Source organism: Pseudoxanthomonas sp. PXM03, assembly GCF_014852005.1.
GTDB lineage: Bacteria > Pseudomonadota > Gammaproteobacteria > Xanthomonadales > Xanthomonadaceae > Pseudoxanthomonas_A.
The window spans coordinates 903,654-1,012,786 of record NZ_JACVAU010000002.1 but is presented as its reverse complement, the minus strand read 5'-3'; the positions used below and the strand labels follow the sequence as shown (position 1 = coordinate 1,012,786).

Genomic DNA, 109,133 nt, shown 5'->3' with positions numbered 1-109,133 from the left:
CGAAACCGCCGAACGCGGCGGCGGCGGTCAGGGCCAGCAGGGTGGGAAACGGGCGCAGCGCTTTCTTCATGGTCGGTCGGCAGGTCGTTGCGTCGGGGAGGGAGTGGGGCCGGAAGGGCCCCCGTTCAACCTGAATGAGTCTGCTGACGGACCCCTAAACCTGCAATGAAGTCCGGCCTCCGCGGCCCCTGATCCGGCACCGGCGCGTGATGACGGACGGTGGGGTGGATGCCATGCAATTGTCATGTCAATCCGGTTGACAGGGGTCACCCCCGGGCGTAGTTTGACGGCTTCGCGCGGACACAAGATGTTGCGGTCCAGCACGAAGCGGACCCAAGCACTGGTGTTTTTTCGGGCTTTGCGCTTGGGAAATCGGGCGCCTTTGGGGATTGGCGCATGAGGGCGAGGGAAGCAGTGGGCACCATGGCGATGGCAGGTCCCACTTCCACAATCCGGCAACCCGGGCGGCGCATCCTGTGCGGCTGCCCGCGGCGCCGTCCCCGTCGTCCGGGTCCGCCATGAACATCCCGCAGTGAATCGCGGGGGTGGGCCCACCGCCCACCCGCCACAGCCAACACACGTTCCAGTCGTTTTTAGGAGAACAACATAACCATGAGTACGGTGCGCCTCGAGGCGGTCAAGACGGAACAGCCTGCCCTGATTCCCATGCAACCGGCATCCCAGGACATCTGGGACAAGAAGTACCGGCTGAAGACGAAGCAGGGCGACGCCCTGGACGCCGACATCGATGGCACCTACCAGCGCGTGGCCCGTGCCCTGGCCGACGCCGAAGGCACCCCGGAAAAGCGCGCCTACTGGTACGAGCGCTTCGTGTGGGCGCTGCGCCGCGGGGCCATTCCCGCCGGCCGCATCACCTCCAACGCCGGCGCCCAGCAGCACAAGCCGGCCACCAGCACCATCAACTGCACCGTGTCCGGCACCATCGAGGACTCGATGGACGGCATCCTGGACAAGGTCCACGAAGCCGGCCTGACCCTCAAGGCCGGCTGCGGCATCGGCTACGAGTTCAGCACCCTGCGCCCGAAGGGCGCCTTCGTCGCCGGCGCCGGCGCCTACACCTCCGGCCCGATGTCCTTCATGGATATCTACGACAAGATGTGCTTCACCGTCTCCAGCGCCGGCGGCCGCCGCGGCGCGCAGATGGGCACGTTCGAAATCTCCCACCCCGACGTCAAGGACTTCATCCGCGCCAAGCGCGAAGACGGCCGCCTGCGCCAGTTCAACCTGTCGCTGCTGATCACCGACGGCTTCATGGAAGCGGTCGACACCGACGCCGACTGGCCGCTGGTGTTCCCGGTGAACATCAAGGAGAAGGGCGACATCGACGTTGAGGACGCCGCCCAGGTCGTCTGGCGCGAGTGGCCCACCCACAAGAACTACATCGTCCGCGATGACGGCCTGGTGGCCTGCAAGATCTACGGCCACATCCGCGCGCGGCACCTGTGGGACATGATCATGGTGTCCACGTATGACTACGCCGAGCCGGGCTTCATCCTGATCGACCGCGTCAACGAGATGAACAACAACTGGTGGTGCGAAACCATCCGCGCCACCAACCCGTGCGGCGAGCAGCCGCTGCCGCCCTACGGCGCCTGCCTGCTGGGCTCGGTCAACCTGACCACCTTCGTGCGCAACCCGTTCACCGACCAGGCCAGCTTCGACTGGGAGGAATACAAGGAAGTCGTGCGTGTGTTCACCCGCATGCTCGACAACGTGGTCGAAGTGAACGGCCTGCCGCTGGAACAGCAGCGCGCCGAGATCCTGCGCAAGCGCCGCCACGGCATGGGCTTCCTGGGCCTGGGCAGCACGCTGACCATGCTCAAGCACAAGTACGGCAGCCCGGCCTCCTGCGAGTTCACCGAAGCCATCGCCCGCGAGATGGCCGTGGCCGGCTGGGAAATGGGCCTGGCCCTGGCGAAGGAAAAGGGCGCCGCGCCCATCATGGACGAGCTGTTCACCGTCACCGCCGCCATGCTGCGCCAGCGCCCTGAAATGGCGAAGGACGGCTGGAAGGTCGGCCAGGAGATCCCCGGCAAGGTGCTGCACGCCAAGTACAGCCGCTACATGCAGCGCGTGGCCAGCGTGGCCCCGGAGCTGGTGGACGAACTGGCCGAAGTGGGCAGCCGCTTCACCCACCACAGCTCCATCGCCCCTACCGGCACCATCAGCCTGTCGTTGGCCAACAACGCCAGCAACGGCATCGAGCCCTCGTTCGCGCACCACTACAGCCGCAACGTGATCCGCGAAGGCAAGAAGTCGAAGGAAAAGGTCGACGTCTGGTCGTACGAGCTGCTGGCCTATCGCGAACTGGTCAACCCGAAGGCCATGCCGTTCTCGGACGACGCCGATGCGAAGCTGCCGGAGTACTTCATCGCCGCCGACGACATCAGCCCGAAGGAGCACGTGGACGTGCAGGCCGCCGCGCAGAAGTGGGTGGACAGCTCCATCTCCAAGACCGCCAACGTGCCCACGGACTACCCGTACGAGCAGTTCAAGGACATCTACCGCTACGCCCACCAGCAGGGCCTGAAGGGCTGCACCACGTTCCGCTTCAACCCCGCCGCCTTCCAGGGCGTGCTGGTGAAGGAAGCCGACCTGGAGAACACCACCTACCGCTTCGAGCTGGAAGACGGCAACGTGGTCGAGGTGAAGGGCAACGAGCAGATCGAGTACGACGGCGAAATGCACACTGCCGCCAACCTGTTCGATGCGTTGAAGGAAGGGTATTACGGCAAGTTCTGACGGCTCTCCTCCCCCGCCTGCGGGGGAGGATGCCCGGAGGGCAGGTGGGGGGAGCGAGCGCAGCGAGTTGCTTTGGCTCCTTGCGAAAAGCGCCCCCATCCCAACCTTCCCCCGCACGCGGGGGAAGGGGCTACTCCAGGACAAGGAAAGAAAAAGTGGTAACCCTCTCCCCGCCTGCGGGGAGAGGATGCCCGAAGGGCAGGTGAGGGGGAGCGAGCGCAGCGAGTTGCTCTTGCTCTTCGCGAAAAGCGGCCCCTCATCCGCCTTCGGCACCTTCTCCCCGCTCGCGGGGAGAAGGGAAAGAAGGAGATCGGCTGTACCCCTCTCCCCGCCTGCGGGGAGAGGATGCCCGAAGGGCAGGTGAGGGGGAGCGAGCGCAGCGAGTTGCTCTTGCTCTTCGCGAAAAGCAGCCCCTCATCCGCCTTCGGCACCTTCTCCCCGCCCGCGGGGAGAAGGGAAGAGGGAGCTCCTCCCCGCTCGCGGGGAGAAGGGAAAGAAGGAGATCGGCTGTACCCCTCTCCCCGCCTGCGGGGAGAGGATGCCCGGAGGGCAGGTGAGGGGGAGCGAGCGCAGCGAGTTGCTTTTGCTCTTCGCGAAACACGCCCCCATCCCACCCTTCCCCCGCACGCGGGGGAAGGGGCGCATCACGGCAGGCTTCGGTTCATCGGCTTCACCGTTTCACCCCGCGCAATCGGGTATAGCATCGGCAGCGTCACGAACCTCGCCCACAAGGAGGGCAACATGAGCAACGGTAATGGTGTCACGGCGACGCTTTCCGGCGCGGCCGAAAGCGTGAAGGAAACAGTGGCAGGCATCGGCGAAGCGGTGGCCACCACCGCCAGCGAAACGGTCGCCAAGGCCAAGAAGGCGGCCAAGAAGGCGCGCAAGACGGTCAGTGCCGACATCGCCAAGGCGAAGAAGGCCGTGGCCAAGCGCACCGACAAGGCCACCAAGGCGGTGAAGAAGACCGTCGCCAAGGCGAAGAAGAAGCTGGCCGCCGCCAGTTCCGCCGCCAAGGCCGAAGCCGCCAGCCTGCAGAAGAAGGTGACCGGCAAGAAGGCCGCCAAGAAGACGGCCAAGAAAGCCGCCAAGAAGGCCACCGCCAAGAAGACGGTGAAGAAGGTCGCGAAGAAGGCCACGGCCAAGAAGGCCGTCGCCAAGAAGTCGGTGAAGAAAGCAGCAAAGAAGGTCGCCCGCAAGGCGCCCGTGAAGAAGGCGGCGAAGAAGGCCGCTCCGAAGAAAGCGGCCAAGAAGGCCGTGCGCAAGGCAGCCCCGAAGAAAGCCGCAAAGAAAGCAGCAAAAAAAGCGGCCCGTAAGTAAGACCTGATGCACCCCTCCTCCCCCGGGTCCGGGGGAGGATTGGGGCGGTCGCCGGCCCGGAAGGCCAGGCTCCGCCCATTCACGACACCACACAGATTACGAACAGGATTCCATCGTCATGGCCGTCAAGATCGACAAGAAAATCAAGGGCTACAGCGTGCTCACCCCGGAAGACAAGGCGCGCGAAGCCGCTGCGCTGATTCCCACGGCGTCGGTGGCGCGCGAGACGGTGGAAAAGGAAGTGCCGCAGGACAACATCATCCAGATGCACGAGCGCATCGAGCGCCCGGAAGTCCTCATCGGCAGCACCTACAAGATCAAGTCGCCGCTGGTGGAGCACGCCATGTACGTGACCATCAACGACATCGTGTTGAACGCCGGCACGGAGCATGAGCTGCGCCGTCCGTTCGAGATCTTCGTCAACAGCAAGTCCATGGAGCACTTCCAGTGGATCGTGGCGCTGACGCGCATCATGTCGGCCGTGTTCCGCAAGGGCGGCGACGTGACGTTCCTGGTGGACGAGATGAAGGCCGTGTTCGATCCGCGCGGCGGTTACTTCAAGGCCGGTGGCGTGTACATGCCGTCGCTGGTGGCCGAGCTGGGTGCCATCGTGGAAGAACACATGAAGTCGATCGGCCTGATCCACGACCCGGAAATGAGCGCGCACCAGCGCGCCATCCTGGCCGAGAAGCGCAAGCAGTACGAAGACCGCGCAAAAAAAAACTCTGACGTAAGCGCAGTTCCCTCTTCCCCCGCTGTCGCGGGGGAAGATGCCCGAAGGGCAGATGGGGGCAGCGCGGTCCCCGGTTCTTCGGAAGACATCGCCGTCACCGGCGATGGCGCCAGCTTCCCGCCATCCGCGACCCTTTGCCACAAGTGCAGCACCAAGGCCCTCGTCATCATGGACGGGTGTGCGACGTGCTTGAACTGTGGGTATTCGAAGTGCGGGTGATATAGGTCTGAATGGGCGACGCAGCGATGAGCCCGCGTCGCCCCATTCGAATTGCATGGATCTGGGCGAATTCGAAGCAACCTCGGTATTGCTAGCTCTGGAGTAGCAATGAGGCCAACGCAGGATTTCACGGCACAAAACCTCTTCTGGATGAAGGGTAGGAAGGTGCCAGATAGCATCAAGAACAATGCTCCGAAATCTAAGGACGAATGGCTGAAGCTCTCGTCGGAAGTGGAAGATGCGATTGCGCACGGCACATTCCAGTTCACTGGCGTCTTCCCTTCTGTAGCTTCGGGAAAGCCCGCGCTGTCGACATCGAGTGCAGCCGACGCGCTTGTACTTAGGAAGATAAACGACAACATTCGGCGCGCTTATGGGATCAGGCAAGCGCAGCGCGGTCAGGCAGTTAAGCTGGCTCTTATCGCTCTCGCCGAATGGACGCCTAAAGGGGTCGTTTCTCTAGATCTGAAGTCCTGTTTCGAGAACATCACGCCACGTAAGGTCGTTGAGAAGCTTCGAAAGGACGCGAAAGTATCTACTCAGACCATTCATCTTCTAGAGCAGTTCTTTGCTCGTGCTCGCAGATTCGGTGGAAACAAATACAGAAAGGGTTTGCCAAGGGGGATTCTCGTCTCCTCCACGCTCGCAGAGCTCTATCTGAGTGGGCTGGATGACCGGGTGTCTCGAATGCCTGGCGTATACGTCTACATACGCTACGTCGACGATATCCTTGTCCTCGCGGCGCGCTCAGCCAGCGGACTCTTGGATGAAATATCCCAAGCTATAGCCGGTGAAGGCCTTCAGCTCAATGCTGCAAAGTCCAAAGTGGTGGACGCAGGCTGCTCATGCGCCTTTGAATGTTCTCATTCGGTTGGCAGTTGTCCCTGTCAGCAAAGGTGCGCGTGCAATCTTGGGGTCGGAAATCTGATCCACATAGACTATCTCGGGTACAGGCTGATATTCCCGACCGGGAAGGATGTGAAAAATAGCGTCTGCTACGCGATGATCGCCAAGGGCAAAGCTGAGAGAACCAAGAAGAGAGTGGCGTTGTCTATTGCCCACTACAAGAAGTACAAGAATTTTCTATTGTTGGTTGACTGTATTCGGTATCTGACTACGAACGTGACGGTCGATAGAGCTCGGAAGCAGTCTCGCCTCTCATCAGGGGTTGCATATACCTACGAGCACTACCAAGAGCCTCCAGCCCCCCACAAATTCCATGACTGTTCTTTGGAGGGGTTGGACAAGTTTCTGAGGACGAAAATCCGGATCTTGGCCGCATCCCAAGGGTTCACGTACATGCAGAGGAGGGAGTTGAACAGACATTCTTTTGTATACGGGCATAAGAACAAGCACAAATCCTCCTTTACTAAGGCTCGTGTGCTTGAGGTGCGGGGGTGCTGGGAAAATGTCTAGCAAGAAGAGGATTGATATCAAGGCAGCAGAGCGAGCCTTGCTGACGGATACGCTTCCTTTCGAGCTGCCGCTCTACTTCACTAATGCGAATCTCGCGATCATCGCGTTTGGATTAAGAAAAGCTAGGCCAGGCAGCAAGCTTCATGAGCGCCTGCTTCTCTGGCCCATTGGCGAGGCTAAGTCTCCGAAGCCCACTAGGCCCTTCAAGTTTGATATCAAGCGAGACGGCGGCTCTGAGCGCCGCTTGAGCTTGGCACACCCGAGAAGTCAGCATCGGATAAGTCTTCTATACCTTGAGTACGACTCGTTCATCAGTAACGTTTGCAATAGAAGCTCTATCTCTCTGAGGCATCCGAGTCGTGTAGCGACCCACTACGTTGATCCACGGTACGCTGAAAGGGCGCCGAAGGACACAAGGGCCGCAGACGAAGATCCTGTCGGCTTCCGTGATCAAAGTAAGTGGGCATCAACATACTTCAGCTATCGAGACTATTCGCTTGCTCACAAGTTCTTTGAGAGTGATGAGTTTTTGGAGTTAGAGCGGCGCTACAGCTACTTGCTGAAGCTTGATGTCGCGCGCTGCTTCGAGTCTCTCTATACCCACAGCATCGAATGGGCCATGCGAGGAAAGCAGTTCTCCAAGGAGCACCTGTCCCGTCAGAACCATACCTTCGAAAGTAGCTTCGACGCGGCGATTAGGCATGGGAACTGGGATGAAACCCACGGAATACTGGTGGGTCCAGAGTCCTCGCGCATCTTTGCAGAAATAGTGCTCCAGTCGGCAGATAGGGCGATTAGCTCGGGTGTGCCGGCCTCCCTCGGCTCCCATGTCATAAGGAGGTATGTGGATGACTACTATGTGTTTGCCAATGAAGTCTCGGATCTTGATTTCGTTGAGGATCTCATCAGGAAGTCTTTGCTAGAACTGAATCTGCATCTTAATGATAAGAAGCGCGAGGTCCTGAGGCGGCCATTTGTGTCTAGCGTTAGCGTCGCCAGGCATGAGGTGGCGCGTGCAATCGATGAATTCTTCGAAAAGACGAGTTTTGTCCTAGAGGTTGATCACGGGTTAGATCTTCGTGCCATAGGAAGGTCACATAACGCTCTAATATCGCGAGTCCGCAGACTCTCGGTTGAGCTTGACTTGCCTTACGAGCGAGTGGCGTCGTTCGCGCTCACTGTCGTCAAGAGGAAGCTGGGAGAGGTGAGCCTTAGGCTCGGAGAGGAGAAACGTGCCTTCAAGGGCGGTAGTGTTGGTCGTCTCTCATGGCTTACCGCTATCTTGCGGATTGCGCAGTTTCTTTATTCAACTGATAGGCGTGCAAACACGTCGTTGAAGCTGGCTGCAATCTATTCGATCTCAATAGGGCTTGCGTCAACTCTCGATTGCGCACGTGCCCCCTTGGAGCGCCAGATCTTGGATGGCCTGAGGGATGATTCGATGGGATCACTGGCTTCGGGTGCGGACGAAGTTACGAGAATAAATCATATCTGCGCGGTTGATCTTCTTTTGACAGAGGATCGCAGGATAGATGTCGATGACATAGACAGCTATCTTGGGTCGAGCTCTTCAAAAGATTTGGAAAGTTTCTCCGCATTTTCTCTAATAGCTGCGCTGTTCTTGTGTCGACGCAGGGCTCGATTCGATCAGCTCAAGCTGAGGGTGATCATGGAGATCGAGCGGCGGATCCTCTCCAAGGGATTTCATCCAATGATCGATGCGGCGGACGCCATCCTTCTTACTGACTTCATTTCGTGTCCGTATGTTGATGTCACAAGCAAGTTGGGAGTGATAAAACATAGTCATAAGTTGATTCTTGGAATGAATTGCACCAACGCAGAGGCGACGAAGATCGCCGAGAGTTATGCATGGATTTCTTTCGCTGATTGGGGCGGAGTAACCGATTTGTCTCAAATGTTGGCCAGAAGGGAGTTGACGCCCGCTTACGAATAGGCAGAATGACAGTGCAGTGGAGGGTAGCTCCTGGAAGTAAGACGAAGCTCTGCTTACAGCAAGCCTTTGGCGGCTCACGTTTTCGTGTCAAAGGAAGGATTTCTCGTAATACCAACGCCGAACGTTCTTGATTGAGCATCAGAGCAGATATGATCCGGCGGAGGACACACACTAGCGTTCTCTATTGCCCTGAAAGCCCGCATTGTGCGGGCTTTCTTGTGTTTACTCTCCTCTTGAGCGGCCTTTAGCGCGTAGGGTGGGCTTTAGCCCGCCCTTCCCGTAGCGGATGGCGGGCAAACAGGTGGGCCAAGGCGCGCCCTACAAACCTACTGAGAGACCGTTAGTGAAACCTATAGCCATCATCATCGCAGCCCTACTGGGCACCACCTCCGTCTCACCGGCAGCCGCCGCCGATATCGTCGCTGGCCCCAACAGTTGGCTGGTCGGCGATTGGGTCCTCTGCAAGAACCCGGACAAGAGCTCCAAGGACGCCATGCACTTCGCGCCTGACGGCACGGGCCAGGTCATCAGCGCGAAGGGCAGCACCGAACTCGTCTACCGGGTGCGTGGCGATCGATTGGAGATGCTGGCCAATGCGAAGAGCTATGCCATCCCCATCACGCTGACGATCCGGCCCAAGCGGGACGTGCTGGAGAATCACGACGAGGACACTGGCAGCGTCACCACCTACGTTCGTAAGGATGGCCCGCGTGTGGCGGAGTGCGATGCGTAAGGCGCAGCGCGTTTGCATCCAACAAATGTAAATAGACACCCCGCCATCCCCGACGCAAACTTGCTCCCAAGGAGCGTCGAATCTCCGAAGTACAGCGGTGCCCACCTACGACAATCTGGTGGGTTTTTCATGCCCAAATCACCGGGCGCTTCCGACGCAATCTGCTCTGCGTCGGGAGGGTGGCGGAATAGAACACCCGCGAGGGAAATACGCCCGGCCGTCTGTACTCGGCTTCGAACCTCCCGACACCCTGCGGGCGCATACCGCGCCCGCAGGCACGCCTTGCACCCCGCACGCGGAAGGATTCGCCATGAAGCATGCAATGCTCACCGACCCCGGCTACCACCTGCCCACCGAGGCCCACGCCGAACTGCAGGCCCTGCGCGACCACCTGCACCTGCTGGCCCAGCTCAGCACCCCCGAAACCGAACACCCCGACGACCTGCTGCTGCCCCGCACCGGCCTGGCCCACTGCTTCACCCACTTGGCCGACACCGCCGACCGCATCGCCGCCGCCGTCACCGCCTGACGGCATGGGGCTCCCATGGCATAGTCCGGTCCCATCGGGCCTTGGGGAGTGCCATGACCATCCGCGACTACCTGCGCAAGAGGAAAGCACGCTACCTCGGCATCGGCGTGGCGTGCCTGGTCGCCACCTTCGCGCTGATCGTCACGCATCAGGTCACTCAGCATGCGATCTACAGTCACGCCGCCCTGGCGCTCATGCTGGGTTATCTGGCTTGTGTGGTCCTGTCGCGCAGCATCCGCTGCCCGCGCTGCAAAGACGCAGTGGGCGGCTACACCAGCTGGCTCAACCTGCGTACCTCCGGCTTCGTCCGCCGCATGAACTACTGCGCCGGCTGCGGCACGAGCTTCGACGAGCCTGTGATACCTCCGCGCAGCTGACCATCCCCACAAGGAACCGTGGCATGCCAACAAATGACACGCTGAGCTTCGCCGAACTGGAGCGCCGCCTGCGAGAGTTGCCAGAAGGTCCCTCGGCCATCCTCAATACCCCTCCGCTCTACCGCATCGCCAACATGGTCGGCGGTGTCGGATGCGTCCTTGCACTCATTCCGCTGATCCTCGTGCGCATCCTTCCGCCGGCGCCCTGGATGCTGACCCTGGTGCAGATCGCTTTCGCCATCATGGTGGTGGCATGGCTGCCGGTTTTCGTCCGGCAAGTCTGGACGCTGGGCATGACCATGTGGAACTGGCGACGGGAACAGGTGGAGCAACTGGACCATGATCGTCCGGAATTTGAGGCGATCATCGCGTGGCTGTGCCAGCAGCCGGTGCACGCCTTGAGCGGATGCCAGAGGATGGTCGCGCTGACCCAGCGCCAACTGATGGCGAAGATAAGTCTGCTGGCGGGCGGTCTTGACCGACTCGGCATTCTGCCGGCGATGGCGGCGGTCTATCTCTTCCTGCGCAACGTCGGCGACATTCTCGACATGCCCCTCTGGGAAGTGCTGGTCGCAGTCCTTCTGATCTTGCTGTGGCTGATCATCACCCTGGCCACGCTGATGCGCATACGCCTGCAACTCTACGAATCCCTGCTGTCCGAAGCGCTGAAGATGAAAGCGGGATCGCAAACGGTGGCAGGATGAGCGAATCATCCAATCCGTACCAAGCGCCAACCGCGACGTTTCCATCACCCGGCAGCCCTGCGATGCCCCCCGCATTGCGAGCCACGCTGGCGTGCTACCTGGCGCACTACGTGCTTGAAGTGCTTTCGCTCTGGCGAGGTTCATCCGGTGAGATTGGACTGTTCCTTCCGGTAGCCTCGATCAATGGCGCTTACTGCGTCGCCATGTGCTTCGCGCTGTGGCGTCGATGGCAGTGGGCGAGAGTGTGGTTGGTGATGACCACGGTGATTTCCGCCTTCGTCCTGCTGACGCTGCTACGGCGCGGCATATGGGGCGCGCAATGGATGGCTACGCTGGCCTCCTTCCTGCGTATCGCCGTCGCGGCGATGCTCTTCCTGCCTTCCGTCCGTCGCTGGTTCGCACCCCGCCGCACGTGACGCGCACGGGAGGCCAAGTCCCACCCTACGCATGAGATGGCATTCCGAGCCCCATCGCTCTCACATCGAGCCCCATCGATGGAGCTCCGAGCCCCATCGATCGAGCTCCGAATCCCAAGCGCCGGGCTCCCCCATGCCATCGATGGCTTTCCGAAGGCCATCGATCGCTCTCCCAAACCCATCGATGGCATTCCGAGCCCCGTCGCTCTCACATTGAAAGCCATCGATCGCTTTCAAAGACCCATCGATGGCACTCCGAAAGCCATGCCCTGGCTTTCCGAAAGCCATCTGCAAGGCTTCGAGCTCCAGACCTCACATTCCGAATGCCATCGATCGCTTTCCGCGCTCCATCGTTGGCATTCCGGGCTCCATCTCATTCCGAGAGCGCCCTGCATATGTGAGAGGTTTTGCGAACGTATGCGCGCTAGGCTGCGGTCGTCGGCGATGAACGCCGACGTGTCCTTTCAATGTGATCAATGGAGTGAACATGACCCAGAACCGCATCTCCCTGCGCCTCACCGGCGAAGACATAGTCGCCGCCGAAGACGCCATCACCACCCTGGAGCAGCGCCTCACCGGCCTGATCGGCCTGACCCCAGACGAGCGCCGCGAACTCACCAAGATGGGCGACAAGTCCGAAGCCTTCTGCCGCCAGGCCGTCATCACCCTGGGCAAACACGCCGACGTGCTGCCGCGCAACTTCGACGTGGACGAATACCGCGCCGACCTGGCCGCCCTCGACACCCTGCGTCCACTGCTCGTCCGCCTGCAACGCGTGTACGACCGCATGGTCGACAGCGAAATGGCCCTCGGCAGCGACCTGATGGTCGCCTCCCTCGAAGGCTACGCCCACCTCAAGGTGGCCGGGCAAGGCGATGGCCTGGACACCCTGAAGGAAGCCCTGGGAGCCCGGTTCAACCGCAAGCGTCGGCAGGAGCCTGAGCCGGCGGTGTGAGTGCAGCACGATGCAAGAAAGGCGAGCCTCGGCTCGCCTTTCGTGTCAGGTCGCCGTCGGACGTAGCCCGGGTAAGCGCAGCGCACCCGGGAGCGCGTTACACGGAGGCTTCCGATGCCGGCCCAAGCCGTCTGCCTGGTCAGGCCGTACAGCGCCGACAGAGCTATCCGCCATCGAAGCGCATCGAAACCAGACAGGGAGCAGATGCATGGTGAATGGAAATCGACTTGCAGGCCGCGGTCTTCGCGTGAGTCTGGTTGTCGGCTTATGTGCCGGCGTGGTCGCGTGCGCCTCCCGTCTACCCATCCGGGCTCCTCAAGCGGATTTCAACGGCGCTTGGTCAGCAAAGTGGTGCGACCGGAACTACCCGGAAGACCCATGTGGAACGTTCGACCTGCATCTGGTTCAACGTGGGGAGCGGATCTGTGGCCAACACTTCGCCGCAACGCCGAGGCTGTCCAAGCTGGAGGAAGGCGAGCCGGGCTCGGTGCTCGGCACGGTCGTTGGCAATGCAGCCGTCTTGGTGATCGACAACGCGCGAACCGGAGAGAAGAATGTCGCTGTCGTAACCCTTACACCCAAGCACCTGCAATGGCGCGTGATCGGCACGGCGGCGCGAGGCGAGTGGCCCGGGGACAGCATCATCGGCGGAAAGTGGGTGCTGAGCGAAGACAAATCAGAGCACGCACTATCGACGTTGCATGATCTACAGGCGCTTCCCTGTCGATGGCCGGATGAGATCCCGTCTGACGAACCATGATTCAGGGCATAACGCACCCAAGGTGTGTGCCCAGCATCAATACCATCGCCGGCAGGGCACACTACTGTGGCACTTACCCGTCTCTGGCAGACTGCCGACTGTCAGGACAAGGTCAGGAGGACCCCATGGCAACCCCAAGATTCACAATCCAAGCGTCTGCGCTTGCCCTGATCACGTCGTGCGCTGGATTGGGTGGTTGTGCGTCCACCTCACCTGCGCAGGCTGTTAAAGCAGATTTCAATGGCAATTGGTCAGTGCAATGGTGCGACAAGACCGACCCGGGCGCGGACTGTGGCGGATTCAATGTCGATCTTTCCCAAGTAGGCGACAAGATCAGCGGCGAATCCTTCGGCGCGAGAGCGCGGCTTTCCCAGATCGACGAAGGCGGGCTTGTTCATGGCATCGTCATCGGCAATACGGCCATCCTGACCATCGAAAGCATGCGTAGCGGCGGTATCTATCTCGTAGCGGCAACCATTGATGGTCGCTGCATGCATTGGAAGATGCGGGATACCATTCGTAGAAGCGAACGGGACATCGACATCATCGCGGGAGACGATGTACTGACAAAGTCGAGCAATGCTCCGTCGGGCAATGAGCAGGAGACCGACTGCCGTGGCATCCCGATAAGAAGACAGGATTGAAGCATGGATGACGACCATACAACCAGATCGCTGAGGTGACCACATGGATTACAGGGAAGTTGGCCAGGCGGAGTACGATCGCAAACTCCGCATGGTAATAGTTGGGTCCGAGGGCCTTCATCCGCACGCACAAGACATCGGTGATAACCGCGCGACAATAGGCTGGGGCTATACCTTCAATCGGAACAACAATGTTGCGATCTGGCGAGAGAGTGGCATCGAGCTGACCCAGCAGCAGTGGCGAACATTGGCTGCAATCGATGCCGCTTCAGTCGGCGACAGGACCAGAGTTGGTCTGACGTTCACGCGACAGCTAAATGCAGCCGAGTCCGACCAGTTGCTCCGGGCATCCATGGCGGAGTACGAGGGGCCGGCCAACCGCCTGCAGATGCCACTCTCTGATGAACGGATTGCCCTCGTTTCACTTGCCTACAATCGCGGCGTGGGAATGCTCAGTGGCATTCCCGGAAGTGGTGTTCCGGAGCACGCGATCATGGGCGCGGTTCGCGACGGCGATCGCGCAGAGGCGTGGTTCCAGATGCGCTATAACTGCTGGGGAAGCAACAGCGAGGCGGAAGCGGGTCTTCGAAAGCGCCGGTTTGCCGAGGCGCAGGTGTTCGGCTTGTATGACGACCCTGGCAACGTCACACCTGGCGAAGCTCGTAACGTCTACCGCATGTATCAACTCCATCGCGACGAGATCGACCGCGTGGAGCGTGGTTTCGGGGTAACGGTTGACGGTGAAGCCGCCCGGCGGGATCGCATCGCACAGGCGAATCGCGATTATCCCGCGCTTGTCGATGAGTACGGAAGTGTTCCGAACATAGCGGATGCGCTCGGACCGGCTCGCACTGCGCTTCTACGAGAGCTTCGACAGGAACATCCGGATCTGGCCGATAGGCTGACCGACGCCAGTTTCAATGCGGGGCGCATTTACCTCGATCCCGGCAGAGACTTGCGCGATCGTGGTGAGGTCAACCTCGAATACCCTACAGATACCAACAGTGACCGCGTCAATAGTCGTAACGCCGCATTGAGGCGTGAGCAGCACAGCACCACGACGGAAGAGCTTGACCAGGACCACGCTGCAACCGTCGATTCGCGGCGTATGTCGCACGGGCAGAATCCACAGGAGATCGCGAGCAACGACCTGCTGATCGGCGAAGGCGGCAACGACACGCTGCGTGCCCATCGCGGCGACGACATCCTGATCGGCGGGCAGGGCCGCGACCGGATGGAGGGTGGCGAGGGTCGCGACACGTACGTCGCCGGCCCCGGCGACACCGTGCGGGACAGCGACGGCGTGGGTGAGGTGCGCTGGGGCGGGCAGGCGCTGACGGGGGGCGCTCGCGCCGAGTCGGATCCTGCCAGTACCTATCGCAGCGAAGATGGACGCTTCGCCTACGCCCTACAGGGCGACACTCTCACCGTGACCGACACGTTGGCCCAGGACCAGGCGCGACGCGAGCCGGTAGTGATCGAGCATTTCCGGAGCGGCCAACTAGGGATCACCTTGACCGGGCCAGAGGGTCGCGTCGCACACGAGCCGGCAGGCGGGCTGCGCCCTGATGACCCAAGCCCCTCGCGAGCGAGCTTGGAGGATCGCAGGCCAGGCGACGCTACGCCGCCCGTCCCAGTCGCTGCGCCAGAGATCGACGGTGATCAGGATCATCGCCACCAGACGCTCGGCCGCTTCGATGATGCCTATGTCGACAGAGCGTATGCGGCGCTATTGGCGGGCGACAGCAGGGAACTTGACCGCGTTGCGGTGGAGTTCTCCCGATCTCCAGAAGGGCAGCGCATGGCAGAGATGGGTGACCAGCTGCTGGCGCAACAGCGGCTGCTGGAGCAGCAACAACTCCAGGGGCGTCAGGACGCCGTCATGCGTATGTAGAGCACACCAAGGACACACGGGGGTACAAGGATGAACAACGGAGAAGCAGAGAACGCCATCAAGGCCATCTTGATGCTGCGCGCGGAGATTGCTCAACGCGAAGCGAGTATGAGCGCTTCGTTTACTCAGCAGATCCAGGCGTTGCAGCAACAAGTCGGCCAGTTCCGCCAGGACGTGGCGGGGATCGTCAGAGGCGCTGGCGCCCAGATCGCCACAGAAGCCAAGGACGCGGTATCGCCCGTCGCCAGAGAATATGACCGCGCCGTGTCGGCCACATCCGCGCGCCTGCAGGGGGCCAGCAAGACGGTCTGCATGTGGTTCGCCACCGCCGCGTCGATCCTGCTGCTGGTGCTGCTCGTCTGCTGGGCCGTATTGGGCTACTACCGCCGCGAACTCGCCAGTGTCAAAGAGGAGCTCGTGCGGTACGAAGAGGCCATTCCCGTCCTCCAGGCCTACTACGCATCCGATGTTGTCATCTGCGGTGACCGGGTGTGCGCCAACGTGGATCCCAAAGGACAGAGAACCGGCGACAAGCGTCAATATCTGCAGGTCAAGTCGCGACCTCAGCAGTAGCGTCCGACAGGCAGGTAGGGTATGGGCTTACGCCCTCCTTCCCATCGACAAATCGGGATTCCGTGCGGGTGGAGGCCTTCTCCGCATGAGCGCTGCGTAGCCCGGCTAAGCGCGGCGCACCCGGGTGCGGCCTTCGGCGTTACCCGGGCTCCGCGACTGCGCTCGGCCGCATGAGCGATAAACTACGAACCCCAAGAATCTCGAACCCTACAAGGAACCCCACATGGCATTCACCACCACCGCCTCCGGCCTGCAGTTCGAAGACACCGTCGTCGGCAGCGGCGTCGAGGCCAAGCCCGGCAGCAACGTCACCGTGCACTACACCGGCTGGCTCTACGAAAACGGCGAACAGGGCGCCAAGTTCGATTCCAGCAAGGACCGCGGCGAACCCTTCATCTTTCCCCTCGGCGGCGGCATGGTCATCAAGGGCTGGGACGAAGGCGTGCAGGGCATGAAGGTGGGAGGCCAGCGCACCCTCATCATCCCCGCCACCCTCGGCTACGGCGCGCGCGGCGCCGGCGGCGTCATCCCGCCCAACGCCACCCTGAAGTTCGACGTGGAGCTGCTGGGCACCTGATCCGCACAGCGCGGAAACGCGCATCGCGTAGGGTGGGCTTCAGCCCACCATCGCATGGTGTCCGCTCATCCAGACGATGTGCCAGGGCCCACCCTACGCAGCGATGCAGGCGCTGGACAAACCCTACGGCGTTCGGCGCAACTCGCCCAACTGCGCCTCCAGTTCCGCAATGCGCCGGTCCCGCTCCTCCAGCGCACGCTGCACATCTTCCGCTTCGAAGCGCACCGGGATGTACTTCGGACAGTTCCAGTCGAAGGCTTCCACGTGGATCGTCATCGTGCGCTCGGTACGTCCCGCGCCCGGTGACTCCTCCACGCTCAATCGGCCCAGCAGCTTCAGCCGCTGCCGGTGCGTGTAATCCATCAGGATCAACGCCACGCGATCGTCCTGTGCCACGTTGCCCACGCTGATGAATTGCCGGTTGCCGGGCAGGTCCGCGAACGACAGCGTCTTCGCATCGACCACGCGCAGGAAACCCGGTGCGCCGCCGCGATGCTGCACGTACGGCCAGCCGGTTTCCGACACGGTCGCCATGTAGAAGCTGCGCTGCGCGTGGATGAAGGCGGCTTCGTCGGCCCCGAGTTCGGCATTGCGTACCTCGTCGCCGGATTCGAAGGCTCGCGCGTACTGCGCGCGGCTGCCGTCGCGTGCCTGCACGTCGCGTACCGCGGGGGTGAAGGCGATGTTCGCGAATGCGTGTCTCATCTTGGTCTCCAAGCGTTGCGCGCAGGGTGGGCGCAAGCCCGCCTTCGCACGCCATCCATATACCTCGCACGGTGGGCCAGGGCCCACCCTGCCGCTCACTGCACCGGCAACACCTGCGCCGGCCCGCCGGTGACCTTCCCGCGTGTCTTGGCGGTCTCGCCGAGATAGGCCAGGGCGAACTGCGTGAACTTGACGCTGTGCTGCGCCGATTCCCCCATCGTCGCCAGCGTGTCCTGGGGCGTGTGGATGTAGGGGAAGCTGCCGTTCGGCCCGCCGGCCTCGAACATCATCGCCGCGGGATAGCCGGCGTTCGTCCATGACGCATGGTCGGAGCACGCGTAACCACAGGCCACGCTGCTGCGCGTCAGGCCCATCGGCGCCAGGTAGGTATCGAACAGGGAGATGAAGAAGTTCTTCAGCTCGGTGCTGGAGTAGTCGCTGATCAGCTTCATGTCCGTCACCGCGCCCGACTTGTAGTTGGTCATGTCCACCTGCAGCACGCTGACCACGTTGACACCGCTGGCGCGGAACGACTGCGCGATGGCGTTGGAGCCGCGCAGGCCGACTTCCTCGGCGGCATACCCCATGAACTTCACCGTGCGCCGCGGCTGCCAGCCGTCGGCCAGTGCGATGCGCAGCGTCTCGGTGAGCGTGGCGATGCCCGACGCATCATCGTCGGCGCCCGGCGCATGCTGGTTGGGATCGTAGGGATTGCTGCCGTTGATCGAGTCCAGGTGCGCGCCCAGTACGACGACGTCGTCGGGCAGGTCCCGGCCCTGAATGGTGAGGATGACCGAAGGCTGCGTGCTGCAGTTCGTGCAGGCGGTGAACAGTTCGGTGGTGACATCATCGCGGCCGGCGGCGAGCGATTGCCAGTGGGCCCGGATCCATTCGGCCGATGTCTTGCCGTGGCTGCTGGCGAAGTAGCGGTTGCGATAGCTGGAGAGGTGGTTGATGGTGTCGTAGAGGCGCTGTTCCTGCACCTGCGGCAACCAGCGGCTCACGGTGGCCTGGTTGTCGAGCGTGTAGCCGGCGGCCAGCGATTTCGTCATCGCCTGCTTCGCGCGATCCGCACTGACGAAGGCCTCGGCCTGCGCGCGGCTGGGGAATGCGAAATAGCCGCCGCAGCGGCGCTCGCTGACATGCACGTAGCGGCTGATCTCGCCGAGGCGATCGGCCCGGGTTTCGGAAATCACCAGCGGCGTGCCGGTGCTGTCGCGCCGCGCGACCGCATCACGGGCCAGGCCGCGGATCCCCTGCCAGGTGTCGCGCGAGGTCACGAGGTACACCGGCGCGAACGGGTCGGTCTGCGACGACGGCGCCGCCACCCCAGGCGGGGCTGTCGTCCCGCCTGCCTGGATGTGATGCACGGGGGGCGTCTGGGTCGCATCGGCAACGCGCGGCGCCTTCCATCGGGCCACCCCGTGGGAAACGGCAGGTGCGCGCACGCCGGACGCCTGCACCGCCCGCAGGGTGTCCGATCGCAACAGCACCATGCTGATCAGCAGGGAGAGCAGCAGTGTCATCGGACCCGGCAAGAACAGTTTCATCGTGGCATCCCCCCGGATGACGGCCTGCAGCGTTGCGGCTGCCACGCTACCACTTCCGCAGCCGGTCCACGCGGGCGAAGCCCGTCATCCGATACCCCGTTTCGTCGGATCTCCGGTGGCTTGGTCGCACGCGGGTTGCGTGTGCCCCGCCGCGCGCACGACCCTGCTCCCCGCCATCAGGCCGCAACGGAGCAATCGCATGAAGAAACGACGATCCACCCTGCTCATCATCGGCGGAGCGGTGCTCGCCACCGTCAGTCTCTACGATGCCTCCCTGCCCACGCGCGCGCTGGGACTACCGCTGGCGGGAGGCGAAGCCGCGATCGCCTCGACCTTCCTCTCGTTGGCCCTGGTCCTGGTCTGGTTCGGAATCCGCGGCCTGCGCACGCCGGCGTAGGGCGGGCTCAAGCCCGCCTGCAGGGATGCGCCGACACCCGGGATGCTTCGAGCGAAGCCGCCCGACCGATGGATGACCTTGTGTGCATGGTCATGGCGTTGGCATGGAGGAGCGCGAACATGGCCATTGCCCGGGTCGCGTCCCTCCTTCGCCACGGTCCCGTGAGGAACCCCATGATCGACAATCCGTTCGACGCGTTCGTTGGATCCAGGAAGCCCGTGCCGATGTACGACGCGGCCGAGGAAGGGAAGGCCTTCGCGTATCTGCTGTGGGGCGACGGGGTGAAATTCGAAGGCGCGCCGGGCACCGGCAACCGGCGCAAGGTCACTGCGCGCGGCAGGACGGGATGGGTGCTGGCCTCCGCGCTCGATGGCACATCGCTGCTGGAGTTCTACTTCATCGATGTGGGGCAGGGCGATGGCGTGCTGGTGAAGACTCCCTCCTTCCAGCACATCCTCATCGACGGGGGATTTCCGCGCGACAAGCAGCCCAGCGGAAAATCGGCGGCGGATTTCATCGACTGGAAGTTCGTGAAGGATTACGGGCTGTCGAGCGTGGAGCTGGACGCCCTGATCTCGTCCCACAACGACGAGGACCACTACGGCGGCCTTTCCGATCTGCTGGGCGTCGACGTGACCGAGGAACTGGATGCCGAGGCCATCCACGTCGACCGCTTCTATCACGCCGGTGTTTCGTGGTGGACGCTGGGCGGGAAGCGCTCGCTCGGCGAGGTGGTGGAACACGACGGCGAACGATACCTGGTCGACCTGCTGGATGACCGCGGTTCCGCGCTGCAGGGCCTGGATGCCGCAAGCACCCGGCCGTTGCAGGGCGAGTGGGCGAAGTTCATCCAGCGCGTGGCCGATACCACCACCGCGGAGGGCGGCCATTGCGAATTCGCCAGGCTCAGCGACGAGACGCCCTGGCTCCCCGGCTTCGATCCCGATGCCGGCGACGTGTCCATCCGCGTGCTGGCCCCCATCGAGGCCGAGGTGCAGGGACGCGCGGCGCTGCGCAACCTTGGCCGGAGCGAGCTGAACACCAACGGCCACAGCATCCTGCTGCGCGTCGACTACGGGCGCACGCGCACCCTGTTGACGGGCGATCTGAACAAGGGCGCGCAGCAGGACATCCTGCATGCGATGGCCGGCAGCCTGCTGGAACTGCAGTGCGACGTGGCCAAGGCCTGCCACCATGGAAGCGCGGATGTGTCGCTGGCCTTCCTCCAGGCGATGGCGCCCTCGGCGACCATCATTTCATCGGGGGACGCAGAGGGACACGATCACCCGCGGCCGGCCATCGTGGCCGCCAGCGGCGCGACGGGCCACCTGACGGTGGTCAAGGACGAGATCGTGACGCCGCTGGTGTACTCCACCGAACTCGCCCGCTCCTATGCGGTCGGCAAACTGGACAGGATCGAGGTGCCCGGCGGTGCGGCCGTCGAGGGCGACGATCTTGCCCGCACCACGCTGCATTACCGCACCACCAAGGCGGGCGATCTGCGCCCGAAGAAGGGATCCCGCAAGGCGCGGGGGGCCTACGTGGTGTCGGGCCTGGTCTACGGTCTGGTCAACGTGCGCACGGATGGTGAGACCCTGCTGGCAGCGACGCTGGACGAGAAAAACGCGGAGTGGAGTGTCAGGACGTTTCCTGCGCGTTTCTGACGGTTCCCATGCGATGCACGCGCATGCCCTCCGCCACGATGGCGCCTTCGCCGGAAGCGTGCTTTAGTAGCCCTGTCGCGCCCTGGGGAGGGCGCCCATCCACCAGGGGAATTCGATGTCCAGATATCCGGGCTGGCTGGCCCTTCTGTTCGCCGTGCTGCCTGCCACCGCCTGGTCGCAGCAGTGCACGAAGCCGGTGCTGCCGGATACCGAGATCGAAGGCTGGCACCAGAGTGAACTGGGTGGCGTCATCGTGGGGACCGCGCGCTATTCCATCGCGTCGCCCAATGCCGGGCCGAACGAGACCTTCACCCTCGGCATTTCCTTCAGTCACGCTGCCTCGGATGAGTCGCACGACCTGCGTCCCCCCGACCACCGTGCATTGTCGGACCTGATGACTTCCAGCCTGCAGTTCCGTGACGAGCTCAAGGATCGCACCCGTCCACGCACCTGGGACACCGACGCCGTGCGTGTGATGCTGGATGGCAAACCCTTCCCCGGTCGCTTCGATGTGCAGGGCTCACCGGGTCGCGACCATGCCATCGCGATCAACTGGGAGGTCTGGTACAGCGATGAGAACCTGATGCACGCGCTGGAAAATGCGCGCGAGGTGGAGATCATGCTGCGCCACACGCCCACCGGCACCTTTGCCACCCGGCGCTTCGATGTGTCTTCGTTCAAGGGCGTCCGCAGCAAGCTGATCCCGTACTGGCGGTGCACCGCGATCCCGTTCCACACCCACCGTCATTGAGGCAGGCCGATGCAGGTGGGAGGTCGGGTCGCCCCGCCTGCGGCACCCCTCAGTCCATCCCCATCAACGCCCGCGTCACCGCCGCAGCGCCCACGCCGGGGAACCGGCCGGGACGCGTGCCTGACCACAGCGGCGAGAAGTCATCCCGCCCGCGCGCTTCCGCCGCCGCACGCAGGGGGGCGAGGGCCTGCGATGCCCAGGGGAAGGCGGGCGGCAGCGTGGAGATCGCGCCGAGGTCGCGCATCAGGCGATTGACCAGGCCGCGCGCGGGGCGGCCACTGAACAGGTTGGTGATCGCGCTGTCGCGATCCTCCTGCTGGAGCGCGGCGCGATGCACGGCCGACGTGGTGGCTTCCGGGCACAACAGATAGGCGGTGCCGGCCTGCACCGCGCTGGCGCCTGCCGCCAGCAGCCGCTGCACATCGGTCCGGTCGCCGACGCCGCCGGCCGCGATGACCGGCACCGTCAGTACCTTCGTCAGCGCGGTGACGAGGTCGAGGGTGGTCGGTTGCGCGGAGAGGTCGTCGGCAAGGAAATGCCCGCGATGGCCGCCCGCTTCGATCCCCTGCGCGATCACCAGGTCGACACCGCGTTGCTGCAGCCAGCGGCCTTCCTCCACCGTGGTGGCGGACGCCATCACCCGTGCGCCCCACGCCTTCATGCGCGCCAGCAGGGCGTCGTCGGGCAGGCCGAAGTGGAAGCTGAGGACTTTCGGCTGGAACGGTTCCAGCAGATCTACGGTGGCCGCATCGATGGGCCGGCGTGCACCGGCCGTGGAGGGCGGCGGAGGTTCGACGCCGAACGCGTCGAAGTACGGCGCGAGCGCGTTCCGCCATCGCTGCTCATCCGCCGGGTCGGGATCCGCCATCGCGTGACAGAAGAAGTTGAGGTTGATGGGGCGGTCCAGCGTGGCGAACGTCTGCAGGGCCGCTTCCAGCTGCGTTGCGCCGAGCAGCGCGCATGGCAGCGAACCGAGGCCGCCCGCGTGGGCCACGGCCAGTGCGAGCGCTTCATCCTGCACGCCCGCCATGGGCGCCTGGATGAGCGGAAGGTCGATGCCCGGCAGGGACGGGATGAGAGCCATGGTGGAACTCCGGCGACGTGCGGTGGATAGCTTACGCTTGCGTCAGGTTCTCCATTCCATCGGCATGATCAGGCGCAGTGGTACGCGTCGCATGTGGCGCCCTTACTGCACAGCCATTCCCGATTCCAACAGCAGGGCAACCGCCGCATGCAGGTTGTCCGCGCCTTCCGATCCGGTGTCCGGATGGCCCTGCAGTGCGGCTTGCAGATGCAGAAGATCATGGGGGTCCATCTCGCCGTGCAGCACGGCGGCAAGAAGGGTGGGGCTGCGCAGACGGTCCACCAGCGTGGCGATGGATGCCATGCCCCGGCGTGCGACCAGTGCACGCACGGCGCGACGTTGCAGCCACAGGTCGATGGCACTGAAGGGCGATCCGGTGCTGGGCGAAGAGAATGCGAGCCGATGGATGCGGTCGTCGTCGGGCGCATCACGCCGGAGGATGTCCAGTGCCACCGAGAGTTGCGGCAGTCGTTCGTGCAGCAGGGCTTCGTCCCATGCCGGAGACGTTCCTTCCTGCACGAGCAGCCAGCCGGCCAGGTACGCGTCCAGCGCATCGCGTGCGTCGTCGAGGGGCAGGGGATGGGGCGGTTCGCCCTCCGTGTGCCGGAGCCACGCCCAGGTATCGGGCAGGTCGCACGCGGCGAGCCATTGCTGCAGGCGCTCGTGCAACGCAGGTCCCAGGACATCGCGCAGCGGCGTCCCGGTCTTCCCGTCCAGCCGGTCGGTCCACGCGCGACACAGCATCACGATGGCGGCGACGGGATCGTCCGGCGCCGCCGCGCGCAACCAGGTCTGCTGCCAGTCGGTGGCTTCCTGCAGGTGGACGGGAAGGAGGAGGGGATCGGGCGCAAGCGGTACGCGCGCTTCCAGCGCCACCAGGTGCGCGGCGAACGCGCTGTGTTCCGTGCAGTAGCCGCACATGGGACAGGACTCCGGATCAATCGGGACATGATCAGGATTCGTGTCTCAGGGCGTGAGCCGGACGGCAGAGGCGAGGGAACCGGCCTCTGCGGACGCGCGCAGGGCACGCCATGACGTGGTGATGACGCGCGCCGTCCTACGCTGTGACCCATCCCGGAGGAGCATGGCCATGGCACAGACCACCCGCGAAGACGTCATCCTGCAGCTGGACCGCGTGGACACCGCGCTGGAAGCCCCCGAAGCCGACACGGCGGCGATCCTGCGCGACGCGCTGGAGTGGCTGGCGGACAACCCGCCGAAGATCGCCGCCGATGCGCTGTACTACCGCGAACGCCTGCAGGTGATCCGCGAACGCCACGGCGCGGCGTGAGCGCTGCCGTCAGGCCTGGTACTGCTTCTCTTCGATGAAGCGCGAGCCGGCCAGGCGGTTGATCGTGTTCTTCACTTCGATGCGCTTGCCGTTGTGCTGCGCCACCGCGCGCGCCAGTGCGATGAAGTCGGCGTCGAAGGCCTGCGCCGCTTCCTTGGCGCGCAAGGCGTCCTGCACGTCCCACATCAATTCGTTGATGGTGCGCAGGTCCACCTTCAGGCCCGCCAGTTCCGGCTGCGCGGCCGCCAGCCCGCTCCACAGGGCGTTCAGGCCATCCAGCTCCACCTGCACGTGCGCGCGCTTGCCGGCATCGTCGATGCGCTCGGCCTTGATTTCGAGGATGGAGAGTTTGTCGGCCAGTTCGCCGATGGAGACGGGGATCAGGATGGTATTCATGCCGGCATTCTAGCGCCCGTCCGTGTCGCGACGGGCTGCGTGGCATGATGCCCCGTCGTCCTTATGGCCGGAGAACGCCCGCATGCTGCAGCACCTGTTCGTGTCGATCCTTGCCTTGGCCGTGCCCGCGTGGGCAGTCGCGGCGCCGTCGCAGGTCCGCATCGTGCAGCAGGAGGGCGCATACGTATTGCTGGTGGACGGACAGCCCTTCCACGTGAAAGGGGCCGGCATGGCCGGCGCCGGTCAGGAGGCGCTGGCCGCGCGAGGCGGCAACAGCTTCCGCACCTGGAGCACGGGAACCGATCACGTCGACGTGCGCGCGATGCTGGACCGCGCGCAGCGCAACGGGCTGAAGGTGGCGATGGGCATCGAGGTGGGCAACGAGCGCCATGGCTTCGACTACGACAACGATGCTGCGGTAGCGGAACAGCTCGAACGCATCCGCCGGGAAGTGGGCCTCTACAGCGACCATCCCGCCGTGCTGATGTGGGTGGTCGGCAACGAACTGAACCTGCATTACAGCAACCCGAAGGTGTGGAATGCGGTCGGGCAGATCGCGGACATGATCCATCGCGAGGACCCGCACCACCCGGTGATGACCACGCTGGCCGGTTTCGACCGGAAGCTGATCGACCTGTTGAAAGCGCGCGCGCCGTCGCTGGACCTGATCGGCATCCAGCTTTACGGCGACATCGGCGCATTGCCGGAGAAGCTGGCGACCAGCGGCTGGACCGGTCCGTACGTGGTCACCGAATGGGGCCCGACCGGCCACTGGGAGAGCCCGCTGACGGCGTGGAAGGCGCCGATCGAGGACGATGCCTCGCGCAAGGCGATGCTGTTGCAACAACGCTACGAACAGGTGATCGCGGCGGATACGGAACAGGGACTGGGTTCGTATGTGTTCCTGTGGGGCAACAAGCAGGAGCGCACGCCCACGTGGTACGGCCTGTTCCTGCCGGGCGGGGAGAGCACGCCGGCGGTGGATGCGATGCAGTACGTCTGGACCGGCGCGTGGCCGTCCAACCGTGCGCCATCGGTCCAGCCGTTGACGCTGGACGGCCGGCGCGCCATCGACAGCATCACGCTGGAGCCGGGCAGGGAGTACACCGCGCAGGTCGATGCGCGCGACACCGACGGCGATACGCTGCGCTATCGCTGGACGGTGCTGCATGAAACCACCGCCACCAGCATCGGCGGCGATCGCGAGGACGTGCCGCCGCAGGTGATGCTGGCGATGCAGGACGACGGCAAGGGCGGGGTGCGTTTCGCTGCCCCCGGCAAGCCCGGTGCGTACCGGCTGTTCGTGGACGTGCTCGATGGGCAGGGCCATGCCGCATACGCCAACCTGCCGTTCCGCGTGGCGGAACGCTGAGCCGAACCGCAGGATTGCGCGCCTGACCGGACTGCGATGGAATGGCGCATGCGCGCCGGGGGGCGCCTCCAAGGGGACTGCATGCGGAACTTGATGATGGGCCTGTTGCTGCAGGCGGGCGTGGCGGTGTCCGTGTCGGCGCAGGAGCAGGCGCCGCAGGCAGCGGCGGTGGAGACCGGCACGTTGGTGGTGGACGTCAAGCCGTTCACCAGCGAGAAGGAACTGCCGAAGAAGGTGGACGAGCAGCTGAAGAGCGGCGCGCTGGAATGGGGCGTGCGCGATGGCCAGGTGGTGTTCTCGCTGGTCAACAAGCAGTTCATCGATTTCCCGCTCAACCACATGACCCGCTATGGCCAGCAGGAGACCCTTTCGTTGCCGGCGGGCGACTACCGCGTCACCGGCATCGGCCTGGAGATGACCACCGCCTTCAGCGTGAAGAAGGTGCTGGAACGGGGCGCGTTCGTGAACGAGGACGTGGTGGCGTTCCGGATCGAGCCGGGCAAGACCACCACGCTGTCGGTGAATCCGGTGATCCGTCGCGACGCGACCTTCGCGGTCAACTTCTGGATGCCCACACTGATGACGCGCGTCATGACCGAGGCCGGCGAAACGCCGGAAACCGCGCTCAACACGCGTGGTCCCGCCTCGATCGCCTGGCCGCAGTACACGGGACCGCTGAAGTTCGTCGCCAAGTGAGGCAGTGCGGGGGCTGACGGCGGATAGCGGACAGCGGACAGCGGACAGCGGACAGCGTTCCAGTCGTGGGGTCGACTGCAACTGCTGCGCCGCAGCATAATGCGTCATGGACGTTACGCCGCCGATCTCCTTCCCCTCCGTCGCCGACCAGCTCACCGCGCGCCAGATCGGCCTGATCCTGTTCGCGCTGACGCTGGGGGGCTTCGCCATCGGCACCAGCGAATTCGCCAGCATGGGGCTGATGCCGAACATGGTGGCCTCGCTCGGCGTGACCGAGCCGCAGGTCGGCCACCTGATCAGCGCCTACGCGCTGGGCGTGGTGGTGGGCGCGCCGCTGCTGGCCATCCTCGGTGCGGGCTGGAAGCGCAAGACGCTGCTGCTCGCCCTGATGGGCTTCTATGCGCTGGGCAACCTGGCCAGCGCGCTCGGGCCGACCTACGAAAGCCTGCTGGTGTTCCGCTTCATCGCGGGGCTGCCGCATGGCGCGTACTTCGGCGTGGCCGCACTGACGGCGGTGGCGATCAGCCCGCCCAACAAGCGTGGTCGTGCGATCAGCCTGGTGATGCTGGGCCTGACGTTGGCCATCCTGATCGGCAATCCGCTGGCGACCTGGCTGGGCCAGGTGATCGACTGGCGCTGGGTGTTCGCCTTCGTCGCGATCATCGCACTGGTGACCGGCGTGCTGCTGGCGGTCTGGCTGCCGGTCGGCATCGATGGTCCGAAGGCCAGGCCACTGGATGAGCTGCGTGCCTTCAACCGCGTGCCGGTCTGGCAGGCGCTGGGCATCGGCGCGATCGGTTTCGCAGGCATGTTCTGCGTCTTCAGTTACCTCGCGCCGACGATGCTGGACGTGACGCGCGTATCGCCGGCCTGGATCCCGCTGGGCCTGGCCGGTTTCGGCGTGGGCGGCGTGATCGGCAACTTCGTCGGTGGCTGGCTGTTCGACCGTTTCCAGCTGCGCGGTGCGTGGATGGTGCTGGCGTGGGCGATCATGGCGCTGCTGCTGTTTCCATGGTTGGCGACCACGTTGCCGACGATCCTGCTGGCCACCGTCGCCATCGGCCTGATGGGCGCGCTGGGGCCGATCCTGCAGTCGCACCTGATGGACGTGGCGGGCGATGCGCAGACGCTTGCCGCCGCGTCACACCACGCGGCCTTCAATACCGCGAACGCACTCGGCCCCTGGCTGGGCGGCATGGCGATCACCGCCGGCCTGGGCTGGACATCGACCGGCTACGTCGGTGCGGCGACCGCCGTGGTGGGCCTGCTGGTCTATGCATGGGCGCGGCATACCGCCCGTGCCGAGGCGACGGCGCTCGCCTGCGAGCCGTCGCGCTGAGCTACGCGCGCCGTCGTGCGGCAACATGGATGTCATCAAACTGAAACAAAGAGATGGCGGTCGTGGATTGCGGAATGCAGGGCGGCGGCGCGTCAATTCGCCGTGCCGCGCGCCGCTAAGGAAGGTGCATTCCTTCCCAACGTCGTACTGCCATGTCGTCCTATTCCGCTTCCCGACCCCTCAGCCTGCAGACCAAGCTGCTGGGCGCCCTGACCCTGGGGCTTGCCGTCATCCTGTTGTGCGCGCTGGCCGGCCTGAGTTCGGCATGGCTCAGTCTTTCCACCGAGGTGCCCGAAGAGGTGGCCCAGGCCGCGGAGGGTGAGCGCCTGAGCCGCGACTTCCGCGTGCAGGTGCAGGAGTGGAAGAACATCCTCATCCGCGGGCACGACGAGGAGCAGCGGGCGAAGTACGTCGGCGCCTTCGATAGGAAGGGACGCGAGGTGGCCGCCCTGGCGAAGACCCTGGCCAGCGGGATCGCCGATCCGCAGGCGCGCAGGCTGGCGGCCGATTTCGCCACCCAGCATCACGCGTTGGAAGGCAACTACCGCGCCGCACTGGTGCAGTTCGCGGCAGGGGGCTACGACACGCAGGAAGGCGATCGCCTGGTGAAGGGCATGGACCGCCAGTTGGGCGAAACGCTCGAAGCCCTGGTGGCGCGCACCAAGACGATTGCCGATGCGGCGGTGGTGGCGCGCTCGCAGGACGCGCGCCGCATGCTGGTGGGGTGCGCGGCCTTGTCGGTGGTGGCGGCGATCGTGCTGGTGCTTGTACTGGCGTGGTGGATTCGGCGGTCGGTGATCCGTCCCGTGGTCGAGGCCGCCGCTGCCGCGCGGGCGGTCGCGGCCGGGCGCCTGGACAAGCGGGTCGATGTGCGCAGTGGCGACGAGATCGGCCAGCTGGGCATGGCGATGGCCGACATGACCGCGACCCTGCAGGGCGTCATCGCCGAGCAGGGCGAAATGGCGTTGCGCCATGACGAAGGCAGGATCAGCTTCCGCATGGACGATTCGCGCTTCCCCGGCGAGTACGGGCGCATGGTGCGCGACACCAACGCGCTGGTGGCGTCGCACATCGCGGTGATGCAGCGGCTGGTGGAGATCATGCAGTGCTACGCGGTCGGCGACCTGTCCATCGACATGGAGGCGCTGCCCGGTGAGAAAGCCGCATTGACGGACGCCATGCGCACCACCAAGGCGAATCTCTCTGCGATCAACGCCGAAATCAGGCAGCTGGCACTGGCGGCGGCGTCGGGCGACTTCAGCCGTCGCGGCGACACGCAGCGATACCGGCACGATTTCCGCGACATGGTGGACGGCCTGAACCGCCTGATGGAAACCACGGATGGCAACCTGGCGGATGTCTCGTCGCTGCTGCAGGCCATCGCGCGCGGCGACCTGACGGCGCGCATGGAAGGCGACTTCCACGGCGTGTTCGCCACCATGCGGGACGATGCCAATGCCACCGTGGCGCAACTGCGCACCATCGTGCGCCAGATTCAGGGCGCGTCATCGTCGATCAACACGGCGGCGGGCGAGATCGCCGCGGGCAACAGCGACCTGTCGCGCCGCACCGAGCAGCAGGCGGCCAATCTGGAAGAAACCGCCGCTTCGATGGAAGAACTGACCTCCACGGTGCGACAGAACGCCGAATCCGCACGCCAGGCGAACCAGTTGGCGATCGGCGCGGCCAGCGTGGCATCGGAAGGCGGCACGACGGTCGCACGCGTGGTCACGACGATGACCGAGATCGAGCAGTCTTCCCGGAAGATCGCCGAGATCATCTCGGTCATCGACGGCATCGCCTTCCAGACCAACATCCTGGCCCTCAATGCGGCGGTGGAAGCAGCGCGGGCCGGCGAGCAGGGCCGCGGGTTCGCCGTGGTCGCCTCGGAAGTGCGTACGCTGGCCCAGCGCAGCGCCAATGCCGCCAAGGAGATCAAGGGCCTGATCGAGACCTCGGTGGACAAGGTGGCCGATGGCTCGGCGCTGGTGAACCAGGCCGGTGCGACGATGGGCGAAATCGTCACCGCCGTGCAGCGGGTGACCGACATCATGGCGGAGATTTCGGCGGCTTCGCAGGAGCAGAGTGCCGGTATCGAGCAGGTCAACCAGGCCATCGTGCAAATGGACGAAACCACCCAGCAGAACGCCGCGCTGGTGGAAGAGGCATCGGCCGCCGCCCGCTCGATGGAAGATCAGGCGCGCGAACTCATCGGGGCGGTGAATGTGTTCGTGCTGGATCCGCGAGCGTCGCCTGGTCTCGCCCCTGGCCGTGTACGCGCACTGGCCGCTGCCTAGTCGGGCGCCCGCGCTGGTGGACTATTCGGGCGAGGTGGTCGCGGGCGGCGAACCCGACCGCCAGCGCCGCGTGGTGCGCTGGAAGAAGTGGCTGTTGGGGATCTGCAGCACGGTGTCGCCGCGCAGCGCGTCTTCTTCCAGCAAGGTGGTGTAAAGCAGATTGATGTCGATCACGCGCCCGCGCAGGCCGGGCTTGTCGCCGTTCTCCAGCACTTCGATGTGGTCGTGCACGCGGAACGGACGCGTGGTCAGGATCAGCACACTGCAGAAGATGTTGGACAGCACGCTCCACGCAGCGAAGAACGCGACGGCGGCGACGGCGGTGAAGCCTGTCAGCGCGGTCCACAGCACGCTGCCCGATACGCCGAGCCGCCCCAATGCGAGCATGAAGGCCGAAACGTAGAGCAGCACGCCGAGCAACCGGCGCGCGCTGACGGCGACCTGCGCGGGCAACCGGTAGTGATCGCAGATCCGGCGCACCACGATGCGCAGCAGGCGCAACAGCAGCCAGGCGGCGAGCAGGATCCCGAGCGCCTGCGCGACGGGAATCGCGAGGCTCGCCCATTCCTGCAACCAGTCGGGAAGTCGCAGCGCCGCCATCAGTCGTCCTGCCGCGATGCATGCAGCGCCGTCGGCGCTTTTGCCAGTGAGGGTTGGATGTTCATGCTGGAAGGGTGGCCCGCGCCTCGCGGATGGTCAACCACGCGCCCATCACGGATCGAAGGGATGGGCCTTGCCGCATGCGTAGACGTGGTTGTAGTCGCTGGACATGCACTGGTAGAAGTCGCGCCGCGCGCCGGTGGCGGCCGCGCAGTCTTCCGCGGCCAGTGCAGCCAGCAGGCGCTTCAGCGCCGGGATGGCCGCATCGTAGGCGGGCTGGCTCATGTAGCCGGCGCGCAGGTTCTTCTCGCCGACCTCCAGCATGGTCTCCACGCCCCAGCGGGCGTTCTCCACGGCCTTGTCGCATGACAGGGCCGGCGAGGTGTCGCTCACCTGCGCCAGGTGCCCGGCGATCGCGGTGACATCGGCCTGGACGTCCGGAGGGAGTTCACGCGGGGCGGCCGGCTCGCCGCCGCAGGCCATCCCCGCCACCAGCAACAACGCTGCCAGCGCCGGAATGCGGAGAACCCCATGGCGGTGGGAACGGCAGAGTCCTGCGGTCATGGAGTTTGATGCGCGTTTGAAGTTTGATTGCGCATTCTATGGCAGGTGGATCGTGGACCCGGTACGGCAGGTGCAGCGCGCGAAGGCACGGGCTGCTTGTGGTGCACGGTCCCCCTTGCAAGAATGCCGGGGGGCCGGGTCTGGCGCGGGCAGGAAGCGCCGCCCGTCGTATCCGGACCCCAGACACTTCCACTATGTGAGGACCACATGACCTACAAGCTACTTGCCGCCATCGCGCTCGCCCTGTCGAGCGTGGCGCCCGCGGCCATCGCGGGTGAATGCGAGGACAACTTCAGCAAGTCCGGCAGCATTTTCTCCGGCACCGATTTCAGCAGCCGCGTCACCGTGCCGGACTCGACCGTCAAGGATGCGATGGGCCAGCTGCGCGGCATCATGATCGCCGAGAAGATGGACGTGATCACCGAGGATGCGGAGACCGGTTCCATGCTGGTCGAACAGCGTTCCACCGGCACCACGCGCGCCATTCCCACCCTGATCAACGTGAGCGCCGAGGGCAAGGACGCGATCGTGCAGATGACGGTCAAGACCGAGAAGGGCCAGATCGCCAAAGCCGATGCCATGCGTCCCTATATGTGCACGCTGTTCGCCAAGTTGAAGGGGGGCAAGGAAGGCCGTGCCGCCGCGGCCCAGGGCGCGAAGACGCAGAACAACGCCGATGTCACGGTGAAGGACGTCTTCATTTTCTCGCGCGAGATCGCGCGTGAAGCCAAAGGCAATGCCGTGGCCGTCACCGCGCGCCACAAGGGCCGCAACTACGCGTTGCGTGGCCGGGTGGACTACGTGCAGGAAGATGGCGAGGACTACAACGTGTCCTTCGAGATCCCCGACCAGAGCAAGATGCTGATCCAGGTGCCGGGCGACAACGAGCCGCGCGTGGGCGTGGCGTGCCTGTTCCGTCCCAACCAGCTGGCCAACGTGCTGACGTTCCGCAAGGGCGACAAGGTGACGTTCAAGGGCCAGTTCCTGCGCTATGACGATTTCAAGCGCGTACTGTGGCTGCAGAACTGCGTGCAGACGCGATGACCCGCATCCGGTCCCGGACGTGAACGGCCGGGAACGACGTGCAAAGGAAGGGCGCCCCATGGGCGCCCTTCTTGTGTCAGTTGCTGAGGGGTGTGTGGCAGGCGTGGCGTTCCGCCGTGGCGTCAGCTGTCCTGGCGACGGTAGACGCCGACATTGGTGTAGCAGCGGCCATCACTGAGATGGCCGCGCATGCGGATCACGAGGGTGTCCGGATCGACCAGCTCGCGCTCGGACCATTGCACTTCGCGGCCGTCGTGCCAGGTGGTGGAGTGCAGTTGCGTGGGAGATACGGACTCGAAGCTCAGCGCATCGGCATGCGGCGTGCTGTGGTACGGATACGGGGTGCCGTCGACACGGCCGTCGAAGGCGGCCCGATGCCGCTTGCCGTTCTTGCCCAGCCATTCCGACGCGATCGACAGCGCACCGTCGGCGGCGCAGTCGAGTTGATACAGCCCCCTCCGCGGAGGGCGCCCGAGTTGGTAGTCGCACTGCTCGGGTAGCAGGTGCCAGGTGCCGGCGAATCCGGCGGCCGCATGTGTGGTCATGTGCGCTCCTTGCGCGAGAACCGGGCCGGTGACGGCCCGACCACGCCATGCTAGCGACAACCCCCGGGTGGCCGGTTGCTAACACCGTCGCACTTCCACATTCCGTCGTGATGATGAACGGGGCAGCGCGGCAGGCGTTCGGCGTGACTGTGAGCCGGATTGCGACGCATGCCTCAGCATGCGGGCGGGAAACGCGCGCAACGGCCGCGACCGGCAGGCTGTCACGCCGTGACGCGGTACGGCGTCCTGGATGGCATGGCGGTTCGAAGCGCTGCCATTCCATCCAGTCCAAGGGAGTCGATCCATGAAAGTCGTCGTTGTGGGAGGTACCGGTCTGATCGGGAAGCGCCTGGTTGCGCTGCTCACGGCCGAGGGGCATGCAGTGGTGGCCGCAGCGCCGTCCACCGGTGTGAACGCCGTGACCGGGGAAGGCGTGGCGGCCGCACTCGAGGACGCCGATGTGGTGGTCGATGTCGCCAATGCGCCTTCGTTCGAGGATGCGGCGGTGAAGGCATTCTTCGAAGCCTCCACGGGACACCTGCTGGCTGCCGCAGCGCACGCCGGTGTGCGTCACTACGTGGCGCTGTCGGTGGTCGGTACAGAGCGCCTGCAGGGAAGCGGCTATTTCCGCGCCAAGTGGGCGCAGGAGCAACGCATCCGGGCGGGTGGGGTGCCTTACACCCTCGTGCGTGCGACCCAGTTCTTCGAATTCATGGATGGCATCGCGCAATCCGGCGTGCAGGGCGAAGACATCCTGCTGCCGATGGCGCGCATGCAACCGATGGCGGCCGATGACGTGGCCGCCATGCTGGCGGTCGTGGTCGATTCGACGCCGGAGGAAGGCATCGTGGAGATTGCCGGGCCGGAGGCGCGCCCGATGGCGACCTTCGTTGCAGACCACCTGCGAACCTGCGGTGACAAGCGCGAGGTCAGGGCTACCTCCGGGGCCCTGTATTTCGGCGTGTCGCTGGACGACGACACGTTGCTGCCCACGGGCGCCCCCCGCATCGCGCCGACGGATTACGCAGCCTGGTCATCGCGGATGTAGGGCGCGGAGCCGGTCAGGTGCGCGCACGTGCCGTCAGCGCATCGACAAGGCCCTGGGTGGTCAGGATGGCGTGCGCGTAGGTGGGGGCGTTGATTTCGTGCGCGGCATGCATCGCGGCCGCGCTGGCGGCTGCGGTGGCATCGCGCACAAGGGTCACGTGGTAGCCCAGCTCAGAGGCGAACCGGCCCGTGGTTTCGATGCAGGTGTTGGCGATCAGGCCCACCAGGATCACGTGGGTGATGCGGTGCTGTTTCAGCAGATAATCGAGGTCGGTGTTGGAGAAGCCACTGCCTCCCCAGTGTTCCTTGGCGATGATGTCGCCGGGTTGAGGCGCGAAATCCGGGTGCCACTCGCCGCCCCAGCTGTCCTTTGCGAAGGGCTGCACGCGTGCCGCGCCCAACTGGTACGGCGTCGGATGGTCCCAACCCTTGAAATCATCCGGCTCCGAGCGATGGTGCGGCACGATGAACACGGGCAATCCCGCCTGCCTGACGCAGGACACCACGGTGCGAAGGTGGGCATGCAGATCCACGCTGCGCGCAATGTCGGCCACCAGCGGCCAGAGTTTTCCGTCTTCCGCGAGGAAGTCGTTGTAGGGGTCTACGAAGAGCAGCGCGGTGCGCCCGGCGGGATAGCCCTGCATGGGAGACATGGCAGCGTGCCCTCATGACGCGGACGGTGGTCCGAGACGGCAGCATCGCGCCGCAGGGCTCCCCCGCATTGCATCGGCGTGCGCGACGAGCCGCAGCGTGGTGCCGTCATCAGGCTTGCCGGGCGCGCGGGCCCGCCGGTTCCGCCGGTTCCGCCGTCGCGCCATCCGGCAGTTCGTCCATTGGCATGGCGTCGCCTGCGCCCGCGTGGCCGACCCAGGGCGGCACGTCCATTTCATGGTCCAGGGCATCGGTGACCAGCAGCTGGACCAGCGCGTCATGCAGCGCTGGATCGGACCGTCTCAGGACGGCCAGGGCCGCGGCCTGCTCTTCATCGCCCATGTCGGAATAGGCGTCGAACAGTTCCAGCGCGAGCGTCAGGCAGGCCTTCATCCCATCGCCGCCCTGTCAGACGACGGGGACGGCTCCGCTTCCGGGGCCGTGAATCTTTGAGGGAGGGGAAGGTTTTCGCTCACATCGGGATCATTCGCCTTCCGGCCGCAATCCCGGACGTGCGGCGTAATGAAAGATACGCGCGCTGCCCGGTCAGAACGGTTCAGGCAGTTCACCGTCGCCAAGGTGACTGAACAGGAACGCGCGCGCCTTGCGCCAATCCCGGCGCACGGTGCGCTCGGTCACCTTCAGCACGCCGGCGATCTCAAGCTCGCTGAGGCCCCCGAAATAGCGCATCTCCACCACCTGCGCCAACCGGGCATCCAGCTTGGCAAGGTCGTTCAACGCCTGATCGAGGATCAGCAGTTGCTCCAGCCGTGAACCCTGACCCGGCTCCGTGTTCTCGTCCAGCGGCAACAGGTCCATGCCTTCGCCGCGCTTTTCCGCCAGCGCACGCCGCACTTCGTCCAACAGCACGAAGCGCATCGCGCGCGCCACCAGCGCGACCAGGTGGGCACGATTCTCGACGCTGAAATCGGCGCTGGCGAGCTTGAGCCAGGTCTCGCTGATCAGCGAGGTAGGAGACCTCACATGACTGCGGCGCTGCTGGCGGATCTGCGACCGGGCAATCTGGTGCAGGTCCCGGTACAGCAACGCGTAGATCTGGTTCCAGGCTCCGGGCTGCCCGTTCTCCACGTTGCGCAGCAATTGGGTGACCGAATCCGGGTCCGGCGGGGCCAGATCCTCGTTGTCTCGGGGGTGCAGCATGCCGCTCGTATCAGGTCCAGCGCCATCCGGGTCCCTCTTCTCTCTCATGTCCGGACTGTGCCTTTCATCACGATCTCGTCCCATATATGACCCGGCTGCGCTTGGACATGCAAGCCGTAACGGCGCATTCGCGGGTCACGTCGCAGTGGAGAAGGCATCCCTGCCAAGGGATGGGAAGTGGGGGGCCTGGGTGTTTCCGGGCGAACGGTCGACCAGCAAGAGGGGTGTCATGCATAGCGTGAAAAGAGTCTGTGGTAGGGGTCTTTCAGCCGATCTGGCCATGAGGCGGGGATTTTCCCTCGCGGCGGCCCGAGGGTTTCCGCATGCGGCATGAGGCATTGATCGGCACGTTGCGTGAAGAAGGCGACGAACTCGTGACACGTCAGCACCCCCTCGTTGCAGGGCCGCAATCCTGGCCTCTGCCCCAGGGGCTGGGCCCGCGTGCCATCAGCCAATGGCCGATTACGCAGCGGCTTAGTGCGGAGGAATGGAGTTTCCTGATGCAGGCGCTCCCGGGCCGGGTTGGCGCGCGTGCGCGCCACGGCGGCAATGCGCGCCGGTTTATCGAAGCGGTTCTCTGGGTGGCGCAGACCGGCGCGTACTGGTCGGATCTGCCGCGCGAATTCGGCTCCTGGCACGGCATCTATGTGCGGTTCATCCGTTGGGCGCAGGACGGCAACTGGAACGAGGTACTTGCGCGGTTCGATCGGCAGGACCAGCGTGGGCGAGACCTCCAGGCCCTGGTCGAACGCTATCTCCATCGCAACAACACCAAGCATCTCAGCCGGGCAATGCGCGCATCGTGAGGCGCGTTTCGCGCGGCATGTACAGGAAGTGGAAAGCAGGGCGCCCGGTGGAAAGCCTCCCCCGGGTGCGGTAGCCCGCGCTGCATCGCGTGATGGCCCGGTGTCATGGCGCGACATGCATCCGCGGATTCATCACGTGGTGAGGGGGAATGCTTCTGCAGGCGCAGCTGCCTGCGCGACATCGCCTCTTCCCGAAGACTATCTGTCGGCGCTCCCCGCCCGACAGCTAGGTGGGCCGGCCCGATCCCCAAGGAACCGGCTCGCAGCCCGTCATGCCCGACACATGACGGGTATCGCGCTTCGGCGCCTGAGGGGGAGGTGCAATGCCTCCCCCTCGTTTTTTTTGCGCACACACGGATTGATCACATTCCGCTTCAGTCCGCTTAACGGTTCGCCGCCTATGCTTGGGCACCCTGGTGTCAGGAGCACCCGCATGAGCACCCATGTCTTCACGGCGCAGGATGCTGAAGGTCGTCGCTGCCGTATCGAGGTACATCGTGGCAACGCAGGCGATGCGACGCATGGCGACGCTCCCGACATGCCGAGGTATGTGCTGGAGGATGGAAGCCGCGTACGTCGCATCGACAACGACACTTTCCTGGTCGTCGGCACCGGGGCCTATGTGAGCCGCGTCATCGATTGAGCGCGGTGACCGCGCCAGACGGCGACGCGATGGATGTCAGAACACCACCGATGCGTACAGCGGCGCGGGATGGGTCCACGCGCTGCGCGCTCCCAGGAAGCCGAGTTCGACCAGTACGCCTGTCCCGACCACCGTGGCGCCCTGTTGCTCGACCAGCTGCACGGCCGCCTTGAGCGTGCCACCTGTCGCCAGCACGTCGTCCACCACGATGACGCGCGCGCCCGCAGGCATGGCATCGGCGTGGATCTCGAGGCGATCACGCCCGTACTCCAGCCCGTAGTCCAACGCCAGCGTGTGCGCCGGCAGCTTGCCCGGCTTGCGCACGGGCACGAAGCCGACTCCCAGTTCGCGCGCCACCGCGGCGCCCAGGATGAAGCCGCGGGCTTCCACGCCCACCACCGCGTCGATGCCTGCGTCACGCCAGGGTTCGGCCATCGAGGTGATCGCATCGGCGAAGGCAACCGCGTGCGCCAGTACCGGCGTGATGTCCTTGAACAGGATGCCGGGCTTGGGGAAGTCGGGCACGTCGCGGATGTGATCGGTCCAGGCGGGCATGGGAAGCTCGGATGCAGGGAGGCCGCCGATGCTAACGCAGTCGCATCATCCGCAGAAAAAAGAAGAGCCGCTGGCAGGGCCAGCGGCTCGTGGCTTGCAGTCGGGTGCTGCTCAGAAGTCGTAGCGGACCTGAAGCTGCGCCAGGTCCAGATCGGCATCTTCCACTTCGAAGCGGCTGTACTCGCCGCGCAGGGCGACCGTGTCATTGAGCCGGTACTGCAGGCCGACGCCGTAGACCGGGTCGGTACCGTTGTCGTCTGTCGTGCCGGTCACGCCCGGCAGCGCAGTATCCAGGTCCCAGCGCTGGAAGCCGGCTTTGGCGTAGCCGGAAAACTTGTCGGTAAAGGGCACCGTGCCCACTGCGGTCAGGTAGACCGAGCTGGCTTCGATGTCGCGGCCGATGCCGTCCGTTTCCAGTTTGCCGAGATCGGCGTAGCCACCTTCAAGACCGAACCAGCGATTGAACTGGTAACCACCGAACACGGAGAACGCGGTGTCCTCGTCGTCGTAACCGGCTTCGTCCACCAGCGACTGGCCCACGCCTGCGCCGACATGGAACCCCTTGTCGGCGGCTTGCGCACCGAACGCGGCAGCGCCGACAAGCACGGCGAGGAGAGTGCGGGACAGGATCTTGTTCTTCTTCATTGCCATCAACTCCAGCAGGAACACCGCGGGGGGAGGAAGAGCGGTGTCGCCAGCGACAGGTCCGGGCGGAATGCCAGGGCAGCTGTCGTTGCACGGAGAAGATGGGCGTGGCGGGAGGGCGTCCAAGGTCGATGATGGCGACGCACCTTCCCGCAGATGGAACACACGCGGCCCTGCTCCCTTCCTGCATCACGCAGCACGTTCCGGCGCATCGCGCGCGGAACGGGCGCGATGGGATGCACTCTCCCGCGAACGGCGGCTAATCAACCACCACGCGCCCGACTATCCTCGCGCTCTTCTTTCTCCGGAACTCCGCCATGAGCGCAGCGCTTTCGATGTACCAGGCTTCCATTCCCGTCTTCCTGCGTGCGCTTGGCAATCTGCGCCAGGTCCTGGAGAAGGGCGAAGCGCACGCGCGCGAACAGGGATATGAACCTGCCGTGCTGCTGCAGTCGCGGCTGTATCCGGACATGCTGCCCCTGGTGCGGCAGGTGCAGATCGCCACCGATACCGCGAAGTTCGGCGCGGCGCGTCTGGCGGGAGTGGAATCGCCACGCTTCGAAGACGTGGAGACCACGTTCGCCGAACTGTTCGCGCGACTCGATGCGGTGGCTGCGTATCTCGGCACGTTCGACCAGAAAGCCCTCGAAGGCAGTGAAGATCGCGTGGTCACGCTCTCTTCGCGCTCGCGCGGCGAGCTCACCTTCAACGGCAGTGGCTATCTGCTCGGCTTCGCGCTGCCCAACCTGTTCTTCCACGTGACCACCGCCTACGCCATCCTGCGCCACAACGGCGTGCCGCTGGGCAAGCAGGACTACCTCGGTCCCGCCGCCTGACGGATGTCCGCCTCCGCCACCGCATGGCGTTGTCAGGAGTGAACCGTGCGCTCCCTGCCGTGCGGTGGCTTCCCTGAGGAGCCGGTTGCCCTGCGGCGACGGAGTGCTGCCCGTGTCACGGCATGCGACCCGCTGCTCCGATACTGTCGGCCGGGCATCCACGCCATGCGAGACCACCTCGCCTGCGCGGACGCCGGGACCACATCAGGGAGGAAACAGCGATGGCAACGGCACTACGTATCCTGTGCGTGCATGGCGTGGGCCAGCATCCGCCGGGCGGGGCATGGCAGCAGCAATGGGAGGCGGCGATCCACGATGCCTGCCGTCAGGTCGATGCCGAGCGCGCGCTCGACATCCAGTACTGCCACTACGACGATATCTTCGCCCAGCACAAGGTCAGCCTCGGGGACACGCTCGAAGCGCTGGCGCGGTTGCTGGCGAACGGCATCACTGCCCCGTTCAGGCGTGCGCGCGGCGACGACTCGAAGCTGCGCCACACCGCCGGCATGGTGGTGAAGTGGGTCGAGAGCGCGACGTTCCGCAAGCAGACCCGGACGCGGCTGGTACAGCGCATCGAGGCGATGAAGCCGCACGTGGTGCTCGGCCACAGCCTCGGGTCGCTGGTCTGCTACGACACCTTCACCCATGAAGAAACCCGCGCCACCGCGAATGGCCGCTACTTCGCATCGCTCGGCTCGCAGATCGGCAATCCCTTCGTGCGTGGCGAGTACCAGGCCGGCCGCTTGAGCGCGATCGAGAAGGCGCGCTTCTGGTACCACCTCTACAACCGCTTCGATTCGGTGTTCACGGCGCGCGTTTCCATTGCCGCCGACAATTTCCGCCAGGTCGACACGCATTTCGACATTCCCGGCAACGCCGACCATGCGGCCGAGGAGTACCTGCGCCATCCGCAGGCCATCAGCACGTTCTGGTTCGATGTGCTCAACGATGAAACCACGCGCATCACCCGCGCCATGCGCGAGCAGACGCCGGTCGCCGGCCGCGTGGCGACGCCGCGCAAGCGTGCGCTGCTGATCGGCATCAACGACTATCCCGACCCGGACCAGCGCCTGGGCGGTTGCGTCAACGATGTCTTCCTGATGAGCGCGATGCTGCAGGAACAGGGCTTCGATGCCGGCGACATCCGCGTGGTGCTGAACGAGCGCGCCACCGCCGACGGCATCCGCGAGCGCGTGGACTGGCTGCTCGAAGGCGTGCGCAGTGGCGACCAGCGCATCCTGTACTACAGCGGGCACGGCGCCCAGCTGCCCAGCTACGGCCTGGGGGACCGTGTCGACCGCATGGACGAAACGCTGGTGCCCTACGACTTCGACTGGACGGAGGACACCGCGCTCACCGACGACTGGCTGTTCGAGCGCTACGTGCAGCTGCCGTACGACGTGGACTTCAGCATCCTGCTGGACTGCTGCCATTCCGGCGGCATGGCCAAGGGTGGTCCGGCGCGCATGCGCGGACTCAACCCGCCGGACGACATCCGCCATCGTGCGATGAAATGGAACGCCGCCCGGGAGATGTGGGTGCCGCGCGAGCTGGAACTCAACGAGCGCAAGCAGCTGGCCGTCGACCAGGACACCATGCCGCTGGGCGACATGAGCGGCCGCCTGGGCTACGCATTGCCGGTACGCACGCTGCCGCTGGGCCAAGCGCGCCAGATGCGCAAGAAGCTCGGCCACAAGGGGCCGTACATGCCGCTGCTGCTGTACGCGTGCCAGGAAGGCGAATTCGCCTACGAATACGAGCACGGCGCCGTCCAGCATGGTGCGTTCACCTATGCGCTGGTGAAGAACTGGCGCCGCATGCTGGCCGGGGGCCATGGCGACCGGCGACGGCTGAAGGTCAGCGACCTGGTGAAACACACGTCGCAGGAACTGCGCGAACTGGACTACGACCAGACTGCCGCCCTGGCCGGGCCCGAGATACGCCTGTCACGCTGGATGTAGCGGGGCTTACCCGGCGGTGCACTCGCGCGCGCGCGCCAGCAGCAAGGCCTGCTCGCGCGCGTTGCGGGTCATCGCCGCGGCGCGCTCGAACTCCGCACGTGCTTCGTCGCGACGGTCCAGCTTGAACAGCAGATCGCCGCGCACGCTGGGCAGCAGGTGGTACTGCTTCATCGCCGGCTCGTCGCGCAGCCGGTCCACCAGCGGCAACGCACTGGCCGGACCGGCGGCCATCGACACGGCGACCGCACGGTTCAGTTCGACCACCGGCGACGGATTCACCTGCGCCAGTGCCGCGTACAGCGTCGCGATCCGCGCCCAGTCCGTTGCGTCCGCCGTGCCGGCGCGGGCATGGCAGGCGGCGATGGCGGCCTGCAGCGCATAGGGGCCGAATGCACCGCCCAGCTGCTCGGCGCGCTCCAGCGCGGCCAGGCCGCGCCGGATGAGCAGGTGATCCCAACGGCCGCGATCCTGGTCCAGCAGCAACACCGGCTCGCCGTCCTTGCCGGTGCGCGCGTGCAGGCGCGAGGCCTGGATCTCCATCAGCGCGACCAGCCCGTGCACTTCCGGTTCGCGCGGCGCCAGTGCGGCCAGCATGCGGCCCAGACGCAGCGCTTCCTCGCACAGCGCGGGCCGCATCCAGCCGTCGCCGCTGGTGGCCGAATACCCTTCGTTGAAGACCAGGTACACCACGCCGAGTACCGACGAAAGGCGCTCCTGCAGTTCTTCCCCGCGTGGCACCTCGAACGCCACGTCGGCGTCGGCCAGCGTGCGCTTGGCACGCACGATGCGCTGGGCGACAGTAGGTTCGGAGGTCAGGAACGCGCGCGCGATCTCGTCCGTCGTCAGCCCGCACAGCAGGCGCAGCGTCAGCGCCACGCGGGCCTCCATCGACAGCACCGGATGGCACGACACGAAGACCAGCCGCAGCAGGTCGTCGTCGATGTCGTGGTCCAGCGCGTCTTCGTCACGCGCGCGCCGTTCCTCCTGCACATCCTCCAGCTCGCGCGCCAGTTCCTCGTGCTTGCGGTCCAGCAACTGGAGCCGCCGCAACCGGTCGATCGCACGGCGCTTGGCGGTGGTCATCAGCCACGCCCCCGGGTTGTCCGGCACGCCGTCACGGGGCCAGGTTTCCAGGGCGGACACCAGCGCGTCCTGCGCCAGCTCCTCGGCCAGGTCCAGGTCGCGCAGCATGCGGGCGAGACCGGCGATCACGCGCGCGGATTCGATGCGCCAGACGGCATCGATCGTGCGATGGGTAGGGGAGGTCGACATGCCGCGCATCACACCACGGCGCCGCGACCGGTGAAAGTCGCAGCGCAGCGAACAGGGGCATCACGGTGTGCATGACGTTCCCGCACGGGCATCAGGCATCCTTCTCGCAGTTGATCATCCACGGCACGCCGAACTTGTCGACCAGCATGCCGAAGCGTACCGCCCAGAAAGTCTGCGCCAGCGGCATGGTCACCTGGCCGCCATCGGAGAGCGCGGCGAAGATGCGTTCCGCGTCGGCGATGCTGTCCACCGACAGCGACACCGAACAGCCCTTCACGCCTTCGTACGGATAGGACGGGTGGTTGTCCGACCCCATCAGCACGGTCTGGCCGAACATCACATGCGTATGCATGATCTTCTGCTTGTACTCGGCCGGCATGTCCTCGCAGCCTTCAGTGCCCTCGAAGCGCATCATCGGCCCCAGCGTGCCGCCCGTGGCCTGGGCGTAGAAGGTGAAGGCGGCTTCGCAGTCGCCATTGAGGATCAGGTAGGGATTGACGTTCATGGTGCGCTCCTTGGGGTGATGGGTACGGGCCTGGCCAGCCCTGCTTCTTTCCTTCGACGAACCGGCGTGGCCGGAATCGACATGCCGGGCCGGTCTTCTTCATTCGGGGTGCACGTCGCTCAACGGACCTTTCCGTCCGGGGCCGACGCCCCTTCCCGGATCTCGACACGCTGCCGCCGGCTCAACCTGTCCCAGGCGTACCGGTATGACCACGCCACCAGGTCCTTCAGGTAATCGGCCGGCACGGTGGAAACGTCCACCACCGTGACCCAGCGGTGGTGCCCCAGCCAGCGCGCGGGCTTGATGCCGGGCTGGTCGGTCAGTTCAAGGAAGCGCTCCGGCGGCACCTTGAAACTGAAACGCCACCGTTCCGGTTCGCTGGTCTTGAAGTAAGCGAAGCGCTTGCCGCCCACCGCATACACCAGGATGTTGGCCGGTGCGTCGTACCGTTGTTCGACGGCGCCGGGCAGGGACCTGCAATGGCGTTTGAGGGCGGTGACATCCATGCGGGCATGCTAACGCCGCCACTGCGGGCGAAGCGCCAGCCCCGACACGGTCGAGGGCAGCGGCTGTCCGCGAGGCGACGATGTTCACACCCGCCTTCGTGCAACGGATTACCTTGCGTGCCTTGCCATGCACAGGATCGCCCGCCATGTCGTCCCCCTCCCTGTTCACCCACGTGGCCAAGGCGGCCTCCACGTTCACCGGCAGGCCCACGTGTTTCGCGCTTGCGCTGGCGGTGCTGCTGGCGTGGGCGATCAGCGGACCGATGTTCGGTTTCAGCGACACGTGGCAGCTCGTCATCAATACCGGCACCACCATCATCACCTTCCTGATGGTGTTCCTGATCCAGAACACCCAGAACCGCGACACCGAAGCCATGCAGATCAAGCTGGACGAGCTGATCCGTGTCTCGCGCAACGCCAACAACGCGTTGCTCGACCTGGAGGAAATGGAAGAGAAGGAACTCGATGCCCTGCGCGAGCGCTACGAGCTGATGGCGCGTGAAGCGCGCGAGGTGCAGCAGGCGAAGGCCAGGCAAAAGTAGCTTGCGGAATCCCGGCGTCGCGCCCATCACGCCGGCAACCGCTTCTCCATCCGGTAGTTGTGGATGGTCACGCCGCCGAGCGACAGATCGTTGCGGCCCAGCATCTGGAAGCCGCGGCGCTCGAACAGCGGCCGCGACAGCTCGCTGGCTTCCACGAAGATGCGCGGCACGTGCAAGTGCAGCGCATGCGTCTCCAGCGCGGCGTACAGCAGCGAACCCACGCGCATGCCTTCGCCCTCCGGTGCGACGTAGAGGAAGTCGAGGTGCCCATCGTCTTGCATGTCGCCGAAGCCCAGCACCGATCCGTCGGCATCCTGCGCGACCAGCACGTGGCGCCCGTCGGTGCAACGGGCTGCGGTCCCCTCGACCGTCGCCGTCGCCGCCCATGCGGACACCTGCGCCGCGGTGTAGGCGCGCGGGCCGTAGTGCATGACGGATCTGGCGTACAGATCGGCCAGCGTGGACGCGTCGTCGGGACGGTAGGGGCGAAGCGTCGGCATGGACGAGGACGAGGACACCGGGGCGGCATTCTCAGTATGCCGTGCCTCGGCTCACGCCGAGATATGCCCGCCCCCGTTGATGTGGATCAGCTGGCCGGTGATGTAGCGCGCATCCTCGCTGGCCAGGAATACATACGCCGGTGCGACTTCCGACGGCTGACCGGGGCGCTTCATCAGCGTGTCCGAGCCGAACTCCGCTACCTGCTTGCGGGTGAACGAGGCCGGGATCAGCGGCGTCCAGATAGGGCCCGGTGCGACCGCGTTGACGCGGATACCCCGGTCCGCCAGCGACTTGGCCAGCGAGAACGTCATCGCATGGATCGCGCCCTTGGTCGCGGCATAGTCCAGCAACGTGTCGTGGCCGCGAACGCCGGTCACCGAGCCGGTGTTGATGATGCAGCCGGTCTTTTCCGGCAGGTGTTCCAGCGCGGCGTCGACCAAATGGAAGAACGAGAACAGGTTGGTCTCGAAGGTATGCCGAAGGCGCTCGGGCGTCAGGTCTTCCGGCGCATCCACGGGGTACTGCTGCGCGTGGTTGTTGACCAGCACGTCCAGCGCACCGAACTGCTTCACCGTACGCGCGACCACGCGGCGGCAGCGGGCCGGCGTGGCCAGGTCGCCACGCACTACCAGGGCGCGCCGCCCCGTGGCCTCGATCAAGCGCTGCGTTTCCCGTGCATCGCGATCTTCTTCCAGGTAGGCAATCGCGACATCGGCACCCTCGTGCGCGAAATGCACCGCCACCGCCCGTCCGATGCCGCTGTCGCCACCGGTCACCAGCGCCACCTTGCCCTCCAGCCGGCCGCTGCCGCGGTAGCCGGGGCGGATGGTTTCGGGTTCGGGCTGCATCCGTGGTTGGCGGCCGGGCTGGCGGCGCTGGGTCTGCGGACGGTTGACGCGCTTCTTGGTGGGCATGACGCACTCCTGGAAGGAACGTCCCGACCCTAAGTGCGCGGACGTTACGCCTCCGTCGGCAGGCGATGAAGATCGTCGTGATCGCTGCCGCCATGGGGGCACGCGACATTCACGCTGCGCTCGCCGTGGGCATCCGGAAACCGGACTCGCGTCACCGATGACCTGGCGTGTCCGTGGAGAAGGCCGGCGCTTCTCCCGCCAAGGCTAGCGCGCGAGCAAAAAAGCCTGGCGCTGCCCTCACTCGGGCTGACGCATGAAGCGAAAAGCCTCGTTCTTCTCTCATCAAGCCTGGCGTGCCAGCCGAACAGCCTCTCTCTACTCACACATAGCCTGACGCGACAGCCAAAAAGCCTGGCGCTTCTCTCATCCGGGCTGACGCACGAGGCGAAAAGCCTCGTTCCTCTCTCATCAAGCCTGACGCGTCAGCCGAACAGCCTCTCTCTACTCACACATAGCCTGACGCGGCAGCCGAAAAGCCTGGCGCTTCTCTCATCCGGGCTGGCGCACGAGGCGAAAAGCCTCGTTCCACTCACACATGGGCGGGTGGCTCAGGCAAAACGTCCCGCGGGCGGCGGCGGTCACCTCGCCGGGCTCCGCAGCAGATCCTCAAGCGCCGTCTCCAGCGTGGGAAAGCGGAACGTGAACCCCTCTGCCAGTGCATGCGCGGGCAGCACGCGTTGGCCGGTGAGCAGAAGCTGGGCCATTTCACCGAAGCCGAGGGTCAGCGCGAAGGCCGGCGTGGGCAGTACGGCGGGGCGATGCAGGGCCTTGCCCAGCGCGCGTGCGAAGTCGCGGTTGGTCACCGGCGCGGGTGCGGTGCCGTTGTAGGCGCCGCCGGCCTGATCGCGTTCCAGCAGCCATTGGACCAGGCTGACCAGGTCGTCGCGATGGATCCAGCTCATCCATTGCCGGCCATCGCCCATCGGTCCGCCCACTCCCATGCGGAACGGGGGCAGCATCTTCGCCAGTGCCCCGCCCTCGTTGCCCAGCACGATGCCGGTCCGCACGCGGCAGGTGCGGACATCCAGGCTTTCGGCCTGCATCGCTTCGGTTTCCCAGTCCAGGCACAGGCGTGCAGCGAAGTCGTCGCCGGGGGCGGCGGATTCGTCCAGCGCCACGTCGTCGCGCGGGCCGTAGTAGCCGATCGCCGAGCCGGATACCAGCACGCGCGGGCGCGCGGCCTGGCGCGCCATCCACGCGATCAGCGCCTGCGTGGTACCGATGCGCGAAGCCCGGAATGCCGCCTTGCGCTCCGCGTTCCATCGCCCGGCCATGAGCGGCTCCCCGGCCAGGTTCACGACCGCTTCCACTCCGCTGGCCTCCTCCAGCGTGGCGAGCGTGTCCACGCCCGGCAGCTGCGCGCGGGCGCGGGCAGGGTTGCGCGTCAGCACGCTGACGGTGTGGCCGGCCTGCAGCAGGCGGGCGCAGAGGGCCTGGCCGATGAAGCCGGTACCGCCGGTGATCAGGACGCGCATGCAGCGGGACTCGTGAGGGTTGCCTCCAGCTTACGCAGGTGTGCGTGTTGCGGATGTGGAACGGACCGTCGGCGGCGATCGGCGATGATCCGGCATGCGGGTCATTACACTGTCGGCATGGCTTCGCTACCCCTGCTCCTGCTCCCCGGTCTGCTGTGCGATGAGCGCTTGTGGCATGCGCCCGCTGAAGCCCTGGCCGATGTCGCGGCGGTGCATCACGCCGACCTGACCCGGGACGACAGCGTCGCCGGCATGGCCGCGCGCGTGCTGGCCACGGCGCCGCCGGTGTTCGCATTGGCGGGGTTGTCCATGGGCGGCTATGTCGCGTTCGAGATCCTGCGCCAGGCGCCGCAGCGCGTTGCGCGGCTGGCGTTGCTGGACACCAGTGCGCGCCTGGATCCGCCGAAGCGGCTCGCCGTGCGGCGGGCGGGGCTGGCGATGGCCGAGTCCGGGCGTTTCGCGGGGGTCACCCGCAAGCTGCTGCCGCAGCTGGTGCACGAGAGCCGGGTGGACGACGCCGTGGGCGCGGAGGTGATGGCCATGGCGCAGCGTGTCGGCCGCGATGCGTTCCTGCGCCAGCAGCGCGCCATCATCGATCGTCCGGATTCCCTGCCGCTGCTGCCCACCCTCGCCGTGCCGACGCTGGTCGGCGTGGGCGAGGACGACCGCATGACGCTGCCGGAAGAATCCCGGATCCTGCACGAGCGCATTCCGGGCGCGCGGCTGCATGTGTTCGCGCGCTGCGGGCACCTGCCTCCGATGGAAGTCCCGCAGGAAACCTCGACGGTCCTGCGCGACTGGCTGCTGGCCGCATGAGTCGCCGCACGCGCATGCACGCCATGGCCGTGCGCAGGGCGGACAATGCGCGGGAACCTCTTCTTCTTGACTGACCACACGGGAGTACACATGGAACTGGCGATGATCGGGCTGGGGCGCATGGGCGCCAACATGGCCGAGCGGCTGGTACGCGGCGGCCACGCGGTGCGCGGCTACGATCCGGGCGATGCCGCGCGCCAGCAGGCGGAGGCGCGCGGCATCGTCGCGCACGCCAGTCTGCAGAACGCGGTGTCGGCGCTGCCCACGCCGCGCGTGGTGTGGCTGATGGTGCCGGCCGGGCACGTGGTCGACGACACCCTGGACCAGTTGCGTCCGCTGCTGTCGGCGGGCGACATGGTGATCGATGGCGGCAACTCCAACTACAAGGACAGCCAGCGCCGTGCCGCGCAGCTGGGCGACGCCGGCATCCACTATCTCGACTGCGGCACCAGCGGTGGCGTGTGGGGCCTGGCGGAAGGCTACAGCCTGATGATCGGCGGCGACGCCGGCGCGGTGGAGCAGCTGCGCGCCGTGTTCGCCACGCTGGCGCCTGCGCCGGACAGTGGCTGGGGCCGGGTGGGTCCGAGCGGTGCGGGCCACTTCGCCAAGATGGTCCACAACGGCATCGAATACGGAATGATGCAGGCGTACGCCGAGGGCTTCGCCATCCTGAAGAAAAAGCAGGAGATGGCGTTCGACCTGGGGGCGCTGGCCGACATCTGGCGCGATGGCAGCGTGGTGCGCTCGTGGCTGCTGGATCTGACGGCCGATGCGCTGAAGAAGAATCCGGAGATGCAGGGCATCGCGCCTTACGTGGCCGATTCGGGCGAAGGCCGCTGGACCGTGGCCGAGGCCATCGACCTCAATGTCTCCGCACCGGTGATCACGCTGTCGCTGCTGGAACGCCTGCGCTCGCGCGATGACGATTCCTATGCCGACAAGCTGCTGGCGGCGATGCGCAACGAGTTCGGCGGGCATGCGGTGAAGCAGGGCTAGGCTCACCTGGCCTTATCGCAGGCGAGGCTAGTCTGGCCGCATCGACACGAGGGAAACGCCGATGAAGATCCTGATGGTACTGACGTCCCACGATCGCCTGGGCGATACCGGGCACAAGACCGGCTTCTGGCTGGAGGAATTCGCCGCACCTTACTACGTGTTCAAGGATGCGGGCGCTGAGGTCGTACTGGCGTCGCCGAAGGGCGGGCAGCCCCCGCTGGACCCGAAGAGCGACGCACCCGATGCGCAGACCGCCGCCACCGTGCGCTTCAACGAGGATGCGGACGCACTGTCCGCACTGGCCGGCACGCTGCGCCTGAAGGACGTGGTGGATGGCGAGTTCGATGCCGTGTTCTATCCGGGCGGGCATGGTCCGCTGTGGGACCTGGCCGAGGATGCCGATTCCATCCGGCTCATCGAGCAGGCGTTCTCCGCCGGCAAGCCGGTGGCGGCGGTGTGCCATGGGCCGGCGGTGTTCCGGCACACGCGCGGCGCCCTGGGCGAACCGCTGGTGAAGGACAAGCGCGTGACCGGCTTCTCCAACGAAGAGGAAGCGGCGGTCGGTCTGGTCGACGTGGTGCCGTTCTCGCTGGAAGACGTGCTGAAGAAGAACGGCGGGCACTACGAGCGCGGCGCCGTGTGGCAGTCGTACGTGGTGACCGATGGCAGGCTGGTGACGGGACAGAATCCCGCCTCGTCCGAAGCCGCGGCCGAGGACGTGCTGCGCCTGCTGCGCTGATGTGTTCACGGCCGCTTACCGCGCCGGGACTAGGGTGGGGCCATCCGCACGGAGCCGAGCCATGACGCACGCGCCACAGCACCTCTACACCCGCCAGGACGACATCGCCCGCATGGAGGCGCTGATCCTGCAGTTGCCTGACGAGGCGATGGTGGAGTTGAAGCTCACCGATGGCGGCTCCATCACCGGCATCGTGCCGGTGCGGCCCAGCGTGCAGGTGTTCCGCGACGGCGAAGGCCATGAAGGCTTCAATGCCGTGGTCCGCATCGACGACGGCAAGCGCCCGGAGGTGGCGCATTACCTGTGGCTGGACCGTATCGCGTCGGTGACGGCGCTGGGTTCGGCCTGATGCCGCACCTGCCGTCCGCCGACATCGCCTGCCCGTACTGCGGGGAAGTCATCACGCTGGTCGTGGATGATTCGGCCGGCGACCAGCGCTACATCGAGGACTGCCACGTCTGCTGCAAGCCCATCGAAGTGCGGGTGAGCGTCGACGACGATGGCGTGGTCGAGATCGACGCATGGGGGCAGGACGAGGCCTGATCCGTTGACGCGGTGTTCGCACCGCCGCGCCTAGGCTCGCAGCATTCCGTCGGGAGCGCGTGCCATGGTGCCGATCCGCTGCCTGTTGCCGGTGCTGCTGCTGGGCTGCCTCTCCTGCAACGGGCGTGCGCAATCGCCGGCCGAAACGGGGCCGCAGCCCACGTTGCCGGCGCCGCAGGAGCGCTGGATTCCCACGGTGAACGTGGCCCCGGCCGTGGGCTGGCCGGAGGGTACTGCGCCGACGGCCGCGCCCGGCCTGGACGTCACCGCGTTCGCGCGTGGGCTGGACCATCCGCGCTGGCTTTACGTCCTGCCGAACGGCGACGTGCTGGTTGCCGAGACCCATGCGCCGCCCAAGCCGGCGCAGAAGAAGGGCCTGCGCACCTGGTTCATGCAGCGCGCGATGAAGAAGGCAGGTGCGGCCACGCCCAGCGCCAACCGCATCAACCTGCTGCGCGACGCCGACAGCGATGGCGTGGCGGAGCTGCGCACGGTCTTTCTCACCGGCCTGTTCTCGCCGTTCGGCATGGCGCTCGTCGATGGACGGCTCTACATCGCCAATGCCGATGCCATCGTCAGCGTGCCGTACCGCGAGGGACAGACCGCCAGCGACGCGGCACCGGTGAAACTCGTCGACCTGCCCGGCGGCCCGCTCAACCATCACTGGACCAAGAGCCTGCTGGCCAGCGTGGACGGGCGCCATTTGTATGTCGGCGTGGGCTCCAACAGCAATGTCGGCGAGAACGGCATGGCGATGGAAAACGACCGCGCCGCGATCCTGCAGGTGGACGTGGCGACCGGCGCGCGCCGCGTGTTCGCCTCGGGCCTGCGCAATCCGGTGGGCCTGGCGTGGGAACCGCAAGGCGGCGCGCTGTGGACCGTCGTCAACGAGCGCGACGAACTCGGCGACGCGCTGGTGCCGGACTACCTGACGTCGGTGCGCGAGGGTGCGTTCTACGGATGGCCTTACAGCTACTACGGTGGCCATGTCGATGCACGCGTGCAGCCGCCGCGCCCGGACCTCGTGGCGCGGGCGATTGCGCCGGACTACGCGCTGGGCGCGCACGTCGCCGCGCTGGGACTGGCCTTCCACGATGGGGCGGGCTGGCCGGCGGCGCTGCAGGGCGGTGCCTTTATCGGCGAGCACGGGTCCTGGAACCGGCGTGAGCCGGCCGGTTACCGGCTGGTGTTCGTGCGTTTCGCCAATGGACGCCCGCAGGGCGCACCGGTCGATGTGCTGACCGGCTTCCTCGACGCCAACGGCAACGCGCGTGGCCGGCCCGTGGGCGTCGCCGTGGATGCGCGCGACGGCGTGCTGCTGGCCGACGACGTGGGCAACGTGGTCTGGCGCGTGGCTCCGGCCGCGCGACCGTAACGCGCGTATCGCGGCGGGCGGGCGTATGCTCCGCCTCGGTCCGACAACCAACCCTGGGGAGGGGAGATGAACACGACCAACACTGTTGCATCCAAGCGTCCGCTCGGTTTCTGGATCATCGGCGCGTTCGCGCTGGTCTGGAACCTGATCGGCGTGGCCATGTGGTACCTGCAGGTGAACATGTCCGCCGAGCAGTTGGCGGCGATGACCGAGCCGCAACGCCAGGTCTACGAAGCGACACCCGGCTGGCTCAACATCGCCTTCGCCGTGGCGGTGTTCGCCGGCGTGCTGGGCGCGCTGGGACTGCTGCTGAAGAAGCGCTGGGCAGGCACGATGTTCCTGCTGTCGTTGGTCGCCCTGCTGGTGCAGATGATCGGCGCCTACGTGGTGACGCCGGCCTGGGCGGCCTATGGGCCGGTGGGACTGGTGATGCCGGCGGTGCTGCTGGTGATCGCGCTGTTCCTGTGGCGGTACGCCGACAAGGTGAAGGCGCGCGGCTGGCTGTCGTGACGTGTTTTCCCCTCTCCCTGCACAGCGGGGAGAGGGTGCCGAAGGCGGGTGAGGGGCGACGAAGCCCGTGCTCTTGATGCCGACGGATCGTATCCAGGATCGGATTCAAGACGCGAAGCGATTCGTCGCCGCGCTCGCCCCTCATCCGGCCTTCGGCCACCTTCTCCCCGCCGTGCGGGGAGAAGGACATCAAGCCTCGACATCCTCCAGATCCACGCCGATGAAACCGCCCGACTGGCGGCGCCACAGCGCGGCGTACAGGCCGTCTTGCTGGAGCAATTCCTCGTGGCTGCCGCTTTCGATCACGCGGCCGCCATCCATCACCACGAGGCGGTCGAGCACGGCGATGGTCGACAGGCGGTGCGCGATGGCGATGACGGTCTTGCCTTCCATCAGTGCGTACAACTGCTCCTGGATGGCGGCTTCGACTTCCGAATCCAGCGCCGAGGTGGCTTCGTCCAGTACCAGGATCGGTGCGTCCTTCAGCAGCACGCGCGCGATGGCTACGCGTTGGCGCTGCCCGCCGGACAGCTTCACACCGCGCTCGCCCACCTGCGTGTCGTAACCGCTGCGGCCCTTGGCATCGGTCAGGCCGCGGATGAACTCGTCGGCGTGCGCGCGTTCGGAGGCCTGCAGCAGTTCCTCCTCGGTCGCATCGGGGCGGCCGTAGCGGATGTTGTCGCGGATCGAGCGATGCAGCAGCGAGGTGTCCTGGGTGACCATGCCGATGTTCCGGCGCAGCGATTCCTGGGTGACGTGCGCCACGTCCTGGCCGTCGATCAGGATGCGCCCGCCTTCCACGTCGTAGAAGCGCAGCAGCAGGTTCACCAGCGTCGACTTGCCGGCGCCGGAGCGGCCGACGATGCCGACCTTCTCGCCCGGCTTGATCACCAGCGAAAGGTCGTCGATCACCTTGGCCTCGCGGCCGTAGTGGAACTTCACGTGGTCGAAGCGGATCTCGCCGTGCGCGACGTCCAGATCCTTCGCGTCCTTCGCATCGGCAATGGCCAGCGGCTGCGCCAGCGTGCCCATGCCGTCCTCGACCGTGCCGATGTTCTCGAACAGCCCGGCCACTTCCCACAGGATCCAGTCCGACATCGAGCGGATGCGCATCACCAGCGCGATGGCCACCGCGATCGCGCCCATCGAGATCGACGCCTGCAGCCACGCCCAGATCGCCACGCCGGCGATGCTGGCCAGCAGGAAGGCGTTGAGCGTGTGCAGGGCGACGGTCAGTTGGGTGACCAGCCGCATCTGCGCGTGCACGGTGACCATGAACTCGTCCATCGCGCCGCGCGCGTAGTCCTGCTCGCGCATGGTGTGGGCGAACAGCTTGATGGTCTGGATGTTGGTGTAGCTGTCGACGATCCGACCGGTCATCTGCGCACGCGCATCCGACTGCGCCATCGAGACCTTCTGCAGGCGTGGCACGAAGTGGAACACCAGCAGCAGGTAGCTCACCAGCCACACGACCAGCGGCAGCACCAGCCACACGTCGGCCTGCGCCACCAGCACCACGGTGCCGACGAAGTAGACGACGACGTAGACGAACACGTCCATCAGCTTCATCACCGTTTCGCGGATCGACAGTGCGGTCTGCATGACCTTCTGCGAGATGCGGCCGGCGAACTCGTCCTGGAAGAAGCCCACGCTCTGCCGCAGCAGGTACCGGTGCGACAGCCAGCGGGCGATCATCGGGTAGTTGCCGAAGATGGTCTGGTGGATGATCAGCGACTGCACCAGCACCAGCAGCGGGTAGGCCACCACGACCAGCAGGCCCATCCACAGCAGCTTCTGCCCATGCACCTGCAGGAAGCTGTCGCGGCCCGTGCTGCCCATCCAGTCGACCAGCTGGCCCATGTAGTCGAAGAAGGTGATCTCCAGCGCGGAGATCACGCCGGTCAGCACCGACATCGCGATCAGCCACGGCAGCAGCGGCCGCGAATAGTGCAGCAGGAACGGCAGCAGCTTGCGGGGCGGAGTGGCGGGTTCGCCCTTGGGATACGGATTGATGCGGGTTTCGAAGAATCGGAACATCGGTCTGTCCATGGCAGGTGCCGCCGTCACGGCGCACCGGTGAGTGGGGTTTGCGTGCTCAGCCCGCGGGATACGGCCAGGCCGCGCGTGCCTGGCGCAGCGCATGCCCGTACCACGCCAGCTGGTCCAGCATGCGCCGCGCCGCACGCTCGCTGGCATCGGCGTCGTGCGGTCGGCCGCCGGAGTCGAAGCGGCTCCAGGCCTGGGTGAAATACACGCCGTCGCGGACCGGTGCAGCGTGCAGCCCGCTGAAGACCTGTCGCAACTGCTCCACCGCACGCGAGCCGCCGCTGAGCCCGCCATACGCGACGAAGCCGACCGGCTTCGCATGCCAGTGCGAGGCGACCAGGTCGATCATGTGCTTGAGCGCGGCGGGGTAGCCGTGATTGTACTCCGGCGTGACCACGACGAAGGCGTCTGCGCGCCAGATGCGTTGTTGCAGATTCACCAGGTCCACGCTCGGCGCGCCCCCGTGCCGATGCGGCAGGTCGAGCATGGCCGGATCGATCGCATCGACGGCGTAGTCGCGGCGCTGCGCCAGCAGGCCGCGCAGCCAGTCGGCCACGGTGTCGCAGAAGCGGCCTTCACGCGTGCTGCCGTACAGCAGGGCGAGGTTGAGGGGTGGCGTCATGCCGGTCCACGTATTGCCAGGGGAGAGGCGGGCAGGGTAGAACCTCAAGCAATCTTGAGGTCAACCCGCCATGCCTGGAAAACAGCATCCGCCCATCGAAACGGAACTCACCGTCGGCCAGGTGGCCGCGCGTTCCGGCGTCGCGGTCTCCACCCTGCACTTCTACGAAGCGAAGGGACTGATCCACAGCTGGCGCAATGCGGGCAACCAGCGCCGCTATCCACGCGAGGTGCTGCGCCGCGTGGCCGTCATCAAGGTCGCGCAACGCACCGGCATTCCGCTGGCGGAGATCCAGTCTGCGTTGTCCTCATTGCCCGACAACCGCACGCCCACCGCCGCCGACTGGAAGAAGCTCTCCGCGCGCTGGCATGCCGCACTCGAGGCCCGCATTGCCAGCCTCACCCGCTTGCGCGACCAGCTCGACGGTTGCATCGGCTGCGGCTGCCTCTCGTTGAAGGCGTGCCCGTTGCGCAATCCGTGGGACGAACTGGGCGAGGAGGGCCCCGGTGCCCGGTTGCTGGAAGCGGACGGGTAAGCGGGATGGGAGATGTCCTATGCTGCGCGGGCGCCAAGGTTGGCGCCGCATAGGAGGACGCATGAAGAAGTGGATGCTGTGCTTGTTGTTTGTCGTGGTGTCGCCCGTATTCACTGCCGCCGCCGCGCCGGCCAGCGAAGCCTCGGTGCGCGAGCTGCTGGACGTCACGAAGACGCGCCAGATGCTGGACCAGGTGTATGCCCAGATGGACGCCATGTACGCGGGTTCGATGCGCCAGGCGTTCGGGGGCACGTTGTCCGCCGAACAGCAGGCCCGCGTCGACCGGCTCAGCACGCGCATGATGGCGTTGATGAAGAAGGAGTTGTCCTGGGAGGTGCTGGCGCCGATGTACGTCGACATCTACGGCAAGTCGTTCACCGAGGACGAGGTGCAGGGCATGCTCGTGTTCTACCGGACGCCAGCCGGGCAGGCCGTGGTCGACAAGATGCCGGTGGTCATGCAGCACTCGATGGAGGCGATGCAGTCGCGCATGGGCAGCCTGATGCCCGAGATGCAGAAGCTGCTGGCCGAGGAGCTGGAAAACGCCCAGGCAGAGCCCGAGGCGACGGCACCGCATGGTGGCCACTGAGCACACGGGCGGACGGGACCTTGCGCTGTTCGACTTCGACGGCACGCTGACCACGCGCGAGACGTTTCCGGATTTCATGCGCCATGCCGTCGCGCGTTCGCGGCTGCTGGTCGGCAGCGTGCTGCTCGCGCCGGTGGTGTTCGGCTACCGGCGTGGCTGGGTGGCGGGCAATCCCACCCGGGCCAGCATCGTGCAGGTGGGACTGCGCGGCGTGGATGCGGAACGCCTGCGGGCGCAGGGCGCAGCCTTCGCGCATGACGCGCTGCCCGGGGTGCTGCGGCCGGAGGCGATGGCGCGACTGGCGTGGCATCGCGAGCGTGGCGACCGCATCGTGGTCGTCTCGGGCGGGCTGGACGTGTATCTCGCCCCGTGGTGCGCGACACACGGCGTCGACCTGCTGTGCTCGGTGCTGGCCGAACGGAATGGACGCATTACCGGCTATGCCGGGCCGCAATGCGTCGGCGAAGAAAAGGTGCGCCGCGTGCACGCGCTATGCGATCCAAGGGCGTATGCCGCCATCCATGCCTACGGCGATACGCCTGAAGACCAAGCCATGCTGGCGATGGCGCACCATCGGACGTATCGCGGCAAGGCGGTGGCCTGAATCTGCGTTCCTGTAGGAGCGACGTGAGTCGCGACCGCACGCCATCCGCAACACAGGATCCCGGGCGCGCTCCCGACATGTCGTCCGGGTGAGCGCAATGCACCTGGTGCCTTGGGTGATCCGGCCATGCGGTCGCGACTCGCGCCGCTCCTACAGGGAAGCAGTCAGCCCAGCGGGATCGCGCGCTGCTCCTCGCTGCTTTGCACGCCCGACTCGATCAGGCGCATCACGTCCAGCGCTTCCTGGGTCGTCACCGGGGGCGCGGTGCCCAGCAGGATCGCATCGCGGATGCCGCCGTAATAGCGGCGATAGTCGCCGGCCTCGGCCTGCGCGACGCCGGCGACGAGACGGCCTTCGCGTTCGGCCACCAGTTCTCCCGCACGCGTATCCACGCCCCAGCCCGGCGCGCCCGGCACCACGCCGGCACGCAACTGGTCTTCCTGCACGTCCAGCCCGTGCTTGAGGTAGCTGCCGCGCGTGCCGTGCACCGCGAAGCGCAGGCCGTTGCCGGCGACGAGCGCGGACGCATGCAGGAGTGCGCGGTGGTGCGGATAGCGGAGCGTGACGTCGAAGTAGTCCGGTGCGCGCGCGCCGTCGCGCAGGCGGGCGATGTCGGCCGTGATCGACTCGGGAACGCCGAACAGCTGCACTGCCTGGTCCAGCAGGTGCGGGCCCAGGTCGTACCACAGCCCGCCGCCGGGTTCGTCGCGCTCGCGCCAGCGGTCCTGCACGGCGGGGCGGAAGCGGTCGAAGTGCGAGTGGAATTCGGCCACGCGCCCGATCGTCCCTTCATCGATCAAACGCTGCACGGTCAGGAAATCCGCATCCCAGCGACGGTTCTGGAACACGCTGACCACGCGCCCCGCGTGCGCCGCGGCCGCCACGACCTCCCGCGCCTCCCGCAACGTGAGGGTGAACGGTTTGTCCACCACCACATGCTTGCCCAGGCCGAGCGCCGCGATTGCCAGCGGTGCGTGCGAGTCGTTCGGAGAGGCGATGACCACCAGGTCCACGGCGGGATCCGAGAAGGCAGCGTGTGCATCGGGAGTGACATGCGTGCGGGGCCAGTCGGCGTGCACCTTGCCGGCGTCGCGCGAAACCACCGTATGCAGTGCGAGGCCGGGCGTGGCCTGGATCAGGGGTGCGTGGAACACCTTGCCCACGAAGCCGTAGCCGACCAGTGCGACGTTGAGTGTGTCAGTCATGCGGACAATTCCAGAAGCCAGTGGACATGGTAGGTGCAACGCGCGCGTTGATCACGCGTCCACCTGCATGAACGTCACGCAACGCTTAACTGAACAGTACGTATCCTCTTCACGTGCGCTGTACCCCCGCGCCCCGACACTCCGAACGCACCACGAAAGGAGAAAGAACCATGAACCATGTACGCACACGTTCGATGTTGACCGCCGCTCTGTCGACGGCCCTGTTGTTCTCCAGCGCCCATGTGCTGGCCGACAATCCCCCCAACGAGCCCGAGGAGAACACGCAGAACGACTCCTCGCAGCCCGTCAACGACACCTGGATCACCACCAAGGTGAAAGCCGACCTGCTGGCCACGGAAAACGTGTCCGGCCTCGACATCAAGGTCGAGACCGTCAATGGGGTGGTGACGCTCACCGGCGCCGTTTCCAACCAGGCGCAGAAGGACAAGGCCATCGCAGTGGCCAAGCAGATCAAGGGCGTTTCCAAGGTTGACGCCGGCGGCCTGACACTCGCCGCGAAGTAAGCCGCGGTTCCGAGGTGTGGCACGGAGCGGATGTACTCCAGCGTAGGGTGCATCCGCTCCTCTGTTTCTGGCGTATGCCTTCCACCTTTTTCATCCATCAAGGGCGTGACCGATGAACCGCCGACACCTGGGTCCGATCACCGTTGCCGCGCTGCTGGCGTGCAGCATGTTCTCCGTGCAGGCCGCCGCGCCCGTCACCTCGGTGCCACAGCTGGACATCTCGCGCTATGCCGGACAGTGGCATGAGATCGCGCACCTGCCGATGGCATTCCAGAAGCAGTGCGTGGGCGACATCACCGCGCGCTATTCGCTGGATGCGCCGGGGAAGATCGGTGTGCTCAATGCGTGCAGGACGAAGGACGGCAGCATCGACCAGGCCCAGGGCGTGGCACGTGCGGTGGAAGGTCACCCGGGTCGGCTGGAGGTCCGCTTCGCCCCCGAATGGCTGTCATGGCTGCCCTGGGTATGGGCGGACTACTGGGTGATCGCGCTCGACCCGGAGTACCAGTGGGCGATGGTGGGCGAACCCGGCCGCGACTACCTGTGGATCCTGTCGCGCGAGCCGTCGATGGAGCGCGCGCAGTTCGAGCAGCTGAAGGCGAAGGCCGAAGCGATGGGTTACGACCTGGCCCCGTTGATCATGGCGGCGCCGCTGAGATAGAAGACGCATGTTGCCGTTGTAGGAGCGACGTGAGTCGCGACCGCACGGCGTGATGGTCTTTGTAGCGCCAGTACCCGCCGCGCTTGCTGTGGATTCGCTGGAGCCTCCGTTCTCGCGGTCGCGACTTACGTCGCTCCTACAAAAGTCGGAACGTCAAAGCCGGTGCGTATAGCGGAACTGCAGGAAGTTCTCGCCCGGGTTCGGCTTCTCGATGCGTGCGTTGGAGAAATGCTGGAAGCGCAGCGACCATTCGTGCTGGCGATCCGCGCCGAAGGCCTTGCCCACGGCGATGTGGTCGCCGAAGTTGAAGGTGGTGCCGAACTCTTTCTTCCGTGTGTTGTACTTCGGGAAGATCACGTTCACGCCGATGCCGCCTTCGACGAACCAGCCTTCGCTCCAGCCATTCGGACGCCAGCGCAGCGCGGGCGTGAAGCCGACCTGCGTGCTGTTGTCGCTGTCGCTGTGCCAGCGGCCGATCTCGCCCTGCCACTGGCCGCTGACGTGGCCGTAGCGGTACTGCTTTTCCCAACGCCAGTCGCGGCTCGCGCCGACGGTCAGCGCGTGCGCGTCTTCGGCGACGCCGCCCTGCACGAACCAGGCCGCGCGCGGCTCGGCGGCGGTGGCGGTACCGGCGGCAAGTGCCAGCAGGCCGGCCAGGGACCAGCGGCTCAGCAAGGGAAGGGGGAAGGGGCGACGGGCGCGTGGGGGGGTGACGGCAAGGTTCTGGTTGGACACGGACACACTCGATCAAGGGGAACAAGCCGCGCCCGTGGGCGCGGCGGTACATTTTCCAGGTTGGGTCAGGGCGAGTGAAGGCGACGCGTCAGGCTCAGGGCTGCGCCGCCAACGCGGGGGCCACGTCCTGTTCGCCCCAGCCGCCCAGCGATTTGTAGATCGCCACCACCCCGACATTCACGCCTGCCTCTGCCTGTGCCAGCGCGTCGTCGGCGGCCAGCTGGGTACGCTGCGCGTCCAGCAGGGTGAGGAAGTCGGACGAGCCGGCACGATACCGGACTTCCGCCAGTTCTGCTGCACGGCGCGCGGCAACGGATTGTTCCAGCCGGAATTTCAGCTGTGCCTGCTGCTTGGCATAGGACAGCAGTGCGTTTTCCGTTTCCTCCAGGGCACCCAGCACGGTCTTTTCGTACTGCGCCGCCACGCCATCGGCCTGGGCTTCGCTGGCACGCAGGCGTGCGCGCACGCTGCCCATGTCGAACGCGGCCCAGCTGATCGAGGGCGTGACCTGCCAGGCCCGGTTGTCGCCGCTCACCAGGTTGCCCCAGCCGCCGGACAGGAAGCCGATGAAGCCGCGCAGGCTGACCCGCGGGAACAGATCGGCCGTTGCCACGCCGACGCGGGCCGTGGCCGCCGCCAGGCGACGTTCGGCCGCGCGCACGTCGGGGCGCTGGCGCAGCAGTTCGGTGGTGTCGCCGATCGGCAGGGCCTTGGCGAACGCCGGGGCCTCGCGCGGGGCGAGCAATGCGTCCAGTTCACCCGGGCGCTTGCCCACCAGCACGGCGAGCCGATGCCGCGACTGGCCTTCGCTCGCTTCCAGTGCGGGCACGTCGGCTTCCACCGCACGCACGCGCGCCAGGCTGCTCTGCACTTCCAGCTGGCTGCCGGCGCCCAGGTCGAAACGCGATTCGGTCAGGCGCTGGGTGTCGCCCAGCGTCTCCAGAATGCGGCGCGCCACCTCCAGCCGCTTCTGCGTACCGCGCAGTTCGAAGTAGTTGCGCGCCACCTCCGCAGCCACGCTCACCTGCGCGGCCTGCAGGTCATTGCGCTGCGCCTGCAGGTCCGCGTGCGCGGCTTCGGTATTGCGGCGCACGCGACCGAACAGGTCCAGCTCCCACGCGGCGTCGAAGCCGGCGGAGTAGCTGTCGGTCTCCACGCGGCCCTGTCCTTCCACGGGCTGCTTGGTGCGCGTGCCTTCCACGCCGGCGGTGACATGCGGGGCCAGGTCCAGGCGGCGTTCGGAGAACACCGCGCGCGCTTCGTTGACGCGCGATATCGCGATGCGTACGTCGGGATTGGCCAGCAGCGAATCGCGCACCAGCTGGTCCAGCACCGGGTCGTCGAACTGGCCCCACCACGTGGCGACCGGATGGTCCGCCACGTAGCCGGCCGATGCCGCATGCTGCAGTGCCGCCGGTGCGGTTTGCGGTGCGGTGTAGTCGGGGCCCACGGTGACGCAGCCGGCGAGCAGCGCGGCTGCCACGCCCAGCGTGAGGGAACGGATCACCATGGCAGCACCTGGTCGAAGTAGAAGTAGCCGCCGGTCGGGCCGTCGTTGCCGATCAGGGCCAGCTGCACGCTGGTGCGCGCGCCTTCCGGCACGGACAGTTCGCCGTTCTGCTGGTCGCCGGACTTGTTCATGTCGGTCTGCACGTAGCCCGGATGGATGGTGTTGACCTTGATGCCGGTGTCCTTCAGCTCGTGCGCCAGGTGGATGGTCCACGCGTTGACCGCGCTCTTGGAGACGTTGTACGCCGGCACGCCCTTGAACTCGTAGATGAAGGACGCCGGGTTCTGATGCTCGGACAGCGAACCCAGCAGGCTGGACACGTTGACGATGCGGCCCGCGTCGGACTTGCGCAGCAGCGGCAGGAAGGCCTGCGTGGTTTCGATCAGGCCGAACACGTTGGTGTCGAACGTGGTGCGCCAGGTCTCCAGCGACTGGCCGGACACGCCCTTGGTCATGTCGTCGACCATGATGCCGGCGTTGTTGACCAGGATGTCGAGCTTGCCGTGGCGCTGTTCGATCTCCTTCACGGCCGCGGCGATGCTGGCCGCGTCGGTGACGTCCAGCGCGATGGCTTCCACCGGCAGGCCCTGGGCCTGCAGGTCGAGCGTGGCTTCGACGGCCTTGTCGCGATTGCGGCCGGCGAGGATGGTGTGCACGCCGGCTTCGGCCAGCTGGCGGACGGTTTCACGGCCGATGCCGCGGGTGGCGCCGGTGACCAGCGCGATCTTGGATGACGTGTTCATGGCTTTGCCTCGTGATGGGGGGAAGGGTCAGGAATGGGCATGTGCATCGGCGTTGGCCGGCGCATGGGAAACGAGCGGACGGTTGGCCAGCTTGCGCAGGGCCACGTAGAACACCGGCGTCAGGAACAGGCCGAACAGGGTGACGCCCAGCATGCCGGCGAACACCGTGATGCCGGTGATCGAGCGGACTTCGGCGCCGGCACCGCTGGACAGCACCAGCGGCACGGTGCCGGCGATGAAGGCCACCGACGTCATGATGATCGGACGCAGGCGCAGGCGACAGGATTCCAGTGCTGATTCGACGATGCCCTTGCCCTGCAGCTCCAGCTCGCGGGCGAACTCGACGATCAGGATGGCGTTCTTGCACGCCAGGCCCATCAGTACCACCAGGCCCACCTGCACGAACACGTTGTTGTCGCCACCGGCCAGCCACACGCCGAACAGGGCGGACAGCAGCGTCATGGGCACGATCAGGATCACCGCCAGCGGCAGCGTCCAGCTTTCGTACAGCGCGGCCAGCACCAGGAACGCCAGCAGCACGGCCAGCGGGAACACCACCAGCGCCGCGCCGCCCTGCGTCATCTGCTGGTAGCTCAGATCGCTCCAGCCGATGCCCATGCCGGTCGGCAGCACCTGCTGCGCCAGCTCGGCGACCTTGGCCATGGCTTCGCCGGAGGACAGCACGCGCGGATCGGCGTCGCCCAGCAGGTCTGCGGCGGGATACCCGTTGAAGCGGATCACCGGGTCCGGGCCGTAGGTCTGCTTGACGCTGACCATGCTGCCGATCGGCACCATCTCGCCATTGCCGTTGCGGGTACGCAGATTGGCGATGTCCTCGACGTTGTCGCGGAACGGACCGTCGGCCTGGGCGATCACCTGCCAGGTACGGCCGAACATGTTGAAGTCGTTGACGTAGGCCGAACCGAGATAGGTCTGCAGCGTGTCGAACAGCTCGGTCAGCGGCACGCCCTGCGCCTTCGCCTTCACCCGGTCGACCTCGGCATCCAGCTGCGGCACGTTGGCCTGGTAGCTGCTGATCGGGAAGCCCAGGCCCGGCGTCTGCGACGCCGCGCCCTGGAACGCCTGCACGGCGTTCTGCAGTTCGCCATAGCCCAGGCGGGTGCGGTCCTCGATGAACAGCGACCAGCCGGAACCATTGCCCAGGCCCTGGATGGGCGGCGGCATGAAGGCGAAGGTGAAGCCTTCCTGGATGGTGGAGAACTTTTGGTTGAGTTCGGCGGTGATCTCCTCGGCCGAACGCGAGCGCTCACCGAAGGGGTCGAGGGTGAAGAAGATCACACCGTTGTTGGGTGTGTTGGTGAACTGCAGCGGGTTGAGGCCCGGGAACGCGATCTCGCTGGCGACGCCGTCGACTTCGTTGGCGAGTGCCGCCATCTTCTTGAGCACGGTGTCGGTACGTTCGATCGAGGCGCCTTCCGGCATCTTCACGCCGGCGATCACGTACAGCTTGTCCTGCACGGGAATGAAGCCCGCCGGCACCGCCTTGAACATGAGGCCCGCGCCGATCAGCAGCACCATGTAGACCGCGAACACCGCACCGCGCTTGCCGAGCGCGCGGGACACCGCGCCTTCGTAGCCCTGCGAGCTGCGGTTGAAGAAGCGGTTGAACGGACGGAACAGCCAGCCGAACAGGCGGTCGATCAGCCGCGACGGGCCGTCCTTCGGCGCATGGTGCGATTTCAGCAACTTGGCGGCCAGCGCCGGCGACAGGGTCAGCGAGTTGATCGCCGAGATGACCGTCGAGATGGCGATGGTGACGGCGAACTGCTTGTAGAACTGGCCGGTCACGCCGGTCAGGAAAGCCATCGGCACGAACACCGCACAGAGCACCAGCGCGATGGCGATGATCGGGCCGGAGACTTCCTTCATTGCCAGGTGGGCCGCTTCCAGCGGCGTGGCGCCGAGTTCGATGTGGCGCTCGACGTTCTCCACCACCACGATGGCGTCGTCCACCACGATGCCGATGGCCAGCACCAGGCCGAACAGGGTCAAGGTGTTGATCGAGTAGCCCAGCAGGTACAGCACGGCGAACGTACCGACCACCGAGACCGGCACCGCCAGCAACGGGATGATGGAGGCGCGCCAGGTCTGCAGGAACAGGATCACCACCAGCACCACCAGCAGGGTGGCTTCCAGCAGGGTCATGACGACGGACTTGATGGAGTCGCGGACGAAGATGGTGGTGTCGTAGATCGACTGGATCTCCACGCCCGGCGGCAGCGTGGGGCGGATCTCGTCCATCTTGGCGACCACGGCGTCGCGGATCTCCAGCGCGTTGGCGCCGGGGGCCTGGAAGATGCCGATGGCCGAGGCGTTCTTGCCGTCCAGGCGGGCGCGCAGGGTGTAGTCGCCGGCCGCCAGTTCGATGCGGGCGACATCGGCCAGGCGCACGATCTCGCCGTCGGTGCCGCTCTTCAGCACGATGTTGCCGAATTCCTCGACGGTTTCCAGACGGCCCTTGGCGTTGATCGGCAGCAGGAAGTCGCTGCCGTTCGGCATCGGCTCGGCACCGAGCTGGCCGGCCGAGACCTGCACGTTCTGTTCGCGCACGGCGCGCAGCACGTCGCCGGCGGTCATGCCGCGGGCGGCCACCTTGTCGGGGTCCAGCCACAGGCGCATCGCGTAGTCGCCGCCGCCGAACTGCTGCGCATCGCCGACGCCCTGGATGCGAGCCAGCTCATCCTTGACGTGCAGGCGCATGTAGTTGCGCAGGTACAGCGAATCGTACTTGCCGTCCTTCGAGGTCAGGTGCACGACCATGAGGAACACGGGCGACTGCTTCTGGGTGGTGACGCCCTGCCGGCGCACGTCCTCGGGCAGGCGCGCCTGCGCCTGCGCCACGCGGTTCTGCACGCGCACGGCGGCTTCGTCGGGATCGGTGCCCGGCTTGAAGGTCACCGTCAGCGACAGCACGCCATCCGAGCCGGCGACGGACTTGACGTACATCATGTCCTCGACGCCGTTGATGGCTTCCTCCAGCGGCGTGGCAACGGTTTCGGCGATCACCTTGGGGTTGGCGCCGGGGTAGACCGTACGGACGACGACCGACGGCGGTACCACTTCGGGGTACTCGCCGATCGGCAGCAACGGGATCGAGATCAGGCCGGCGGCGAAGATCACGATCGACAGCACGGCGGCGAAGATCGGCCGGTCGATGAAGAATCTTGAGAAGTCCATGGGTGGATTTCCTGGAAAGAAGAAAGAGCGTCCCCGTCGCCTGCCAGGGGAGTGGCAGGCGTGGGGTCAATCAGGGCAATGCGCGGAGCGTCAGTTCTTGGCGACGGCCTGGGTCGGCGGCACTTCGGCCGCCCCCATCACCACGGCCTTGGCCTGCACCGGCATGCCGGGGAAGAAGACCTTCTGCACGCCGCTGACGATCACGCGGTCGCCGGCCGACAGGCCCTTCTCCACGATGCGCAGGCCGTCGGCCATGCGGCCGACCTGCACGTCGCGGCGCTGGGCCTTGCCTTCCTTGTCCACCACGTAGACGTACTTGCGGTCCTGATCGGTCAGCACGGCCTTGTCGTCCACCAGCGCGGCCTTGAATTCACCGCTGCCCAACAGGCGTACGCGGGCATACAGGCCGGGGGTGAAGACGCGGTCGGCGTTGTCCAGCAGCGCGCGGGCGCGGATGGTGCCGGTGCTGCGGTCCACCTGGTTGTCGAGGAAGTCGACCACGCCCGCATGCGGGAAGTCGGTTTCGTCGGCCAGCGCCACCTGCACGGGCACCTTGCCGTCGCGTTCGCTGGGACGCTCGCCCTTGCGGGCCATCTCGGCGTAGCGCAGGAAGGCGCGTTCGTCGGCATCGAAGTGCACGTGCACCTTGTCCAGCGAGACGACGGTCGTCAGCACGCTGGCGGCATCGCCGGCGCTGACCAGGTTGCCGGCGGTGACCAGCGCACGACCGGCGCGGCCATTGATGGGGGCGCGCACCTGGGTCCATTCCAGGTTCAGGCGCGCGCTTTCCAGCGCGGCCTGTGCGGCGGCGACATTCGCCTGTGCCTGGTCGGCGTTGGCGCGGCGCTGTTCGTATTCCTCGGTGGACAGGGCCTGCAGGTCGGACAGGCGCTTGGCGCGCGAGGCCTCGCTGCGGCCGAGTTCGGCCAGGGTGCGGGCGCGTGCCAGTTCGGCCTGCGCGCGTGCCAGTTCGGCACGGTAGCTGCGCGCGTCGATGGTGAAGAGGACGTCGCCCTTCTTCACTTCCTGGCCTTCGGTGTAGTTGACGCGATCGATGTAGCCGGACACGCGCGGACGCAGGTCGACGTGCTCGATGGCCTCGACGCGGCCACTGAATTCGTCCCACTGGCTGACCGACTTCACGGGTACGGCCGCGACGCTGACCTCCGGCGGGGGCGGTGCGCCGTGTTCGGCGGCCTGTCCGCTGCAACCGGCCAGCACGGCAAGGGCGAGCGCACTGAACGCACCCAGCGCCAGCAGGCGGCGGGCGCGCGGGGGAGTGGGGAGATTCGTGTTCATGGGTGGTGGTCTCTTGGGGGAGAGGAGGAAACGGGGGCCAAGACTGCGACCTGAAGTCAGGTTGAGGTCAAGCGGCGGATCGGATCGATGCAGGTGGAGACGGAGCGATGCGGTGTGGCGTGACAGTCAGGCGGAAGCGCGGCCATTGCGCCGGGCGCCGGCGACGGCCCACAACGCGTCCTCGAAGTCGCACGCCACGGTCTGCTCCGGCGGCTTGGCGTCGCGTGCGGACCAGGTGACGATGGATTGCGAAGAGCGGCCAGTACGCGTCAGCAGCGACACTGCGCTGCGTCCGACGGCCAGCGCATCGGGCCATTCCGCGCACGCGTTGATCGCGTTTTCAGGCGTGCATACCGGCTTGTCCACCGACAGCAGCTGCACGCGCACGCCGAGTGCATGCGCTTCTTCGTGCAGCACCTGCGCCAGCATGCGCATCGCGGCACCGGTGACCGAGGCATGGCCATAGCCCGACCAGCCGCGCTCCGCATACGGCCCGCCGATCAGCACGTAGTTGGCGGCGGTCTGGCTTTCGGCCAGCACCGGCAGCAGGTGGCGAGCGGCGGCGAGATGGGGGATCAGGTCGGCTTCAAGCTTTTCCAGCAGGAACGATGCCGGGCGATCCAGCAGGCGTCCGCTCTGCAGCGGCGTGCCCATGCTGGCGAACACCGCACGCAGCGGGCGACCACGTTCGCGTACCTGCTCGGCCAGGCGTGCGGCATCGCGGTCGTCGTGGATGCAGGGGGAATGGATCAGCTCCAGTCCGGGCTCGTCCTCGAAATGCTCCGCCAGCGCACTCATGCGCGGGCCGTCGCGACCGACGGCCAGCACCGGGCTGCCGGCTTCGAGCAGCGCACCGACCACGCCGAATCCGACGTTGCCGCCTGCGCCCAGCACCAGCGCGCCCGGGGTGAGGGTGTCCTTCATCGTGTTCACTGCTTGCTCCGCATCGAAAGCGGTGCGATACGCGCGCTGGCACCGGCCGCCTTCACCCGCAGGCGCAGACGATCGCCATCGGCCAGATGGCGGGGCAGCGTGAACTCGCGGAAGCCGGTGGCCTTGCTTGCGAACGGCAGGCGCACGGCGGACCGACCCGTCGCGGGGGAGGATGACGACGGGTCGGCCGGCCTGCGGAAGCGTTCGGCCAGCGCACGCGCAACGGCACGGAGCCAGCGCATGGCGGCACTCGGAAAGGAAAAGGGCATGGGCGCCAGTCTGGCGACCGGTGCGCTGATCGCGATATCCGGATCCTGTTGCGCGATTGCCTGATCCTGCATGCCCTCGAGGGCGGCGGCCACGAACGCCTGGCAGGTGCCAAGGCGCAGCGCGGGGGCGCTGCGGTCATCGGCATCGGGGGCGACGCCGTTCGTCGGAAGGCGACGGGCTAGTGTCCCGCTCATGGGATGAATCCTCCCGCGACCGGGATAATCCCGGCCAGCGAGGCAAACCCGCCCATGCGGCGTCCACCACCCAGCACGCCACCACGCTGCGACCGCGGCGCGGCCACGTGGCCCGGCAGATCCCGCAACAACAGGCTTTTTCCGCGACGGAAAGCGCGTGGTGCCGGGGCTTCCTGCGGATCTTCGGGGTGTTCCAGGGATTGGAAGAGGCGGGCGAACAGCATGGGGGCGGTACCCGGTGGAGGACGATGGGCGCAACGTTACGCCCCCAATGAGGACTTGATTAGTCCTGATTTAGGGGAATAATCATCCCGTCAGCGGGCCAATGTGCCCTTCGTCCTCTGGAGTCATACGATGAGCCACGATCTCAACGACACCCTGATCTTCGTCAAGGTGGTGGAGCAGGGCAGCTTCATCGCCGCTGCCAATGTGCTGCGCCTGCCCAAGACCACGGTCAGCCGCAAGGTGCAGGAGCTGGAGACGCGCCTCGGCGCGCAACTGCTGCACCGGACCACGCGCAAGCTCGGCCTCACCGAAGCCGGCAACGTCTACTACGAACACTGCCAGCGCATCGCGCGCGAATTGAACGAGGCCGCGAGTGCGGTCAGCCAGCTGCACGCCGGTCCCCGCGGCTGGCTTCGCTTCACCGCGCCATACTCGATCGGCATCGACAAGATCTCGCCGCTGCTGGGCGAATTCCATGCGCAGTATCCCGAGATCCGCGTGGAGATGGTGCTCGCCAACGACACGCTCGACCTGATCTCCGGCGAGATCGACGTGGCGCTGCGCATAGGCAGCCTGCCGGATTCCAACCTCGTCGCGCGCCGGCTGAGCACCCTGCGCACGCAGGTGTATGCCAGCCCGAAGTACCTGGCGCGTTATGGCGAGCCCCTGCATCCCGACGACCTGCAGCACCATCGCGTGCTGGCCATGCAGAAGCACCGCCGCGGCAACGGGTGGGCGATGACGCTCAGTGATGCGAACGGCGAGCGCGACTACCCGATCAACCCCATCCTGGTCGCGAACGACCCGGCCGCGCTCAAGGGCGCATTGCTGTGCGGGGAGGGATTGATGCTGGGCGCCGATGTCATGGTGAAGTCGTACCTGGAGCAGGGCCACCTGCAGCGTGTCCTGGCCGGCTGGACCGGGCAGGAGTACGAGTTCAACGCGGTCTTCCCGCGCGGCCACGTGCAGTCGCCGAAGGTGCGCGCGTTCGTCGATTTCCTGGTCGAGCGGATGAAGTTCGACGTGGACTACATGATGGAACACTGCCCGGTCTACCTGAAGCAGCAGGCCGAAGCGCGCGCCGCCGCCGGGACGGCGCCCGAGGCCGAAGCTGCAGCAGCGGTGGGGCGCAAGGTGCTGGCCGACGTGCTGAGTTGACGACGGCAGCCACGCAACGTCGTCCCAGCGTTCGCTGCATCCCATTGGCGTTTGCGGCTGCTCCCGCAGCTTGCGAGCACGAGCAAAGGCAAGCTGGGTCCCGGCGTTCGCCGGGACGACGGTGGATGCGGTCGGGTTCCGGCTAACGATTCCCGAACGCAAGCCGGCGTGCGGCTGGCTAGGATGGAGGCGCATCGCCGGAGCTGGGTTGTCGCGCCATGGATGGACCACCGCACCGCGTCTGCCACCTGACCAGGAATCCGAACGATGAACAAGCTGATGACAGCATCGATGGTGCTGTGCCTCGCGGCCTGCGCGCCATCGGCGCCCGAGGTGGATACCCGGGCCACGCCCGCGGCGGCGCCCGCGCAGGCGGCGGTGGTCAAGACGGCGGCACCTCCCGCCGAGGTTGCGGACGATCCTGCGGCGGTCAACCAGACGATCGATGAAGTGCTGGGCGAGCACGCGCGCTATGAAGCCGTGATCCGCCAACTGCAGCAGGCGGTCGCAGCGAACGACGCGGCGGCCGTCGCCGCGCTGGTGGACTATCCGTTCTCCACCGTGCGGGAAGGGCAGCCGATGAAGGTGGCGGATGCCGAAGCGTTCGTGCGCGACTACGACAGGATCATGCTGCCGGCCATCGCCGAGGCCATCACGCGGCAGAAGTATTCGCAGTTGATGGTCAACTACAAGGGCGTGATGTTCGGCAACGGCGAAGCCTGGGTGAACGGCATCTGCAAGGATGACGCGTGCAAGGATGTCGACGTGCGCGTGGTGGCGCTGCAGCCGACGTCCTGATCCGATCATCGCCCTTGCGAACTAAGGTCCCTGTAGGAGCGACGCGAGTCGCGACCGCACGGTGTAAGCGCCGGGAAGCGCCCAATCGGCAGGAACAGATCGAATGACGATGTTCCTTTGTTTGTCTTAGTGGGTTCGGCTTACGTGCGCCGATAGCGTGCGGTCGCGACTCACGTCGCTCCTACAGGGGATTAAGAAAGGGCGGCCAATGGCCGCCCTTCTTCTTGACGCATCGTGCTTCGCTTATTCCACCAGCACATCCACGCGCCGCGCTTCATCGGCATCCCCACCGCCGGTGGTCTGGGCCGGCTTGTCCAGCGCGATCCGCTCCACCGCAACGCCATTGACCACCAGCCATTGCTGGATGGCCTCGGCGCGCTGCTTCGCCAGCGCCTCGTTCGCAGCGGCATCGCCACTGGCATCGTGGAAGCCGGACACGCGGACACGCGTGCCCGGATCGGCGCCGAGCGTGCCCAGCACGCCGGCCATCCGTGCGCTGGTATCCGAGGGCACCACCGCCGATCCGCTGTCGAACAGGATGCGCGCACTGCGTCCGTCCACCACCTCGCCGGCGGCCATCGGCGCGGCATGCGCGGCGACCTCCGACGACGTGGCGCTGCCCAGCCAGCCATTGACCGGTAGCACCGGCACCAGCAGCAGCGCGACGATGTTGATGATCTTGATCAGCGGATTGATCGCAGGGCCGGCGGTGTCCTTGTAGGGGTCACCGACCGTGTCGCCGGTGACGGCGGCCTTGTGCGCCTCGCTGCCCTTGCCGCCATGGTGGCCGTCCTCGATGTACTTCTTGGCGTTGTCCCACGCACCGCCGCCGGTGGTCATCGAGATGGCCACGAACAGGCCGGTGACGATGGTGCCGATCAACAGGCCACCCAGCGCCTGCGGCCCGAGCAGCAGGCCGACGATGATCGGCACGATCACCGGCAGCAGCGACGGCACGATCATTTCCTTGATCGCCGACTTGGTCAGCATGTCGACGGCCTTGCTGTAATCCGGCTTGCCGGTGCCCGCCATGATCCCGGGGATCTCGCGGAACTGCCGGCGCACTTCCTCCACCACGCTGCCCGCCGCGCGGCCCACGGCTTCCATCGCCATCGCACCGAACAGGTACGGGATCAGGCCGCCGATCAGCAGGCCGACGATCACCAGGTGGTTGGACAGGTCGAAGGTGAACACCGTGCCGGGGTGCGCGGTCTGCAGGTTGTGCGTGTAATCGGCGAACAGCACCAGCGCGGCCAGGGCGGCCGAACCGATCGCATAACCCTTGGTCACCGCCTTGGTGGTGTTGCCCACCGCATCCAGCGGATCGGTGATGGCACGGATTTCCGGCGGCAGTTCCGCCATTTCCGCGATGCCACCGGCGTTGTCGGTGATCGGGCCGTAGGCGTCCAGCGCCACGATCATGCCGGCCATCGACAGCATTGCCGTTGCGGCGATGGCGATGCCGTACAGCCCGCCCAGCGCATACGCACCGAGGATGGCGGCGCACACCGCCACCACCGGCCATGCGGTGGAGCGCATCGATACGCCCAGGCCGGCGATGATGTTGGTGCCGTGCCCGGTGGTGGATGCAGCGGCCACGTGCTTGACCGGCGCGTACTGCGTGCCGGTGTAGTACTCGGTGATCCACACGATCACACCGGTCAGCACCAGTCCGACCAGCGCGCAGAAGTAGAGGTTCATCGCCCCGTAGCTGGAATCGGCCATCAGCTGCGTGGTGATGGGATAGAACGCGACGGCCGCCAGCACCGCCGACACGATCACGCCCTTGTACAGCGCGCCCATGATGGAGCCGCCCGCCTTCACCTTGACGAAGAAGGCGCCGATGATCGAGGCGATGATCGACACGCCACCGAGCACCAGGGGATAGAGGACGGCGTTCTCGCCGGCCTGCGCCGCCATCAGGCTGCCCAGCAGCATGGTGGCGATGATGGTGACCGCGTAGGTCTCGAACAGGTCGGCCGCCATGCCGGCGCAGTCGCCGACGTTGTCGCCTACGTTGTCGGCGATCACGGCGGGGTTGCGCGGGTCGTCTTCGGGAATGCCCGCTTCCACCTTGCCCACCAGGTCCGCGCCGACGTCGGCGCCCTTGGTGAAGATGCCGCCGCCCAGGCGCGCGAAGATCGAGATCAGCGACGAGCCGAAGGCCAGGCCGATCAACGCATGCAGCGCTTCGGCCTCGGTGTAGCCCATGTGCAGGTGGAGCACCGCGAAATAGCCGACCACGCCCAGCAGGCCCAGGCCGACCACCAGCATGCCGGTGATGGCGCCGCCCTTGAAGGCCACGTCCATCGCCGCGCTGATGCCCTTTCTCGCCGCTTCGGCAGTGCGTACGTTGGCGCGCACCGAGACGTTCATGCCGATGTAGCCTGCCGCGCCGGACAGCACGGCGCCGATCAGGAAGCCGATGGCGCTGGCCCAGGAAAGGAAGAAACCGATCAGCACGAACAGCACGATGCCGGCGATGCCGATGGTGGTGTACTGCCGGTTGAGGTAGGCGCTGGCGCCTTCCTGCACGGCCGCCGCGATTTCCTGCATGCGGGCATTGCCCGCGGGCTGTTTCATGATCCAGCGCGCAGCCACCACGCCGTAGATGATCGCCACGCCGGCGCAGATCAGCGCCAGCGTCAAACCGTGTTGTTCCAGCATGACCCCTCCCAAGGTTGATGGATGTCGTCCAGCAGAACGCTTGAACACGCAACCCAATCCCGGTGGAGCCTGTTGAACGATTGAGCGCACTCGACCGCTGCGATGGACTGCAGCACGAAACCCTTGTTCAGACATCCCTGGAGCTGGCCCGAGTATGACCGGATGCGATGCGTGCCGCCAGCGGTGACGGGCCGGTTCAGGCATTCCATGCCAGCCTTTCGCCCCCGATCCTGTTTTCGCATCCGTTTCAAGGAGTTGCCATGCGCCAGACCGTCGCACTACCGTTGTTCGCCGCCTGCCTCGCACTGGCGATGCCCGCACAGGCGGCCGATCCGGCGCCCGAGATCCAGCGTCCTGCCGGCGCGCCGCAGGCGGTCGGTGTGGTGCACAGCCTGCGGCAGATCCCCGAGGCCTGCGCGCGGCTGGAAGGCGCCTTCACCGGCGACGCGACGCAGCCTTATCGCTATGCCCCAGTGCGAACGAGTCCGCAGTGCCAGCCGCGCGCGCGCTTCATCGATTTCGACAAAGCGAAGCCATCGGTCGCGACAGGCTGGAAACTCAATGATGTGATCCGCGTGCCGAACGCCGCGTGTCCCTCGCAGCAGGCGGTCGTGCGTGTGTGGCGCAAGCCCGGCAGCGCCACGCCGCCGCCGCTGGATGGCCAGGGCCAGTCGCGTATCTACCTGCAGGAAGCGAAGCAGCAGGCAGGCGCTGCGGCACAAGCACCGTCGCTGACGTTGTATGCGGCGAAGCTTGAGGTGGAAGGCAAGGCCTGCAAATAAGGACGGCGACGGTCTCCCTGGGGGAGACCGTCGCCGCGGGGTCCGCTTCCGCGCTTACTTCTTCGCGGGCTTGAGCTCTTTCGCCATGCCGTTGAAGGCGGCCTCGTCGGAAGGCGACAGGTTCGGGCGACCGGCCATGAAGCCCATCGTGATCGAGCCGAGCACGTAGTAGGTCTCGCCTGCTTCCACTTCCAGTGTCAGCACGTCCTTGGCTTCGGAGTGCACCGTGTACTGATGGGTGCCCGGCGCGACGGAGGCGACGAAGTACGTGCCGCTGCTGAGCTTGCCGAGCTCCGTTTCGCCTTCGCGGACCTTGTACTTCACGGCGGCGCCGGCGAATTTCTTCTCGCGGAAGAACACGATCTGGCCCATGCCTTCGGACGGTGCGCCGATCAGGCTGTCGCCCGCTGCCGGCGCAGGCGCGGGCGCTGCCTCGGGTGCTTCCGTGGCGGCAGGCGCAGCGGCCTCCTGCGACTGGGCGTGGCCGGCCGCCATCGGCAGCAGCAGGGCGAGGCAGAGCAGCGAACGGTTCAACGGATGACGCATGGGTTACTCCTGTGTGTCGGGTGGTTTCGGGGTGGATGGGATGTCGGGCGTCGAGGGCGTTGGAGCAGCCGCGTCTGGCGCGATGCCGCTCGTGGCGGCTTCCGTGGAAAAGGAGCCAGCCAGCTTGGCCGTCGCCGTCGTCAGCGCGGGGATTTCGATTTCCTTGCCGTGGATGAAGTGCGCGAAGGGTCCGATGCCCAGCGACGCGCCCAGTGCGGCGCCGCTGGTGTCGCGTCCGGCACCGCCCAGCTTGAAGCCGCGCAGCCGGATGGTGTGGTCGCCGAGCTGGAGGCGTCGCGCCGCGAGGATGAGTTCGCCGGGTTTGCCTCCACCGCGCGAGGGCTCGGCATGCACGATCTCGCCGGCGCCTTCGATGCCAGCGGGGATTACGATTGCATCGTCCACGACCACCGGTTCCTTCAGGCGCAGACGGAAGGCGTCGCCGCGATGGGCGTGCGCGGAACTGATGGGGTCGAGTATCTCGATGACGAGCAGCGTGCCATCAGGCAGTACGCAGCGCGCAGGCTGCGCAGGCGGGGCTGCTTCACCGCTGACGGGAGCAGGCGGCACCGGCGCGTCCTGCGCGCCGCACGGCAAGGCGCACAGTACCGCGAGCAGGCCCGCGCCCACGCATGTCCATTGTCTTTGCATGTTCCCCCTTGGTGGCAACGCTAGCGCAACAGAAAGGGGTCGCCAAGCGGGGGAAGCGGCCATTCCGTGGCCAGGGCCGGGTGCCGCAGGCGCCCGCTACGAAGCGGCAGGGGTACCCTGGTGATAGGACAGCTGCCAGCCGAGCGCGGTATGTCGCCACACCGACATGCGTAGCGCGGCACTGTGCCGTGTGCCGTCGCCAGCGACTCCGTGCGAGGCGAAGTGCAGCAACGCCACGCCGTCCGAGAGCCGCTCGATGCGGTGATCGTAGGCGAGGATGCGGGGTGGAGACGGGCGATCGGCGAGAAAGTCGATGACGGTCTGCCGCGTGTAGCGCGTGCCCGAACGGCCGACCTCATGGAAGTCGGCATGCAACAGGCGCTCCAGCCGTTCGCGCGTACAGGTCACGCCGGGGTGATGGAGTTCGGATTCGAGGGCCGACAGTTCGGCGAGCAGATCATCCATCGGGCCATGCTAGCGCGAGGAGACGGCGATCAGGACGTTGCGCGCAGGGTGGAGCTTGCCGCGTCCTTGTGCGCGAGATACTGCCCGAAACGGTAGCCGGCACCTGCCACAGCGAGCCCGATGGCGACGGCAAGCAGTCCGATGAGCACTTTGCGGAACATGGGAGCATCCGGTGGCGTGGCGACGGATCCACGCTAGCACCGCCGCGCAAGCCGCGACGGTGCCTGAAGTCATCCTGCCTTGATGCTCGCGCCGCGTTCGGCCAGCAACGCGCGCAGCACCGACCGGTGGCAGTGTGCTTCGTCCTCGCAGTAGCAGCCGACCGAGAAGTCGCTGCCGTGCGACAGCGCGGCGAGCAGGTCCAGCGTGCGGGCATTGTCGGGCGCGGCCATCTCGGCGCGATACTTCCTGGCGAAGGAAGCCCAGGCCTTGGGTGTCGTCGCCTGCTGCGCTTGCTTCACCAGCTCCGTGCTGGGCGCGAGATTGGGATACCAGAGGTCGTACCAGTCCTGCGCCGCGAACTCCGCCTTCGGCACGCCACGTGGCGGCCTGCGCACCGTGCCGATGCGCAGGCCTTCGTCCTTCGCGCGCGGACTGCCGAGCCGGACAATGCGCAGCGTCACGCGCCCGTCAGCCTTCCCACGCCGGCAGTTTCTTCTTCACCGCTACGTTCTTCAGTGCGACGTACTTGGGCAGGCCGTCGGTGCCGTAGGGCGGATAGGCTTCGCCGCGGATCAGTGGCTGCAGGTACTTCCGCGCGGCGGGCGTGATGCCGTACCCGTCCTTGCGGATGAAGCCCGGCGGGAATTTCTTCTCGTGATTGGCCACCTTCGACAGCGGCGCGGCCTCGATCTTCCAGCGGAACGGTGCGTCGGACGTGCGCACGATCACCGGCATCACCGCATTCTGTCCCTTCAGCGCGAACTGCACGGCGGCCTTGCCCACCGCCTGCGCCTGCTCCCAATCGGTCTTCGAGGCGATGTGGCGCGCCGACCGCTGCAGGTAGTCGGGCAGGGTCCAGTGCACTTTCAGGCCCAACTGGTCCTTCACCCGGCCCGCCAGGTAGGACGCCACGCCACCGAGCTGCGTATGGCCGAACGAGTCCTTGCCACCGCCGGCATCGGCGACGAAGCGGCCATCGGCATGCTGGATGCCTTCGCTGGCCACCACCACGCACCAGCCCACGCGGTCGACGACCTTCTTCACCTGCGCGAGGAACTGCGTCTCGTCATAGGCGCGCTCCGGGAACAGGATGATGTGTGGCGCCTCGTCGGGCGTCTGCCCGGCCATGCCCGCCGCCGCGGCCAGCCAGCCGGCGTGCCGGCCCATGGCCTCGTAGACGAAGACCTTGGTGGAGGTTTCGGCCATCGCCGCCACGTCCAGCGCGGCTTCGCGCACGGAAACTGCGGTGTACTTCGCCGCCGAGCCGAAGCCGGGGCAGGTGTCGGTGACGGCCAGGTCGTTGTCGACCGTCTTCGGCACGCCGATGCAGGTCAACGGGTAGTCGAACGCCTGCGCCAGCTGCGAGACCTTCCACGCCGTGTCGGCCGAATCGTTGCCGCCGTTGTAGAGGAACCAGCGCACGTGGTGCGCCTTCAGCACGGCCAGCAGGCGCTCGTACTTCGCGCGGTCGGCCTCCAGTGATTTCAGCTTCACGCGGCAGCTGCCGAAGGCGCCGCCCGGCGTGTGGGCCAGGGCGCGGATGGCGGCGGCCGACTCCTTGCTGGTGTCGATCAGCTCCTCGCGCAGGGCGCCGAGGATGCCGTTGCGTGCCGCCAAGACCTTGATTTTCCGGCCCCGCGCTTCGGTGATGACCGCCGATGCGGAGGCGTTGATGACGGCGGTGACACCGCCGGACTGCGCATAAAGTAGGGTGCCAGATGCCATGTGGGGTTCGTTCCGGGTTGCCGGGATGCGGTAAGCTTCACACAGATGACGCGGTGCAGCGCGGCGCCCGGCGCCCGGCGCGGTCCACCGCCCGCAGGATTCCAGTTTGGGAGTGACAGCATGCGATTGGTTCTACTGGGCCCACCCGGGTCGGGCAAGGGCACCCAGGCAGCGCGCCTGAAGGACTACCTGCAGGTACCACACATCTCCACCGGCGACCTTCTGCGCGCCGAAGTGGCCGCCGGCAGCCCGCTGGGCCTGCAGGCCAAGGAAATCATGGCGCGCGGCGACTTCGTCAGCGACGACATCCTGCTCGGCATGCTGGAAGACCGCTTCGCACGCCCCGACACCGCCAACGGTTTCATCCTGGACGGCTATCCGCGCAACCAGGCCCAGGCCGATGCGCTGGGCACGTTGCTGGCCCGGCTTGGCCAGCCCATGGACTATGCGGTGCAACTGGAAGTGCCGGCCGACCTGCTGGTCGAACGCATCGCCGGCCGTGCCGCCGCGGAAGGCCGCGACGATGACACGCCCGAGGTGGTGCGCAACCGCCTGGACAAGTACACCACCCAGACCGCACCGGTGATCGATTACTACCGCCAGCACGGCCAGCTGACCGTGGTGGACGGCGTGGGTTCGCTGGACGAGGTGTTCACCCGCATCACCGAGGCGCTGGCACCGGCCAAGGAAGTGGGCTGACGTCCCCGCATTCCCGGACGCGACTCCACGAAGCCCCGCCATGCGGGGCTTCTTCGTTGAGGGCTGTGGTGGCGGGGATCGCGGGCCGCAGGGGCCGGCTGTTATGGTCCGGGTCCCGAGGGGTCGCCCGGAGTCGTCGATGAAGCGCATCGCCAGCCTGCTGCTTGCCAGCCTGCTCGCCGTATCCGCCGCCGAAGCCAAGGACTTCCTGCGCACGCAGGGCACGCAGATCGTCGACGAAGCGGGCAAGCCGGTGATCCTGCGCGGCATGGGCTTGGGCGGCTGGATGCTGCAGGAAGGCTACATGCTGGACATCGACGGCACGGGCACGCAGCGCAGTATCCATGCGCGCATCGTCGAGCTGATCGGGCCGGAGAAGGCCGGTGCCTTCTACCAAGCTTGGCGTGACAACCACACCGCCAAGGCCGATATCGACGCGATGGCGCGCTGGGGTTTCAACTCCGTGCGCCTGCCGATGCACTACGCGCTGTATACGCTGCCGGTGGGACAGGAGCCGGTTGCCGGCCGGCAGACCTGGGTGGAAGAAGGCTTCCGCCGTACCGACGAACTGCTGGCCTGGGCCAAGGCCAATGATCTGTACCTGATCCTCGACCTGCACGCCGCGCCCGGCGGGCAGGGCAACGACAACAACATCGCCGACCGCGATCCCACGCAGCCCTCGCTGTGGGACGACCCGCGCCACCAGGACAAGATGGTGGCGCTGTGGAAGAAGCTGGCGCAGCGCTACAGGGACGAGCCGTACATCGCCGCGTACGACATCATCAACGAGCCCAACTGGGGCTTCGCCGACAAGGCTGACAGCAACGGCTGCAAGGAAGACGGCAACGCGCCGCTGAAGGACTTGCTGGTCCGCACCACGCGCGCGATCCGCGAGGTGGACAAACGCCACATCATCGTCATCGAGGGCAACTGCTGGGGCAACAACTATCGCGGCGTGCTCGACGACGGCCCGTGGGACGACAATCTGGTGATCAGCTTCCACAAGTACTGGAACGTCACCACGCGTGAGAGCATCGCCGACCTGCTGGCGCTTCGCGACAGGCACCGCATGCCGCTGTGGCTGGGCGAGACCGGCGAGAACTCCAACGACTGGTTCGCCCGCACCGTGGCCCTGGTCGAAGGCGAGGGCATCGGCTGGGCGTGGTGGCCGCTGAAGAAGATCCGCTACAACAACCCGCTGCAGGTGGTGCCGAACGACGGGTATCGCCGGGTGCTTGCGTACTGGAAGGGCGAGGGTCCGCGTCCGTCCTCGGAAGAGGCAGAAGCGGCGCTGATGCGCCTCGCCCGCGAGGACGTGCGCTACGAAAACAACGTGCAGCATCCGGACGTGATCGATGCGTTGTTCCGCGCGCCGCATTCGGACCAGTCGGTGCCGTTCAAGGCGCACGCGATCGGTGCGCAGGGCGGTATCATCGCGGCGGTCGATTTCGACATGGGCCGCAACGGCGTGGCCTACCACGATCTCACGCCGGCCAATCACCATATCTCCGACGGTGGCGAGCGCGTGGTGTGGAACCCGGCCATGACCTACCGCAACGACGGTGTCGACCTGGGCAAGGGCGACGACGGTGCACTCCGTGTCGCGGGCATGCGACGCGGCGAGTGGCTCAAGTACACCCTCGATGCCGGTGCCGGCGGCCGTTATCGGCTGGCGCTGGACGGGCGCGGCACGGGGCGTGTCTCGCTGGTGCTCAACGGGGTACCGGTGAAGGCCGCCGAACGCGCCCGCGGATTCCGTGCGCTGCGACTCGCGCCCGGGCGCAACACGCTGGTAGTGAAGGCCGAGAGCGATGGCCTGGATCTGCAGGCCCTGCATTTTTCCCGCTGAACCCTCGTCACGCCCACGCCTTGCAGGACGTGCCGAACCCGGCGCGCTCGGCTAAAGTTCACGGACTCATTCGGGAACCGCAGTCTTGAAGATCCACATCCTCGGCATCGCCGGCACCTTCATGGGCGGCGTGGCCGCCCTGGCACGCGAACTCGGCCACATCGTCGAAGGCAGCGACCAGGCCATCTACCCGCCCATGTCGACCCAGCTCGAGCAGCTCGGCATCGCGCTGGCGCAGGGCTACCAGCCGCAGAACATCGCGCCGGACTGCGACGAGATCGTGATCGGCAACGCGTTGTCGCGCGGGAATCCCGCGGTCGAGGCGGTGCTGGACCAGGGTCGGCGCTACATCTCCGGCGCGCAATGGCTGTCCGAACGCGTACTGCCGGGCCGCGACACGCTGGCCGTGGCCGGCACCCATGGCAAGACCACCACGACGACCATCCTGACCTACCTGCTGGACGCGGCCGGGCGTTCGCCGGGCTTCCTGATCGGCGGCGTGGCCGAGGACTTCGGCGTGTCGGCGCGCATCGGCGGCGGCCGCGAGTTCGTGGTTGAGGCTGACGAGTACGACACTGCCTTCTTCGACAAGCGCAGCAAGTTCGTCCACTACCGCCCTCTGGTCGCCATTCTCAACAACCTGGAATACGACCACGCCGACATCTTCCCGGACGTGGCGGCGATCCAGCGCCAGTTCCACCACCTGGTGCGTACCGTGCCGCGCCGTGGTCGCCTGATCGTCAACGGCGAAGACCGGAGGCTGGAAGAAGTGCTCGCAATGGGGTGCTGGACCCCGGTGGAGCGCTTCGGTTTCGATGCCGCGCTGGAATGGAGTGCGCGCCTGATCCGCGAAGACGGCAGCGCGTTCGCCGTGCGCCACCACGGCAACGAGATCGGCGAGGTGCACTGGCCCATGCTCGGCCGCCACAACGTGCTGAATGGCCTGGCCGCGCTCGCCGCCTGCCATGCGGTCGGCGTCGAGGTCGCCACCGTGCTGCCGGCGCTGACGACGTTCCGCAGCGTGAAGCGGCGGCTGGAAGTGATCGGCCAGCACGACGGCATCACCGTCTACGACGACTTCGCCCACCATCCCACCGCCATCCACACCACCCTGGAAGGTCTGCGTGCGCGTGTCGGCGATGCGCGCATCCTGGTGGCGATGGAGCCGCGCAGCAACTCGATGCGCTCCGGCGCGCATGCCGGGGCGCTGGCACCCTCGCTCGACATCGCCGATGCGGTCGTCTTCCTGCATCGGCCGGAACTCGCATGGGACGCCGGCAAGATCGTTGCCGCCATCCGTGGCGACGCACGCACCGTCCCCGACGCCGATACGCTGATCGCAGCGTTGAAGACGCAGGTGCGGCCCGGCGACCATGTGGTGTTCATGTCGAACGGCGGCTTCGACGGTGCGCCGCGACGTTTCCTGGCGACTCTGTCCGATGGCGTGCCTGCGTCGGGCGTCTCGCGCACATAGCCGCCAATTCATCTCACAAAAGAGCGATGTTCTCGATCATGCTGCGGCGATGTGTTGCGCTGCAGCGCAATCGAGATCTTTTGAAGAACGACGTGCGCGCAGCAGCCAGAGCCGACATGCGCTGACACATGGAGGGTGCGCGTATCGCGTGTCCGGTCCTGCAATCAATTCGCGTGGCAAGCGGCGGCATGCCGAATGGGTAGAGTGCGCATACGCGCGGCGAAGCCGCGTCCTTCGTCCATTCCCAGGAGATGCCGCATGACCCGACTTGCCAAGGCCCTTGGACTCGCCGTCGCCTCGCTCGCGTGCGCTGCAAGCGCGCACGCCACGACCTACGTAGTGACCGCCAACAACAACAGTTTCGATAACCAGCTTGTCAGCCGCATCGAGGCCGCAGGCGGCCGCATCGTAGCGCGCCTGCCGCAGATCGGCGTTGCAATCGTCGAATCCGACAATCCGGCGTTCGGCACGACTGCGGGCCGCATTCCCGCAGTGCGTTCCGCCGTCGCCGACGTGGCCATCCAGTACGACCTGCCGACCGCGGCGGAAGAGGTCACCGCCGACTATGCGAACCCGCCTGCATCCGGTGACAACGACAGCTTCTTCGATTTCCAGTGGGGCCACGCCGCCATCGATGCTGCGGGCGCCTGGAACGCAGGTTATCGGGGCGCTGGCGCGACGGTCGCCGTGCTGGATTCCGGCGTCTACTGCGCGCACGCGGACATCATCCCCAATCTCAATACCGCCAAGTCGGCGTCGTTCGTCGCGGGGCAGACGTACTGCAACACCAGTGGCAGCACGCACGGCACGCATGTGATGGGCACCATCGGTGCGGCCGACAACGGCATCGGTACCATCGGCGTCGCCCCGGAGGCGGAACTGATCGCAGTGAAGGTACTGAATCCGGTGACGGGCAGCGGCTCGTTCGCCGCCATCATCCAGGGCATCGTGCACGCCGCCGATGCGGATGCAGATGTCATCAACATGAGCCTGGGCGTGAACGGTGGGCTGCAGGTGGGCGGCAGCGAGGTGGCGGAGCTGGTCAACGCCACGGCGCGGGCCGTGCGCTATGCGAACAAGCAGAACGCCACCGTGGTCGCATCGGCTGGCAATGATGGCCGCGACCTGGACCACGACAGCGGTCGGGTCTGCGACACCGATGGCACCTGCACCACGGTGAACCTGCGTTCGTTCCCCGGCCAGCTGCCGGGCGTCATCACCGTCAGCGCGCTCGGCCCGCTGGCCTGGCTGAAGAATCCCGCGGGCACCGACTTCGATATCCGCGCCAGCTACAGCAACTACGGCCAGTCGGCCATCCACTTGGGCGCGCCGGGCGGCAACTACGACTACCCGGGGACCGAGAACTGCACGTTCAAGGGCATCGTGCGCGCGTGCTGGGTGTGGGACATGGTGTTCAGCACCACGTCTGGTACCTCGGGCTACGGCTGGTCCGCCGGCACCAGCATGGCGGCGCCCCACGTCTCCGGCGTCGCCGCGCTGATCATCGGCAAGCACGGTGGCGAACTCTCGCCGGCGGCGGTGGAACGCATCCTGCGCGCATCGGCGGATGATCTCGGCAAACCGGGCAACGACGCGACGTTCGGTGCGGGACGCGTGAACGCGCGACGTGCCGTCACGCAATGATGCGTTGACCTCCACACTGTCAGATGCGAGGGCCACGCCGGTCACGGTGTGGCCCTTTTCGTTTCCGCTTCCCCGCGCGGAACATCGGCCTTTAAACTGCCTGCATGCAATCACTGGAATCCCTGCCGCTGTTCCCACTGCACAAGGTGCTGTTGCCTGGCGCCGCCATGGATCTCCGCATCTTCGAGCGGCGTTACCTGGACCTGGTGCGTGATTGCGGGCGCGCCGGGAACGGGTTCGGCGTCTGCCTGATCCTGGAGGGCTCCGAAGCGGGTGCGCCCGCGACGCCCGCGGCCTATGGCGTCGAAGCGCGCATCGAGAACTTCGACATGGGCGAGGACGGGCTGCTGTCGCTGCGCGTGCGCGGCCACCGGCGTTTCCACGTGGTCCGCACGCGCGTCCGCGACAACGGGCTGGTGATGGCGGATGTGGAATGGCTGTGCGCCGACGAGGACTGGGAGATCCGTCCCGAGCACGCACTGCTGGGCACCTTGCTTCAGACCATGATGGAAAAGGTGGGCAGCGATCTGAACGGATTGCCGCCGCGCATCTTCGAGCACGCCGCCTGGGTGGGATGGCGATTGGCGCAGGTGCTGCCGATCACTCCGGAACAGCGCGTGTCGATCCTGCAGGAAGACGACGTGCACGCGCGCCTGCAGCGCCTGCTGGAGTGGATCGACTGACACCGGCCCGGCGGGGAGGGCTTTAGCCTCGACCGCACATACTGGATTCCGGGATGCCTGACAGGAGGGCGTCGGGGTTGGCTTTCAACAGCCAGCAAGGCTGGTCAGCCCCTTCCTGCAGGAACCTCCCGGTGAGTCAGGGCGGGACCGCCTCGCCACCGGTGCGCAAGCGCAGCACCGGCAGCCCGGAATCCGGATGCGGCGCGATCGCGTGAGCGAGATCCGGCGTGGCCTGCGTCACCGCGTCGAGCGCCGTGCGCGCTTCGCGCAGTGGCCGCCACAGGCGCACCAGATTGAAGGCGCGCTGCTGCTGCAGCACCTGCGCACTGCCGATCCACAGCGGTACATTGCCCGGCTGCAGCCGCGTGTCCGCCGGCCACAGGCGCAGCACGAACACTTCGCCGGGCTGGTCGCCGTTGCGCAGCATCAGCAGGCTCTCCGCGCGGGTATCCAGCGTGGCCGGCAGCACCGGCTGCTCATCGTCGGGCAGGTCGCTGTCCAGCAGGTTCAGGGCTTCCTCCCACCCGGCCTGCGGCTGCTCGCGCCAACCGGCGGCCGTCAGGCTGGCCTTCAACGGCGCCAGCGGCCCGGCGACCTGCACGTCCAGCGGCCAGCGCTGTTCGTCATCGAATTCGTTCCGGCGCGCCGGCAGTGACTGCCAGTCGCGTTGCCACCAGTCCTGCAGCGCAATCGTCCGTTCGATCACCGGTGCCTGGAACTGCGCCAGCATGGGCTCCACGTTGCGCGGCGCATGCCACAGTCCGGCCAGCACGAAGCTGCCGTAGAACAACCATGCGATGGGCTTGATCCAGAACGAGCGCACCATGCGGCGGCGGTACGCGATGCCCAGCACCAGCAGCCACACCAGGCCGAACAACATGCCACCCACCACGTCGCTGAGCCAGTGCGCGCCCAGGTAGATGCGCGCGAAGCCGATCAGCGCCACCACGATGCCCGAGACCAGGTAAGGCCACACACGCGTGCGGCCCGGGAGTTCGCGCGCGATCAACACGGCGAAGAAGCCGAAGGTGATCGTCGACATCGTCACGGCGATGGAGGGAAAACCGAACCCGCTGCTGACGCTGGGCGGCTTGGGGATGTCCACCGACGCGCCGAGCCATGCGGTAAGCGCCAGGCCGAAAGCGAGCGCCGCGAGCCAGTGCCCGGCCGCCATCCAGCGCCTGCGCCAGCACAGGTAGACCAGCACCAGCAGCGACGCCGGCGCCAGCACCTGTTCGTCGCCCAGCGAGGCGATCGCGGCCAGCGGATAGTCCGCGAGCGGATTGCGCAGCGCACGCATCAGTTCGTGGACCCACAGGTCCATGGCGAGTGGTTCGCCGTGGCCGATCACGATGATGAGGAACGCGAACCACACCCATACGATCGCCAGCAGCAGGATCGCCAGTAGCGCGAGCGGCACGGACTCGCGCCGGAAGGGGTCGAACACGGCCGCGGTGTAGCGCCCCAGCACGGGGTGCGCGTGCGACCACGCGAGTGCGCGCGCCAGCAGGGCGTCGGCGTGCGCGGCGAACCAGCGGTAGGTATAGAGCACCAGCGCCCAGGCCAGCGCCAGCACCAGTACCAGCAGGCCCAGCACCAGGGCCAGCCGGCCCGCCACGGCGGCGACGGCATCGTAGGCATGGCCCAGCACCCAGCCGGGAAGCAGGAACGCCGCGGCCCACGCCACGCTGGCTGCGCCGCTGGCCACCAGGTAACGGCGCAGCGGCATCCGCGATATACCGGCCACGGCCGGCACGAAAGGGCGGATGGGCCCGACGAAGCGCGCGACGAAGATGCTCTTCCACGCATTGCGCCGGAACAGCAGTTCGCCGCGATCGAGCAATTGCGGGTATTTGCGGAATGGCCAGACCGTCCGCAGCTGTTGCCCCCAGCGGTGTCCTATCCAGTAGCTGGTCGCATCGCCGATCAGGGCGCCCAGCGTGGCGCAGGCAACCGCATACGGGCCGGAAATCTCCCCCAGGCCAATCAGCACGCCCACCGCGAACAGCAGCGGCAGGGCGGGCACGATGGCGCCGATGATGATCGCCGCATCGCAGAACGCGATGGCGAAGATCACCAGGCCCGCGGCGACAGGATGTGCACTGATCCAGGCCAGCAGGTTGTCGAACCAGGAAGATTCCATCGCGGGATTATAGGCGGCTGTTCCTGACCCGCGTCTGCCAGCCCTGGGCAGTAGAATGACGTCGTGGACTTGCGCTCGCCCTCCGAAATCACCGCACTCAAGGCCGACAGCTTCGGTCGTATCTCCCTGATGCAGGGGCCGTCGGGTCCGTTCGTGCGCCGCGATCTCGCGCACGTGCCCCTGTGGCTGCGGCTGCCCGCCTGGTGGCTGGCGCGGCGCGAGGCCCTAGCGTTGCGCAAGGTCGCGGGGATGGCCGACGTGCCCCAACTGCTCGACTGGACCGGCCGCCGGCTCGACCGCAGCTACATGGAGGGGGCAGCGATGTACCAGCGCCCGCCACGCGGCGATCTGGCCTACTTCCGCGCCGCACGCCGCCTGCTCCAGCACCTGCACCGCCGGGGCATCGCCCACAACGATCTCGCCAAGGAGGCGAACTGGCTGGTGCTGGAAGACGGCCGCCCGGCGATCATCGATTTCCAGCTCGCCACCCGCGGCGACCCGCGCTCGCGCTGGATGCGCCTGCTGGCGCGCCAGGACCTGCGCCATCTGCTCAAGCACAAGCGCATGTATTGCGGCGCGTCGCTCACCCCCATCGAGAAGCGGGTGCTCAAGCGCACGTCCTGGCTGCGTGACCTCTGGTTCCGCACCGGCAAGCCCGTCTACCGCTTCATCACCCGGCGGTTGCTGAAGTGGGAAGACAACGAAGGGCAGGGACCGAAGCCGTGAGCCTCCGGCGAGCACGCGCGGTCTCCTGTGCGGTGCCTGCGGACAGCACGTTGCGCGCCACGGCCGACGATGCCTACTTCGTGCATTGCGCCGCCATCGGACTGTCGCGCGCGCCCGTGTCCGCCTTGCAGGTGTACCAGGACATCGCGCATCTGGTGCCCGCCTGGTTCGAGGGAATGATGACGGCACGCAACTGCGTGATGCGGTGGTTGGGCATGAAGGACCTGGGGCGTATCCGTGCCGCAGGCCGGGCACGCGATGTGCGGGTCGGCGAGAAGGTCGGTATCTTCACCGTGCTCAGCCACGCCCCGAACGAGATCGTGCTGGGTGACCAGGACCGGCACCTGCGGGTGTCGCTGTCGTTGCAAGTCAGACGGCAGCACGATGCCGCGCATCTCTACTGCGCCACGGTGGTCGAACACCCCAACTGGCTGGGTCGGCTCTACATGCTGCCGGTGGATCCGATCCATCGGTTGATCGTGCCCCACCTGCTGCAACGCTACGCGCGTCGGCTGTGCGACGCCTCCGCCCCTTTCCCACGGGATGCACCATGAATCCATTGTCCGGCAAGACCCTCTTCATCACCGGCGCCTCGCGCGGCATCGGCCTGGCCATCGCCCTGCGCGCGGCGCGCGATGGTGCCAACGTGGCCATCGCCGCCAAGTCTTCGGTACCCAACCCCAAGCTGCCGGGCACCATCCACACCGCGGCCGAGGCGGTGAATGCGGCGGGGGGGCGCGGGCTCGCGCTGAAGTGCGACATCCGCGAAGAAGACGACGTGAAAGCCGCCATGGCCGCCACAGCGGATACCTTTGGCGGCATCGACATCCTGGTCAACAACGCCAGCGCCATCTGGCTGGCCGGCGCGCTGGACACGCCGATGAAGCGCTTCGACCTGATGCAGCAGGTCAATGCGCGCGGCAGCTTCCTGTGCGCGCAGGCCGCGCTTCCCTACCTGAAGCAGGCCCCCAATCCGCACATCCTGACGCTCGCGCCACCGCCCACGTTGGACCTGAAGTGGTGGGCGCCGCACACCGGTTACACGTTGGCGAAGATGGGCATGAGTTTCGTGACCCTCGGGTTGGCAGGCGAGTTCGGTCCGCAGGGCATCGCCGTAAACGCGCTGTGGCCGCGCACCATCATCGCCACGGATGCGTTGAACATGATTCCCGGCGTGGAGATCCCGCGTTGCCGCACGCCGCAGATCGTCGCCGACGCCGCGCATGCCGTGCTCGCCCGTGATGCGCGTGGTTTCCACGGTCACTTCCTGATCGATGAGGACTTGCTGCGCGAAGCCGGCGTCGCGGATTTCACGCCGTATGCCGTTGATCCGTCGCAATCGTTGCTGCCGGACCTGTTCCTGGAATAGCGGGCAGGCGCGTTGCGCACCCTGTCTTTGATGCCGGTCATGAAGGGGAGTCACGATGATGTCGCCATCTGAAACCGCAGGACGCCAGGCGCTGGCGTTCATCCGCATGGCCCTGGCCACGCTGCTTTTCGTCCATGGCGTCGCGCGCGTGCTGGCCGATGGCGTGGCGCCATTCGGGGTATTCCTGGAGTCGCGCGGATTTCCGTTCGGACCGGGGATCGCGTGGTTCGTGACGGTGTTCGAACTGGTCGCGGCACCGGTGTTCGCGGCGGGCCGATGGGTCATGCCGATCGCGCTGGTGTTCAGCGCGATCTACGCGTGCGGCATCTGGCTGGTGCACGCGCCGGCAGGCTGGTTCGTGGTGGGCCTTGGCCGCAATGGCGCCGAGTACAGCGTGCTGATCATCGCCTGCCTGCTGGCCAATGCGTGGGCACACCGCACCCGTTCTTCCGTTCCGACATGAGGCTGTCATGAAATACCTGCACGCGATGATCCGCGTCCACGATCTGGAGGCCACCGGCCGCTTCCTCACCGAAGGCCTGGGCCTGGTGGAAACCCGGCGCATGGACAGTCCCCAGGGGCGATTCACCCTGGTCTACTTCGGCGCGCCGGCCAACCCGGAGGCGGAGATCGAACTGACCTACAACTGGCGGCCGGAAGACGGATCGCCCGCCGAGGACTATGGCAGTGCGCGCAACTTCGGCCATCTCGCGTTCGAGGTCGACGACATCCATGCGACCTGCGCGCACCTGCAGTCGCTGGGCATCACCATCAACCGCCCGCCGCGCGATGGCCGCATGGCCTTCGTCCGCACACCGGACCTGATCTCGATCGAATTGTTGCAGAAGGGTGCCGCGCTGCCACCGCAGGAGCCTTGGCTTTCGATGGCGAATACGGGAAGCTGGTAGGGCGTAGTCCCGGTAAGGGACCGCGCGAACAGGGATCAGGGGAACACATGGCGTACCTGCAGGGATTGTCCGCATTCGCCACGTACTTCGGCATGGGGCTCGGCTTCGTGTTGCTTTACGTGGTGCTGTATTTGCACCTGACTCCACATCGCGAGCTGGCACTCATTCGCGAGGGCAACCTTGCCGCCAGCATTGCGCTGGCCGGCGCACTGCTGGGCTTCGCGCTGCCGCTGGCGGGCGCACTGCGCGCCGCCGTGAATCCGCTGGACCTCGCACTGTGGGCCGGCATTGCGCTGCTGGCGCAGGGCGTGGCCTACCTGCTCGTTCGTCTGCTGTTGCCGCGGTTTCCGGACCGTATCGCGCAGGCCGAGCTGTCGGCCGCGGTGCTGTCCGCGACCGTGCACGTGAGCGTGGGCTTGGTGAATGCCGCCGCGATGAGTTACTGACGATGGGCAAGCGCAGGAAGCGACCGGTCGTTCCGCTGAAGATGTTGTCCGTGCCTGCGCGCAAGCGCTCGTGGGATGTGCCCTGGATGTGGGTTGGCGCTGCGGTGCTGATCGGCTTCCCTATGCTGCGCGATGCCACGGCGGATCGCATGCTCCGCAACCGTTACGCCAACCAGTACAGCTGCGAGTGCGACTACGGCGCGCAGCGCTGCAGTCCCGTGGGCGGCCAGTGGGTCGGGCCGTGGTATGCCCGTGATCTTGCGAAGCGGGCGGCGGACGATCCCGGGCACGGCGGCACGTGCCCCAGCCGTGGCACGACGGGTGGATATGGTGGCAGCTACCGCTACGGAAGTGGAACCGCCTCGAATGGCTATGAGCCTCCCCGAAGCGTCGAGCACGGTTACCGTGGCGGGTTCGGCGGTACCGGACGGGTCCGCGCTGCGGGTTCCTGATGGAACGGCGGAATTGCGTGCCGCGTACGCATTGGCAGTCCCGTGTCGAAGCGCTGGGTTTCGATTTCCACAGCCTCAACGGCACCTATTGGGTGGAGGACGGCTATTACGCATTCGATGCGGCGGAAGTGGATCGGATCGAGGACGCCGCCAACGAACTGCATCGCATGTGCCTGCATGCCGTCGCGGAGATCGTCGCGCGAGGCGACTATCACCTGCTGGGGCTGGATGCGCGGGCGTCCATGCTGGTCGAGCGCGCGTGGAAGGAGGGCGAAGGCGCGTTGTACGGCCGCATGGACCTGGCCTACGACGGCCACGGGGCGCCGCGCCTGCTTGAATACAATGCCGACACCCCAACCTCGTTGTTCGAAGCGGCGGTAGTGCAGTGGCACTGGCTCGAGGACACCGCGCTTCTTCCGGACCAGTTCAACCTGATCCACGAGCGACTGGTCGCGCGTTGGCGCCAGTTGCTACCCGTCGACGCGCACCTGCATTTCGCCGGCTCCCTTGGCGCGCCGGAAGATGCGGCCACGTTGGAGTACCTGCAGGCGACCTGCCTGCAAGCCGGTCATACTGCGCAACTGCTGGATATGTCCGACATCGGTTGGCGCGAAGGCTTCATCGATCTCGCTGACCGCCCCATCGATCTTGCGTTCAAGCTGTATCCCTGGGAATGGATGATGGCGGAGCCGTTCGCGGAGCACCTGTCTCGCGTCCCGACGCGATGGATCGAGCCGGCCTGGAAACAGGTGTTGTCCAACAAGTCGCTGTTACCTTTGCTGTGGTCGATGTTTCCGGATCATCCCAACCTGCTGCCGGCCTCACACGAGCCTCGCGACATCGCCGGGCCCGTCGTGGGCAAACCGCGCTTCGGACGGGAAGGCGAGGGCGTATTCCTCGCCGACCAGGGCGTTCATTTCGGCGAGCAGGGCATGGTGTACCAGGCTCGGGCGTCGTTGTTCGAGCAGGCGGGACGCCACGCGTTGCTCGGTGTGTGGTTGGTCGGCGACGAAGCCGTGGGCATGGGGATCCGCGAAGATGACGGGTGGATCACGCGAGATACCAGTCGGTTCGTGCCCCATGGCTTTCGCTGAAAGCGGTCGCTTCGCGTCACGCTGCGACGCAGTGCGGCTTGGCAGCTTGCGCCGGATGCGGGAAGCTGGCAGCCGGTTTCCATGGGAGCAGAACGCATGAACCTCGCCCTGATCGTGATCGACGTGCAACGTGGCCTGTTCGAGCCGGCGCCGGCCGATGCCGACGCGGTCGTCGAGCGCATCAATGCGCTGTCGGCGAAGGCGCGGCAGGCGGGTGCGCCGGTGATCTTGGTGCAGCACGAGCGTGCGGACGATCTGGTTCCCGAGTCCGAAGGGTGGGCGCTGCATCCTGCGCTGGCGGTGGAGCAGGGCGACCACCGCATCCGCAAGAGCACGCCGGACTCGTTCCTGCGCACCGGACTGGACGAGGTGCTGTCGTTCTGCGGTGTGGAAGGCGTGGTGCTGTGCGGTTACGCCACGGAGTTCTGCGTGGACACCACCACGCGCAGCGCGGCGGCGCATGGGTACCACGTGGTGCTGGCCGCCGACGCGCACACCACCCACGACAAGGCGCACGCGACGGCCGACCAGATCCGCACGCACCACAACGCCACGCTGCCGGCGATCCGCAGTTTCGGCGTGAGCATCCGGGCGCTGCCGGCCGACGGGATCGCCTTCACCTCCTGAGCGGCGGGATGCTGCGGCGCCCGCTGGCGCGGACCCCGCGATCGGCGACAATACACGGCCATTTCCGCTGCAGAGCCGCTGCCATGAGCGCCACGACCGCCGCCGACCTGCTGGCCAACGGCCAGCGCTACTACCTGCCCGTGTACCGTCCGCGCGACGTCATCCTTGAGCGCGGCCAGGGCGCGCGCGTCTGGGACAGCGAGGGACGCGAATTCATCGACCTGTCCGCCGGCATCGCCGTCTGCGGGCTGGGCCACAACGACCCCGACCTGGTCGCGGCGCTGACCGAGCAGGCGCGCAAGCTGTGGCATACCAGCAATGTCTTCTACAGCGAGCCGCCGCTGCGCCTGGCCGAGGAGCTGGTTACCGCGTCGCGCTTTGCCGAGCGGATCTTCCTGTGCAACTCCGGCGCGGAGGCCAATGAAGCGGCGATCAAGCTGGTGCGCAAGTGGGCCGCCTCGCAGGGCCGCGCGCCGGACCAGCGCGTGATCGTGACGTTCCGTGGCAGCTTCCATGGCCGCACCCTGGCCACCGTGACGGCGACGGCGCAACCGAAGTACCAGGAAGGCTACGAGCCGCTGCCCGCCGGCTTCCGCTACGTCGATTTCAACGACCTGACCCAGCTGGAGATCGCCATGTCCTGCGGCGATGTGGCGGCGGTGATGGTCGAGCCGGTGCAGGGCGAGGGCGGCGTGATGCCGGCCGCGCCCGGCTTCCTGGCCGGCGTGCGCGCGCTGTGCGATCACCATGGCGCGCTGTTGGTGCTGGACGAAATCCAGGCGGGCATGGGGCGCACCGGTACGCTGTTCGCGCACTGGCAGGACAGCGTGGTGCCCGACATCGTAACGCTGGCCAAGGCGCTGGGCGGCGGTTTTCCGGTCGGTGCAATGCTGGCTGGCCCGAAAGTGGCCGAGGTGATGCAGTTCGGCGCACATGGCACCACCTTCGGCGGCAATCCCCTGGCGGCGGCCGTCGCGCGCGTCGCGCTGCGCAAACTGGCCTCCCCGCAGATCGCCAACAACGTGGCGCGACAGTCCGCGGCGCTGCGCAAGGGGCTGGACGCGATCAATGCGGAACTCGGTCTGTTCTCGCAGTTGCGTGGACGCGGCCTGATGCTGGGTGCGGTGCTCAGCGCGAAGCATGCCGGCCGGGCCGGCGAGGCCCTGGACCGCGCGGCGGCGCAAGGCCTGCTGCTGTTGCAGGCAGGCCCCGACGTGCTGCGCTTCGTGCCTGCGCTGAACATCACCGACGAGGAAGTGGCCGAAGGCCTCCGGCGCCTGCATACGGCGCTGCGGGCGTTCGCTGCCTGAGCGGTGCAGCCCTCCCGATGGCGGGCATGATCAGGCGGCCGGCAGGGTAAGGCGCGCCACGGTACGGCCGGGTACGCTCTCGATCCGCAGGTCGATGCCGTGGCGTTCGCAGAGTCGCTGCACGATCGACAGGCCCAGGCCAAAGCCTGCACTGTCGTCATGCTTGATGAAGGGCTGGAAATCCACGTCGCGCACGCCGGCGCCCGGGTTGGAGACACACAGCGTGTCGCCGTCCATGGCGATGGCGATGCGACCTTCGCGGGTGTGCGCGAACGCGTTGCCGACCAGGTTGGACAGCAGGATGTTCAGCACCGTGGTGGGCAGGGTCGTCGCGTGGTGGCTGGCGACATCGACGTGGACGTCCACCTGCTTGCTGTCCAGCAAGGGTGATTGCTCGACGACGACGCGTTCCAGCACCGGCAGCACCGCGGTGGCGCTCGCGGGCCCCGGCGCTGCCTGCTCGCGCGCCAGCGACAGCAGCAGCATCACCGTCTGTTCCAGTTGCCGCGACGATTGCGCGATGTGGTCCAGGCTGCGGCGCGCCGCCTCCGACAGTCCTGGCTCCGTGCCCAGGCGCTCGGTCGCGGTGCGGATCACCGTCAGCGGCGTCCTTAGTTCATGGCTGGCATCGCGGGTGAACTCGCGTTCGCGCTCGACGAAGGCGCGCACGCGCGCGATCAGGTCGTCCAGCCGGCGCGCGAGCAACCCCACTTCATCGTCGGGGAATGCGGCGGCGAAATTCGGCGGCAGTCGCTCCGGCGTGGCGTCTCCCACCGCCTGGGCCAGTCGCGACAGGGGCGCGGTGATGCGATGGGCCAGCCAGCCACCGAGCAGCAGGGCCAGGGTCACCACTGCGACGCCCGTCCAGAACAGGAGGTGCAGGATCTGCGTCCGCATCGGCCGGACCGCCAGCAGAGAACTCACTTCGGCGACCAGCCACGCACGCGGACCCGCGGCGTCGGGCGGATCGAGGGGGCGGAGGTGGTAGTGCCGGCCCGCGGCACCGGAGAACTCCCGCCGCCGCGGTTCCTGACGCAGCACGTCGGCCATGCCGTCCGGGAGCGCGGACATGTCGGTCACCACGGAGATGAAGCCGTCGCGTGGCGTCGCCCACGTCCCGTGGTCGCGATGATGCTGCAACTGCGCGGCCACCTCGCGTTCGAGCATCGCCTCGAAGAGGTGGTCTTCGACCGTGTAGACGAACAGCAGCACGTACAGCGCGAAGACGGCCGCGACCACCACGGTGAACGTGGCGAACGCCAGCATCAGGCGGTTGCGCAGGCGCCTGCGGGGCGCGTGGGCGTTGCGGCTCATGCGTCGGCCTGCAGGCGGAAGCCCACGCCGTGCACGGTCTTCAGCATCGGGGTGGTGAAGGGCTTGTCCAATGCCTGCCGCAGCAGATACAGGTGCGTGCGCAGCGGATCGGACTCCGGTGGCGCGTCGTTCCACAGGCGCTGGATCAGTTCGCTGCGCGTCAGCGTGCGCGGCCAGGCCTCGGCCAACGCCAGCAGGATCTGGTAGCTGGTCTGGTGGAGGTCCAGGTGATGACCTTCCCGTCGTGCCTGGCCGTTGCGACGGTCGATATGCAGCGAGCCGATCTGCAGCACATGCGTCTGCCCGGCACGATGCCGTTGCGACAGCGCGATGCAGCGCGCCAGCAGTTCCGCGCCCGCGAACGGCTTTACCAGGTAGTCGTCGGCACCAGCCCGGAAGCCCTGCAGCTTGTCCTCCAGCGCATCGCGTGCGGTCAGCATCAGCACGGGGACATGCCGGTCGGCTTCGGCCCGCAGGCGCTCGCAGAGACGGACGCCGTCGAGCCCCGGCAGTCCCAGGTCCAGCACCACCACATCGGGCGGCGCGTCCAGGGCCATCTGCAATCCGCTCCGTCCATCCCCGGCGAACTCGGCCTGGATTCCCTCCGCTGCGAACAGGCCATCGAGCTGCGCGCGCAGCAACGGGTTGTCCTCGATCACCAGGACGCGGAGCGCGGAGGCCTTCATCGGTTCAACCGTCGATGCGTTGCAGGAGGGCCCTAGCTTCTTCCATGTCGGGCTTGCCTTCCAGCACGCGCTGCACCAGTGCCCTGGCCTGCGCATGTTCGCCCAGCCGCAGGTGCGCTTCGGCGGCACCGAGTTTCAGCTCCGGTTGCGCCATGTACGGCATCGCCAGCTGCATCAGCTGCAGCGCGTGGCGGATGTCGTCGTCGCGGGAAGCGGCCTGCGCCTGGTAGTAGCCGAGCAGGCCGAGCAGGTCGACGTGGTAGCGCGCGGTCTCGGCGGCCAGGGCGGCCGCAGCGCTCCGGGTGTCGCCTTCGCGTGCCTGCGCTGCAAGTGCCATCGTCAGTTCGTCGCGCCACGCCGTGCGCGCGACCGGCGTACGGCCCGTGGCGCGCACGATGGCCTCGGCGACACCGGGGGTGGAGTAGGGGTTCTGCCCGGTGACGAGGCGGCCATCGACGACGACCTTCGGCATCATCAGCGGCGCCTCCTCCCAGCGTGCACCGCGCTCGCGCAGCCTGTCTTCCAGCAACCAGGGAAACTCCTTCGCCCAGCGCTTGCCGAACAGGGCTTCCTCCTCGTTGGTGAAGCCGGTCAGGGCCTTGCCATCCACGAGCGACGCGCCATTGCGCAGGCGGACGTCAACGAGCGCGGCCGGTCCGTGGCAGACCGCGCCGATCACGGCACCGTGTTCGTACGCATCGGCCAGCAGCGATGCCAGCGCAGCATCGCGCGGCAGGTCGAACATCGCGCCCTTGCCGCCGACCACGTAGATGGCGGCGTAGTCGCTCGCCTTCACGTCCCGGGTTTTCCGTGTGTCCGCGAGCACGCGTGTGGCGTCCGCATCGGCGAGCAGGGCCGCATTGAACGACTCCTGCGGGTTGTACTTGTCGGCTTCCACGGCACCCCCTTGCGGACTGGCGACCTCGATGGCGAAGCCGTTCGCCTTGAAGATCAGCCACGCCTGCGACAGCTCGTCGAACTCGTAGCCCGGTCGGGTCTTGCCCTGGTCGCGGCCTTCGCCGCTGACGACGATCAGGATCCTGCCTGCATCCGCCGCGTGCAGCGGTGCGGCGAGGGTGGCCAGCAGGAGTGTGCAGGCCAGGTGGAACGTGCGTGGGATGAAGCGCATGACGACGGTTCTCCGGTGGGTGGGCACCAGTGTCCTGTCGCCGGATCAATCAAGCTTCAAACCCGACCGGTCACCAGCCGGTCTGGGGGCCGAAGGCGTAGCGTTTCAGCGCTTTGCCGAGCGTGCGCCCGTCGGTGACGGTCTCCGCGTGCAGGCCGGCTTCGCGCGCGCCCTGCACGTTGGTGAACTTGTCGTCGACGAACAGCGTGCTGGCGGCATCCCAGCCGAGCAGTTCCAGCGCATGCGTGAAGGTGGCCGGTGCCGGCTTGCGCCTCTGCAACCCGCCGCTGGTGAGTACCCGACCCTCGATCCTGGCGGCCATCGGCGCGACGATGCGCGGGATGGCTTGCGTCATCATGGTGCCATTGTTGGTCAGCACGCCCATCGCCACGTCCGCGTGCAGCGTGGCGATGCGGGTCAGCACGTCGTCCATGGCCGTGCTGCCGGCCATCCGCGACGCGATCCATGCATCCTCGTCAATGGCAGCGCCGATCCCTTCGCCGAGCCGCTGCAGGTAAGTGTCCGTGTCGACACTGCCGCTGTCGTACTCGATTTCCAGCCCCGACACGAACAGCACCTCGCGCACGCGCGCGTATTCGCAGCCGGCATGCGCGGCCAGGTGTGCGATCCGGACTTCGTGTCGGTAATGCGCCAGGACGCCGTCGAAATCGAACAGCACCTGATGGATGCGCGGCTTCATCCAGCCGCGACTACCTTGAGGGCCTCGCGCGCGGCGACGAGCGTGGCCTCGATCACCTCGGGTGTATGCGCGCTGGACATGAAGCCGGCCTCGAACGCCGACGGCGCCAGGTACACGCCGCGCTCCAGCATGGCGTGGAAGAAGCGGTTGAACGCCGCCGTGTCGCAGGCCACGGCCTGTGCGTAGGTATCCACCTGCTGATCCGTGAAGAACAGGCCGAACATCGCGCCGACGCGGGTCGTGGTCAGCGGAACGCCGGCGTCGCGTGCGGCGGCTTCCATGCCCTCGCACAGCGAGGCAGTTGCGGCGGCGAGGCCGTCGTGGAAACCCGGCGCCTGGATCAGTTCCAGCATCGCCAGACCCGCGGCCATCGCCACCGGATTGCCGCTCAGCGTGCCGGCCTGGTAGATCGGGCCAGCGGGCGCGATCTGCTGCATCAGCTCGCGACGGCCGCCATAGGCGCCCACCGGCATGCCGCCGCCGATGATCTTGCCGAAGGTGGTCAGGTCGGGCGTGATGCCGTAATGCGCCTGCGCGCCACCCAGCGCGACGCGGAAGCCGGTCATCACTTCGTCGAAGATCAGTAGCGCGCCGTGCTGCGTGCACAACGCGCGCAGGTGCTGCAGGTAGCCTTCGCGCGGCGGCAGGCAGTTGGCGTTGCCGACCACGGGTTCGATGATCAGGCAGGCGATCTCGCTGCCGTACTGCTCGAACAGCGCGGTCGCGCCCTCGAAGTCGTTGTAGCTCAGCGTCAGGGTCAGTTCGCTCAGGCCGGCCGGCACGCCGGGCGAGGTCGGCACGCCGAGCGTGAGCATGCCGCTGCCGGCCTTCACCAGGAACGAGTCGCCGTGGCCGTGGTAGCAGCCTTCGAACTTGACGATGCGGTTGCGGCCGGTGGCGCCGCGCGCCAGGCGGATCGCCGACAGCGTGGCCTCGGTGCCGGAATTGACCATGCGCACCATCTCGCACGACGGCACCAGCCGCGTGATCGTTTCCGCCATCGTCACTTCGGCCGGGCAGGGTGCGCCGAACGACAGGCCGTTCTGGATCGCCGCCTGCACCGCGTCGCGTACCGCCGGATGGTTGTGGCCGACGATCATCGGGCCCCACGAGCCGACGTAGTCGATGTAGCGGTTGCCGTCCACGTCATGCAACCAGGCGCCGTCCGCACGCTGCACGAAGAACGGTTCACCGCCCACAGACTTGAACGCGCGCACCGGCGAGTTGACGCCGCCGGGAAGCAAGGCCTGGGCGCGGGTGAAGAGGGCGTGGGACTGGTCGTGGTTCATGGGGGTTCCAGTAAGGGATATCTGTAGGAGGGGCTTTAGCCCCGAGAGCTTCGGTAACGAAGGCGGTCGGGGCTAAAGCCCCTCCTACACGGGTCAGATGCCGAAGCCACGGCGGTAGGTGATCGCCGCTGCCACCGGATCGGCGGCTTCGAACACGCCGCCGATCACGGCAACCAGGTCGGCGCCAGCGGCGACCAGCGGTCCCATATTGTCCGGGGTAATGCCACCTATCGCCACCCGCGGTACGCCCAGCGCCGCAGCACCGGTCAGCAAGGCCGGCGCGGCGCGGCGCGTGGTCACCTTGCTGGTGGTGGGGAAAAACGCGCCGAAGGCCACGTAACTGGCGCCCGCGGCGACCGCGCGTTGTGCGTGCACTGCCTCGTCGTAGCAGGAGGCCCCGACGATGGCGTCTTCGCCCAGCCTGGCGCGCGCGGTGGCGATGTCGCCGTCGTCCTCGCCCAGGTGGACGCCCGCTGCCCCCACCGCTTCGGCCAGGGCGACCTCGTCATTGATGATCAGCGGCACGCCGGCCTGCACGCACAGCGCCTGCAGCGCGGTGGCCTGCTCGCTCCGGCGGTCAGCGCCGGCAGCCTTCTGCCGGTATTGCAGCCACGTGGCATAGGGGAGTACGGCGGCCACGCGCGCCAGCAGGCGGGCGGTGTCCGGCTCTTCCGGCGTGATCAGGTACAGCCCGCGGGCGGTGCGGACGGACGGCGGCAGGGCTGTCATGGGTGAACTTCCGGTGCATGGGCGGCGGTGGGACAATGGCCGCTCCTTCCAGCGTGCATTATCCGATGACCGACGCCACCGCCACCATCTTCCGCACCTGGATGTGCGTGGTCTGCGGCTTCATCTATGACGAGGCCGATGGCCTGCCGGAAGAAGGCATCGCCCCGGGTACGCGCTGGGAAGATATCCCGGCCGACTGGACCTGCCCGGATTGCGGCGTGGGCAAGGACGATTTTGAGATGGTGGAATTGGACTGACGTGCTGCCTGCCCCTTGTAGGAGCGACGTGAGTCGCGACCGGAGGAGACGGATGTCCGTAAAGCGACCCCGGCACGGGATGGCTGTCTACGGCGAAACAGCGTGATGCAACGCGCGCGCTAAGCCGGGACGATGGAGTTCATGTCGTGCGGTCGCGACCCACGTAGCTTCTACAGGGGACGCAGGAAGTGGCCTGCTCCTGACGCTCAATGCATCCGCGACGAACGCACCGCGCTGAGCTCCACCAGCTGCTCGCGGATCGCCGACGTGTCGTTCGCCTCCGGCGCCAGCTGCAGATAGCGCGTCAGGTCGCGCTGGGCGCCATGGCGGTGGTCCATCTTGAGGTAGGCCAGGCCGCGGTCGCGCAGGGCATCCGGTTGATCGGGCGTCAGCTTCAGCACGCGATCGACGCTGCGTGCGGCGCGGTCCCACTCCTCGCGCTCGGCGTACACGCCGTGCAGGTTGCGCAGCGTACGCACCAGGATCGCGCGTGGTGAAGCCGGGTTGAGGATGTGCAGCAGCGCCGCATCGTCGGGGACGTCGCCGCCCAGGTGCGGCTTGGCGCGTTCGCGCAGTTCGTCCACGCCCAGCGGACGGCCACCGTTGAAGGGATCCATCACCAGCAGGCCGTCGTCCACCGGCAGGCGCACCAGGAAATGACCGGGGAAGGACACGCCGTCCAAGGGCACGCCCAACCGGTGGGCCACTTCCATCTGCACCATCGCCAGCGACACCGGGTTGCCCAGCCGGCGCTCGAACACCTGGTTGAGGTAGCTGTTGCGCGGGTCGTAGTACTCGTCGTGGTTGCCGGTATAGCCCAGTTCGTCGAACAGGTGCCGGTTGATCGCCGCCATCTTCAGCGGCCACGGCTCGATCGTGTCGATCTCATGGCGCAGGTGTTCGGCGTGGCTCTGGACCAGCGTGTCGTAAAGGTCCGGGTCCAGGTCGGGGTACTCGTCGCGCGCGATCAGCAGCGCGGTTTCCAGCAGCGGCACGGTTTCATCCGCCTGGCTGGCCAACGCATTCCATTCCGGCAATGTCAGTCGATCCCCCATGGCCACAGAGTGCGGCCGTTCGCGCCGACAATCAAGCCTCAGCGGACGGGCGGAATGCCCTCGCCGAGGCCGAGTTCTGCGCCGTCCTCGAGCTTCAGCCGTTCCGCTTCGCCGGCATTGAGTTCAAGCACGTAACGGGCCGGCCGGGCGCTGGGGTAGGACGGGCAGGCATTGCCGCCGGAGCAGGGCGGCACGTTACGCTGCTGCGACACCAGCTTGCGGCCGTTGTCGAAGTAGAGGATGTCCAGTGCGATGCGGGTGTTCTTCATCCAGTACGCCTGCGGCTCTTCGGCGTCGTGGATGAAGAGCATGCCGGTGCCGGTGGCCAGCTCGTCGCGGAACATCAACCCGCGCGCACGCTCGGCATCGTCATCGGCGATCTCCACCGTGAAGCGCTCGCCGCCCACTTCGACCCATGGCCCGCCGTTGGCGCAGCCGCTGAGGAGAAGGGCAAAAGCGAGCACGGTCAGCTGGGGGAGGCGCATGTCGAAGTCCGCTGTTCGAGGAGGGCCGTAGTGTAGCGCCGTGCCCGGAGCCTGTCGGTCTGCGGTGATGCGCGCGCGCCGCAGCGGGTTCAGTCCGTGCGCAGCTTCGCGGCGATCTTCTCCGCCGCGAGCCGGTTGTCGCGATAGTAGGCGGCGTTCTCCGCCAGCGCGTGCCAGCGCCGCTGGTCTTCCACGTGATGGCGCAGCTGGCGGACGACGCTGGGCATCAGCTGGCGATGACTGGCACTGTCCGCGCGCTGGGCGACCTGCAGCAGGTCGAGCAACAGCAGGATGCCGTCATGGTTGCGTTCGGCCTGCCTGCGTGCCGCGAGGAACAGCCTGTCGAGCCCGGCCGGCGGCAGCTTGGCGAGGCCCGGGTCCGCCAGGCTGTGGCCGGGATCGGCCTGCAGTACGTGCAGTGCGTCATCCAGCGGAATGAGAGGCGGTGCGGACATCGCCACCTCACATGTATCGGCGGCGGGCGCTTCGTGCCCGTTGGCTTCCATCAGCGGCATCGACATCTCCTTGTGTCTATGGGAAGGCTCGCGATGGCCCGGCTTTCCGTGGGCAGGAACGTCGCCATGCGATCGGCACCGACTTTATGAACTCGATAAGTTCACGTCAATTAACTTAACTGGTTAATAAGTGTGATTCGCCGCCGCTAACGTTCCCCGCATGGGCAACGAGCGTGAAAAATTCTCGCAGCGACTGGCGCACGCCATGCAGCAGGCCGGCTACGAGCCACGCCCGACGGTTCTGTTCCATCTGTTCAACACCCGCTATCGCGGACGCTCTGTCACTTTCCAGACCACGTCGCGCTGGCTCGGTGGCCGCGCGATTCCCGCGCAGGACAAGCTGCAGGTGCTCGCGGACCTGCTGGGGGCGGATCCGCATACCCTGCGCTTCGGCACGAGCACGCGCTCACGCGTGGCCGAAACGCGGGCCACGTGGCCTGCCGGCGCCGGTAGCCGCGAGCGCCAGGTGATCGATGCCTTCCTGCGGTTGCCGCCGAAGAAGCGCGAACTCGTGGGCGAACTGGTGAAAGCGCTGGCGGACGAGGCGTAAAAGCGCTGGGCCGCCTGGGCCGGTCGCCTAGCGCAGCACGACCGGCGGTTCGCCGCCGACGATGACGATGTCCGCCGGACGGCGGGCGAACAGGCCCACGCTGACCACCCCGGGGATCTGGTTGATCTCGCGCTCCATCGCGACCGGGTCGGTGATCGACAGGTTGTGGATGTCCAGCACCACGTTGCCGTTGTCGGTGGTCACGCCGTCGCGCCACACCGGCTGGCCGCCGGTCAGGGCGAGGATCTCGCGCGCCACCAGGCTGCGCGCCATCGGGATGACTTCCACCGGCAGCGGGAACCTGCCCAGCACGGGCACCTGCTTGCTGGGGTCGATGATGCAGACGAACTGCTTGCTGGCCTCGGCGATGATCTTCTCGCGCGTCAGCGCCGCGCCGCCGCCCTTGATCAGGCGCTTGTGCGGGTCGCACTCATCGGCACCGTCCACGTACAGCGACAGCGTGCCGGTGTGGTTGAGGTCCAGCACCTCGATGCCGTGCTGCTTCAGGCGCGCCGTGCTCTGTTCGGAACTGGACACCGCGCCCTTGATGCGGTCCTTGATGCCGGCCAGCGCATCGATGAAGAAGGTCACGGTGGAGCCCGTGCCCACGCCGACGATCATGCCGTCCTCGACGAATTCGATGGCCTTCTCGCCGGCCAGGCGCTTTGCTTCGCTCATGGGTTCAACACTCGTGTACAGGATGGGGTTGTTGTAGGAGCGACGTAAGTCGCGACCGGGAGGGTGGGGACGCAGGGGAAGGCAGGGGACGCGGGAAGCGCGGTGCTGTCATTCTCCCCCGGTCTGCAGGGCGTGCGGTCGCGACTTACGTCGCTCCTACAGGGGCATGGTTATTCCAGCGCGAGCAGGTATTTCCACTGTGCGGCCGTCACCGGCGATACGGAAAGGCGGCTGCCGCGCTGGGTCAGCGCGAAGCCTTCCCCCAGCGCATCGGCATGCTGCTTGACCTCATCCAGCGTGATGGTGCGCGTGAGCTTGCGTTCGAACGTCACGTCCACCAGCGACCAGCGCGGATCTTCGCGCGTGCTCTTGGGGTCGTGGTAGTCGGACTTCGGATCGAACTGGGTTTCGTCCGGATAGGCGGTACTGGACACGGTGGCCGTGCCGACGATGCCCGGCTCCTTGCAGTTGGAGTGATAGAACAGCACGCCATCGCCTACCTGCATGCTGCGCATGAAGTTGCGCGCCTGGTAGTTGCGCACGCCGTTCCACGGCTCGGTGCCGACCTTTTCCAGGTCATCGATGGAGAAGGCATCCGGTTCCGACTTCATCAGCCAGTAGCGCTTGCGGGTGGTCATGGTGGGGCGTCCGGCAAAGAGGAAGGAAGCAGCGTGTCGCGCTCAGTGCAGATGGCATCCAGCGGTACGTCCCAGGCCTGTGCGCCCACCGTGTCGATGCGCTGCGCCTCGAAGCCGACGCCGACCAGCCACGGCGGCGCGGGGCGTTGCAGGCGTGGCGCCAGCGTGCGGTCGTACCAGCCGCCGCCCATGCCGAGACGGTGGCCCGCGGCGTCGAACCCCACCAGCGGCACGACGATCAACGCCATGTCCGTGGCGACCAGGCCGGCGCGTGGATCGACATCCGGTTCGGGGATGCCGTAGCGGTTGGTCACCAGCTCGTCGCCCGGCCGCCAGGGTGCGAAGCGGAGCGTTTCGTCGTCGGCCAATACAGGCAGGCAGTAGACCAGGCCGGGTGGCAGGCGCAGCTGCCAGCTGTGCAGGCCGATTTCGCCATCCATCGCCCAATAGCCGGCGACGTACCCTGTTGCAGGGAAGAAGGGGAGTGCGAACAGGCGCGTGGCCAGCGCGTCGGCGCCGGCGATGCGCTCGGCGGCGGGCAGGGCGCGGCGGCGCGCACGCAGTTCACGGCGCAGCGCATTGCGCTCGGCGGCCATGGCGGAAGACGGGGAGTCGGGCATGCGTGAATTTTACGGCATGCACACCGGCGTTGCCGGTGGGACCGCGGGAGCGGCGTCAGTCACGGCCCTGGGCGTCGGATCCCTAGTGCAGTCGGCTTCGTTTCGAAGTCATCCCGCTCAAGGGCGGGTGCAACAGGACCGGCCGGGTCGCGGCTGATGCCGCTGCCGCGGGAAAAATACGTCCTCCGCCATGCACGATGTTCGCGAAACGACCTTGAACCCGGGGTTCAAGTGGGAAGGTTGGGCAACCATCGGGCTTTCCGCTGCGAGGCAGACCTGCACTCCCGGTAACCGTCACCATCCCGTGGTCGTAATTAAGGGACAAGGCGAATGTTTGCGCTCACTGTCGAGTACAGCAGAGGACGCGAGGCCAGTATAGCGATTGAGGACTTTTTGCCTAGCCCGTTCGTCGGCCGATTCAGTGCGCGGTCGGCGACATGCACATGCTGTTACGGCGTACCCAGCACGCCGTCGAGCTTGCGGTGCAGGTCCTGCAGCGTGCGCTCGACATCGCGGTTGCGTGCGTGCTGTTCATCGCGCAACTGCTGCAATTCGTGTGCCAGATTCAGTGCGGCCAGCACGGCGATGCGGTCGACCGCGGCCATGCGGTTGCTGCCGCGCACCTCGCGCATGCGGCTGTCGAGCAGCTTGGCGGCCGCCATCAGGCTGGAACGTTCATCGGGCGCGACGCCGACGGTGTACTCGCGGTCCAGGAGGTGGACGCTGACCGGTTCGTTGGCGCTCACGTGTGCTGCTCCAGGGATTTCAGGCGGCTGATCATCGCTTCCACCCGCGAACGTGCCTGTTCGTTCTTGGCCAGCAATTGCGAGCGTTCACCGACCAGCTGTTCCTGCTGCTGGCGCAGGCTGCGGTTCTCGTCCGCCAGGCGATGGCAGCGGTCCGCCAGGTCCTGGATGCGCGTACTGAGCGCGCGGAGCTGGTCGAGGAGGTCGGCGTTGTCCATGGCGGGCACATTAGGCATGCGCTTGGCGGGCGGTCAAGGGCGGCCGGGGTCGCGGGAGCGACGCCCGTCGCGATACCGGGACCCTGATCGCCACTGGCGTCGCTCCCGCAAGGGAATTCAGGAGGCGACGCGCATGCCCGAGCCGGGGTAGTAGTCGCGGATGAAGCGCAGGCACTGGTCCGGGCTCAGCGCCTGCGAGACCCAGTGGCCCTGGACTTCGTCGCAGCCGTGGTTGCGCAGGAACTCGTACTGGTCCCACGTTTCCACGCCCTCGGCCACCACCTTCAGCGCCAGCGACTGGCCCATCGTGATGATGGTGCTGGTGATCGCTTCATCGTCGGTATCGTGGGTGAGGTCACTGATGAACTCCCGGTCGATCTTGAGTGTCGTCAACGGCAGGCGCTTCAGGTACGCCAGCGACGAGTAGCCGGTGCCGAAATCATCGATCGCCAGCGAAATGCCCAGCCGGCGGCAGGCGCGCAGCGTGTCCGCGTTCTGTTCGGGGCTGGCCATCACCACGCTTTCGGTCAGTTCGAGCTCCAGCCTGCCGGCGGGAACGCCCGTCTCCTGCAGGGTGCGCGCCACCACCGTCTGCAGGTCGCCGCGCTGGAGCTGGGTGGCGGACACGTTCACCGCCATGGAAAGTTCTTCCAGGCCTTCGTCATGCCAGGTGCGCAGGGTCAGGCAGGCTTCCCGCAACGCCCAGGCGCCGATCTCCAGGATCATCCCGGATTCTTCGGCCAGGGGAATGAACTGTGCCGGGGAGACCATGCCGAATTCCTTGCTGTCCCAACGCAGCAGTGCCTCCACGCCGGTGATGCGCTGGCGCGAGATCGACAGGCGCGGCTGGAACACCAGCGACAACTCGTTGCGGTCGATCGCACGGCGCAGTGCGCTGGCGAGGATCGCGCGGTGCCGGTTCTTCTCGTCCATCGATTCGGAGTACATCTCGTACGTGTGCCGGCCCATCGCCTTGGCCTGGTACATGGCGGTATCGGCATGCTTCAGCAGTTCGGTCGGCACCTGCGCGTGTTCGGGATACAGGCTGATGCCGATCGACGGCGACACCGCCAGCTCCAGCCGTTCGCCGAAGTTCAGCGGGGCACGGAACGCCTGGATGATGCGCTGTGCCACGGCCTCCGCGTCGGGCATGCCGTTGATGTCTTCCAGCACCACGGTGAATTCGTCGCCGCTCAGGCGTGCCACCGTGTGCTGGGTGCCCACCGTCTGCTGCACGCGCGCGGCGGCGGCGCGCAGGATGCGGTCGCCGGTGGCGTGGCCCAGCGAGTCGTTGATGTCCTTGAACCGGTCCAGATCGATGAACAGTACCGCCACGTGCCCATGCTCGCGGCGTGCGCGCACGATGGCGCGCGACAGGCGTTCGGACAGCAGCGAACGGTTCGGCAGGCTGGTCAGCGTGTCGTAGTTGGCCAGGTAGCGCAGTTCCTGTTCGGCGCGCTTCTGTTCGGTGATGTCGGTGAGCACCTGCACGTACAGCGGGCGTTCGCCGCTGGCATCGGGCACCACGTTGGTCTCGATGCGGCAGAGGATCTCCTCGCCGTCCTTGCGCACTTTCCAGATCTCGCCGGACCAGCGCCCGGTGAGCCGCAGCTCGCGGTTCATCCGTTCGAAGAACGCATCCTCGTGCTGGTCGCTGTCCAGCATGGTCATCGGCTGGCCGATGATCTCTTCTTCGGCGTAGCCGGTGATGCGGGTGAACGCCGGGTTGATGGTGATGAACTGGTGCGCCCAGTCCAGCACCGCGACGGCCTCGTTCATGCTGCGCATCACCTCGCCGGCGATGCGGTGTTCGTATTCGGCATTCCGGCTGGCGGTGATGTCGCGCGCGGTGCCGGCGATGCGGATCGGCTGGCCCTCGGTGTCGCGATCGACCACCCGGCCGCGTGCGCGCACCCACACCCACGTGCCGTTGCCGTGCATGTCCATGCGGTGCTCGGACGTGAAGATCGGCGCCTTGCCCTGCAGGTGCAGGCGCAGGCGCTCCATCACCAGGGGCAGGTCTTCCTCGTGGATGGTCGGCACTTCGCCCTGCCGCGTGAGCACGGTGATGTCTCCCGTCTGCACGGCGGTCTCGTTGGCGCGCATCCGGTACAGCCTGCGCTGCACCAGGTCGTAGTCCCAGAACTGTTCGCCGGATGCCCACAACGCCAGCTTCAGGCGCTCGTCGCGGTTGCGCAGGGATTCGCTGCGCAGCGGTTCCTGCGGCAACTGCCGGGCCGCCAGCCAGGCCTGCCACCAGCGGCGCGTGCCGATCACCACCACGCCCGCCAGCACCACGCCGGCAAGCAGCATGACCGGCACCCGGGACGACAGCGGGGACGCCGTTGCGAGGAGTGCGACGACAGAGAGGGCGTGCATGCGGGTGGACGGACCGTGCCGAGCCTGAGCGATGCTGGAGTGTAGGCATGCGTACACACGCACAACAAGCCGGGACGCGGGTTTTCGTTGCTACACTTGCGAGGTTGTCCGAAACCCTTGGCGGATTGCGTTCTTCTATGCCCGACCTTCCCGATATCGCCGACGTGACCGCCGCTTCCCGCCAGTTGGGACTGGCCATGGAGGCGCCGGAACTGCATGGCGCACTGTGCGGCTGGCTGGCCGGTGGCGGTGCCGCCGACGGCACCTGGCTGGCCCGTGCGCTGGCCGACGATCAACTGCCTGCCCCGGCCGCCGGCAGTGCCCTGGACCAGCTGCGCGAGACCGCCGTGGCGCAGCTCGAAGACCGCAGCTTCGCCTTCGACCTGCTGTTGCCGGCCGCCGACCGTCCGCTGGACGAGCGTGCCGAAGCGCTGTTCTCGTGGTGCCAGGGTTTCCTGGGCGCGTTCGGGCTGGCGACGGGCGCTTCGCCGCCCCTGTCCGAGGAAGGACAGGAAGCGCTGCAGGACCTCGCGCGGCTGGCCCAGGCGTCGGCCGAAAGCAGCGACGACGATGAAGATGAAGACGCCCTGGCCGAACTGGAAGAGTTCGTCCGCGTCGCCGTCCTGTTGCTGCATGGCGATTGCGTGCTCGGGCCCCGGCATCGCCGGAGCCTGAACTGATGAAGGCACTGGCCGGGATCAGCGCGGCCGAGTTCGCCCGCCGCCGCAGGCAGTTGATGCGGCTGGCCGGCAACGATGCCATCCTCGTCCTGCCCGCGGCGCCGGAGCGCGTCCGCAGCCACGACACGCACTATCCGTACCGGCAGGATTCGGACTTCTGGTACCTGTGCGGGTTTCCCGAGCCGGATGCCGTGCTGGTGCTGGTGCCGGGCCGCAAGCACGGCGAGACCATCCTGTTCTGCCGCGAACGCGACCCCGAACGCGAAGGCTGGGATGGCCCGCGTGCCGGCCAGGAGGGTGCGGTCAGCGATTACGGCATGGACGATGCGTATCCCATCGACGACCTCGACGAGATCCTGCCCGGCCTGCTGGAAGGGCGCTCGCGCGTCTACTACCACTTCGGCCGCGATGCCGATTTCGATCTCAAACTGATCGGCTGGGTGCGCCACGTGCGCGCGCACGTCAAGCAGGGCGCGCAGCCCCCGCACGAATTCCTCGAACTCGGCCACCTGCTGCACGACCTGCGGCTGTTCAAGTCCAAGGAAGAAATCAAGCTGATGCAGCGCGCCGCCGACATCAGCGTGCTGGCGCACCAGGCCGCCTATCGCGCCGCGAAACCCGGCATCCGCGAGTACGAACTGCAGGCCGACGTGGAGCGCGTGTTCCGTGCCCACGACGCTTGGCCGGCCTACAACAGCATCGTGGGCGCCGGCCGCAATGCGTGCGTGCTGCATTACCGCGCCAATACCGCACAGGCACGCGATGGCGAGCTGGTGCTGATCGATGCCGGCGCCGAATACCGTGGCTATGCCGCCGACATCACCCGCACCTTTCCGGTCAACGGCCGCTTCACCGCCGCGCAACGCGCGCTGCACGACCTGGTCGGCGACGCCCAGCGCGCTGCGTTGTCGTGCGCGCGCGTCGGCGTGCCCTACGAGGCCGGGCACGTCGCGGCCGTGGAAACCCTCACCGAGGGCCTGCTCAGGCTGGGCCTGCTGAAAGGCAAGCTGGAAAAAAACCTCGCCGAAGGCACCTACCGCCGCTTCTACCGCCACAAGACCGGCCACTGGCTGGGCCTGGACGTGCACGACGTGGGCGACTACCGCATCGAGGGCGAGTCGCGGCTGCTGGAGCCGGGCATGGTGTTCACCATCGAGCCCGGTCTGTACGTCGGCCACGATGACGAGACCGTCGACCCGAAGTGGCGCGGCATCGGCATCCGCACCGAAGACGACGTGCTGGTCACCGACGGCGAACCCGTCGTGCTGACCGACGCGCTGGCACGCAGTGCCGATGAGATCGAGGCGGCGATGGCGGGGTGAGGGGCACGGGGCGGCCAAGGACATTTTCCTCGCTGCCGAGCCGTTGAACCTCGCGTCCGCACCTCAATGGTTCAACGTCGAGGCGAAAAGCCTTGCGCCCGAACCGGAAAGGATCGACTGCAAGGCAAATTGCCTCCTCGCCTCACCTGAGAGCATCTCGATGCCGAGGCAAATTTCCTTGTCGTCCCACCTTCGAGGTTCGCGGCCGAGGAAATTTTCCTTGGCGGCGTTCCAGCGTGCCTTGCGGTCGAGGAAAAAAGCTTCGCCGTCGAAGTTCGATGCGCTGCGTGCGCCCCTTTCTGGTTCGGGTTCTGGCAGCGGCGGCGTGCTGGGCGCAGTCAGCCCTGCAGAGAGGCTGTGTCGCTCGCGAATAGTTTCCGTGCAGGGGAGAGGCTGACGGTGTCGGGCTTCGTTGCGCTCACCCTCAACTATGGTTCCGGGGACGACTTGCCCGGTAGACACCTGCACGCTAGCGTTGCCATCTTCAGGGAGGACTCGCATGCGCATCCGGAAGGGAATCGTGGTCTTCGTGGCGTATACGTGGGCTGCCCTGGCGCAGGCCACTTCGTTGCCGCCCTCTCCGGCCAGCATCGAGCCAGAGACCGTGGAAGCCCTGTTCGACCGCGACGCACCGCCCGCGACACGCGACCGCGCCATGCAGAGCCTCGTCGCCAGCGCACAGGCAGGCGACGGGTACGCTGCGTTCTACCTGGGGGCGCTGTACCGGCACGGCATGGACCATCCGGCGAGGCGCGTCGAGCGCGACGTGGAGACCGCGCGATTCTGGCTGGAAAAGTGCGTGGCCTCCCCCCGCTGTCCGCTGGTGGCACTGGCCTCGCTGGCGGAACTGGAACTCGCCGCCGGCAATGCCAAACCCGCCATGCAGTGGGGACAGGCATGGGTGGTGCTTGACCGGGAGTTGGAAAAGCGCACGCGCGGTCCGCGGCCGCACGACAACACCATCGACATTCCGTTCCGCCATACCGCGTACCACGCCTATCTGCTCGATCG

Annotated in this window: 121 protein-coding genes, 1 other RNA gene and 1 pseudogene (2 of these 123 cut by a window edge); 66 read left to right on the top strand and 57 right to left on the bottom strand. The window is 66.6% G+C overall.

From position 1 onward, the window contains the following. Window positions 1–58 carry the start of a Do family serine endopeptidase gene (locus IB223_RS13620; RefSeq protein WP_192202438.1) on the bottom strand. Its footprint begins 1,406 nt before the window's first position, so only the first 58 of its 1,464 coding nucleotides appear in the window; it begins with the start codon at window positions 56–58; its stop codon lies beyond the left edge, outside the window. 554 nt (window positions 59–612) lie between these two features. Here IB223_RS13620 and IB223_RS13615 point away from each other — a divergent pair. The 16 genes from IB223_RS13615 (at window position 613) to IB223_RS13540 (ending at window position 16,567) form a co-directional block, all read left to right on the top strand. Further along, a complete protein-coding gene (locus IB223_RS13615; protein WP_192202240.1) occupies window positions 613–2,763 on the top strand; it encodes an adenosylcobalamin-dependent ribonucleoside-diphosphate reductase in 2,151 nt (716 codons plus the stop codon). Between the two features lie 345 nt (window positions 2,764–3,108). Then, a complete protein-coding gene (locus IB223_RS18880) occupies window positions 3,109–4,083 on the top strand; it encodes a hypothetical protein (protein WP_225591036.1) in 975 nt (324 codons plus the stop codon). Between the two features lie 118 nt (window positions 4,084–4,201). Beyond that, window positions 4,202–5,035: an NrdJb gene (locus tag IB223_RS13605; protein WP_192202239.1), complete on the top strand. Its 834-nt coding sequence runs from the start codon at window positions 4,202–4,204 to the stop codon at window positions 5,033–5,035. 108 nt (window positions 5,036–5,143) lie between these two features. After that, a complete protein-coding gene (drt3a, locus tag IB223_RS13600; protein WP_192202238.1) occupies window positions 5,144–6,451 on the top strand; it encodes an antiviral reverse transcriptase Drt3a in 1,308 nt (435 codons plus the stop codon). Beyond that, on the top strand, window positions 6,444–8,405 hold the full coding sequence (gene drt3b / locus IB223_RS13595; RefSeq protein ID WP_192202237.1) for an antiviral reverse transcriptase Drt3b: 1,962 nt from the start codon (window positions 6,444–6,446) through the stop codon (window positions 8,403–8,405). The genes drt3a and drt3b overlap by 8 nt, the downstream gene beginning before the upstream one ends. A gap of 343 nt (window positions 8,406–8,748) precedes the next feature. After that, on the top strand, window positions 8,749–9,138 hold the full coding sequence (locus IB223_RS13590; RefSeq protein WP_192202236.1) for a hypothetical protein: 390 nt from the start codon (window positions 8,749–8,751) through the stop codon (window positions 9,136–9,138). 310 nt (window positions 9,139–9,448) lie between these two features. Continuing rightward, window positions 9,449–9,667: a hypothetical protein gene (locus tag IB223_RS13585; protein ID WP_192202235.1), complete on the top strand. Its 219-nt coding sequence runs from the start codon at window positions 9,449–9,451 to the stop codon at window positions 9,665–9,667. Window positions 9,668–9,720: 53 nt separating this feature from the next. After that, a complete protein-coding gene (locus tag IB223_RS13580) occupies window positions 9,721–10,044 on the top strand; it encodes a hypothetical protein (RefSeq protein WP_192202234.1) in 324 nt (107 codons plus the stop codon). A gap of 23 nt (window positions 10,045–10,067) precedes the next feature. Continuing rightward, a complete protein-coding gene (locus tag IB223_RS13575; RefSeq protein ID WP_225591035.1) occupies window positions 10,068–10,748 on the top strand; it encodes a hypothetical protein in 681 nt (226 codons plus the stop codon). 62 nt (window positions 10,749–10,810) lie between these two features. Then, a complete protein-coding gene (locus IB223_RS13570) occupies window positions 10,811–11,164 on the top strand; it encodes a hypothetical protein (protein ID WP_192202232.1) in 354 nt (117 codons plus the stop codon). 487 nt (window positions 11,165–11,651) lie between these two features. Beyond that, on the top strand, window positions 11,652–12,119 hold the full coding sequence (locus IB223_RS13565) for a hypothetical protein (protein ID WP_192202231.1): 468 nt from the start codon (window positions 11,652–11,654) through the stop codon (window positions 12,117–12,119). 247 nt (window positions 12,120–12,366) lie between these two features. Then, complete coding sequence (locus IB223_RS13560) at window positions 12,367–12,879, top strand: hypothetical protein (RefSeq protein WP_192202230.1); 513 nt, start codon at window positions 12,367–12,369, stop codon at window positions 12,877–12,879. Window positions 12,880–13,004: 125 nt separating this feature from the next. Beyond that, window positions 13,005–13,523 (top strand): hypothetical protein, encoded by a 519-nt coding sequence (locus IB223_RS13555; protein ID WP_192202229.1) that lies wholly within the window; start codon window positions 13,005–13,007, stop codon window positions 13,521–13,523. A 43-nt stretch (window positions 13,524–13,566) separates the two neighbouring features. Then, window positions 13,567–15,417 carry a hemolysin gene (locus IB223_RS13550; RefSeq protein ID WP_192202228.1) on the top strand — a complete coding sequence of 617 codons (1,851 nt, stop codon included), beginning with the start codon at window positions 13,567–13,569 and terminating at the stop codon, window positions 15,415–15,417. A 30-nt stretch (window positions 15,418–15,447) separates the two neighbouring features. Further along, window positions 15,448–15,990, top strand: coding sequence for a hypothetical protein (locus tag IB223_RS18875; protein ID WP_225591034.1), 543 nt, complete (start codon window positions 15,448–15,450; stop codon window positions 15,988–15,990). 223 nt (window positions 15,991–16,213) lie between these two features. Beyond that, on the top strand, window positions 16,214–16,567 hold the full coding sequence (locus tag IB223_RS13540) for an FKBP-type peptidyl-prolyl cis-trans isomerase (protein ID WP_192202227.1): 354 nt from the start codon (window positions 16,214–16,216) through the stop codon (window positions 16,565–16,567). A 123-nt stretch (window positions 16,568–16,690) separates the two neighbouring features. Here the strand turns inward: IB223_RS13540 and IB223_RS13535 are convergent, their stop codons facing one another. Both IB223_RS13535 and IB223_RS13530 read right to left on the bottom strand, forming a co-directional pair. After that, window positions 16,691–17,272, bottom strand: coding sequence for a pyridoxamine 5'-phosphate oxidase family protein (locus IB223_RS13535; protein WP_192202226.1), 582 nt, complete (start codon window positions 17,270–17,272; stop codon window positions 16,691–16,693). 95 nt (window positions 17,273–17,367) lie between these two features. After that, window positions 17,368–18,822, bottom strand: a complete 1,455-nt coding sequence (locus IB223_RS13530) for a M20/M25/M40 family metallo-hydrolase (RefSeq protein WP_192202225.1) — start codon at window positions 18,820–18,822, stop codon at window positions 17,368–17,370. 199 nt (window positions 18,823–19,021) lie between these two features. Between IB223_RS13530 and IB223_RS13525 the strand changes: the two genes are divergently transcribed. The 3 genes from IB223_RS13525 to IB223_RS13515 all read left to right on the top strand — a co-directional run bounded on the left by IB223_RS13525 (window position 19,022) and on the right by IB223_RS13515 (window position 21,634). Then, window positions 19,022–19,219 carry a hypothetical protein gene (locus IB223_RS13525; protein ID WP_192202224.1) on the top strand — a complete coding sequence of 66 codons (198 nt, stop codon included), beginning with the start codon at window positions 19,022–19,024 and terminating at the stop codon, window positions 19,217–19,219. Between the two features lie 173 nt (window positions 19,220–19,392). Further along, window positions 19,393–20,883 (top strand): hypothetical protein, encoded by a 1,491-nt coding sequence (locus tag IB223_RS13520; protein WP_192202223.1) that lies wholly within the window; start codon window positions 19,393–19,395, stop codon window positions 20,881–20,883. A 115-nt stretch (window positions 20,884–20,998) separates the two neighbouring features. Beyond that, complete coding sequence (locus IB223_RS13515) at window positions 20,999–21,634, top strand: hypothetical protein (RefSeq protein ID WP_192202222.1); 636 nt, start codon at window positions 20,999–21,001, stop codon at window positions 21,632–21,634. 49 nt (window positions 21,635–21,683) lie between these two features. On the opposite strand, the gene IB223_RS13510 is transcribed toward IB223_RS13515, so the two are convergent. Both IB223_RS13510 and IB223_RS13505 read right to left on the bottom strand, forming a co-directional pair. Beyond that, window positions 21,684–22,718, bottom strand: coding sequence for a nitronate monooxygenase (locus tag IB223_RS13510; protein WP_192202221.1), 1,035 nt, complete (start codon window positions 22,716–22,718; stop codon window positions 21,684–21,686). Between the two features lie 102 nt (window positions 22,719–22,820). After that, window positions 22,821–23,639: a hypothetical protein gene (locus tag IB223_RS13505; protein WP_192202220.1), complete on the bottom strand. Its 819-nt coding sequence runs from the start codon at window positions 23,637–23,639 to the stop codon at window positions 22,821–22,823. 169 nt (window positions 23,640–23,808) lie between these two features. On the opposite strand from IB223_RS13505, the gene IB223_RS13500 reads away from it, so the two are divergent. Further along, window positions 23,809–24,009 carry a hypothetical protein gene (locus IB223_RS13500; protein ID WP_192202219.1) on the top strand — a complete coding sequence of 67 codons (201 nt, stop codon included), beginning with the start codon at window positions 23,809–23,811 and terminating at the stop codon, window positions 24,007–24,009. A gap of 9 nt (window positions 24,010–24,018) precedes the next feature. On the opposite strand, the gene IB223_RS13495 is transcribed toward IB223_RS13500, so the two are convergent. After that, window positions 24,019–24,405 carry a DUF6165 family protein gene (locus IB223_RS13495; RefSeq protein WP_192202218.1) on the bottom strand — a complete coding sequence of 129 codons (387 nt, stop codon included), beginning with the start codon at window positions 24,403–24,405 and terminating at the stop codon, window positions 24,019–24,021. Between the two features lie 82 nt (window positions 24,406–24,487). Between IB223_RS13495 and IB223_RS13490 the strand changes: the two genes are divergently transcribed. From IB223_RS13490 to IB223_RS13475, 4 genes are all read left to right on the top strand, one after another. Further along, window positions 24,488–25,777, top strand: coding sequence for a glycoside hydrolase family 2 TIM barrel-domain containing protein (locus tag IB223_RS13490; protein WP_192202217.1), 1,290 nt, complete (start codon window positions 24,488–24,490; stop codon window positions 25,775–25,777). Window positions 25,778–25,858: 81 nt separating this feature from the next. Then, the gene (locus IB223_RS13485) at window positions 25,859–26,473 is read left to right on the top strand and encodes a hypothetical protein (protein ID WP_192202216.1); all 615 of its coding nucleotides are present in this window, start codon (window positions 25,859–25,861) and stop codon (window positions 26,471–26,473) included. A 106-nt stretch (window positions 26,474–26,579) separates the two neighbouring features. Further along, window positions 26,580–27,812, top strand: coding sequence for an MFS transporter (locus IB223_RS13480; protein WP_192202215.1), 1,233 nt, complete (start codon window positions 26,580–26,582; stop codon window positions 27,810–27,812). Between the two features lie 152 nt (window positions 27,813–27,964). Next, entirely contained in the window at window positions 27,965–30,109 is a 2,145-nt protein-coding gene (locus IB223_RS13475; protein ID WP_192202214.1) for a methyl-accepting chemotaxis protein, read from the top strand. 21 nt (window positions 30,110–30,130) lie between these two features. Here the strand turns inward: IB223_RS13475 and IB223_RS13470 are convergent, their stop codons facing one another. Both IB223_RS13470 and IB223_RS13465 read right to left on the bottom strand, forming a co-directional pair. Next, window positions 30,131–30,709 carry a mechanosensitive ion channel family protein gene (locus IB223_RS13470; protein WP_192202213.1) on the bottom strand — a complete coding sequence of 193 codons (579 nt, stop codon included), beginning with the start codon at window positions 30,707–30,709 and terminating at the stop codon, window positions 30,131–30,133. A gap of 111 nt (window positions 30,710–30,820) precedes the next feature. After that, window positions 30,821–31,273 (bottom strand): hypothetical protein, encoded by a 453-nt coding sequence (locus IB223_RS13465; protein ID WP_192202212.1) that lies wholly within the window; start codon window positions 31,271–31,273, stop codon window positions 30,821–30,823. 207 nt (window positions 31,274–31,480) lie between these two features. Between IB223_RS13465 and IB223_RS13460 the strand changes: the two genes are divergently transcribed. Next, a complete protein-coding gene (locus IB223_RS13460) occupies window positions 31,481–32,317 on the top strand; it encodes a hypothetical protein (protein ID WP_192202211.1) in 837 nt (278 codons plus the stop codon). A gap of 122 nt (window positions 32,318–32,439) precedes the next feature. Here the strand turns inward: IB223_RS13460 and IB223_RS13455 are convergent, their stop codons facing one another. After that, window positions 32,440–32,862: a hypothetical protein gene (locus IB223_RS13455; protein ID WP_192202210.1), complete on the bottom strand. Its 423-nt coding sequence runs from the start codon at window positions 32,860–32,862 to the stop codon at window positions 32,440–32,442. A gap of 304 nt (window positions 32,863–33,166) precedes the next feature. Between IB223_RS13455 and IB223_RS13450 the strand changes: the two genes are divergently transcribed. Continuing rightward, window positions 33,167–33,910, top strand: coding sequence for an SDR family oxidoreductase (locus IB223_RS13450; RefSeq protein WP_192202209.1), 744 nt, complete (start codon window positions 33,167–33,169; stop codon window positions 33,908–33,910). 13 nt (window positions 33,911–33,923) lie between these two features. Here the strand turns inward: IB223_RS13450 and IB223_RS13445 are convergent, their stop codons facing one another. From IB223_RS13445 to IB223_RS13435, 3 genes are all read right to left on the bottom strand, one after another. Beyond that, complete coding sequence (locus tag IB223_RS13445) at window positions 33,924–34,562, bottom strand: isochorismatase family cysteine hydrolase (protein WP_192202208.1); 639 nt, start codon at window positions 34,560–34,562, stop codon at window positions 33,924–33,926. A 109-nt stretch (window positions 34,563–34,671) separates the two neighbouring features. Beyond that, complete coding sequence (locus tag IB223_RS13440) at window positions 34,672–34,953, bottom strand: hypothetical protein (RefSeq protein ID WP_192202207.1); 282 nt, start codon at window positions 34,951–34,953, stop codon at window positions 34,672–34,674. Window positions 34,954–35,106: 153 nt separating this feature from the next. Continuing rightward, on the bottom strand, window positions 35,107–35,721 hold the full coding sequence (locus IB223_RS13435) for an ECF-type sigma factor (protein ID WP_192202206.1): 615 nt from the start codon (window positions 35,719–35,721) through the stop codon (window positions 35,107–35,109). 323 nt (window positions 35,722–36,044) lie between these two features. Between IB223_RS13435 and IB223_RS13430 the strand changes: the two genes are divergently transcribed. Beyond that, window positions 36,045–36,527: a transposase gene (locus IB223_RS13430; RefSeq protein ID WP_192202205.1), complete on the top strand. Its 483-nt coding sequence runs from the start codon at window positions 36,045–36,047 to the stop codon at window positions 36,525–36,527. A 433-nt stretch (window positions 36,528–36,960) separates the two neighbouring features. Then, window positions 36,961–37,170 carry a hypothetical protein gene (locus IB223_RS13425; protein ID WP_192202204.1) on the top strand — a complete coding sequence of 70 codons (210 nt, stop codon included), beginning with the start codon at window positions 36,961–36,963 and terminating at the stop codon, window positions 37,168–37,170. Window positions 37,171–37,206: 36 nt separating this feature from the next. On the opposite strand, the gene IB223_RS13420 is transcribed toward IB223_RS13425, so the two are convergent. Together IB223_RS13420 and IB223_RS13415 are read right to left on the bottom strand one after the other, a co-directional pair. Beyond that, window positions 37,207–37,725, bottom strand: coding sequence for an adenine phosphoribosyltransferase (locus IB223_RS13420; protein ID WP_192202203.1), 519 nt, complete (start codon window positions 37,723–37,725; stop codon window positions 37,207–37,209). Window positions 37,726–37,836: 111 nt separating this feature from the next. Further along, window positions 37,837–38,370 (bottom strand): outer membrane beta-barrel protein, encoded by a 534-nt coding sequence (locus IB223_RS13415; protein WP_192202202.1) that lies wholly within the window; start codon window positions 38,368–38,370, stop codon window positions 37,837–37,839. Between the two features lie 317 nt (window positions 38,371–38,687). Here IB223_RS13415 and IB223_RS13410 point away from each other — a divergent pair, with 317 nt between their 5' ends. Together IB223_RS13410 and IB223_RS13405 are read left to right on the top strand one after the other, a co-directional pair. Then, on the top strand, window positions 38,688–39,206 hold the full coding sequence (locus IB223_RS13410) for a DUF1993 domain-containing protein (protein WP_225591033.1): 519 nt from the start codon (window positions 38,688–38,690) through the stop codon (window positions 39,204–39,206). A 221-nt stretch (window positions 39,207–39,427) separates the two neighbouring features. Further along, window positions 39,428–41,167 carry a caspase family protein gene (locus tag IB223_RS13405; RefSeq protein WP_192202201.1) on the top strand — a complete coding sequence of 580 codons (1,740 nt, stop codon included), beginning with the start codon at window positions 39,428–39,430 and terminating at the stop codon, window positions 41,165–41,167. Window positions 41,168–41,173: 6 nt separating this feature from the next. Here IB223_RS13405 and IB223_RS13400 read toward each other — a convergent pair whose 3' ends face one another. The 3 genes from IB223_RS13400 to IB223_RS13390 all read right to left on the bottom strand — a co-directional run bounded on the left by IB223_RS13400 (window position 41,174) and on the right by IB223_RS13390 (window position 43,450). Further along, window positions 41,174–42,439, bottom strand: a complete 1,266-nt coding sequence (locus IB223_RS13400; protein WP_192202200.1) for an RNA polymerase sigma factor — start codon at window positions 42,437–42,439, stop codon at window positions 41,174–41,176. Between the two features lie 91 nt (window positions 42,440–42,530). Next, a complete protein-coding gene (locus IB223_RS13395; RefSeq protein ID WP_192202199.1) occupies window positions 42,531–42,944 on the bottom strand; it encodes a VOC family protein in 414 nt (137 codons plus the stop codon). 119 nt (window positions 42,945–43,063) lie between these two features. Next, window positions 43,064–43,450 carry an MmcQ/YjbR family DNA-binding protein gene (locus tag IB223_RS13390; RefSeq protein WP_192202198.1) on the bottom strand — a complete coding sequence of 129 codons (387 nt, stop codon included), beginning with the start codon at window positions 43,448–43,450 and terminating at the stop codon, window positions 43,064–43,066. A gap of 146 nt (window positions 43,451–43,596) precedes the next feature. Here IB223_RS13390 and IB223_RS13385 point away from each other — a divergent pair, with 146 nt between their 5' ends. Beyond that, complete coding sequence (locus IB223_RS13385) at window positions 43,597–43,992, top strand: low affinity iron permease family protein (RefSeq protein ID WP_192202197.1); 396 nt, start codon at window positions 43,597–43,599, stop codon at window positions 43,990–43,992. Between the two features lie 26 nt (window positions 43,993–44,018). On the opposite strand, the gene IB223_RS13380 is transcribed toward IB223_RS13385, so the two are convergent. The 3 genes from IB223_RS13380 to IB223_RS13370 all read right to left on the bottom strand — a co-directional run bounded on the left by IB223_RS13380 (window position 44,019) and on the right by IB223_RS13370 (window position 46,882). After that, the gene (locus IB223_RS13380; protein ID WP_192202196.1) at window positions 44,019–44,492 is read right to left on the bottom strand and encodes a GNAT family N-acetyltransferase; all 474 of its coding nucleotides are present in this window, start codon (window positions 44,490–44,492) and stop codon (window positions 44,019–44,021) included. A 51-nt stretch (window positions 44,493–44,543) separates the two neighbouring features. Next, window positions 44,544–45,407 carry an SDR family oxidoreductase gene (locus tag IB223_RS13375; protein WP_192202195.1) on the bottom strand — a complete coding sequence of 288 codons (864 nt, stop codon included), beginning with the start codon at window positions 45,405–45,407 and terminating at the stop codon, window positions 44,544–44,546. Window positions 45,408–45,985: 578 nt separating this feature from the next. Next, complete coding sequence (locus IB223_RS13370) at window positions 45,986–46,882, bottom strand: TIGR01777 family oxidoreductase (RefSeq protein ID WP_192202194.1); 897 nt, start codon at window positions 46,880–46,882, stop codon at window positions 45,986–45,988. A gap of 117 nt (window positions 46,883–46,999) precedes the next feature. Between IB223_RS13370 and IB223_RS13365 the strand changes: the two genes are divergently transcribed. The 7 genes from IB223_RS13365 to IB223_RS13335 all read left to right on the top strand — a co-directional run bounded on the left by IB223_RS13365 (window position 47,000) and on the right by IB223_RS13335 (window position 51,861). After that, the gene (locus tag IB223_RS13365; protein WP_192202193.1) at window positions 47,000–47,698 is read left to right on the top strand and encodes an alpha/beta fold hydrolase; all 699 of its coding nucleotides are present in this window, start codon (window positions 47,000–47,002) and stop codon (window positions 47,696–47,698) included. Between the two features lie 90 nt (window positions 47,699–47,788). Continuing rightward, the gene (gene gnd / locus IB223_RS13360; RefSeq protein WP_192202192.1) at window positions 47,789–48,694 is read left to right on the top strand and encodes a phosphogluconate dehydrogenase (NAD(+)-dependent, decarboxylating); all 906 of its coding nucleotides are present in this window, start codon (window positions 47,789–47,791) and stop codon (window positions 48,692–48,694) included. A gap of 61 nt (window positions 48,695–48,755) precedes the next feature. Beyond that, window positions 48,756–49,433 carry a type 1 glutamine amidotransferase domain-containing protein gene (locus IB223_RS13355; protein WP_192202191.1) on the top strand — a complete coding sequence of 226 codons (678 nt, stop codon included), beginning with the start codon at window positions 48,756–48,758 and terminating at the stop codon, window positions 49,431–49,433. Window positions 49,434–49,494: 61 nt separating this feature from the next. Continuing rightward, entirely contained in the window at window positions 49,495–49,782 is a 288-nt protein-coding gene (locus tag IB223_RS13350) for a DUF3247 family protein (protein ID WP_192202190.1), read from the top strand. Beyond that, window positions 49,782–49,976, top strand: coding sequence for a CPXCG motif-containing cysteine-rich protein (locus IB223_RS13345; RefSeq protein WP_192202189.1), 195 nt, complete (start codon window positions 49,782–49,784; stop codon window positions 49,974–49,976). The genes IB223_RS13350 and IB223_RS13345 overlap by 1 nt, the downstream gene beginning before the upstream one ends. Window positions 49,977–50,040: 64 nt before the next feature. After that, window positions 50,041–51,351, top strand: coding sequence for a sorbosone dehydrogenase family protein (locus IB223_RS13340; RefSeq protein ID WP_192202188.1), 1,311 nt, complete (start codon window positions 50,041–50,043; stop codon window positions 51,349–51,351). Between the two features lie 66 nt (window positions 51,352–51,417). Further along, a complete protein-coding gene (locus tag IB223_RS13335) occupies window positions 51,418–51,861 on the top strand; it encodes a hypothetical protein (protein ID WP_192202187.1) in 444 nt (147 codons plus the stop codon). A 189-nt stretch (window positions 51,862–52,050) separates the two neighbouring features. Here the strand turns inward: IB223_RS13335 and IB223_RS13330 are convergent, their stop codons facing one another. Then, complete coding sequence (locus IB223_RS13330; RefSeq protein WP_192202186.1) at window positions 52,051–53,898, bottom strand: ABC transporter ATP-binding protein; 1,848 nt, start codon at window positions 53,896–53,898, stop codon at window positions 52,051–52,053. A gap of 58 nt (window positions 53,899–53,956) precedes the next feature. Beyond that, complete coding sequence (locus IB223_RS13325; protein WP_192202185.1) at window positions 53,957–54,529, bottom strand: NAD(P)H-dependent oxidoreductase; 573 nt, start codon at window positions 54,527–54,529, stop codon at window positions 53,957–53,959. 70 nt (window positions 54,530–54,599) lie between these two features. On the opposite strand from IB223_RS13325, the gene soxR reads away from it, so the two are divergent. The 3 genes from soxR (at window position 54,600) to IB223_RS13310 (ending at window position 56,257) form a co-directional block, all read left to right on the top strand. Further along, window positions 54,600–55,064, top strand: coding sequence for a redox-sensitive transcriptional activator SoxR (gene soxR / locus IB223_RS13320; RefSeq protein ID WP_192202184.1), 465 nt, complete (start codon window positions 54,600–54,602; stop codon window positions 55,062–55,064). 61 nt (window positions 55,065–55,125) lie between these two features. Beyond that, on the top strand, window positions 55,126–55,653 hold the full coding sequence (locus IB223_RS13315; protein ID WP_192202183.1) for a DUF2059 domain-containing protein: 528 nt from the start codon (window positions 55,126–55,128) through the stop codon (window positions 55,651–55,653). After that, a complete protein-coding gene (locus tag IB223_RS13310) occupies window positions 55,640–56,257 on the top strand; it encodes an HAD family hydrolase (protein WP_192202182.1) in 618 nt (205 codons plus the stop codon). Before IB223_RS13315 ends, IB223_RS13310 begins: the two co-directional genes overlap by 14 nt. 164 nt (window positions 56,258–56,421) lie before the next feature. Here the strand turns inward: IB223_RS13310 and IB223_RS13305 are convergent, their stop codons facing one another. Further along, on the bottom strand, window positions 56,422–57,462 hold the full coding sequence (locus tag IB223_RS13305; RefSeq protein WP_192202181.1) for an oxidoreductase: 1,041 nt from the start codon (window positions 57,460–57,462) through the stop codon (window positions 56,422–56,424). A gap of 170 nt (window positions 57,463–57,632) precedes the next feature. On the opposite strand from IB223_RS13305, the gene IB223_RS13300 reads away from it, so the two are divergent. Further along, window positions 57,633–57,986 carry a BON domain-containing protein gene (locus IB223_RS13300; protein WP_192202180.1) on the top strand — a complete coding sequence of 118 codons (354 nt, stop codon included), beginning with the start codon at window positions 57,633–57,635 and terminating at the stop codon, window positions 57,984–57,986. 112 nt (window positions 57,987–58,098) lie between these two features. Next, a complete protein-coding gene (locus IB223_RS13295) occupies window positions 58,099–58,647 on the top strand; it encodes a lipocalin family protein (protein WP_192202179.1) in 549 nt (182 codons plus the stop codon). Window positions 58,648–58,800: 153 nt separating this feature from the next. On the opposite strand, the gene IB223_RS13290 is transcribed toward IB223_RS13295, so the two are convergent. The 8 genes from IB223_RS13290 to IB223_RS13255 all read right to left on the bottom strand — a co-directional run bounded on the left by IB223_RS13290 (window position 58,801) and on the right by IB223_RS13255 (window position 67,753). Further along, a complete protein-coding gene (locus tag IB223_RS13290) occupies window positions 58,801–59,382 on the bottom strand; it encodes an acyloxyacyl hydrolase (RefSeq protein WP_192202178.1) in 582 nt (193 codons plus the stop codon). Between the two features lie 94 nt (window positions 59,383–59,476). Next, window positions 59,477–60,892, bottom strand: a complete 1,416-nt coding sequence (locus tag IB223_RS13285; RefSeq protein WP_192202177.1) for an efflux transporter outer membrane subunit — start codon at window positions 60,890–60,892, stop codon at window positions 59,477–59,479. Further along, a complete protein-coding gene (locus IB223_RS13280) occupies window positions 60,886–61,635 on the bottom strand; it encodes an SDR family oxidoreductase (protein ID WP_192202176.1) in 750 nt (249 codons plus the stop codon). The genes IB223_RS13285 and IB223_RS13280 overlap by 7 nt, the downstream gene beginning before the upstream one ends. A 27-nt stretch (window positions 61,636–61,662) precedes the next feature. Then, window positions 61,663–64,833, bottom strand: coding sequence for a multidrug efflux RND transporter permease subunit (locus IB223_RS13275; RefSeq protein ID WP_192202175.1), 3,171 nt, complete (start codon window positions 64,831–64,833; stop codon window positions 61,663–61,665). A gap of 90 nt (window positions 64,834–64,923) precedes the next feature. Next, window positions 64,924–66,132, bottom strand: coding sequence for an efflux RND transporter periplasmic adaptor subunit (locus IB223_RS13270; protein WP_192202174.1), 1,209 nt, complete (start codon window positions 66,130–66,132; stop codon window positions 64,924–64,926). Window positions 66,133–66,258: 126 nt separating this feature from the next. After that, window positions 66,259–67,056, bottom strand: coding sequence for an SDR family NAD(P)-dependent oxidoreductase (locus IB223_RS13265; protein ID WP_192202434.1), 798 nt, complete (start codon window positions 67,054–67,056; stop codon window positions 66,259–66,261). A 5-nt stretch (window positions 67,057–67,061) separates the two neighbouring features. Then, window positions 67,062–67,529: a hypothetical protein gene (locus IB223_RS13260; protein WP_192202173.1), complete on the bottom strand. Its 468-nt coding sequence runs from the start codon at window positions 67,527–67,529 to the stop codon at window positions 67,062–67,064. Continuing rightward, window positions 67,526–67,753, bottom strand: coding sequence for a hypothetical protein (locus IB223_RS13255; protein ID WP_192202172.1), 228 nt, complete (start codon window positions 67,751–67,753; stop codon window positions 67,526–67,528). Before IB223_RS13255 ends, IB223_RS13260 begins: the two co-directional genes overlap by 4 nt. A gap of 130 nt (window positions 67,754–67,883) precedes the next feature. On the opposite strand from IB223_RS13255, the gene IB223_RS13250 reads away from it, so the two are divergent. Further along, entirely contained in the window at window positions 67,884–68,912 is a 1,029-nt protein-coding gene (locus IB223_RS13250) for a LysR family transcriptional regulator (protein ID WP_192202171.1), read from the top strand. Window positions 68,913–69,179: 267 nt separating this feature from the next. Next, a complete protein-coding gene (locus IB223_RS13245) occupies window positions 69,180–69,710 on the top strand; it encodes a hypothetical protein (RefSeq protein WP_192202170.1) in 531 nt (176 codons plus the stop codon). 243 nt (window positions 69,711–69,953) lie between these two features. Here IB223_RS13245 and IB223_RS18870 read toward each other — a convergent pair whose 3' ends face one another. Both IB223_RS18870 and IB223_RS13240 read right to left on the bottom strand, forming a co-directional pair. Beyond that, window positions 69,954–70,289: an OmpA family protein gene (locus tag IB223_RS18870; RefSeq protein ID WP_225591103.1), complete on the bottom strand. Its 336-nt coding sequence runs from the start codon at window positions 70,287–70,289 to the stop codon at window positions 69,954–69,956. A 60-nt stretch (window positions 70,290–70,349) separates the two neighbouring features. Then, window positions 70,350–72,377: pseudogene (locus tag IB223_RS13240) on the bottom strand (sodium-translocating pyrophosphatase); the annotation flags it as partial. Between the two features lie 260 nt (window positions 72,378–72,637). Here IB223_RS13240 and IB223_RS13235 point away from each other — a divergent pair. Continuing rightward, complete coding sequence (locus IB223_RS13235) at window positions 72,638–73,159, top strand: hypothetical protein (protein WP_192202168.1); 522 nt, start codon at window positions 72,638–72,640, stop codon at window positions 73,157–73,159. A 54-nt stretch (window positions 73,160–73,213) separates the two neighbouring features. Here IB223_RS13235 and IB223_RS13230 read toward each other — a convergent pair whose 3' ends face one another. The 6 genes from IB223_RS13230 to IB223_RS13210 all read right to left on the bottom strand — a co-directional run bounded on the left by IB223_RS13230 (window position 73,214) and on the right by IB223_RS13210 (window position 76,708). Next, on the bottom strand, window positions 73,214–73,705 hold the full coding sequence (locus tag IB223_RS13230; protein ID WP_192202167.1) for a DUF2846 domain-containing protein: 492 nt from the start codon (window positions 73,703–73,705) through the stop codon (window positions 73,214–73,216). 3 nt (window positions 73,706–73,708) lie between these two features. Then, entirely contained in the window at window positions 73,709–74,356 is a 648-nt protein-coding gene (locus tag IB223_RS13225; RefSeq protein ID WP_192202166.1) for a hypothetical protein, read from the bottom strand. A gap of 96 nt (window positions 74,357–74,452) precedes the next feature. Then, window positions 74,453–74,821, bottom strand: coding sequence for a DUF4440 domain-containing protein (locus IB223_RS13220; RefSeq protein ID WP_192202165.1), 369 nt, complete (start codon window positions 74,819–74,821; stop codon window positions 74,453–74,455). Between the two features lie 29 nt (window positions 74,822–74,850). Then, complete coding sequence (locus IB223_RS18965) at window positions 74,851–74,982, bottom strand: hypothetical protein (RefSeq protein ID WP_255431483.1); 132 nt, start codon at window positions 74,980–74,982, stop codon at window positions 74,851–74,853. Window positions 74,983–75,051: 69 nt separating this feature from the next. Next, entirely contained in the window at window positions 75,052–75,444 is a 393-nt protein-coding gene (locus IB223_RS13215; RefSeq protein ID WP_192202164.1) for a DUF488 family protein, read from the bottom strand. Window positions 75,445–75,451: 7 nt separating this feature from the next. Then, window positions 75,452–76,708: a 6-phosphofructokinase gene (locus tag IB223_RS13210; RefSeq protein WP_192202163.1), complete on the bottom strand. Its 1,257-nt coding sequence runs from the start codon at window positions 76,706–76,708 to the stop codon at window positions 75,452–75,454. Window positions 76,709–76,828: 120 nt separating this feature from the next. On the opposite strand from IB223_RS13210, the gene IB223_RS13205 reads away from it, so the two are divergent. From IB223_RS13205 to IB223_RS13185, 5 genes are all read left to right on the top strand, one after another. Continuing rightward, window positions 76,829–77,407: an adenylate kinase gene (locus IB223_RS13205; RefSeq protein ID WP_142125568.1), complete on the top strand. Its 579-nt coding sequence runs from the start codon at window positions 76,829–76,831 to the stop codon at window positions 77,405–77,407. 139 nt (window positions 77,408–77,546) lie between these two features. Beyond that, window positions 77,547–79,256, top strand: coding sequence for a cellulase family glycosylhydrolase (locus IB223_RS13200; protein ID WP_192202162.1), 1,710 nt, complete (start codon window positions 77,547–77,549; stop codon window positions 79,254–79,256). An 85-nt stretch (window positions 79,257–79,341) separates the two neighbouring features. Further along, on the top strand, window positions 79,342–80,730 hold the full coding sequence (gene mpl, locus IB223_RS13195) for a UDP-N-acetylmuramate:L-alanyl-gamma-D-glutamyl-meso-diaminopimelate ligase (protein WP_225591032.1): 1,389 nt from the start codon (window positions 79,342–79,344) through the stop codon (window positions 80,728–80,730). 258 nt (window positions 80,731–80,988) lie between these two features. Next, on the top strand, window positions 80,989–82,374 hold the full coding sequence (locus IB223_RS13190) for a S8 family serine peptidase (protein ID WP_192202161.1): 1,386 nt from the start codon (window positions 80,989–80,991) through the stop codon (window positions 82,372–82,374). Window positions 82,375–82,478: 104 nt separating this feature from the next. After that, a complete protein-coding gene (locus IB223_RS13185) occupies window positions 82,479–83,057 on the top strand; it encodes an LON peptidase substrate-binding domain-containing protein (RefSeq protein WP_192202160.1) in 579 nt (192 codons plus the stop codon). A gap of 136 nt (window positions 83,058–83,193) precedes the next feature. On the opposite strand, the gene IB223_RS13180 is transcribed toward IB223_RS13185, so the two are convergent. Beyond that, on the bottom strand, window positions 83,194–85,200 hold the full coding sequence (locus IB223_RS13180; protein ID WP_192202159.1) for a bifunctional DedA family/phosphatase PAP2 family protein: 2,007 nt from the start codon (window positions 85,198–85,200) through the stop codon (window positions 83,194–83,196). Window positions 85,201–85,329: 129 nt separating this feature from the next. On the opposite strand from IB223_RS13180, the gene IB223_RS13175 reads away from it, so the two are divergent. The 10 genes from IB223_RS13175 (at window position 85,330) to IB223_RS13130 (ending at window position 92,132) form a co-directional block, all read left to right on the top strand. Next, the gene (locus tag IB223_RS13175) at window positions 85,330–85,926 is read left to right on the top strand and encodes a phosphotransferase (RefSeq protein ID WP_255431487.1); all 597 of its coding nucleotides are present in this window, start codon (window positions 85,330–85,332) and stop codon (window positions 85,924–85,926) included. After that, the gene (locus IB223_RS13170; RefSeq protein ID WP_343227198.1) at window positions 85,923–86,480 is read left to right on the top strand and encodes a DUF2867 domain-containing protein; all 558 of its coding nucleotides are present in this window, start codon (window positions 85,923–85,925) and stop codon (window positions 86,478–86,480) included. Before IB223_RS13175 ends, IB223_RS13170 begins: the two co-directional genes overlap by 4 nt. Beyond that, window positions 86,477–87,295: an NAD(P)-dependent oxidoreductase gene (locus IB223_RS13165; protein ID WP_192202158.1), complete on the top strand. Its 819-nt coding sequence runs from the start codon at window positions 86,477–86,479 to the stop codon at window positions 87,293–87,295. Before IB223_RS13170 ends, IB223_RS13165 begins: the two co-directional genes overlap by 4 nt. Before the next feature lie 55 nt (window positions 87,296–87,350). Further along, a complete protein-coding gene (locus tag IB223_RS13160; protein WP_192202157.1) occupies window positions 87,351–87,758 on the top strand; it encodes a DoxX family protein in 408 nt (135 codons plus the stop codon). A gap of 7 nt (window positions 87,759–87,765) precedes the next feature. Beyond that, window positions 87,766–88,203: a VOC family protein gene (locus tag IB223_RS13155; RefSeq protein ID WP_192202156.1), complete on the top strand. Its 438-nt coding sequence runs from the start codon at window positions 87,766–87,768 to the stop codon at window positions 88,201–88,203. Between the two features lie 47 nt (window positions 88,204–88,250). Then, on the top strand, window positions 88,251–88,649 hold the full coding sequence (locus IB223_RS13150) for a DUF350 domain-containing protein (RefSeq protein ID WP_192202155.1): 399 nt from the start codon (window positions 88,251–88,253) through the stop codon (window positions 88,647–88,649). Between the two features lie 2 nt (window positions 88,650–88,651). After that, window positions 88,652–89,101, top strand: coding sequence for a hypothetical protein (locus IB223_RS13145; protein WP_192202154.1), 450 nt, complete (start codon window positions 88,652–88,654; stop codon window positions 89,099–89,101). A gap of 17 nt (window positions 89,102–89,118) precedes the next feature. Then, window positions 89,119–90,195 (top strand): glutathionylspermidine synthase family protein, encoded by a 1,077-nt coding sequence (locus IB223_RS13140; RefSeq protein ID WP_343227197.1) that lies wholly within the window; start codon window positions 89,119–89,121, stop codon window positions 90,193–90,195. 96 nt (window positions 90,196–90,291) lie between these two features. Further along, a complete protein-coding gene (locus IB223_RS13135; protein ID WP_192202152.1) occupies window positions 90,292–90,822 on the top strand; it encodes a cysteine hydrolase family protein in 531 nt (176 codons plus the stop codon). Window positions 90,823–90,905: 83 nt separating this feature from the next. Next, window positions 90,906–92,132, top strand: a complete 1,227-nt coding sequence (locus tag IB223_RS13130) for an acetylornithine transaminase (RefSeq protein WP_192202151.1) — start codon at window positions 90,906–90,908, stop codon at window positions 92,130–92,132. Between the two features lie 30 nt (window positions 92,133–92,162). Here the strand turns inward: IB223_RS13130 and IB223_RS13125 are convergent, their stop codons facing one another. From IB223_RS13125 to thiE, 6 genes are all read right to left on the bottom strand, one after another. Beyond that, complete coding sequence (locus tag IB223_RS13125; protein ID WP_192202150.1) at window positions 92,163–93,446, bottom strand: HAMP domain-containing sensor histidine kinase; 1,284 nt, start codon at window positions 93,444–93,446, stop codon at window positions 92,163–92,165. After that, window positions 93,443–94,132: a response regulator transcription factor gene (locus tag IB223_RS13120; RefSeq protein WP_192202149.1), complete on the bottom strand. Its 690-nt coding sequence runs from the start codon at window positions 94,130–94,132 to the stop codon at window positions 93,443–93,445. Before IB223_RS13120 ends, IB223_RS13125 begins: the two co-directional genes overlap by 4 nt. A gap of 4 nt (window positions 94,133–94,136) precedes the next feature. Then, window positions 94,137–95,261 carry a DJ-1/PfpI family protein gene (locus IB223_RS13115; protein ID WP_192202148.1) on the bottom strand — a complete coding sequence of 375 codons (1,125 nt, stop codon included), beginning with the start codon at window positions 95,259–95,261 and terminating at the stop codon, window positions 94,137–94,139. A gap of 70 nt (window positions 95,262–95,331) precedes the next feature. Beyond that, the gene (locus tag IB223_RS13110; RefSeq protein ID WP_192202147.1) at window positions 95,332–95,961 is read right to left on the bottom strand and encodes an HAD-IA family hydrolase; all 630 of its coding nucleotides are present in this window, start codon (window positions 95,959–95,961) and stop codon (window positions 95,332–95,334) included. Continuing rightward, complete coding sequence (hemL, locus tag IB223_RS13105; RefSeq protein ID WP_192202146.1) at window positions 95,958–97,250, bottom strand: glutamate-1-semialdehyde 2,1-aminomutase; 1,293 nt, start codon at window positions 97,248–97,250, stop codon at window positions 95,958–95,960. Before hemL ends, IB223_RS13110 begins: the two co-directional genes overlap by 4 nt. Before the next feature lie 93 nt (window positions 97,251–97,343). Beyond that, window positions 97,344–97,979 carry a thiamine phosphate synthase gene (thiE, locus tag IB223_RS13100; protein ID WP_192202145.1) on the bottom strand — a complete coding sequence of 212 codons (636 nt, stop codon included), beginning with the start codon at window positions 97,977–97,979 and terminating at the stop codon, window positions 97,344–97,346. A 35-nt stretch (window positions 97,980–98,014) separates the two neighbouring features. On the opposite strand from thiE, the gene IB223_RS13095 reads away from it, so the two are divergent. Beyond that, window positions 98,015–98,236 (top strand): rubredoxin, encoded by a 222-nt coding sequence (locus IB223_RS13095; protein WP_192202144.1) that lies wholly within the window; start codon window positions 98,015–98,017, stop codon window positions 98,234–98,236. Between the two features lie 206 nt (window positions 98,237–98,442). On the opposite strand, the gene IB223_RS13090 is transcribed toward IB223_RS13095, so the two are convergent. The 3 genes from IB223_RS13090 to IB223_RS13080 all read right to left on the bottom strand — a co-directional run bounded on the left by IB223_RS13090 (window position 98,443) and on the right by IB223_RS13080 (window position 100,291). Next, window positions 98,443–99,291: a SirB1 family protein gene (locus tag IB223_RS13090; RefSeq protein WP_192202143.1), complete on the bottom strand. Its 849-nt coding sequence runs from the start codon at window positions 99,289–99,291 to the stop codon at window positions 98,443–98,445. A 38-nt stretch (window positions 99,292–99,329) separates the two neighbouring features. Then, window positions 99,330–99,776 (bottom strand): DUF192 domain-containing protein, encoded by a 447-nt coding sequence (locus IB223_RS13085; protein WP_192202142.1) that lies wholly within the window; start codon window positions 99,774–99,776, stop codon window positions 99,330–99,332. Window positions 99,777–99,865: 89 nt separating this feature from the next. After that, window positions 99,866–100,291, bottom strand: a complete 426-nt coding sequence (locus tag IB223_RS13080; RefSeq protein ID WP_192202141.1) for a hypothetical protein — start codon at window positions 100,289–100,291, stop codon at window positions 99,866–99,868. A 160-nt stretch (window positions 100,292–100,451) separates the two neighbouring features. On the opposite strand from IB223_RS13080, the gene IB223_RS13075 reads away from it, so the two are divergent. Next, on the top strand, window positions 100,452–100,841 hold the full coding sequence (locus IB223_RS13075) for a transcriptional regulator (protein WP_192202140.1): 390 nt from the start codon (window positions 100,452–100,454) through the stop codon (window positions 100,839–100,841). Window positions 100,842–100,868: 27 nt separating this feature from the next. Here the strand turns inward: IB223_RS13075 and rpiA are convergent, their stop codons facing one another. The 7 genes from rpiA to IB223_RS13040 form a co-directional block, all read right to left on the bottom strand. Beyond that, entirely contained in the window at window positions 100,869–101,519 is a 651-nt protein-coding gene (gene rpiA, locus IB223_RS13070; protein WP_192202139.1) for a ribose-5-phosphate isomerase RpiA, read from the bottom strand. Window positions 101,520–101,689: 170 nt separating this feature from the next. After that, a complete protein-coding gene (locus tag IB223_RS13065; protein ID WP_192202138.1) occupies window positions 101,690–102,157 on the bottom strand; it encodes an EVE domain-containing protein in 468 nt (155 codons plus the stop codon). After that, window positions 102,154–102,777, bottom strand: a complete 624-nt coding sequence (locus tag IB223_RS13060; RefSeq protein WP_225591030.1) for a 5-formyltetrahydrofolate cyclo-ligase — start codon at window positions 102,775–102,777, stop codon at window positions 102,154–102,156. The genes IB223_RS13065 and IB223_RS13060 overlap by 4 nt, the downstream gene beginning before the upstream one ends. Window positions 102,778–102,955: 178 nt before the next feature. Beyond that, a non-coding RNA gene (ssrS, locus tag IB223_RS13055) (6S RNA) lies at window positions 102,956–103,142 on the bottom strand. A gap of 84 nt (window positions 103,143–103,226) precedes the next feature. Then, window positions 103,227–103,523 (bottom strand): cell division protein ZapA, encoded by a 297-nt coding sequence (locus IB223_RS13050; RefSeq protein ID WP_142125591.1) that lies wholly within the window; start codon window positions 103,521–103,523, stop codon window positions 103,227–103,229. Next, window positions 103,520–103,741, bottom strand: a complete 222-nt coding sequence (locus tag IB223_RS13045) for a TIGR02449 family protein (protein ID WP_142125592.1) — start codon at window positions 103,739–103,741, stop codon at window positions 103,520–103,522. The genes IB223_RS13050 and IB223_RS13045 overlap by 4 nt, the downstream gene beginning before the upstream one ends. Before the next feature lie 117 nt (window positions 103,742–103,858). Continuing rightward, window positions 103,859–106,120 (bottom strand): GGDEF domain-containing phosphodiesterase, encoded by a 2,262-nt coding sequence (locus IB223_RS13040; protein ID WP_225591029.1) that lies wholly within the window; start codon window positions 106,118–106,120, stop codon window positions 103,859–103,861. Between the two features lie 137 nt (window positions 106,121–106,257). On the opposite strand from IB223_RS13040, the gene IB223_RS13035 reads away from it, so the two are divergent. Both IB223_RS13035 and IB223_RS13030 read left to right on the top strand, forming a co-directional pair. After that, window positions 106,258–106,800 (top strand): UPF0149 family protein, encoded by a 543-nt coding sequence (locus IB223_RS13035; protein WP_142125594.1) that lies wholly within the window; start codon window positions 106,258–106,260, stop codon window positions 106,798–106,800. Continuing rightward, on the top strand, window positions 106,800–108,122 hold the full coding sequence (locus tag IB223_RS13030; protein ID WP_192202137.1) for an aminopeptidase P N-terminal domain-containing protein: 1,323 nt from the start codon (window positions 106,800–106,802) through the stop codon (window positions 108,120–108,122). Before IB223_RS13035 ends, IB223_RS13030 begins: the two co-directional genes overlap by 1 nt. A 63-nt stretch (window positions 108,123–108,185) precedes the next feature. Here the strand turns inward: IB223_RS13030 and IB223_RS13025 are convergent, their stop codons facing one another. After that, window positions 108,186–108,623: a hypothetical protein gene (locus IB223_RS13025; protein ID WP_192202136.1), complete on the bottom strand. Its 438-nt coding sequence runs from the start codon at window positions 108,621–108,623 to the stop codon at window positions 108,186–108,188. Here IB223_RS13025 and IB223_RS13020 point away from each other — a divergent pair. Continuing rightward, window positions 108,622–109,133, top strand: partial view of a hypothetical protein gene (locus IB223_RS13020; RefSeq protein WP_192202135.1) — the 5' portion only. 454 nt of this gene lie beyond the right edge of the window; 512 of the gene's 966 nt are visible here — the first part of the coding sequence; its start codon is at window positions 108,622–108,624; the stop codon falls past the right edge of the window. The two genes, IB223_RS13025 and IB223_RS13020, sit on opposite strands and share 2 nt — an antisense overlap.

Bases quoted from the DNA above. Each gene is read 5' to 3' on its own strand.
- IB223_RS13525 (WP_192202224.1), top strand. From the start codon at position 19,022: ATGAAGAAACGACGATCCACCCTGCTCATCATCGGCGGAGCGGTGCTC.
- IB223_RS13155 (WP_192202156.1), top strand. From the start codon at position 87,766: ATGAAATACCTGCACGCGATGATCCGCGTCCACGATCTGGAGGCCACC.
- IB223_RS13310 (WP_192202182.1), top strand. From the start codon at position 55,640: ATGGTGGCCACTGAGCACACGGGCGGACGGGACCTTGCGCTGTTCGAC.
- IB223_RS13555 (WP_192202229.1), top strand. From the start codon at position 13,005: ATGGCAACCCCAAGATTCACAATCCAAGCGTCTGCGCTTGCCCTGATC.
- IB223_RS13445 (WP_192202208.1), bottom strand. From the start codon at position 34,562: ATGTCTCCCATGCAGGGCTATCCCGCCGGGCGCACCGCGCTGCTCTTC.
- IB223_RS13585 (WP_192202235.1), top strand. From the start codon at position 9,449: ATGAAGCATGCAATGCTCACCGACCCCGGCTACCACCTGCCCACCGAG.
- IB223_RS13365 (WP_192202193.1), top strand. From the start codon at position 47,000: ATGGCTTCGCTACCCCTGCTCCTGCTCCCCGGTCTGCTGTGCGATGAG.
- IB223_RS13385 (WP_192202197.1), top strand. From the start codon at position 43,597: ATGTCGTCCCCCTCCCTGTTCACCCACGTGGCCAAGGCGGCCTCCACG.
- rpiA (WP_192202139.1), bottom strand. From the start codon at position 101,519: ATGAGCGAAGCAAAGCGCCTGGCCGGCGAGAAGGCCATCGAATTCGTC.
- hemL (WP_192202146.1), bottom strand. From the start codon at position 97,250: ATGAACCACGACCAGTCCCACGCCCTCTTCACCCGCGCCCAGGCCTTG.
- IB223_RS13570 (WP_192202232.1), top strand. From the start codon at position 10,811: ATGCCCCCCGCATTGCGAGCCACGCTGGCGTGCTACCTGGCGCACTAC.
- IB223_RS13035 (WP_142125594.1), top strand. From the start codon at position 106,258: ATGCCCGACCTTCCCGATATCGCCGACGTGACCGCCGCTTCCCGCCAG.
- IB223_RS13030 (WP_192202137.1), top strand. From the start codon at position 106,800: ATGAAGGCACTGGCCGGGATCAGCGCGGCCGAGTTCGCCCGCCGCCGC.
- IB223_RS13075 (WP_192202140.1), top strand. From the start codon at position 100,452: ATGGGCAACGAGCGTGAAAAATTCTCGCAGCGACTGGCGCACGCCATG.
- IB223_RS13060 (WP_225591030.1), bottom strand. From the start codon at position 102,777: ATGCCCGACTCCCCGTCTTCCGCCATGGCCGCCGAGCGCAATGCGCTG.
- IB223_RS13565 (WP_192202231.1), top strand. From the start codon at position 11,652: ATGACCCAGAACCGCATCTCCCTGCGCCTCACCGGCGAAGACATAGTC.
- IB223_RS13475 (WP_192202214.1), top strand. From the start codon at position 27,965: ATGTCGTCCTATTCCGCTTCCCGACCCCTCAGCCTGCAGACCAAGCTG.
- IB223_RS13465 (WP_192202212.1), bottom strand. From the start codon at position 31,273: ATGACCGCAGGACTCTGCCGTTCCCACCGCCATGGGGTTCTCCGCATT.
- IB223_RS13275 (WP_192202175.1), bottom strand. From the start codon at position 64,833: ATGGACTTCTCAAGATTCTTCATCGACCGGCCGATCTTCGCCGCCGTG.
- IB223_RS13250 (WP_192202171.1), top strand. From the start codon at position 67,884: ATGAGCCACGATCTCAACGACACCCTGATCTTCGTCAAGGTGGTGGAG.
- IB223_RS13080 (WP_192202141.1), bottom strand. From the start codon at position 100,291: ATGCCGCTGATGGAAGCCAACGGGCACGAAGCGCCCGCCGCCGATACA.
- IB223_RS13125 (WP_192202150.1), bottom strand. From the start codon at position 93,446: ATGAGCCGCAACGCCCACGCGCCCCGCAGGCGCCTGCGCAACCGCCTG.
- IB223_RS13500 (WP_192202219.1), top strand. From the start codon at position 23,809: ATGGCACAGACCACCCGCGAAGACGTCATCCTGCAGCTGGACCGCGTG.
- IB223_RS13285 (WP_192202177.1), bottom strand. From the start codon at position 60,892: ATGGTGATCCGTTCCCTCACGCTGGGCGTGGCAGCCGCGCTGCTCGCC.
- IB223_RS13145 (WP_192202154.1), top strand. From the start codon at position 88,652: ATGGGCAAGCGCAGGAAGCGACCGGTCGTTCCGCTGAAGATGTTGTCC.
- IB223_RS13375 (WP_192202195.1), bottom strand. From the start codon at position 45,407: ATGCCCACCAAGAAGCGCGTCAACCGTCCGCAGACCCAGCGCCGCCAG.
- IB223_RS13210 (WP_192202163.1), bottom strand. From the start codon at position 76,708: ATGGCATCTGGCACCCTACTTTATGCGCAGTCCGGCGGTGTCACCGCC.
- gnd (WP_192202192.1), top strand. From the start codon at position 47,789: ATGGAACTGGCGATGATCGGGCTGGGGCGCATGGGCGCCAACATGGCC.
- IB223_RS13430 (WP_192202205.1), top strand. From the start codon at position 36,045: ATGCGGCATGAGGCATTGATCGGCACGTTGCGTGAAGAAGGCGACGAA.
- IB223_RS13025 (WP_192202136.1), bottom strand. From the start codon at position 108,623: ATGCGAGTCCTCCCTGAAGATGGCAACGCTAGCGTGCAGGTGTCTACC.
- IB223_RS13580 (WP_192202234.1), top strand. From the start codon at position 9,721: ATGACCATCCGCGACTACCTGCGCAAGAGGAAAGCACGCTACCTCGGC.
- IB223_RS13180 (WP_192202159.1), bottom strand. From the start codon at position 85,200: ATGGAATCTTCCTGGTTCGACAACCTGCTGGCCTGGATCAGTGCACAT.
- IB223_RS13095 (WP_192202144.1), top strand. From the start codon at position 98,015: ATGGCCGCTCCTTCCAGCGTGCATTATCCGATGACCGACGCCACCGCC.
- IB223_RS13440 (WP_192202207.1), bottom strand. From the start codon at position 34,953: ATGAAGGCCTGCCTGACGCTCGCGCTGGAACTGTTCGACGCCTATTCC.
- IB223_RS13280 (WP_192202176.1), bottom strand. From the start codon at position 61,635: ATGAACACGTCATCCAAGATCGCGCTGGTCACCGGCGCCACCCGCGGC.
- IB223_RS13045 (WP_142125592.1), bottom strand. From the start codon at position 103,741: ATGGACAACGCCGACCTCCTCGACCAGCTCCGCGCGCTCAGTACGCGC.
- IB223_RS13520 (WP_192202223.1), top strand. From the start codon at position 19,393: ATGATCGACAATCCGTTCGACGCGTTCGTTGGATCCAGGAAGCCCGTG.
- soxR (WP_192202184.1), top strand. From the start codon at position 54,600: ATGCCTGGAAAACAGCATCCGCCCATCGAAACGGAACTCACCGTCGGC.
- IB223_RS13300 (WP_192202180.1), top strand. From the start codon at position 57,633: ATGAACCATGTACGCACACGTTCGATGTTGACCGCCGCTCTGTCGACG.
- IB223_RS13305 (WP_192202181.1), bottom strand. From the start codon at position 57,462: ATGACTGACACACTCAACGTCGCACTGGTCGGCTACGGCTTCGTGGGC.
- IB223_RS13535 (WP_192202226.1), bottom strand. From the start codon at position 17,272: ATGAGACACGCATTCGCGAACATCGCCTTCACCCCCGCGGTACGCGAC.
- IB223_RS18880 (WP_225591036.1), top strand. From the start codon at position 3,109: ATGCCCGAAGGGCAGGTGAGGGGGAGCGAGCGCAGCGAGTTGCTCTTG.
- IB223_RS13530 (WP_192202225.1), bottom strand. From the start codon at position 18,822: ATGAAACTGTTCTTGCCGGGTCCGATGACACTGCTGCTCTCCCTGCTG.
- drt3a (WP_192202238.1), top strand. From the start codon at position 5,144: ATGAGGCCAACGCAGGATTTCACGGCACAAAACCTCTTCTGGATGAAG.
- IB223_RS13160 (WP_192202157.1), top strand. From the start codon at position 87,351: ATGATGTCGCCATCTGAAACCGCAGGACGCCAGGCGCTGGCGTTCATC.
- IB223_RS13115 (WP_192202148.1), bottom strand. From the start codon at position 95,261: ATGCGCTTCATCCCACGCACGTTCCACCTGGCCTGCACACTCCTGCTG.
- IB223_RS18875 (WP_225591034.1), top strand. From the start codon at position 15,448: ATGAACAACGGAGAAGCAGAGAACGCCATCAAGGCCATCTTGATGCTG.
- IB223_RS13550 (WP_192202228.1), top strand. From the start codon at position 13,567: ATGGATTACAGGGAAGTTGGCCAGGCGGAGTACGATCGCAAACTCCGC.
- IB223_RS13335 (WP_192202187.1), top strand. From the start codon at position 51,418: ATGAACACGACCAACACTGTTGCATCCAAGCGTCCGCTCGGTTTCTGG.
- IB223_RS13405 (WP_192202201.1), top strand. From the start codon at position 39,428: ATGGCAACGGCACTACGTATCCTGTGCGTGCATGGCGTGGGCCAGCAT.
- IB223_RS13615 (WP_192202240.1), top strand. From the start codon at position 613: ATGAGTACGGTGCGCCTCGAGGCGGTCAAGACGGAACAGCCTGCCCTG.
- IB223_RS13190 (WP_192202161.1), top strand. From the start codon at position 80,989: ATGACCCGACTTGCCAAGGCCCTTGGACTCGCCGTCGCCTCGCTCGCG.
- IB223_RS13345 (WP_192202189.1), top strand. From the start codon at position 49,782: ATGCCGCACCTGCCGTCCGCCGACATCGCCTGCCCGTACTGCGGGGAA.
- IB223_RS13390 (WP_192202198.1), bottom strand. From the start codon at position 43,450: ATGGATGTCACCGCCCTCAAACGCCATTGCAGGTCCCTGCCCGGCGCC.
- IB223_RS13340 (WP_192202188.1), top strand. From the start codon at position 50,041: ATGGTGCCGATCCGCTGCCTGTTGCCGGTGCTGCTGCTGGGCTGCCTC.
- IB223_RS13130 (WP_192202151.1), top strand. From the start codon at position 90,906: ATGAGCGCCACGACCGCCGCCGACCTGCTGGCCAACGGCCAGCGCTAC.
- IB223_RS13260 (WP_192202173.1), bottom strand. From the start codon at position 67,529: ATGAGCGGGACACTAGCCCGTCGCCTTCCGACGAACGGCGTCGCCCCC.
- IB223_RS13120 (WP_192202149.1), bottom strand. From the start codon at position 94,132: ATGAAGGCCTCCGCGCTCCGCGTCCTGGTGATCGAGGACAACCCGTTG.
- IB223_RS13185 (WP_192202160.1), top strand. From the start codon at position 82,479: ATGCAATCACTGGAATCCCTGCCGCTGTTCCCACTGCACAAGGTGCTG.
- IB223_RS13515 (WP_192202222.1), top strand. From the start codon at position 20,999: ATGTCCAGATATCCGGGCTGGCTGGCCCTTCTGTTCGCCGTGCTGCCT.
- IB223_RS13085 (WP_192202142.1), bottom strand. From the start codon at position 99,776: ATGCGCCTCCCCCAGCTGACCGTGCTCGCTTTTGCCCTTCTCCTCAGC.
- IB223_RS13090 (WP_192202143.1), bottom strand. From the start codon at position 99,291: ATGGGGGATCGACTGACATTGCCGGAATGGAATGCGTTGGCCAGCCAG.
- IB223_RS13505 (WP_192202220.1), bottom strand. From the start codon at position 23,639: ATGTGCGGCTACTGCACGGAACACAGCGCGTTCGCCGCGCACCTGGTG.
- IB223_RS13235 (WP_192202168.1), top strand. From the start codon at position 72,638: ATGCGCCAGACCGTCGCACTACCGTTGTTCGCCGCCTGCCTCGCACTG.
- IB223_RS13220 (WP_192202165.1), bottom strand. From the start codon at position 74,821: ATGGATGATCTGCTCGCCGAACTGTCGGCCCTCGAATCCGAACTCCAT.
- IB223_RS13350 (WP_192202190.1), top strand. From the start codon at position 49,495: ATGACGCACGCGCCACAGCACCTCTACACCCGCCAGGACGACATCGCC.
- IB223_RS13325 (WP_192202185.1), bottom strand. From the start codon at position 54,529: ATGACGCCACCCCTCAACCTCGCCCTGCTGTACGGCAGCACGCGTGAA.
- IB223_RS13315 (WP_192202183.1), top strand. From the start codon at position 55,126: ATGAAGAAGTGGATGCTGTGCTTGTTGTTTGTCGTGGTGTCGCCCGTA.
- IB223_RS13175 (WP_255431487.1), top strand. From the start codon at position 85,330: ATGCAGGGGCCGTCGGGTCCGTTCGTGCGCCGCGATCTCGCGCACGTG.
- IB223_RS13265 (WP_192202434.1), bottom strand. From the start codon at position 67,056: ATGAAGGACACCCTCACCCCGGGCGCGCTGGTGCTGGGCGCAGGCGGC.
- IB223_RS13420 (WP_192202203.1), bottom strand. From the start codon at position 37,725: ATGCCCGCCTGGACCGATCACATCCGCGACGTGCCCGACTTCCCCAAG.
- IB223_RS13065 (WP_192202138.1), bottom strand. From the start codon at position 102,157: ATGACCACCCGCAAGCGCTACTGGCTGATGAAGTCGGAACCGGATGCC.
- IB223_RS13355 (WP_192202191.1), top strand. From the start codon at position 48,756: ATGAAGATCCTGATGGTACTGACGTCCCACGATCGCCTGGGCGATACC.
- IB223_RS13425 (WP_192202204.1), top strand. From the start codon at position 36,961: ATGAGCACCCATGTCTTCACGGCGCAGGATGCTGAAGGTCGTCGCTGC.
- IB223_RS13410 (WP_225591033.1), top strand. From the start codon at position 38,688: ATGAGCGCAGCGCTTTCGATGTACCAGGCTTCCATTCCCGTCTTCCTG.
- IB223_RS13230 (WP_192202167.1), bottom strand. From the start codon at position 73,705: ATGCGTCATCCGTTGAACCGTTCGCTGCTCTGCCTCGCCCTGCTGCTG.
- IB223_RS13460 (WP_192202211.1), top strand. From the start codon at position 31,481: ATGACCTACAAGCTACTTGCCGCCATCGCGCTCGCCCTGTCGAGCGTG.
- IB223_RS13495 (WP_192202218.1), bottom strand. From the start codon at position 24,405: ATGAATACCATCCTGATCCCCGTCTCCATCGGCGAACTGGCCGACAAA.
- IB223_RS13480 (WP_192202215.1), top strand. From the start codon at position 26,580: ATGGACGTTACGCCGCCGATCTCCTTCCCCTCCGTCGCCGACCAGCTC.
- IB223_RS13150 (WP_192202155.1), top strand. From the start codon at position 88,251: ATGGCGTACCTGCAGGGATTGTCCGCATTCGCCACGTACTTCGGCATG.
- IB223_RS18965 (WP_255431483.1), bottom strand. From the start codon at position 74,982: ATGTTCCGCAAAGTGCTCATCGGACTGCTTGCCGTCGCCATCGGGCTC.
- IB223_RS13295 (WP_192202179.1), top strand. From the start codon at position 58,099: ATGAACCGCCGACACCTGGGTCCGATCACCGTTGCCGCGCTGCTGGCG.
- IB223_RS13205 (WP_142125568.1), top strand. From the start codon at position 76,829: ATGCGATTGGTTCTACTGGGCCCACCCGGGTCGGGCAAGGGCACCCAG.
- IB223_RS13110 (WP_192202147.1), bottom strand. From the start codon at position 95,961: ATGAAGCCGCGCATCCATCAGGTGCTGTTCGATTTCGACGGCGTCCTG.
- IB223_RS13485 (WP_192202216.1), top strand. From the start codon at position 25,859: ATGCGGAACTTGATGATGGGCCTGTTGCTGCAGGCGGGCGTGGCGGTG.
- IB223_RS13490 (WP_192202217.1), top strand. From the start codon at position 24,488: ATGCTGCAGCACCTGTTCGTGTCGATCCTTGCCTTGGCCGTGCCCGCG.
- IB223_RS13370 (WP_192202194.1), bottom strand. From the start codon at position 46,882: ATGCGCGTCCTGATCACCGGCGGTACCGGCTTCATCGGCCAGGCCCTC.
- IB223_RS13245 (WP_192202170.1), top strand. From the start codon at position 69,180: ATGAACAAGCTGATGACAGCATCGATGGTGCTGTGCCTCGCGGCCTGC.
- IB223_RS13040 (WP_225591029.1), bottom strand. From the start codon at position 106,120: ATGCACGCCCTCTCTGTCGTCGCACTCCTCGCAACGGCGTCCCCGCTG.
- IB223_RS13455 (WP_192202210.1), bottom strand. From the start codon at position 32,862: ATGACCACACATGCGGCCGCCGGATTCGCCGGCACCTGGCACCTGCTA.
- IB223_RS13450 (WP_192202209.1), top strand. From the start codon at position 33,167: ATGAAAGTCGTCGTTGTGGGAGGTACCGGTCTGATCGGGAAGCGCCTG.
- thiE (WP_192202145.1), bottom strand. From the start codon at position 97,979: ATGACAGCCCTGCCGCCGTCCGTCCGCACCGCCCGCGGGCTGTACCTG.
- IB223_RS13135 (WP_192202152.1), top strand. From the start codon at position 90,292: ATGAACCTCGCCCTGATCGTGATCGACGTGCAACGTGGCCTGTTCGAG.
- IB223_RS13330 (WP_192202186.1), bottom strand. From the start codon at position 53,898: ATGTTCCGATTCTTCGAAACCCGCATCAATCCGTATCCCAAGGGCGAA.
- IB223_RS13415 (WP_192202202.1), bottom strand. From the start codon at position 38,370: ATGAAGAAGAACAAGATCCTGTCCCGCACTCTCCTCGCCGTGCTTGTC.
- IB223_RS13510 (WP_192202221.1), bottom strand. From the start codon at position 22,718: ATGGCTCTCATCCCGTCCCTGCCGGGCATCGACCTTCCGCTCATCCAG.
- IB223_RS13540 (WP_192202227.1), top strand. From the start codon at position 16,214: ATGGCATTCACCACCACCGCCTCCGGCCTGCAGTTCGAAGACACCGTC.
- IB223_RS13225 (WP_192202166.1), bottom strand. From the start codon at position 74,356: ATGCAAAGACAATGGACATGCGTGGGCGCGGGCCTGCTCGCGGTACTG.
- IB223_RS13165 (WP_192202158.1), top strand. From the start codon at position 86,477: ATGAATCCATTGTCCGGCAAGACCCTCTTCATCACCGGCGCCTCGCGC.
- IB223_RS13200 (WP_192202162.1), top strand. From the start codon at position 77,547: ATGAAGCGCATCGCCAGCCTGCTGCTTGCCAGCCTGCTCGCCGTATCC.
- IB223_RS18870 (WP_225591103.1), bottom strand. From the start codon at position 70,289: ATGGCCGCCGGCGAGGTGGTGGACGGACGCAGTGCGCGCATCCTGTTC.
- IB223_RS13255 (WP_192202172.1), bottom strand. From the start codon at position 67,753: ATGCTGTTCGCCCGCCTCTTCCAATCCCTGGAACACCCCGAAGATCCG.
- IB223_RS13395 (WP_192202199.1), bottom strand. From the start codon at position 42,944: ATGAACGTCAATCCCTACCTGATCCTCAATGGCGACTGCGAAGCCGCC.
- IB223_RS13380 (WP_192202196.1), bottom strand. From the start codon at position 44,492: ATGCCGACGCTTCGCCCCTACCGTCCCGACGACGCGTCCACGCTGGCC.
- IB223_RS13400 (WP_192202200.1), bottom strand. From the start codon at position 42,439: ATGTCGACCTCCCCTACCCATCGCACGATCGATGCCGTCTGGCGCATC.
- IB223_RS13470 (WP_192202213.1), bottom strand. From the start codon at position 30,709: ATGGCGGCGCTGCGACTTCCCGACTGGTTGCAGGAATGGGCGAGCCTC.
- IB223_RS13605 (WP_192202239.1), top strand. From the start codon at position 4,202: ATGGCCGTCAAGATCGACAAGAAAATCAAGGGCTACAGCGTGCTCACC.
- IB223_RS13575 (WP_225591035.1), top strand. From the start codon at position 10,068: ATGCCAACAAATGACACGCTGAGCTTCGCCGAACTGGAGCGCCGCCTG.
- IB223_RS13270 (WP_192202174.1), bottom strand. From the start codon at position 66,132: ATGAACACGAATCTCCCCACTCCCCCGCGCGCCCGCCGCCTGCTGGCG.
- IB223_RS13435 (WP_192202206.1), bottom strand. From the start codon at position 35,721: ATGCTGCACCCCCGAGACAACGAGGATCTGGCCCCGCCGGACCCGGAT.
- drt3b (WP_192202237.1), top strand. From the start codon at position 6,444: ATGTCTAGCAAGAAGAGGATTGATATCAAGGCAGCAGAGCGAGCCTTG.